Here is a 110,245-nt window from a genome sequence, read left to right as displayed (position 1 = left end):
CAACCATTGCCGGATGTGCTTGATGAGCGTGGAAATGTGGCAAGGCTCGAAACCCTCGACGTCGCGGTAGGTGAGGGTGAGCATGGCGCTGCGTGTTCTGAAACCGTGCCACGGTTGCTGAAACAGCTGGGCAGCGGTAAGCACTGAGCGCCGAAGGCGGGTGAGCCGTGCCCGGTCCTGATCGATCACTACTTCATCAGGTAGAAGCGTGTCACTTGTTTTAAGTTGGACAAGCCCAGCGTGCGGCAGCGCCGCCCGCCGTTCCCCGCACGGCGGGGCCCCTTCGTGCGGCGCTGCCGCACGCGTTGGTGCTTCCAGATAAGAAGGATGAGGGGATTTCATGCCCCCTATTTAAAGGGGACTTAAAATTCCTGTCAAGGGACTTTATGTTCCCTCAATCGACCAGGCTGCGCTTGTCGATTGTGAACGGCGGCTTTTCCTCGCCCGATACTGCCTTCCAGAAGTTGGAAACCGCAGTGGCGATCTTGTAGGCATTGGTGCGATCCGCGTCAGGACCGTACTCGGGAAAAACTTCGCGGATCTTGATTCCTAAGAGGGCTTCGTACTTCGCAATGGTCTTTTTGCTATGCACGATATGCAGCACTTTCCAGCCGAAGTGGAAGCCGACCATGTACATACCGAGAGCCGACTCCAGCTCGTCGATTTGCAAGCCAGGCTGACGAATGGCCCGTTCCATGAGCGCATACCTTTCCACGGCCTGTTCCGGGGTAACGGGAGGCGTTTTCAGGGTCGGCAGGGGGGCATGCTTCTTTGCGGGCATGTGCGCAGCATATCAGGCGAAGGGGACTTCAAGAACCCTGTCAGTTCCGCAACGATTTCTTCGAAATCGATGCGGCTTGAGCAAATACCGGCAAGCGTTGAGCGCTCCTGCAACATCAGCGCATAGTCGGTATTGCTTCAAACTCTTGACGAGCACGCCCAATTGACGAGGTGCGCTACACAGCCTCACTGCTTGTTGATCAAGGCGGACCGAACATGAGGTGGCCACCAGCGACCCTGGGCAACGCGTCTCAACACATGCTCCTTGAATTCGTCAGGGGACAACGGTGATGGGCGAGCGTGTCGGCGACTGTTGCACCATTGATGGGCCGCTGCAATGTTTTGAGGGACATCTGCCCCGCCAGCGGACTTCGGATGGAGATGCTCGGCTGTGCATTGCAGGAGTTTTGCGATTTTGCCGCCGATAGATAGTTTCGCAGCGAATTCAAGCTCATGCCCAGGAGGCGGGAGCAGAAGGTCGCAATAGAAGCAGCGGCAGGACTGGCGCAGATACGCGCTATTGCGAGATCTTCGGAGGGTGGATTTGGCCATGCGTTGAGCGTTGAAGTGGCGTGCTTGCCACGAGCACGTACTCGATCAGCTCAGACTTGATCCAATACTGACGGCCTGTCGCTTGACGAACTGGCGATGCAAGAGGTTGCCTTTTGCATCATGGGGCGTGGCAACCCCAACTCGGCTTTAATAATACGCCACGCTTAAGCCTTCTACAACGCCTCGCTGCACCATAGGAACTACGCACGTAAACCATGCGTTTGTTTGTAGAAGCCAAGAAAGGACAGAGCATTGATTCGCGCTTAATTGTGCGTAGATTGAAAATCCTTGTGTCGGCGGTTCGATTCCGTCCCAGGCCACCACATACAACGCCCAACCACTCGGTTGGGCGTTTTTGTTTCTGCACTGCCACGCTGCATGGAACGACGCAGTGGTTGCGTGTCCTCATCCTCCAGCGCTGCACAGGACCTCTCCGTGATTCGGGGCCCCGTCTCTTTCACGGAGCGGTAGTCCTTGCTTTGGAAGCCAATACCTGCAGGCACGGGCACGGGCACGGGGCGTACAGCAGCCACGCACTGTCCATTCCCCCAAAGATCATGCGCTGCGGGCAGCTCTACGCAGGGCGACACTTCGGGCCGCATGTACGCCCATGTGTCATGAGCGTGTGACGGCTTTGAACTACAGTGACCGGATGCAAGACTTTTCACGCACGCTTTCGCTGACGGGGGCGTCCAACTTCCGTGATCTGGGAGGCTATGCGGGGCTGGATGGACGCACGGTACGCTGGCGCCGGTTGTTCCGCTCCGATCATCTGGCGGCCCTGACACCACAGGACGCGCAGGTGCTGGCCGGTCTGGGGCTGACCCGCTCGGTGGACTTCCGCGGGCTGGTGGAGAGCGCGGCCCAGTCGTATGCGCTGCCGCAGGTGCGCTATCACGCGCTGCCGATCGAGCCGACCGTCGTGCAGCGCGCCAAGGAACTGGCGGTAGCGGGCCAACAGATCACGGCACCCGTTGCGGTAGGGCTGATGCAGGACACCTACCGCGCCTTTGTTTCCGACAACGCGCAGCAGTTTGCGGGCTTGTTCGAGCAGTTGCTGGCAGAGGATTCTCCCCTGGTCTTTCACTGCACTGCGGGCAAGGACCGCACCGGTTTCGCCGCGGCCCTGATTCTGCTGGCGCTCGGCGTGTCGCGCGAGGTGGTGATGCAGGACTACCTGTTGACTAACGCGCTGTACCGTCGGCCTGCGGGGCTGGTCAGCTCTGCGCCGCAGGAGGTGCTGAATGTGATCTGGCGCGTGCAGGAGGACTTCCTGGAGGCCGCATTGCAAGCCGTTAACCAGGACCACGGCGGCGTGCAGCGTTACCTGGAGCGTCGCCTGGGCGTGGACGATGCCGCGCGCAACCGCCTGGCGCAGCTGTACCTGCAGCCGCTGCCGGAGTGAGGCGCCGCGGCCGTGCGCCCTGGGCCGCTCGGGTATAAAAAAAGCAGCCCGGAGGCTGCTTTTTTGCGAAACCCGCGCCACGGTGTCAGAGCGTGGCGTCCTTGAGTTTCTTCAGTGCGCGGGTCTTGATCTTGACCGATGCGGGCTTGGCGGGGAACCAGCGCTCTTCGCCGGTGAACGGGTCCTTGCCGAAGCGCTTCTTCTTGGCGGGCACTTGCTGCAGGCCGATCTTGAGCAGGCCGGGCAGCGTGAACTCGCCGGAGCCCTTCTTGTGCACGGAAGCCAGGATGGCCGTCTCCAGCGCGGCGAGCACGGCCTTGGCGGCCTTGGGCTCGACACCCGCCTGCGTGGCGAGATGGGCGATCAGCGCGGTCTTGGTGAAGGCTTCCTTCACGGGCTTGATGGCAGCAGGAGCTGCGGGGGCGGCTGCCTTCTTGGCAGGTGCCGCAGCCTTTTTGGCGGCGGTCTTTTTCACCGGAGCGGTGGTCTTCTTTGCAGTTGCCATGATGTCGGATCGTTGTAAGGTGTATAGAAGCAGGCCAGCCAGGCTGGTGATCGGATTCTAGGCGCTGTCTGTGCGCGTGGGGTGCCCTATTCATGCGGGTTTGCGCGAGAAAACCACGCTATCGCGGGCCTGTGGACGGTACAGGGCACGCACGTGCCGCACGGGTGGCGCGCATGCGGGTAAGCTGTGCAACCATTCCCTGATGTACCAGGAGCAGGCCATGAGCGATAGCACCCCTTTCGGCTTCGGGCGTTTCGTCCCGGGATTTGATTTCCTGCAGAACCTGGCCAAGGGCGCTGCGGCGGGTATGCCCACCATGCCGGGGCTGTCGGGCTGGGTGGCGCCCACGGTGAGTGTGGACGAGCTGGACAAGCGCATCCAGGAGCTCAAGGCCGTGCAGTTCTGGCTGGAGCAGAACGCGCGCGCCCTGGCCGCCACCGTGCAGGCGCTGGAGGTGCAGAAGATGACGCTGGCCACGCTGCAGGATATGAACGTGGCGATGGGCGACCTGGCCGCGAGCTTCGGCGCCGCCGCAGGCCAGGACAAGGAGCGGCCCGCCGCACGAGCCGCCGAGCCACCGTCCGCGTTCCCGTTCACCTCTCCACCCGTACCCACACCTGCACCTGCACCTGCACCGGAGGCGCCGCCCCCGGCCAACAACGCCTCGGCGGCGCGTAGCGCGCGAACACCACCGGACGATGAGGCCGCGCCCGAGCAGACCAAGGGCGCGGCCGACCCGATGCAATGGTGGGGTGCGCTGACCAGCCAGTTCCAGCAGATCGCGGCGCATGCCCTGCGGGATGCGGGCACGCACCAGGCGGCCTTCGATGCCACGCGCGAGATGGCCAGCGGCGCACTCAAGACCGCCTCCAGCATGGCGGCGCAGATGGCTGCGCAGGGCATGCACGGCATGCACGCGGCGGCGCAGGCCGCCGGTGCGGCGCCTGCGGCAACGCCCGCACCTGCCGCCGGGAAGCCTTCCGCAAAGGCGGCCGCCCGGCCGGCGACCCAACCGGGCGGCAAGGCCAACGACAAGTCACGTCCGGCCGCCAAGCGGGCTGCCGCGGCCAGCGCGGGCGCCAAGCGTGCCCCCGCACCATCGCCCACCCAAAAGGCTGCCGCGTCCCGCACGCGGCGGCCGGCAGGCTGAGCTGCGCGGCGGCGCCTGTACCCCACCGCAGGGCTGACACATGAGACTCTTTCCCAATGCACACGCCACCCATCCGCAGTGGCACATGGCCGCGGTGCTGGTTCTGGCGCAACTGCGGGCGCAGATGGCGCTGCCCCAGTACGCCAGTGCACCCACGCTGGGGCTGCTCTACATCACCGACCACTACGCGGACGATGCCGCGGCCCTGCTGGACCTGCTGCGGCGCGAACTGCCGACGGTCACCGACTGGGCAGGCGCGGTCGGCGTGGGCGTGGCGGGCAACAACGTCGAATATTTCGATGAACCCGCGCTCTCGCTGATGCTGTGCGACCTGCCGCGCGCGCACTACCGCGTGTTCTCGGGCGTGGCGCCGCTGGCGCACGGCGATGCGGCCGGGGTGGGCTTTGCGGCCCACACGGCGCTGGTGCATGCGGACGGCCAGACCCCCGAACTGGCGGACCTGGTGGCCGAGATGGCGGGCCGCACCAGCAGCGGCTACCTGTTTGGCGGCGTGGTGGCCAGCCGCGGGGCGCAGGTGCAACTGGCGCTGCCCGCCGGCGGCGAGGGCGACGGCGTGCTGCACGGCGGCCTGTCGGGCGTGGCCTTTGATGCGCAGGTGGAACTGGTCTCGCGCGTCACGCAGGGCTGCCAGCCCATCGGCGCGCAGGCGGCCATCACCGCCGCGCAGGACAACGTGGTGCTGGAGCTGGACGGCGAGCCTGCGCTGGACGTGCTGCTGGACACGCTGGGCGTGACGCTGCAGGGGGACGCTCAGGCCGCCCTGCGCGCCGTGCGCGCCACGCTGGCAGGGCTGGAGGACGCGGACGCGCCGCAGCGCCAGCGCACGGGCCATTTCGGCGCCGACACGCGCGTGCGCCACATCGTCGGGCTGGACGCGACGCGCAGCGGCGTGGCGCTGGGTGACCATGTCGAGGTGGGCATGCGCCTGGCCTTCTGCCAGCGCAACGTCGGCGCGGCCCGTGCCGACCTGATGCGCATCTGCGCCGAGATCCGTGAGGAGCTGTCGCCCCAACTCGAAGAGGCGCAGGCGCTGCCCGCCGCAGGCAGCGCGCCGCATGCCGAGCCGGCGGGCGGCCGGCGCATTTGCGGTGCGCTGTATGTGAGTTGCTCGGGCCGCGGCGGGCCGCACTTCGGTGGGCCCAGCGCCGAGCTGCAGATCGTGCGCCATGCGCTGGGCGATGTGCCCCTGGCGGGCTTCTTCGCCGGCGGCGAAATCGCCGCGCACCGGCTCTATGGCTACACGGGCGTGCTGACGGTGTTCGTCGCGCCGGACGGGGCTTTATAAGCCTTTTGGGCCTCTAGCGCCCGTCCACCAAGCGCAAGCAGCTATGCAATGCATAGCGCCGTGGCGCTTGCTCAAACGCCGATGACGGCGGGGCGGGGCGCCGCAGCAGGGCGCGGCAGGCCGCAGAACGCGAAGTCCAGCTCCGGCTCCAGCCCGCTCACGATGCGCGCGATGGACTTGCCCGAGCCGCAGGCGTGGGTCCAGCCCAGCGTGCCGTGGCCGGTGTTCAGGAACAGGTTGCCGTAACGCGTCTTGCCGATCAGCGGCACGTTGCTCGGCGTGGCGGGGCGCAGGCCGCTCCAGAACTGCGCCTGGCTCGCATCGCCCGCGCCGGGAAAGAGCTGCTCCACGCGCCGCACGATGGCTTCGCAGCGCACAGCGTTCAGTGCGCGCTCGTAGCCGTTGAGCTCGGCCGTCCCCGCGATGCGCAGCCGGTCGCCCTGCGCGCTGGTGTAGCGCGAGAAGACCAGCTTGTACTCATCGTCCGTCAGGCTCACCTGGTAGGCGGCGGCCGCGTCGCGCACCGGCAGCGTCACCGAATAGCCCTTGGCCGGGTAGATCGGCAGGCGCAGGGCCAGGGGCTGGGCCAGCAGCGGGCTGAATGCGCCCAACGCCAGCACGTAGGCGTCGCCGCGCACGCGCTCGTAGCCGCCGGCCTCGTTGGTGATCTCCACATGGTCGATGGCGCCGCCCGCCTGGTGCAGCGCGGTGATGTGGCAACCCAGGCGGAATTGCACGCCCGCGGCCTGGGCCACGCCGGCCAGCGCGCGCGTGAACAGGTGGGCGTCGCCGGACTCGTCCTCCGCCGTATAGGTGGCGCCCGCCAGCTGCGGGCGGACGTGGGCCAGGGCCGGCTCGATGCGCACGGCCTCGTCGGCATCCACCACGCGGCGGTGGCAGCCCAGCGCACGCATCTGCTCGGCGGGCGCCAGCGCGGCGTCGAACTCCTGGGTGCTGGTGTAGAAGTGCAGGATGCCCTGCGTGCGCTGGTCGTACTGCAGGCCCGTGTCGGTGCGCAGTTGCTGCAGCGTGCTGCGGCTGTAGCTGCCCAGGCTCACGATCTGCTCGATGTTGTGGCGCGTGCGCGCAGGCGTGCATTCGCGCAGGAATTGCAGGCCCCAGAGCCACTGGCGCATGTCCGCGCGCAGGCGAAACAAGAGCGGCGCATCCTCTTTGCCCAGCCACTGCAGCACCTTGAGCGGCGCGCCGGGGTTGGCCCAGGGCTCGGCGTGGCTGACCGAGATCTGGCCGCCGTTGGCGAAGCTGGTTTCCGCACCGGGCACAGCCTGCCGGTCGATGACGGTGACCTCGTGGCCGAGTTGCTGGAGGAAGTACGCAGAGGTGGTGCCGACGACGCCGGCGCCCAGAACGATCACGCGCATGGTTTACAAGCCTTTTTCAAGGTTTGCGCAGGCAGGGCGCGCGCGAGCAGCTATTGAATGAATAGCGAACAGCGGGCGCGACATGGCCTGGCTGCCGCTCCCCCTGTCCTTGGTACCTGAGAGATTCATGCCGCGCGGGACCGTGCGCGGCACTTGCTCCTTCGGTGCGCCACGGCGGGCGTGGCGGCTCTCCAGACGGCTGTGTGGATGTGCAGTTCGGAACCTGAGCGTGTATGGGAGTTTGCGCCTTCGGTGAAACGGCATGCAGCCGTTTGCTCTCCTGCGCCGGCCATCGTAGCGATGCGGGCGCGGCGCCCCCAGCGGGCTAACCCTCAGACCATGAACACGCTCTCAGGGCGGGGCGCCGGGCGCATGCTCAGGGGTAGACCGCTTCGCCCAGGTTGAGCATGAGGCGGTTGGCCCAGGCGAACAGCGAGGCGGCGTGCACCGTGTCCAGGATTTCCAGGTCGCTCAGGCCCGCGGCGCGCAGCGGCGCGAGGTGCTGCGGCCCGAATGCACCGGGCGCGCGCGTGAGCGCGGCGCTGGCCTGCGCCAGCGCGCGTTCGCGGGCGTTGGTGCCGGCGCTGTCGGGGTCGGTGAAGATCTGCGCGATCACGTCGTTGCGCTTGGCCAGCTGCTCGAAGCGCTGCGCATGCACCGACGCGCAGTACACGCAGCCGTTGATGCGCGAGACCACGGTGGTGGCCACCTCGCGCTCGGCGCGCGGCAGGCCGCCAGGCGCATACATGATGGCGTTGAACGCCTCCGAGCGCTCGGCGAGCACGCGGGGCTGGTGCGCCAGCACGAGGTAGAAGTCCGACGTGCGTGCCTTGGGGTGGCTTGCGTCCAGCACGGCGTTCTGCTCGGCGCTGGCGGTGGCGGGGTCCACCACGGGCAGCCAGGCCTTCCAGTCCAGCGTCTCGCTGGTGTAGCCGGCCAGGCGCAGCGGCTCGCCGGGCGGGGGCAGGTTGGCAGGGTGCACGAAGGGCGCGTCCGGCGTGGTGGGAGCGACCGCCGTGGCTGCGGTGCCCGCGGGGCCGAGGGCGGCCAGCGCCGCCACGCCGGCCACCAACCGCGCCTGGTAGGCCACGAAGCCGATGAGTTGCGCGAGCAGCACCACGTCCGGCGTGGCGAGGCCCGCCTGGGGCAGGGCGAGCAGGGCCGCGCGGTCGGCCGCAGCGGGCTGCGTGGCCAGCAGCTGCGTGAAATGCGTGATGGCTTGCCAGCGGGCATCCGCCGCGGGGGCGGGCAGGCCGGCCAGGCGCGCGCCGTAATAGTCGGCCAGCGTTGCCACGCCGCTGGCGGCCGCCACGGCCTGGGCCACGGACAGGCGCTCGGCCAGCGCCAGGCCCCCGGGCAGTGCTGGCGCGAGCAGCAGGTCTTCGCAGGCCTGGGTGGCGGTGATGGCCTTGGCGCGCTGTTGGCGCGCGGCCTGGGCATGGGGGGCATGGCCCAGGCGGGCGAGTTGGTCGATGGTGTCGGTCATGGCGAAGGCAGGATGCGTTGGGAGGTGTCGGCGGGCGTCCATTCGTCGCCCAGCAGTTCCGGCTCGGCATAGGCCTGCAGCGCGGCGAAGTGGTGCTCCACGTCCTCGCGGTACAGCAGGCCGGCGATGCCGCTGGCCAGGCGCCGTGCACCGTCGCTGATGGCGGGGATGTCGCCCGACACCGTGCCGTGTGACAGCGCCGCCGGGTAGCAGAAGCAGTGGATGCGGTCCAGGCCGGGGCAGGCGCCGGCGGCTTTCTCGCGGAATTCGAACGCCGGGCCGAGGTCGGGCGAGTCGGACAGTTCGCGGTCTTCATCGCCGGCGGGCGGCTGGTAGCGCTCGCCCCAGGTGCGCACATGGCGCGCAAACGGCGCGAACTCGGGCTTTTGTGCCCAGTCGATCACGAAGCCCGTGGCGAGAACCAGGAAGTCGAATGCGAACGTGCCCTGGGCCGTCGCCACGTGCAGCGCGTCGCCCACCTGCGTGACGCCCTGCACCGCGCAACCGAAGTGGAAGAACGCATGGGCGTGCCGCGACACGCGCAGCGTGCTGCCGTGCGGCGGCGGCACCTGCTGCACGTTGATGTAGTGGCGTATGCGCCACTTCCATGCGTCGGGCAGGTCGTGGTGCCCTTGCGTGAGGCCGGGCACGCCCGAGCCCTTGGACTTGTTCACCGTGGGCATGACCGCGCGACGCGCGATCAGGTCCACGCTGGCGGCGCCGCATTCCAGCGCCGTGCCGGCGCTGTCCATGGCGGACGAGCCCATGCCGATCACGCCCACGCGCTTGCCCTTGAGCGTGGCGTAGTCCAGCACGTCGGACGAATGCGCCCACAGGCCACCCTGTGCGGCGTGGGCCACGCCCCGCATGAAGGCAGGGACCTGCGGGCCGCCCAGGCCGTCGCGGCCCGTGGCCAGCACCACGCGGCGCGCCAGCCAGGTGGCGTGGCCGGTGGGGGTCTGCACGTCCACCGCCACCAGGCCGTCGGCGCGTGGGTGCACGGCGGTGACGGTGTGTTCATTGCGCACGTCGGCCTGCGTCACGCGGCGGTACCAGCGCAGGTAGTCCATCCACTGCAGGCGCGGGATCTTGTCGAGCGCGGCCCAGGCCTCGCGGCCCCACTGGGCCTCGAACCAGGCGCGGAAGGTGAGCGAGGGCACGCCGAGCGCGGGGCCGGTGAGCTCCTTGGGCGAGCGCAGCGTGTCCATGCGCGCCGTGGTGGCCCAGGGGCCCTCGTAGTCGGCGGGCGCGCGGTCCAGCAGCACGGCGGCAATGCCCTGCTGCGCCAGCGCCATGCTGGCCGCCAGGCCTGCCTGGCCGGCGCCGATGATGAGCACGTCGGTGACGGGCTGCCCTTCATGGGTGCGTGGAGGCAGCCATGCGCGGGCACGCCAGTTGAGGGTGAGCAGGTCGTGCCGCAGGCGGTCTTCGAGGGCGGCCAGGCCGGCCACCCCCAGGGGAAGCGAAAAAGACATGGAGGATGTCGAAGAAAGCGTGGAGGGCGAAATCAGTCGATGCTGATTTTGGCGTCCTTCACCACCTGCGCCCACTTCGCGCGGTCCTTGTGGACCGTCTGGCGGAACTGCTCGGGCGTTTCGATGCGCACCGTGTTGCCCTGCGACTCGAAGCGCTGGCGCACGTCGGGCTGCTCCAGCACCTCGCGCAAGGCGGTGTTCAGCTTCTGGACCACGGCCGGGTCGGTGCCCTTGGGGGCGAAGATGCCGAACCAGATCGAGCTGTCAAAGCCCTTGGTGCCGGGCAGGCCGCTGGCGCCGATGGGCGGCACCTCCTTCACGGCCGCCACGGGCTTGGCCGTGGTCACCCCCAGCAGGCGCACCTTCCCGGTCTTGTAGTGCGGCAGCACGGTCTGCACCTGGTTCATGATGCAGCAGGTCTCTCCGCGCAGCACCGAGGTGATGGCCTCGGGCCCGCCCTTGTAGGGCACGTGCACCATGTTCAGGCCCAGGCGCGCATTCAGCTCGGCAAAGGCCATGTGCGTGCCCGTGCCGTTGCCGGTGGATGCGAAGTTGTACTTGCCCGGGTTGGCGCGCACGGTCTCGACGAACTCCTTGAGGTTCTTGGCGTCGATCACCGCGGGGTTGATGGTGAGCACGTTGGACACGTCGATCAGCGGGGCGACGGGCACGAAGTCGGCCTCCACGTCGAACGGCAGGTTCTTGTAGAGCGCTGCATTGCTGCCGTGCGTGGCGGCCGTACCGAAGGCCAGGGTGTAACCGTCGGCCTTGGCGCGGGCCACGTACTCACTGGCGATGTTGCCGGCCGCGCCGGACTTGTAGTCGATCACAACGGGCTGGCCGAGTTTCTGGCCCAGCGGCTCCTGCACCGCGCGCGCCACCACGTCCACGCCCGATCCGGCCGGAAAGCCCATGATCAGGGTGACGGGCTGCTTGGGCCAGTCCGTGGCCTGGGCGAGAGCGGATGTGACGGTCAGCAGCGTGGCCAGGGCGGCGGTGGCGTGGCGCAGGAGGGGCATGGCGAATTTCCTTGTGATGGGTCAGTGCAAGGCGGCGCCCTATCGTGTAGGCGCAGCCGAAACACACCCATTGTGGAGAAATTCACATGCGCACGCGCTATATGCATATGGACGGCCCGTCGCCGTCCCGGGCCATGCTGCGCGCGGACGACCGGCGCTCGGCCGTTCATCTCCGGTAGGGGTTGTCGGGCCGGCGGTCGTGGCGGTTGGGCACGCCGTCGCCATCGCGGTCCCAGCCGCCGCGCACGAAGCGCCATTGGTCACCGCGCTGCACCCAACGCGGCTGGCGGTAATGGTGGCCGTGGCGCACCTGCATCCACTGGCCGGGCACCCACACATGGCGGTGGCCGCGCCATTCCCAGTGGCCCTGCGACCAGACCATGCCGCGGCGCGGCGGGGGCACGCGCTCGTAGCGTGGAGGCGGTGGCGCGTGGTATTGCACCGCATAGGCGGGCGGTGCCGAGTAGTGGGGCGTGCCGGCCTGGATCACGACGGTGGCGTTGGTGGCCGCATGCGCGGCGCCTGCCAATGACAGCAGGGCGACGAGGCTGCCGGCTGCGGCAAGGGTGGTGGTGCGGACCATGGCGTTCTCCTTTGTTGTGGGATGCGGCGCGGGGCGCTGCGGGAGACTCCATGCTGCGGGCCGCATGTCAACGTTTCGGGCGCGTTGTTGCATCCCCGGCAAAGGTTTGTGAGCAGGTGTGACGACGGCCTTTCGGCGGGCAGGACTCAGGTGCTGGTAGGGCTGCAGCCCTTGTCAGAGAAGCGCCACAAGCTCCTTTTTCAATAGTGAGAGAGGCGCGACCAGTGCGTGGCGAGGCGCCGCGGTGCTTGGCGCACCGCCCGCCACGCCACGATTGCTTGCATGTACCGTGGGATTGACCCCTCTGGGGCCGCCCCCCAAGATCAAACACCGCACACGGCTTGGAGAACTGGGGGGCTTGCATGGACACACCCAACTGGGCCCTGGTGGCCAATGGCTCGATGGCGCGCCTGCTGGAGCTTGACCCTGCGGCAGCCACGCACTGGACGGAAAGGCAATGCCTGACGCATCCGGCCGCCCGCCTGCATGGCAGTGCGGCGGGGCATGAGCCGCCCGGACATTCGATCGCAGGACGCAGCGGTCTGGCGCCGCGCAGCGAGGCCGCCGCGCAGGAGCGGCGCACCTTCGCGCGCGAGGTGGCCCACGCGCTGCGCGAGGCCGTGTTCGCGTCCAACCCTTTCCTCGGCGAGCTGATGGAACAGCTGGATGGTGTCACCCACCAGCGGCTGGTGGCCAGCCATGCACAGGATCTGACGCAGCTGAGCTTGCAGGAGTTGGCGCGGTATTTGCAGGCGGAACGCGGCGGCTGACACGGCCCCGGTGTGAGGACCGACCATGCGCGCCATGGTGCTGGACGGGCCCGGCCAGCCGCTGCGGCTGGCGGAGTTGCCGTGCCCCGTTCCGCAGGCAGGCCAGTTGCTGCTGGCGGTGCAAGCCTGCGGCGTGTGCCGCACGGACCTCCACCTGCGTGACGGCGAGCTGCCGGATGCGGTGTGGCCCCTTGTGCCGGGGCATGAGATCGTGGCCCGTGTCGCCGGCCTGGGGCCGGGCGTGCGGGGCTGGCGGCGGGGACAGCGGGTAGGCGTTCCTTGGCTGGGGTGGACCTGCGGGCACTGCCGGTTCTGCACCAGTGGGCGCGAGAACCTGTGCGTGCAGGCGTGTGGGGGCGACGGATGGTCCAGTGTGGGCACCGCGAAGGGGGAAGTCAATGGCAGGCCGACGGCGTCGGGTTTTGGGTGTTTTAAGGCGCTGGCATCCGTCCATCAAGCGCCATAAGCTATTAATATAGGAGCATCACGGCCTTGCGGTGCGGCGCATCTGGGCAAAGGCCTCGAACTCCCAGCTGCGCATGGCCAGCAGCAGGGTGTAGCCCTCGCGCTCACGCTCGGGCAGGCGCTGGTCGGCCAGGTGCTGCTGCGCGAAATCCTGCGCCACGCGTTGCAGCCGCTCGGTGAACGCGGGCGCCAGGCTGCGTGCGATGGAGCCGTGCACCAGCAGCACGCCCTCGCCCGGCGCGTCGAAGCCGCCGTTGAAGTAGTCCAGCAGTGCATGGTCGCGGAAGTAGTGCATCACCGGCCCGTGCGGGCGCCAGCGGAAGGTCTTGGCAAGCTTCAGGCGGTAGCGGTTGAGCGGGCGCAACTCGATGATGCCGATGCGGTCGAGCTGCGCCAGGTACTGGATGCCCTCGGCCTCGCTCAGCCGGTAGGTGGTGGTGATCTGCTCCAGCGTCCACTGGCTCAGCACGCAGATCGCCATCAGCAGCAGCTTCTTGTCGGCCACCACGGCCTTTTCCTGCTCCTGCGTCAGCTCGCTCAGCAGCGGCTGGCTGTCCGCCACGCGCCGCGCCAGGTCGGCAAAGTCCAGCCGCAGCACGCGGCAGATGGCGTCGATGCGCGACAGCGGCATGTCGCCCTTGGCCAGCATGCGCTTGACGCTGGACTCGGCCATGCCCAGCGCCTGCGCCAGGCCGGCATAGGTCATCTGGGCGGACTTGAGTTCCTTCTTCAGGGCGATCACGAGGTCGGCGGTGGTGCTCATGGGGCGTGGAACGTAAAAAGTATCGAATGGCGATACCCTAAGTGTGATCCAAGCCACAAAGGCCCACAAGCGGCTGGCCTGTGCGGGCTTTGTGCGCACAATGCGCGGCACCTTCACACCCCAGCACACCGCATATGAGCGCGCAGCACCCCGTGACCTTGTCGCCCACCGCCCAGCCTGCCGAGGCGGCGCACCCCAACCAGTTCGCGCTGCTGCGTCAGCGCCGCTTCGCGCCGTTCTTCTGGACGCAGTTCGCTGGCGCGGCCAATGACAACCTGTTCAAGTTCGCCTTCACGGTGATGGTGACCTACCAGCTCAGCGTGTCGTGGATGCCGCCGGCGCTGGCGGGACTGGTGATCGGCGCGCTGTTCATCCTGCCGTTCCTGCTGTTCTCGGCCACGGCGGGGCAGCTCACGGACAAGTACGAGAAGACGCGCATCATCCGCTTCGTGAAGAACCTGGAGATCGCCATCATGCTGGTGGCGGGCGCGGGTTTCGTGGCCGGCAGCGCGGCCATCCTGCTGGGCTGCGTGTTCCTGATGGGGCTGCATTCCACGCTGTTCGGCCCCGTGAAGTTCGCCTATCTGCCGCAGGCCTTGAACGAGCGCGAGCTGACGGGCGGCAACGGCATGGTGGAGATGGGCACCTTCGTCGCCATCCTGCTGGGCAACGTCGCGGGCGGCCTGCTGGTGGCGCTGCCGGCCATCGGCCACACCACGGTGGCGGTGGCCTGTCTGGCGCTGGCTTTGCTGGGCCGCCTGGTGGCGCAGTTCATTCCGCCGGCCCCGGCCACCGACCCGGGCCTGACGGTGAACTGGAACCCGGTCAGCGAGACATGGCGCAACCTGAAGCTGGCGCACGGCAACACCGTGGTGTTCCGCTCGCTGCTGGGCATCTCGTGGATGTGGTTCTTCGGCGCGGTGTTCCTGTCGCAGTTCCCCAGCTTCGCCAAGGACGTGCTGCATGGCAACGAACAGGTGGCGTCGCTGCTGCTGGTGGTGTTCTCGGTGGGCATCGGCATCGGCTCGCTGCTGTGCGAGGTGCTCTCGCGCCGGCATGTGGAGATCGGCCTGGTGCCGCTGGGCGCCATCGGCATGAGCGTGTTCGCCATCGACCTGTACTTCGCCTCGCGGGCCCTGCCGCCGTCGGAGGTGCTCACCCTGGCGGCCTTCGCGGCGCAGCCCGCGCACTGGCGCGTGATGGCCGACCTGCTGCTGCTGTCGCTGTTCGCGGGCCTGTACAGCGTGCCCATGTACGCGTTGATCCAGATGCGCAGCCAGCCCACGCACCGCGCGCGCATCATCGCCGCCAACAACATCCTCAACGCGCTGTTCATGATCGCCAGTGCCGTGCTCGCGGGGGCGCTGCTGTCGGCGGGCTTCACGGTGCCGCAGATCTTCCTGTTCACCGGCATCGCCAATGCGGTGGTGGCGTTCTACATCTTCCTGCTGGTGCCCGAGTACCTGCTGCGCTTCGTGGCCTGGGTGCTGTCGCGCTGCATCTACCGTTTCAAGGTGCGCGGCGACGAGCACATTCCCACGGAGGGCGCGGCCATCCTGGCCTGCAACCATGTGAGCTTTGTCGATGCCGTGCTGCTGATGGCGGCCAGCCCGCGCCCCATCTACTTCATCATGGACCACCGCATCTTCCGCATCCCGGTGCTGGGTGCGCTGTTCCGCCTGGCCAAGGCCATTCCCGTCGCGCCGCAAAAGGACGATGCCGCCACCTACGAAGCCGCGTTCGAGCGCGCGGCCCAGGTGCTGAAGGACGGCGACCTGCTCGCCATCTTCCCCGAGGGCGGCATCACGCGCGACGGGCAACTGCAGGCGTTCAAGGGCGGCATCATGAAGATCATCGAACGCGCGCAGGCCGACGGCGTGCAGGCGCCGGTGGTGCCCATGGCGCTGACCAACCTGTGGGGCTCGTTCTTCAGCCGCATTGAGCAGGGCGGCGCCATGGTGCGGCCGTTCCGCCGAGGCATGTTCAACCGCGTGGGGCTGAACGTGGGCGCACCGCTGCCGGCTGCCGAGGTGCAGCCAGCCCTGCTGCGTGAGCGGGTGGCGGGGCTGCTTCAGATCAGCGCCTGAGCCAGCAGGCGCCCCAGGGCCTGCGCATTCGCTGCGGCTTCAGCCGTTGCGAAAAAGAAAGCTGTACGCGTTCAGGGCCGGCACGCCGCCCAGATGCGCGTACAGCACCTTCGATCCGGCCGGGAATTCGCCATTGCGCACCCGCTCGATCATGCCGTGCATGGACTTGCCCTCGTACACCGGGTCCGTGAGCATGCCCTCCTGGCGCGCACACAGGCGGATGGCCTCCAGCGTGCCTTCATTGGGCAGGCCGTATTCCGGGCCGCCGTAGCGCGTGTCAAGCACCACATCCTCGGCGGTGATGTCTTGGCCCAGCTCCACCAGATCGGCGGTGCTCTGCGCGATGCGCAGGATCTGCGCGTGGGTCTTCTCGGGCGTGGCCGATGCGTCAATGCCGATCACCCGGCGCGCGCGCCCGTCGGCGGCAAAGCCCACCACCATGCCCGCCTGCGTGCTGCCCGTGACCGAGCACACGACGATGTAGTCAAACCGAAAGCCCAGCTCTTTTTCCTGCTGGCGCACTTCCTCGGCAAAGCCGACGAAGCCCAGGCCGCCATAAGGGTGCTCGGAGCAGCCAGCAGGAATGGGAAAGGGCTTGCCGCCGGCCTGCTTCACGTCCGCCATGGCCTGCTCCCAGCTCGGGCGGATGCCAATGTCGAAGCCCGCCGCGTCCAGGCGCACGTCGGCGCCCAGGATGCGGCTCATCTCGATGTTGCCCACGCGGTCGTACACCGCATCGGAGTAGTTGACCCAGTTCTCCTGCACCAGCACGCACCTGAGCCCCAAATGCGCGGCCACGGCGGCCACCTGGCGCGTTTGGTTGGACTGGATGCCGCCGATGGACACCAGCGTGTCGTAGCCGCCGGCAATCGCCTCGGGGATCAGGTACTCCAACTTGCGCGTCTTGTTGCCGCCGAAGGCCAGGCCCGAGTTGCAGTCCTCGCGCTTGGCGTAGAGCTCCACCTTGCCGCCCAGGTGCTGCGACAGGCGCTTGAGCGGCTGGATGGGCGTGGGGCCGAAGGTCAGGGGATGGCGGGGGAATTTCTGCAGGTTCATGGCGGTGTTCCGGTCGATGGGGAAGGTGCCTTGCATCGTAGGAAAACCGCGCATTAACAGGGTTGTGAAATAAGATGATCTCAAGAATCAAAAAAAGTACTCATCGCCAAGGAGCAGTATTTCATTTCTCCAATCAAGCCATGGCCGCAATAAAAAAACGAAACATGAATGCCGCGGTAGAGGGCGCTGAGGTGGACCGCACCGACCGCGCCATCCTGCGCCTGCTGCAGCGCGACGCGTCGCTGTCCAACGTGGCCCTGGCGGCCAAGGTGCACCTGAGCCCGCCGGCCTGCCTGCGCCGCGTGGAGCGGCTCAAGCGGCTGGGCTTCATCGATGGCGTGGTGGCGCGGCTGAACCCGCAGGCGGTGGGTGCGGGCATGCTGGTGATGATCGGCGTGGTGCTGGACCGCTCCACGCCCGAGTCGTTCTCGGCCTTCGAGAAGGCGGCGGCCAAGATCTCGGGCTGCATGGAATGCCACGTGGTCACGGGCGAGTTCGACTACTTCATGCTGATCCGCACGCGCGACAGCGAGAGCTTCAACCGCCTGCATGCCGAGCAGCTGCTGTACCTGCCGGGCGTGCGGCAGGTGCGCTCGTTCATGGTGCTGCGCAACGTGCTGTCCACCACCGAGCTGCCGCTGGCGATCTGAATGCGGTATCGCATGGCGATACTTTTCGCCGCTGGATAGGTTACTGCGTCGGAATATCGGCTGCTTTGGCGCCGCGCGGCCGCAGCATCCGCCCCGTGTTCAACCAACGCCTGCGGGCACCGACCACCATGCATTCCTCTACCCCCACCCTCCAGCGCGACACGCGGGCCTGGCAGTTCCAGGTGTGGGCCTCGTTCGGCATCGCCGTGTTCCTGTGCGCCACCGGCCTGGCCTGGCTGCCGGGCGAGCGGCTGGAGGTGGCCTTCATGCTCATGGGCTACGTGTTCTGCCTGTCGGCGGCCTTCATGCTGGCCAAGTTCGTGCGCGACAACCAGGGCGTGCGCCGCGGCGCCGGCCAGGGCGGTGGCGACACCCCGCTGTGGAAGCTCGTCGTCTGGGGCGGCTTTGCCGTGGCCATGGGGCTCACCGGCTGGGGGCTGTGGGGCATGGCGATCAGCGCCACCTACAAGGCCTTTTTGGGCGTGAGCTGGCTGTACCTCATCACCTGCGCGTTCACGCTGGCCAAGATGCTGCGCGACCGCCACGAGGCGGATCTGGCCGACGCCCGCCTGCGCAGCCGCCTGCAGGCCCGCACCGAGGCTGCTGAATGATGCCCGCCGCGCAGGAGACCCACATGCCAACCCTTTTTCGCAAGACCTTCGCCCCCGCGCTGCTGGTGCTGGGCCTGCTGTGCGGCGCGGCGCTGCCAGCGCGGGCGCACAGCGAGGCCTCTGCAGCGCTGTCGCTGATGCCGGTGGCCTCCGTGGTCGTGGCCGCGGGCGGGGCGTCCGCGGCGGCGGGCGCCGTGGTGGCCCTGCCGGCGGCCCTGTCGGTGGGCGGCGCGGTGCTCACGGTGAAGGCCGTGCAGGCCTCGGCCACGGGCACGGTGTACCTGCTGGAGCGTGCATCGGACGGCGCCCAGGCCAGCGTGGAGGTCTCGGGCCGCGCCGCCGGTGCCGCCAGTGGTGCCGTGGGCACGGTGCTCACCTGCACCGTGATCGGCACGGGCGTGATCCTGTCGGCCGCGGGCGAGGTGCTGGCCTTCGTGCCCAACGCGCTGGGCCGCGCCCTGCTGCACAACGAAAGGCTCTGACCATGCGCACCCTGCACTGGATCGCGGCCGCCGCCCTGGCACTGGCGGGCGTGGCGGCGCATGCGGGCCGCTCCTGCGAGCCGCGCCAGCCCACGGCGCAGACCATCGCACAGGGCATGCAGCTGGCGCAGCAGACGGCCCAGGCGCTGGACGCCAGCGGCGCCCGCGTGGTGGTGCTGGCGCGCGCGGGGCAGGACTTGTCTCGCTACGGCCTGCGCTACTCGCACCTGGGCTGGGCCTACAAGACGCCCGAGGGCCCGTGGCGCGTGGTGCACAAGCTCAACGACTGCGGCACCGCCGTGGCTGCCGTGTACCGCCAGGGGCTGGGCGAGTTCTTCCTGGACGACCTGTGGCGCCACGAGGCCGTGTGGGCCGTGCCCACGCCCGCCGTGCAGCAGGCGCTGCTGCCCGTGCTAGCCGACGGCGCGCGCGCCACGCGGCTGCACCAGCGTGCCTACAGCATGGTGAGCTATGCGTGGGGCACGACCTACCAGCAGTCCAACCAGTGGGCGCTGGAGACCCTGGCCCTGGCCATGGAGCCCGAGCGCGCCCACACCCGCGCGCAGGCCCAGGCCTGGCTGCGGCTGCAGGGCTACCAGCCCACGGTGCTGCGCATCGGGCCGCTCACGCGGCTGGGCGGGCGCATGACGGCGGCCAACGTCGCCTTCGACGACCATCCGCCCGCGCAGCGCTACGCCGACCGCATCGAGACCGTGACGGTGGACTCCGCCCTCGCATGGCTGCAGCATGCGCGGCTGGCGGGCGCCCCGCAGGTGCAGGTGCTGGGTCCGGAGAAGTTTTAAGCAAAAACGGGCTCCTGCGCTTATCCATCAAGCGCGAGCAGCTACTATTTCAATAGTAAACATCGTGAGGGATCACACATGAGCAAGGCATTGCGACTGTCGGAGAAATGGTTTCGCCGCGGCCTGTGGCTGGTGGCGCTGGTGTTCGCCAGCTTTCTGATCGGGCTGGGCGGCACCATCGTGGGCGACCTGCCCAAGGTGGAGGCGCCCCTGCAGCTGGACGACTTCCTGGACCGCAACGCCGCCCAGGCGCTGCGCGCCCAGGTGAAGGAAGCGCGCCAGGCCGAGCAGGAGGCCCAGACCGCGCTGGAGCAGGCCCGGCTGCAGCACGCCAAGGCGCGCAGCGAGACGCAGGCCGAGCGCGAGACCTTCAGCAACTGGCTGGCCGCACGCCGCGCCACCCAGCGCGCCGAGCACGACCCCGAGGTGATCGCGCGCACCCAGGCGCTGGACGCCCTCAAGGCCCAGGAGCGCCGGGCCCAGCAGGCCGTGCAGGCGCAGGACCAAGCCCTGCTGGACGCGCGCCAGGCAGCGCAGGCCGCGCAGCAGCGCCTGGGGCGCCTGGAGCAGGGCGGCTACGAGAAGATGGCCGCCGAGCGGCGCAAGGTGGAGCTGCGCGTGTTCCTCTACCGCCTGGCGCTCACGCTGCCGCTGCTGGTGGCGGCAGGCTGGCTGTTCGCCAAAAAGCGCAAGAGCACCTGGTGGCCGTTCGTGTGGGGCTTCATCTTCTTCGCGGTGTTCGCGTTCTTCGTGGAGCTGGTGCCCTACCTGCCCAGCTATGGCGGCTATGTGCGCTACGTGGTGGGCATCGTGGTCACGGCGCTGGTGGGGCGCTACGCCATCCTTGCGCTCAACCGCTACCTGGAACGCCAGAAACAGGCCGAGGCCCTGCCCGAGCAGGAGCGCCGCAAGGAGCTGGGCTACGACGTGGCCCTGGCGCGCCTGGCCAAGGGCGTGTGCCCGGGCTGCGAGCGGCTGGTGGACCTGAAGGACGGGGTGACCGACTACTGCCCGCACTGTGGCATTGGCCTGTTTGACCGCTGCGGTGCCTGCGGCACGCGCAAGAGCGCCTTCGCCCGTTTCTGCCATGCCTGCGGGGCCGGTGCAGCGCCGTCCGGGACGGCCTCGCCCGGTGTGGCCCCTGCGGGTGCGGTCCCCTCGGGCATGCCGCCCGCCGGCGTGGCCCCCACCGGTACGCCACCCCAGGGTGCGATGCCCGGCGCGGCAGGGAATCGCTAGGCGCAGGCCTGGTGCAGGTCCAGCGCGTTGGCAACTGCCGCGCCGCTGGCCGTGTTGTCGAAGATGCACCACACGCTGCGCGCCGCCAGGGTGGCGACCCGCAGCCGTGCTGCTAGCGCGTCGACCAGCGCCGCGTCATAGGCCGAGTAGTACACGCGCGGTGCGCCATGCAGCCGGCAGTAGACCAGGCCGGGCCAGCCGCCGGGCACCTCGCCGCCCGCGTGCAGCACCGGGTCGGCCAGCACGCGGCCGGCCTGCCAGGCGCGCAGCAGCGCGTCGCCCTCCGGCGTGAACCAGCTGGCGTGGCGCGGCTCCACGGCAACGCTGCCGTGGGGATGCCGTTCGCGCAGGCCGCGCAGGAACGCCTCGGCGACGGGCCGGTCGAGCCGCAGGCTGGGCGGCAATTGCACCAGCAGGCAGCCCAGGCGCTCCCCCAGCCCCTGCACCTGTTCCAGGAAAGCCTCCAGCAGCGCGTCCGTGCCCTTCAGGCGCGCCGTGTGCGTGATGCTGCGTGGCTGCTTGACGCTGAAGCGGAACGCTGGCGGCGTGGAAGCGGCCCAGCGCTCGTAGGTGCTGCGCTGGTGGGGGCGGTAGAACGATGAATTGATCTCCACGGCGGGCAGCCGGGCGGCGTAGCGCTCCAGATGCGAGCCTTCGGCCGGGAATCGGTGCCGACTGCCCTGCGGTACGTTCCACCCCGCGGTGCCGATGTGCAGTGGCGCGGCCGTCGACGGTCGGGTGTCCATCGCCCCAGCATAGGAAGGATGGCGCGGCGCCGCGCGCGGAATGCGCCGGCCCTCTCCGTCAGCCGCCGCCTACGCGGCGCTATACGCCGCGTGCGCGCTCGGCCTTGAAGCGCGCGCGGAATGCGCCGAACTGGCCGGCGTCCAGCGCCTCGCGCACCTCGCGCATCAGGTTCAGGTAGTAGTGCAGGTTGTGGATGGTGGTGAGCATGGGCCCCAGCATCTCGCCGCAGCGGTCCAGGTGGTGCAGGTAGGCGCGCGAGAAGCCGCCGCGGCCCCCGTCGTTCCAGCTCACGCCCTCGGTGCCTGCGCAGGCGTGGCAGGTGCAGCTTGGGTCCAGCGGCTGGTGGTCGGTCTTGTGGCGGGCGTTGCGGATCTTCAGGTCGCCATAGCGCGTGAACAGCGTGCCGTTGCGCGCATTGCGCGTGGGCATCACGCAGTCGAACATGTCCACGCCCTGGGCCACGCCCTCCACCAGGTCCTCCGGCGTGCCCACACCCATCAGGTAGCGCGGCTTGTGCGCGGGCAGGCGGTGGGGGGTGTGCGCCATGATGTCCAGCATCTCGTCCTTGGGCTCGCCCACGCTCACGCCGCCCACGGCGTAACCGGGGAAGTCCATCTCCACCAGGGCTTCGAGCGACTCCTGGCGCAGGTTCTTGTACATGCCGCCCTGCACGATGCCGAACAGCGCGTTGGGGTTGCCCAGGCGCTCGAATTCATTCTTGGAGCGCACCGCCCAGCGGCGGCTCATCTCCATGCTCTTGCGCGCCTCGGCCTCGGTGGTCTTGTGGCCGTTGGTCTCGTAGGGCGTGCACTCGTCCAGCTGCATCACGATGTCGCTGTTGAGCGTGGTCTGGATCTGCATGCTCACCTCGGGCGACATGAAGAGCTTGTCGCCGTTCACGGGTGACGCGAAATGCACGCCTTCTTCGGTGATCTTGCGCATGCTGCCCAGGCTCCAGACCTGGAACCCGCCCGAGTCCGTGAGGATGGGCTTGTCCCACTGCTCGAAGGCGTGCAGGCCGCCAAAGCTCTGCATCACGTCCAGGCCGGGCCGCATCCACAGGTGGAAGGTGTTGCCCAGGATGATCTGCGCGCCCATCTCGCGCAGGCTGCGCGGCATCACGCCCTTGACGGTGCCGTAGGTGCCCACGGGCATGAAGATGGGGGTCTGCACCACGCCGTGGTTGAGCGTGAGCGTGCCGCGGCGCGCGTGGCTGGAGGTGTCGGTGGCCAGGATTTCAAACTTGAGCATGGGCGCGATTGTCCCAGACTGCACCGGCGGGGATTGGTGCCCGTAGCGCCCCGCGCGGCCTACACTGACCCTATCGACACAGCATTGCAAGGAGGTGCCCCATGTTCCGAATCCTGATCGCCGTTGATGGCTCCGAACTCGCGCTCGACGCCGTGCGCCATGGCGTGGCCCTGGTGCGCCGCGGTGGCCTGCAGGCCACGCTGGTGCTGGGCCATGTGCAGGAAGAGGCCTCGCTGATCGAGCTGGCCACGCAGGGCGCGGACGCCGTGGCCGCCGCGAGCGTGGAGGCGGGCCAGCACCTGATGGCGTCGGCCGTGGCGATGGTGGAGGCCGCGGGCGTGCCGTATGAGACCGAGATCGGTCTGGGCCCCGTGGCGGCCACGCTGGTGGACATGGTGGAGCGCTGCGGCTGCGACGCGCTCATCATCGGCGCGCGCGGCCTGGGCGGGCTGCGCGGCACGCTGCTGGGCTCGGTGTCGCAGGCGCTGGTGCAGCAAAGTCCCGTGCCCGTCACCGTGGTCAAGCATGCGGAGCCGGAGGAGCTGCCCGAGGATGACGACCAGGACGACGACGTAGGTGCGCAGGACTGACACCAGAAACAACGGGTCCCGCGGGACCCGTTGTGCTATTGAATCAAGAGCTGCTGGCGCAGATGGGCAGGGCGTTCAGGCTGCTTTTTTCCATTGCTGCGCCGCGCGCTGCAGCTTGCCGTGCGGCAGGCTGGCCAGGCGCGTGAACATGCGCCGGCAGTAGCCGCTGATCCACAGGCATTTGTTGAGCTCGTCCACGGGCAGCGGACCGGAGACGACCACGATGTCGTTGGCCACGTCCGCCGCGCCTGCGGCGCGCAGGCGCCGGCGCGTGTGCGTGGCCCAGGACTGGATGCGTGCCGGGCTGCCGTGCTGGTGCACCTCGCCGGTGTGCAGGTCGAAGGCAATGGCCACGGTGTCGGTCTTGAGCTTGAAGCGACGCTCGCCCGTGACTGCGCTGGGCGTTTCGCGCATGTCGTACAGGTAGTAGCTGCCGGCCTTCAGCTGGTATTGCAGGTCCATGGTCGTCGTCCTCCGGGCTGCATTGTGCGGACGGCGCTGGCCGGTGATGGGGCGAATACCGCGCGAAAGCAGGCGCTTATTGCGCAGGGCGCGGGCCCGCCCCCGGCGGCGCCGGGGTGCGCCCGATTGTGTCGGCGCACCGCGGCGCCTTCAACCCGCCGGCCCGGTCAAAGGGTAACCGGTTGTGATCGGGCCGGCAGGCGCGCGTGGCGCGCCCGCCCATCCATTCGCGCTGTGGGGTTCAGAAATCCACCAGGCTCAGGCCCACGCTGAACACGGTGCGCTTGCGGTTGTAGTCGATCAGGCTGTCGCCGTAGCCCGTGAACAGCTGGGTGTGCAGGCGCAGGTTGGTGCGGTTGCCCACCAGGCTGGTTCCGAGGGTTTGCAGCCATTCCAGCCGTGCCGAGCCGCGCCCGGTCGCCCCCAGCGAATGCCGTGCGGTCAGCGCCAGGGTGTTGTCCTTGTCCACGTTCCAGGTCAGGCCCAGCTCGGCCCGGCCCACGTAGTTGCTGATGCCGGGGTTGTCGTCGCTGTCCGCGCTCTCGTGCAGGCGCTTCCACAGGCGGCCGGTGACGGTCCAGCGGTTGTCCAGCTCCATGCCGGTCATCAGGTACACGCGGTTCCAGCTGCGCGACAGCGGCAGGCTCTGGCCGTTGGACTGGTGCACCAGGCCGATGCCGCTGTAGCGCCAGCGCCAGCCGAAGGGCAGCTTGGCGTCGGTGGGGTACACGTACATGATCTCGGGCTCGTGGTCCGTGTTGCGGAACGGCCGCGAGATGCCCGGCGAGAACAGCTGCCAGTACGACTGCTGCGTGTAGCCCGCCCACAGCGAGTCGCGCAGCGTGGGGTGGCCGCGCGTGAGCAGGCCCTGCGCGAGCTTGGTACGCACCGACAGCTGCACGCGCATCTCGGTCTTGCGGTAGTCCACCTCGCTGGCGGCATTGTTGTCCGGGCTGCCCGAGGTGGGCAGGCGGTTGACGCTGGTGGCGCCCACGACGGACACGCTCATGGGCCGGTAGCCGCGAAAGCGGAACGCCCCGCAGTCGCTGCCCGTCTCCAGCTCCCAAAAGCGCGACAGGGTGCTGTACTGGCCGTCGCGGCAGCCGTCCACCTGCGCCACGTCGATGATGCGCGTGGCCGGCAGCGTGGCGTCCACCGGCGGGGGCGGCGCGTGCGTGGCGGCGGCGGGCTGGGCGCTGGCCGAAGCGGGCGGCGCCTGCCAACTCTGCTCGCCGGCCCACTGGTCAAAGCAGGCCAGGCGTGCCTGGCTGTCACCGGTGAGTGCGGCGCACTGGCGCCAGCCGGCCGCCCGGTTGACGGCGGGGACTGCGGCGGTTTGGGCCCAGCTGACCAGCGGCAGGGCCGTGCCCAGCAGCGCGGTGGCCAGGCCCAGGCGGGACAGGGGGTGTGAAGGCTGTGTCATGGTCGGATGATGCGCGTGGTCGGTGACGGCTGCCATGCAGGTCAGGGCCGGGAAGGGGCCTGCTTGCGCAGGGTGAAGGTGTAGGGCCGGTCGGCCTCGTCGGTCCATTCGCCGCGGATCTCGCGCGCGCAGCTGCCTTCGACGACGTCGCCGCTCCAGTTGCCGCTGACCCGCGTGCCGTCGCGCGACTCTTCCATGGTGAGCCGGCCCTGGTGCACGTCGCCCACCACCACCGAGGTGAAGCCCGGCCACTGGATGCGTCCCTTCACCGTGCCGTCCCATTCGGGGTGGGGGCCCAGTTCCAGCAGCACGGGCTCGGCCATGCCGTCCAGCCGCGCCTGCCAGCGGCCCACGAGTTCGGGCTGCTCCATCTGCGCGGCCGTGGGGCAGGCCGGGCGCGGAGGTTGAGAGGTTTTTTGGGCACAAGCGCTTGCCAGTAAAGCGCTAGTAGCTATCAAAAATATAGTTTTCAACATGTGTTCAGGGTGTGGCGGGGCTGGGGGCGGCCTGGGCCTTGCGCGCAAATTCCTCGCGCAACTGGCGCAACTTGTCGCGTGGGTTCTCGCGCGCCGTGGCGGCGTCCAGTTTCATCTCGGCAATGAAGCGGCTGGGCTGGCAGGCCACCATCTCGCGCCCCTTCTTGCGCTTCTTGGTCCAGCTCACGGCCAGCGTGCGCTGGGCGCGGGTGATGCCCACGTACATCAGGCGGCGCTCCTCCTGCAGGCGCTGCAGGGTGTCGTCACTCACCTTCTGCTGGCGGCCATCGTCATCGTCCAGCTTGAAGGGCAGCATGCCCTCGGTCACGCCGGCCAGGATCACGTGCGGCCACTCCAGTCCCTTGCTGGCATGCAGCGTGGACAGCACCACCATGTCCTGCTCCTGTTCGCGCTCGGAGATGGTGGACAGCAGGGCGATGGTCTGCGCCACCTCCAGCAGGCTCTTGGTCGTGGCCTGCACCGTCGTGCCCGCGGTGTCGTCGATCTGGCCGCCCGCGCGCTGCGCCATCCAGTCGCAGAACTCCAGCACGTTGCTCCAGCGCGCTGCGGCCACCTTTTCGCTGTCCTCGCTGTCGTACAGGTGTTGTTCGTAGCCCATGTCCTTGAGCCAGTCGGCCAGGAAGGCACGCGCGGCTTCGTGGCCGTGCGTGTGGCGTGCGCGGTGCTCCAGGTCGTTGACGGTGCGGCCGAACTCCAGCAGGCCTTCCAGGCCCCGCTTGGGGATCACGGCGGGCAGCATGGCGTTGAACAGCGCGCCGAACATGCTTTGCTTGTGCTGCGTGGCGAACTCGCCCAGCGCCGCCAGCGTGGTGTGGCCCACGCCGCGCCGCGGGCTGGTGACGGCGCGCAGAAAGGCCGGGTCGTCGTCGTTGTTGATCCACAGGCGGAACCACGCGCACAGGTCCTTGATCTCGGCGCGGTCGAAGAAGCTGGTGCCGCCCGAGACCTTGTAGGGGATGTTGGCCTTGCGCAGGGCCTTCTCGAACGGCTTGGCCTGGTGGTTGGCGCGGTAGAGGATGGCGAAGTTCTTCCACGCCGGCGGTGGATTGCTGGCTGCCCGCAGGCCCTGGATGCGCGCCACGGCGCGCTCGGCCTCGTGCTCCTCGTTGTCGCAATCGACCACGCGCACGGGCTCGCCCTCGCCCAGCTCGCTGAACAGCGTCTTGGGAAACAGCTTGGGATTGGGCTGGATGACGTGGTTGGCCGCGCGCAGGATGGCGCTGGTCGAGCGGTAGTTCTGCTCCAGCTTGATGACGTTGAGCTGCGGGAAGTCCTGCGGCAGCTTCTTCAGGTTGTCCAGCGTGGCGCCGCGCCAGCCGTAGATGCTCTGGTCGTCGTCGCCCACGGCGGTGAAGCGCGCGCGCTCGCCCACCAGGTATTTCAGTAGCTCGTACTGCGTGGCGTTGGTGTCCTGGTATTCGTCCACCAGCACGTGGCCCAAGAGGCGCTGCCACTTCTCGCGCACCTCGGGGTGGTGGCGCAAGAGGCGCATGGGCATGCCGATCAGGTCGTCGAAATCCACGCTCTGGTAGGCCGTCAGGCGCTCCTCGTAGCGCTGCATGATCAGGGCGATGCTGCGCTCATGGTCATCCTGGGCCATGGCGAGCGCCTTGCGCGCGTCCCAGCCCTGGTTCTTCCAGTTGCTGATGGTCCATTGCCACTGGCGCGCGGTGGCCAGGTCGGTGGTGCCGCCCGCGCAGTCCTTGAGGATGCCCGTCACGTCGTCCTGGTCCAGGATGCTGAACGAGGGCTTGAGGCCCAGCACATGGCCGTCCTCGCGCACCATGCGCACACCCAGGGCGTGGAAGGTGCACACCAGCACGTCCTTGGCCTGGCGGCCGATCAGGCCGGCGGCGCGCTCGCGCATCTCGGCCGCGGCCTTGTTGGTGAAGGTGATGGCAGCGATGCGCCGGGGCGCCAGGCCCGTCTCGATCAGCCGCGCGATCTTGTGCGTGATCACCCGCGTCTTGCCCGAGCCCGCGCCTGCCAGCACCAGGCACGGGCCCTCGGTGTAGTGCACTGCCTGCAACTGAGCAAGATTGAGACCGGACATGGATGCAGCGGGAGGAACGGGGCGCGCCTGCGCCACGGGTTGCGGCGGGCGGCGGGTGAGAGGGAGAACAGCGGGTGTGCATGATAGCGGCGTGCGCGCACCAGGGTGATTGCCCGGGGTGGCACGCCCGGTGACAAGGCGTTTCAGCGCGCGGCGGCGCTGCGACAATCGCGCCCGTGCTGTCCGTCCTGCTGATCACCTTCCCCTTCTTCGCCCTCGTACTGTGCGGCTACCTGGCCACGCGGGCCGGGGCGCTGCCGGTGTCCGCCATCGGGGGGCTGAACAGCTTCGTGCTGTATTTCGCGCTGCCATGCATGCTGTACCGCTTCGGCGCCAGCACGCCCATCGCACAGCTGCTGGACCCGGCCGTCGCCGGGCTGTACCTGCTGTGTGCGCTGCTCATGGTGGGCGGCACGGTGGCCCTCACGCTGCGGCGCCGGGGGTGGAACGATGCGGCCTTCGGCGCGCTGGTGGCTGCCTTTCCCAACACCGGCTTCATGGGTGTTCCGCTGCTGGTGGCGTTGCTGGGCGAGGCCAGTGCCGGCACCGTGATCGTGGTGCTGGCGGTGGACCTGGTGATCACCAGCTCGGCGTGCATCGCGCTGTCGCGCCTGGATGGCGCGGGTGCGCACGGCGTGGCCGTGGCGCTGCGCAACGCGCTGCGCGGCATGGCCACCAACCCCATGCCCTGGTCCATCGTGCTGGGCGGCGTGGCGTCGGTCCTGCAGTGGCAGCCGCCGGGCCCCGTGGATCAGACCCTGGCCATGCTGGCGGGCGCGGCATCGCCGGTGGCGCTGTTCACCATTGGCGCGGTGCTGGCGCGCTCGCAGATGAACCAGCAGGAATACGTGCCACCGGGCCAGTACGTGCCGATCGCGCTGGCCAAGCTCGTCGTGCACCCGCTGCTGGTGTGGTGCGTGGGACGTGCGGCGATGGCGCTGGGGGTGGATCTGTCGCCGTTCACGCTCACGGTGATGGTGCTGCTGGCCGCGCTGCCCAGCGCGAGCAACGTGGCGCTGCTGGTGGAGCGCTTCGGGGCCCACGGCGGGCGCGTGGCGCGCATCATCCTGGTGAGTACGGCGCTGGCGTTCGTCAGCTTTTCGGCTGCCGTTGCGCTTTTGACTTGACCTGTTTACTTCTGTTTTGATAGCTATAAGCGCTTACGGCATAAGCGTTGAGTGGCAAAAAATCGAGAAATCTTCTCAGCAGGCCTGGCGCACCGATTGGACGAGGGCGTCCCGCACGTAGTGCATCCCGACCATCGCCCCTGCCCAGAGCAGGCCTTCGACACAAAGCTGGAGCCGGAACGCCTGCCGGTACATCCGCGTGGTCACGGTATGCAGCGCTTTGGCCACGATGGGCAGGGGCGCGACGAGCGATATGGCGTAAACGGCGGCCTTCCAGCCCTGCAGGTACGTGCCGAAGGGCTTCGACCCGTGGCACAGGAGGATGGCTCCTTGGCCTTGCCAGTCGCCGTACGCCTGCCAAAGCCCCATCACGTTGAGAAAGGTGAAAAACGCCATCGCCACCAACCAGATAGAGGCCAGGTTGCCGTCCACCACGTTCCAACTCGGGGCATCGGCGCGTTCCGCTTTCTGCTGCGGGTTCTCCTTACGGCGCGCGCCTTCAGTGCGGATCACCTCTTCGGCAGCGTCCACGGCCAGGTCCAGCCACTGGCGCCACGTGCGCACGCGGGGCTGTTCGCCCAGCGCTGCGGCATAGACGCAGGCGTCGTCCACGCACACCTGCTTGTCAGGGGTGATGCGGTCGGCTGGCAAATACCAGTCCTTGGACTTGCGCGGCAGCCGTACCACGAAGACGGTGGTGGTCATGATCGTTTGCCGAAAGCCCGTGGGGCGATGTAGCAGCTCGATGGCCATCCAGTCGAATCCTCGATGCCGGCCCTTCACGATCCACTGCGGGCCCACCACAACTAGGCCCAGCCGTTGCCAGAGCGGGTCTGAAAAGCTCTCGAGTAGACCGCGCGGCGGCTTCTCCTTGAAAGCCATTCACAAGTCCTCCAGGTCGGCGTCGTCCTGCGCCGCGCGCCTGATCTGAATCCCCACCGTGACGGCCGTGACCGCGCAGATCAGCAGGTTCCAGGGGCCGGGCACGCCGAAGATGGCCGTACCCACTACGGCAACGCCCACAACGACCGCCATGCGCAGGAAACCGTAGTCTTCGCAAAATCGGAGGGTGTGCGCCAGCGCAAGGTAGATCAGGATCAGCATCACCGGCCAGAAAAACAGGCTGGCGATCATCAGTGCCATCAGGCCCGTGCCGTCGGTTTCTGCGAACCAGGCTGCCCAGACCCAGTTGGTGACCAGCGTGGCCACGGTCAGTGCGACGGTGCTCCAAAGCGGAGGCAGAATGTCTTGGTAGCGGTTCATTCGGTGAGTTGTCCCGAGTATGCCGGTGGGCGGTGCTGCGCAGTGTGGGCAGCGCGGGCGAGTATGGCGAGCGGTTTCCCAGCCCAGCCTGCCAGCGGCTACTCCCGGTAGCGCGGGGCGATACCGCGAGCCATGCGCGCCTGCATGGCGCAAAAAATGCTATTAGGAGGATAGCTGTAAGCGCTGGTTGAAAAGTGCTGGCAGCACCTTTGCCGTAGTTGCACCACGCGGGATTTCCTTCAGATCGCCTGCGGGTCCACGTCCACCAGCCAGCGCACCAGGCCGCGGTGGCGCGGGCGCTCGGCATGCAGCAGCGGCTGCCATGCAGCCAGAAAGCGCTGCAGCGCGCCGCGCTGGGGACTTTCCAGCAGCATCTGCGCGCGCTCCACATTGGCCACGCGCTGGATGGCGAGCGGCACCGGCGGGAACAGGAAGACCTGGTCCAGCCCCGGCAGCCCGGCGGCGCGCGCGGCGTCGCTGGCGGCCTGCAGGAAGGCCTGGGCCGCCTCCTGCGTGCGGGCGTCCGCGCGCACCAGCGCCTGATAGGCGAAGGGCGGCATGCCGGCTTCCTGGCGCTCGGCCAGCTGGCGCGCGGCGAAGGCCGGGTAGTCGTGGCGGCGCAGCGCGGCATAGACGGCGTGGTCGGGGTGCCAGGTCTGGATCCACATCTCGGGCGGGCTGCCTTGCGCGGCCACATAGCGCGCATCGCGCCCCGCGCGGCCCGCGGCCTGCATCAGCAGGGCGAACATGCGCTCGGGCGCGCGGAAGTCGCTGCTGAAGAGCGCTCCGTCGGGCTGCACGGCCGCCACCAGGGTGATGCGCCGAAAGTCATGCCCCTTGGCCACCATCTGCGTGCCGACCAGCACGTCCACCTCGCCGCTGTGCACCTGGGCCAGTTGCTCCTCCAGCGCCCCCTTGGCGCGGGTGGTGTCGGCGTCGATGCGTGCCACGCGCGCGGCGCGGCGGTCCGGGGTGATCACGTTGCGCAGCAGGGCGGCCAGTTGCTCTTCCAGCTGCTCGGTGCCCCGGCCCAGGGGCAGGATGTCCGGGTTGCCGCAGCTGGGGCAGGCCCGCGGCACGCGTTGCGTAAAGCCACAGTGGTGGCAGCGCAGCGTGCGGTCGCTCTTGTGGAACACCTGGTGGGCGCTGCAGTGCGGGCAGTCGCTCTTCCAGCTGCAGTCATGGCAGTGCAGCACGGGTGCAAAGCCGCGGCGGTTGAGCAGCACCAGGCATTGCTCCCCGCGTTGCACCCGTTCGGTGATGGCGGCCAGCAGCGGGGGCGAGAACACGCCACCCGCCCCCGAACTGCGCGGCTGTTGTCCCATGTCCACCAGGCGCACGCGCGGCAGCTCGCCTGTGCCGGCGCCGTCCCCTGAGCCGATACGGCTGGGCATGTGCAGGCGCAGATAACGGCCCGGGCCCCCCTCGCTGGCCGGGGTGCTGGCATGCCAGCTCTCCAGCGACGGGGTGGCGCTGCCCAGGATCACCTTGGCGCCCTGCTCGCGTCCGCGCCACAGCGCCAGGTCGCGCGCGGAGTAGCGCGCGCCCTCCTGCTGCTTGTAGCTGGCGTCATGCTCCTCGTCCACCACGACCAGTGCCAGCCCCGGCAGGCTGGCGAACACCGCCATGCGCGTGCCGAGCACGATGCGCGCAGCGCCCGTATGCGCGGCGAGCCAGCTCTTCAGGCGCTGTGCCGGCGTCATCCCGCTGTGCATGCTGACCACGGCCGCCTCGCCGTACAGGGGAGCGAAGCGCTCGCGAAAGCGCGCCTCCAGCTGCGGGGTGAGGTTGATCTCGGGCACCATCACCAGTGCCTGTGCGGCGGGATGGCCGGCCAGGGCGCGCTGCACGCAGTGCAGGTACACCTCGGTCTTGCCGCTGCCCGTGCTGCCGAACAACAGGAAGGGCCCGCGCTCTGCATCGATTTGGGCTGTAGCGCTTGCCTGTTCTGCGGTAAGTGCTATTGTTTTTGCAACTGCTTCGGACGGGTGCGCCGGCGGTGCGGGGCGGCGCAGGCGCCGCGCCAACTGCTCGGGCGTGAGGTCGCGCAGCTGTGGGGGCAGGGCGGCCAGCGCCACCTCGCCCACCGCGCGTTGGTAGTAGCGCGCGGCGAAGCTCACCAGACGGCGCCAGGCGGCGTCCAGCGGCGCCACGCCTTCGAGCACACCCGCCACCGTGCGCGGCACCATGCCCGGCGGTAGCGCCGCTAGCTCGGCGGGCGCGTCCCAGACCACGCCCAGCACCTCGCGCGCGCCCAGCGGGACGCGCACCAGTGTCCCGGCAGGCAGCGGGCGCGGGCTGGCATAGCTCAGCGGTTCGCCCACGCCACTGTGCGCCGGCGTGCTCACGGCCACGCAGAGCAGGCAGGCTGCGCTGTCATGCGGCGTGGTCGGGGACAGGGAGCGGTCAGGCATGGGCGGTGGGTGAAAAGGCGGGCGGCACCGGGGCGCGGCCCCGCATGATTCCACAAGCTTGCCCACTGCTATGAGAGATGCTGTGGATAACTTTGTTGAAAAGCAGCGTGCAACACGCCGCGGGGCGCGCTCCTGCTGGACTGCGCGCTAGCGGATTTGTAGACGGCGCGGTGCAAAAAAAGCTTATGAATCAACGTTCTTTGCTGCGCCGCAAAAAGTGCCGCAGCGGTTGTCGGGCGACGCTCTGCGCAGGGGGCCGCAGTTGCCAGCATGTGAACAACTGGCGCTGTCAATAGGGAAGAGCATCCCCCGGATGTGGTAGGCGCCGCAGCCACTGTGGGACTTTTCCTTCACTTCGTGCGGCAAGTGCTTGATTTTGCGAGGGAAACACAGGAAGTTCAGATTTTCTGTGGATAACTTTGTTGATATCCCGGCTGGGCCGCCCGAAAGCCCTTGTCTGGCCGTGGTTTGCTTAGGGTGCCCACAAAATCGGCAGGCGCAGGACCTTCATATGAATCAACCACTTACGAGGTTCGCCGTGATTTGTTGCCGGTTGTTGCGCTGCTCACTGCGGGCCGCGCGGCACGCCGGATGCGGCTGCCGCAGTGTGAATAAGTCATGCCGGCGCCGCAGCCTTGGTAAGTAGGCATTCACCGCTGCCGCAGGCTGCGTGAATAGCCATGCACAGCTTCCACCAGCGCGGCCACGTGTTCGGGCGGGGTGAACTGGCTGATGCCGTGGCCCAGGTTGAAGATGTGCGTGGGACCGGTGGTGGTCTTGTCAGTGTGCGGCGTGCCGAAGCTGTCGAGCACGGCGCGCACCTGGGCTGCCACAGCCTCGGGCGGGGCGAACAGGACGTTCGGGTCGATGTTGCCCTGCAGCGCCTTGCCGGGGCCGCCCACCTGCCCGCCGACGATGGCGCGGGCCTTGCCCAGGTGGGCCGTCCAGTCCAGGCCCAGCACCTCGCAGTCGATGTCCTTCATGTCGTCGAGCCAGATGCCGCCGCCCTTGGTGAAGACGATGCGCGGCACATCCTGCCCGTCCACGCCCGTGCGCTTGAGCTGCGCCAGCACGCGCCGGGTGTATTCCAGGCTGAAGTCCTGGAAGCACCCGTCGGCCAGCACGCCGCCCCAGCTGTCGAAGACCATCACGGCCTGGGCGCCGGCGTCGATCTGGGCATTCAGGTAGGCGGCCACGGCGTCCGCGTTCACCGCCAGGATGCGGTGCATCAGGTCCGGGCGGCTGTACATCAGCGTCTTGACGAGGCGGTAGTCGTCGCTGCCCTTGCCCTCGACCATGTAGCAGGCCAGCGTCCAGGGGCTGCCCGAGAAGCCGATCAGCGGCACGCGGCCGTTCAGGGCCTTGCGGATGCTGGTGACGGCGTCGAACACGTAGCGCAGCTTGTCCAGGTCGGGCACGGCCAGCTCGGCCACGTCGGCTTCGCTCCGCACCGACTTGGCGAAGCGCGGGCCCTCGCCCTCGGCGAACGACAGGCCCAGGCCCATGGCGTCGGGCACGGTGAGGATGTCGCTGAACAGGATGGCGGCGTCGAGCGGGAAGCGCTCCAGCGGCTGCAGCGTCACCTCGGTGGCGTACTCCACGTTCGTGGCCAGGCCCATGAAGCTGCCGGCCTTGGCGCGCGTGGCCTTGTATTCGGGCAGGTAGCGGCCCGCCTGGCGCATTAGCCACAGGGGCGTGTAGTCGGTGGCCTGACGACGGCAGGCCCGCAGGAAGGTGTCGTTCTGGAGGGGGGCGAAGCTCATGCGCGCGATTGTCGCAGGCCGGCTCCCGCAGGCCTTGGGCAAGCCCCGCGGGCTTGCCTCAGATCAAGGAAAGGGGCGCTGCAGGACGATGCGCCGTCTCCTCAGACGGGGGAACGGGTGGGGGCCGGGTTCCACAGCGTCCCATCGGCTCCGGCCTCCAGCAGCCGGGTCAGCAGCGGGTGCATCACCTTGCGGGCGCTGTAGATCAGGTGGAACTGCTCATGCACCTCAGGGGTGGTGCCCACGGGCACGAGGCCATGGGTCTGCTCCAGGTGCGGGCCCAGGGTCTCGGGCGCGGGCATCACGCCCATGCCGGTGGCAGCGAAGGTGCTGAGCAGGGCGCTGTCCTCGAATTCCCCTGCAATGCGTGGGCGGATGCGCTCGCGTTCCAGCCAGTGGTCGATGCGCGCGCGCAGCGCGGCGTGCTCGGTGGGCAGCAGCACCGGCACGACCGCCAGGCTGCGCGGGAATGCGTGGCGCGCGGCCTGCGCCCACAGCGGCGGGGCATACCAGCCAATGGCGCTGGTGCCCAGCAACTGGCTGGTGGTGCGCAGCGCCGGGTTCGGCGGGGCGGGGCGGTCGGCCAGCACCGCGTGCAGCTTGTGCAGCGCCAGTTCGCCCAGCAGGGGCTGGAATTCCCCCTCGTGGCACAGCAGGCGCAGGTGGGGCTCGTCCAGCACGGGGGTGAGCAGCCGGTGCACCGCCAGTTTGGCAATGCCGTCGGAGATGCCCAGGTTCAGGCGCAATGTGGGGCCCGAGGCGGCCTCGCGCACGCGCTGGGGCAGCTGCTCGCCCAGCGCGAAGATGTGGTCGGCCTCGTGCAGCGCGGCCACGCCGGCCTCGGTCAGCATGAGGTTGCGGCCCTCGGCGCGCAGCAGGCTCACCCCCAGGGACTTCTCCAGCTCGCGCACCTGTGCGCTGATGGTCTGCACCGCCATGTCCAGCCGCTCGGCGGCCCGTGCCATGCCGCCCTCCTTGGCGACGACCCAGAAGTAGTACAGGTGGCGGTAGTTGAAGCTCTGGCTCATGGAGTTACTTCGTAAAAACCGAAGTAATAGTACCGATAAGGCAGGTTTTTTGGAATCCACGCGCCTCCTACATTGCACCCCTCGGGCGGTGGGCCCGTCAGTACAACCCCATTGGAGAAGGACGCATGGAAACGATAGGCACCTGGTGGATGTGGGCGGGCTTCGCCGCCTTTGTGGTCGTGGCGATCGCCGTGGACCTGCTGGTGATGGAGCGCCAGGGCGCGCACCGGGTGACGATGGGCGAGGCCGCGCGCTGGAGCCTGCTGTGGTTTGCGCTGGCGTTCGTGTTCGTGGGACTGCTGTGGTGGTACCTGGACGGCAGCCAGGGTCGCGACGTGGCCAACACGGTGTCGATGCAGTTCATCACCGGCTACCTCGTCGAAAAGAGCCTGTCGGTGGACAACATCTTCGTGTTCCTGATGCTGTTCAGCTACTTTGCCGTGCCGCCGCAGTACCAAAAGCGCGCCCTCATCATCGGCATCATCGGCGCCATCGTGCTGCGCACGCTGCTGATCCTGGCGGGCGCGTGGCTGCTGGCCACGTTCCACTGGCTGCTGTACGTTTTTGGGGCGTTCCTCGTGGTCACCGGCATCAAGATGTGGTTTGCGGCGGGGCAGGAGCCCGACATCGCGACCAACCCGGTGCTCAAGCTGCTGCGCCAGCGCATGCGCATCACCGACCGGTTCGACGGAGAGAAACTCTCCACCATGATCGACGGCGTCAAGCACTACACCCCGCTGTTCGTGGTGCTGGTGCTGATCGGCACCACCGACATCATCTTCGCGGTGGACAGCATCCCCGCCATCTTCGCCATCACCAGCGACCCGTTCATCGTGCTCACGGCCAACGTGTTCGCCATCCTGGGCCTGCGCGCGCTGTACTTCCTGCTGGCCGACCTGGCCAACCGGTTCCACCTGCTGGCCTATGGCCTGGCGCTGGTGCTGGTGTTCATCGGCACCAAGATGCTGCTGATCGACCTGGTGAAGATTCCCATCGGCTACGCGCTGCTGGTCACGGCGACGCTGATTGCCGGCTCCATCGTGCTGTCGCTGCGCGGCTCGGGGGGGAGCGCGGCGCGCCCCGCGCCCCCACTGCCGGGCAAGCGCTGACCTGCCCTGCGCGCCCCCGGTCGGGCGTGACCCTGGCCGTGGGTGGCCCGGTTCAGCGCGTGCGTGCCAGGGCCTGGTCGATGTCCCAGAGGATGTCGTCCAACTCCTCGATGCCCACGCTCAGGCGCACCATGTCCGCGCGCACGCCGGCGCGGGCCAGCTCCTCCTCGTTGAGCTGGCGGTGCGTGGTGGAGGCGGGATGGATCACCAGCGTCTTCGCGTCGCCGATGTTGGCCAGGTGGCTCAAGAACTCGCAGGCGTCGATGAACTGCTCGCCCGCCGCGGCGCCGCCCTTCACGCCGAAGGTGAGGATGCCCGAGGCGCCGGGGCTGCCATCCACCGCGCGGAACTGTTTTTGCGCCAGCGCGTAGTACGGCGAGTCCGGCAGGCCCGGGTAGTGGACCCAGGCCACCTGCGGGTGCTGCTGCAGGAACTGCGCCACGGCCAGCGCGTTGCGGCAGTGCTCGCGCATGCGCAGGTGCAGCGTCTCGGCGCCCTGCAGCAGCAGCCAGGCGTTCAGGGGCGAGAGCACGCCGCCGAAGGTGCGGTTGACCTCCATGCGCGCCTTCATGGTGTAGCCAAAATCGCCGAAGGTCTCGTAGAACTTCACGCCGTGGTAGGCGCGGCTGGGCTCCACCATCTCGGGGAATCGGCCGTTGTCCCAGGGGAATTGGCCACCCTCCACCACCACGCCACCCATGGTGGTGCCGTGGCCGCCGATGTACTTGGTGGCGCTGTGCACCACGATGTCGGCACCCAGGGCCAGCGGGTTGCACAGGTAGGGGCTGGCCACGGTGTTGTCGATGACCAGCGGCACGCCGTGGGCGTGGGCCACCTCCGCAATCGCCGCGATGTCCAGCACGTTGACCAGCGGGTTGCCGATGGTCTCGCCGTACACGGCGCGCGTGTTCGGACGCATGGCGCGGGTGAAGTTTTCGGGGTCGGACGGGTCGACGAAGGTCGTCTCGATGCCCAGGCGGCTGAAGCCCACACCCAGCTGCCCCACCGTGCCGCCATAGAGCGTGCTGGCGGCCACGATGTGGTCGCTGGCCTTCAGGATGGCCAGCAGCGCCGCCATCTGCGCAGCCATGCCGCTGGCGCAGGCGAGGGCCGCGCGGCCACCCTCCAGGCTGGCCATGCGCTCCTCGAACACAGCGACCGTGGGGTTGCTGATGCGGCTGTAGACGTTGCCGAAGGTCTGCAGGTTGAACAGGCTGCTGGCGTGCTCGGCGTCGTCGAAGACGAAGCTCGTGGTCTGGTGGATGGGCGTGGCGCGCGCGCCGGTCACGGGGTCGGGCTGGGCGCCGGCGTGGATGGCGCGCGTGCCGAAGCCGAAGGCACGGTCGGCTCCAGAGCCGGGTGGGGTGGATGCGGTCATGGTGTTATGGGTTAAATAGGCCTCTAGCGCTTATCCATCAAGCGCTAGTAGCTATCAATATGGGAGCTTGCGCAGGCGCTTGGACGAGATCACCTGGGTGTTCACGCCCATCCAGCCCAGGCCGCCGAACAGGCGTGCGTGCTCGATCTTCACGCAGCGGTTCTGGATCACGCGCAGGCCCGCGGCCTCGGCCTGTGCGCCGGCGGCCTCGTTGAACACGCCCAGCTGCAGCCACAGGCATTGCGCGCCCACCGCGATGGCTTCAGCCGCCAGCGGCGGGATGTCCTCGCTCTTGCGAAAGCAATCCACCATATCGATGCGCGCGCCCTGCGCGGCCAGCGCGGCGGCGGCATCAAGCACGCTGGCGTAGGCGGTCTCGCCCAGGATCTGCCCGCCTTCGCGCGCGACCAGCGGGTTCACGGGAATCACGCGGTAGCCGTGCGCCTGCATGTACTTGGCGGCAAAGTGGCTGGGCCGGTGCCATTGCGGTGACAGGCCCACCACGGCGATGGTGTGGCACTGCGTGAGCACGTCACGCAAAGTGCTGATGGTGTCGGGTGTGCGGAGCATGGCGGCAGTGTATGCACAGCCGTGGGCCCACGGGTATCCGCGCCACCCCTCAGGCGGTCGTGGCGCGGCGCTGGAGCCACCAGCCCCACGCCAGCCCCAGCAGCGCGGCCAGGCCCGAGGCCAGCAGCACCCCGCGTTTGGCGGCGTCCAGCAGCGCGGCGCTGTCGAACGCCAGGGTGGCGATGAAGATCGCCATGGTGAAGCCGATGCCCGCCAGCAGCCCGGTCAGCAGCAGCCCGCCCCAGCCCATGCCCGCGGGCAGGGCGCACAGGCGCAGGCGCACCGCCAGCCAGCAGGCCAGCAGCACGCCCAGCGGCTTGCCGGCCACCAGCGCCACGGCCACCGCGGCCATGAGCAGGCCGGTGCCCGGCGCCGCCGGTTGCGCGCCGCCTGCACTGCCCAGCGCCACGCCGGCATTGGCCAGGGCAAACAGCGGCATCACGCCAAAGGTCACCCACGGGTGCAGGCTGGCCTGCACGCGCTGCACCGGGGGCGCGGGCTCGCGCCCGGCCAGGGCGTGCACCGGCGTCACCAGGCCCAGCACCACGCCGGCCAGCGTGGGGTGGGCGCCCGTCTGCCAGATGCCCCACCACAGCACCGCGCCGGCCGGCACATAGGCCCAGGCGCGGCGCACACCCAGCTGCTGCAGCAGCAGCACGCCCGCCAGGCCCAGCGCGGCGATGCCGAACATCGGCCACTGCAGCCCGCCCGAGTAGAACAGCGCGATGATGAGCACGGCCACCAGGTCGTCGATGATGGCCAGCGTGAGCAGGAACACCCGCACCACCGGCGGCAGGCCGCGCCCCAGCAGGGCCAGCACGCCCACCGCAAAGGCGATGTCGGTGGCGGTGGGCACGGCCCAGCCGCTGCGCAACGCGGGCGGCACCAGCGCCAGGTACAGCAGCGCCGGCACGGCCACGCCGCCCAGCGCGGCCAGCACGGGCAGCAGCGCATCGCGGGGCTGGGCCAGGGCGCCTTCGTGCAGTTCGCGCCGGATCTCCAGCCCCACCACGAGGAAGAACACCGTCATCAGCGCGTCGTTCACCCAGAAATGCAGCGACTGCGTGAGCTGCCAGCCGCCCACGGCGACCGACAGCGGCACGTGCCACAGTGCGTGGTAGCTGGCGGCCCAGGGTGAATTGGCCCAGGCCAGCGCGGCGGCGGCCGCGATCAGCAGCACGATGCCGCCCGCGGCATCGGCATGCGACAGGCGCGAGAGCAGGGCCGTGCAGCGGTCGGACAGGGGAAGCAGGGCGGGCTGGCGCGGCGCAGCGCGCCCCGGGGTAAGGCGGTCGGTCATGGGCAGGCGGGGCCGCATGCTGCGGCCCGTGGTGCACAGGCGGCCCGACCTGCGCTGCAACAATCCTGCCCTGCCGCCCCATGCGGTGGACACCCGCGGGCAGTATAGGAAGCCGCGCCCAGCGTGCCCGCGCAATGCCCTGGCCCTACACTGGCTTTTTTCGCATGCCCAGGAGTTTGCGATGGTCCGTGCCACCTCTGCCGCTTTGCAAGGCGTCTGTTTGGCGCTTGTCCTGGCCGCCAGCGCGGCGCAGGCGCAGCCGGCCGCGCCGGCCCTCTGGGTGAATGCGCTGGGCATGCCCTTCGTACGCATCGCGCCGGGCAGCTTCCGCATGGGCAGCAGCGAGCCCGTCGACGCGTTGGCCCGTGCCTACCCGACGCTGGAGCGCTGGCGGTTTGAGCAGTTGGCCGACGAGGCGCCCGCCCATACCGTGCGCATCACGCGCGCCTTCTACCTGGGGCAGACGGAGGTGACGGTGGGGCAGTTCCGCCGCTTCGTGCAGGCCTCCGGCTACGTGCCCGAGTCCGAGGCCGACGGCACGGGCGGCTACGGCTACAACCCGGCCTACGACCCCGCCGCCAGCGCGCGCGGCGACGCATTCGAGGGGCGCGACCCGCGCTATTCCTGGCGCAACCCCGGCTTCGCCCAGGGCGACGACCACCCGGTGGTCAACATCACCTGGCACGACGCGCATGCGCTGGCCGCCTGGCTCAGCGCCACCGAGGGCCACCGCTACCGCCTGCCCACCGAGGCGGAGTGGGAATACGCCTGCCGCGCTGGCACGCGCACGCGCTACCCGCATGGCGACGACCCGGCCGCGCTGGCGCGCCACGCGAACGTGTTCGACGAGGATGCCGCGCCCTACTGGCCGCGCTGGCGGCCCCAGGCCGCGCCGGGGCACGACGGGCATGCGTTCACCGCGCCCGTGGGCCGCTACGCGCCCAACGCCTTCGGCGTGCACGACATGCTGGGCAACGTGTGGGAATGGGTGTCGGACTGGTATGCCGAGGAGGGCTATGCGCACTCCCCGCGGGACGATCCGCAGGGCTCGGCCACCGGCCAGGTGCGCGTGCGCCGCGGCGGTTCCTGGCACACCTGGCCGCTGTACGCGCGCTGCGCGTTCCGTAACTGGAACACGGCCCAGACGCGCTACACCCTGGTGGGCCTGCGCCTGGTGCGCGAGATCGACCCGCCGCACTCGCCACGGCCACGCGGCGCGCGGCGGTGATCAGAGCGCGGACACGGCGGCACGCAGTTCCGACTCGCCCAGGATCTCGGAGAACACCACCGGCGCCTTGCCCGGCGCATGCAGCACATAGACCGGCACGCCGCTGCGGCCGAGCTGCGCCAGCGCGGCGGTGATGGCGGGGTCGCGCCGCGTCCAGTCGGCGCGCAGCAGGGCCACGTTCTTCGTTGCAAAGTCCTGCAGCACCGCAGCGCTGGCCAGCGTGGTGTTCTTGTTGTACTGGCAGGTCACGCACCAGGCGGCCGTGTAGTCCACGAACACTGGGCGGCCCTGGGCCACCAGCTCGTCGGCCAGGCCAGGGCGCCAGGACTGCCAGGAGGTCACGCCGGCCACGCCGCTGGGGGCCGAGGCCGCGGCCATGGGTGCGCTTTCCAGTTCAATGATCTTTGGGCCCCAAAGCCATACCAGCCAAGCGCAAGCAGCTATTGAAAGAGGAGCGAGAACAGCCCGCGTGGCCCCGCGCAGCGTGAGCGCCCACACGGCCATGCTGAGCGCCACCAGCAGCGCCAGCAGCGCCGCCGCGCCGTTGATGCCGCTTTGCTGGCCCAGCACCCACACCAGCCACACCACGGTGGCGAACATCGGGAACGCCAGCAGGCGGCGCAGCGTGTCCATCCACGCGCCCGGCCGCGGCAGCAGGCGGGCAAACGCGGGCAGCCAGCTTGCCAGCAGGTAGGGCAGGGCCAGGCCCAGGCCCAGCGCCGCGAAGATGGACAGTGCCTGCCATGCGGGCAGCGTGGCCGTGAGGCCCAGCGATGCGCCCATGAACGGCGCCGTGCACGGCGAGGCCACGGCCACGGCGAGTACCCCGGTGAGGAAGGCATCCAGCACCGGGTGGCGCGCCTGCAGGCCTGCCAGCGACGAGGGCAGCATGCGCCCGAACTCGAAGACGCCCGCCAGGTTCAATCCGATCAGCGTGAACAGCGCGGCGAGCGACGCCACCACCGCCGGCGACTGCAGCTGAAAGCCCCAGCCCACGGCCTCACCCGCGGAGCGCAGGCCCAGCATCAGCGCGCCCAGCAGCAGGAACGACAGCACCACGCCCGCGGTGTAGGCCAGCCCGCCGATGCGGTGGGCGCGCTGGTTCTGCGCATGGCGCGCAAAGCCCACCACCTTGATTGCCAGCACCGGGAACACGCAGGGCATGAGGTTCAGGATCAGCCCGCCCAGCAGCGCGCCGGCCAGCGCGGCCAGCCAGGTGCCCAGCGGCGCGGGTATCGCAGCGGCGGGGGCCGCGGGCGCGGCGGCATTGGCGGCGTTGGCTTTCAGCGCGGCCTCCAGCGCGGGCGACATGCCCTTCAGTGCCGCCACGGCGGGCCAGCCGCCCGGCACGGGCAGCTCGGCACGCCAGCCCTGGCCGCCATGGGCCAGCACCACCGGCATCGGCACGGGCCCGTCGCTGCGCTGGGGCGACAGCGGCAGGCGCGCGGTCCACACCGCGCCGTCCCACTGCTGCGTGGGCGTGGCGGCGGTCTCCACCACGCCTGTGGTCTCGGGGAACACCTCCAGCGTCTGGCCCTGCAGCGCCGGGGGCAGGCCGGCCACGCGCAGCAGCACGGCGTCGCCCTCGACCTGCGCGCTGCTGCCGCCTAGAGCCGGCAGATCGCGCGGGTGCGCCGCGGCGGCGGCATCGAACGCGGCGGCATGCAGCGCCGTCGTGCCTTGCAGTGGCAATTGCAGCGTGAAGCTGCCCTCCTCGGGGATGCATTCCTGGCGGCATACCAACCACGAGGCCTTCAGCTGGAAGGTCGCTTCCTTGGCCAGCGGGCCGGGGTTGAAGGCCGGGGAGACGGTCATGGGCACGGGCAACAGCACCGTGCCCTCGTAGCCGTAGTTGGCCAGGTTGCCCAGAGGAATCTTCTTGGGCACCGGCCAGGCGACCTCGCCCGCGTCGATGCCCGCCGGCAGCTGCCACTCCAGTTGCGTGGGCAGGCCGGAGTCGCCCGGGTTCTTCCAGTAGGTGTGCCACTCGGGCTGGTGCGTGATCGACAGGCCCAGCCACAGCGGCTTGCCCGGGCCCACACCGTCGGGTGCCTGGGCCACCAGCTCGGCGCGCACATGCGGCGTGACGACGCTGCTGCTGCCCGCAGTGGCGGATGTCTTGAGCTGAATTTGGCCGATGGCGCCCGTGGATAAAGCGCAAGCAGCTATGAAAAAAAGAGTGTGCAGGGAGCGCTGCAAGGGGCGAAGGCGGGACATGGCGCAGGGTGGGAGCAACTGGGGCGGGGTTTGGTTCCTTGGGGCTGGCGTTCAGGCGCCCAAGCCCAGCACCACGCGGCGCGACATCGCGCCCTTTTTCTCGATCTTGGTGACCACCACGGCGCCGATTTCGCCGGTGCGCGCCACATGCGTGCCGCCGCAGGGCTGCAGGTCGATCTGCGCGGCGTCGCCGTCGCAGGCGCCGCCCACGCGCACCGTGCGCACCGTGCCGGTGCCGCGCGGGGGCTGCACGCTCATGCTCTTGACGAGCTGCGGGTTGGCGTCCAGTGCCGCGTCGCTGATCGCGCCGATGGTCACCGCATGGTCTTGCGCCACCAGGCGCGCGATGGCGACGGTGAGCGCGTCCTTGTCCAGCGCACCGTCCATGTGGAAGTCCAGGCGCGCGTAGTCGGGCGTGATCGAGCAGCCGTTCACCGGCTGCGCGACGATGTGGCACAGCAGGTGCGTGGTGGTGTGAAAGCGCATCAGCCGGTGGCGGCGCTCCCAGTCGATGCGCGCCGTGACCGCATCGCCCACCGCCAGGCCGAGCGCCTGGCCCGGCGAGGGCACATGCACGATGTCCGCGGTGGGCCGCCCCTCGGCGTCCTTGCCCTTGCGCGTGTCGGCGATGGCCAGTGCCGTGCCATCGGGGCGCAGCAGCACGCCGGCATCGCCCGCCTGGCCGCCGCCCAGCGGGTAGAACACGGTGCGGTCCAGCACCACGCCACCTTCGGGCGTGAGGGCGGTGACGGTGGCGCTGCATTCGCGCAGGTAGCTGTCGGCGCGGAAAAGGTCGTGGGTCATGGTGGGCAATGGTAGAGCGTCCGCCCAGGAGTGCGCGGACAGGCTCTAAGATGGCCCGCATGCGATATCCCTCCCGCTTTTGGGCCGATCTGTCCGCCCGCGACTTTGCCCAGGCGCAGGCCTCGGGCCTGGCAGCGCAGACCGTGGCGGTGCTGCCCGTGGCCGCCGTCGAGCAGCATGGGCCGCACCTGCCGCTGTCGGTCGATGCCACGCTGCTGGCCGGTGTGATCGACGCCGCCTTGCCGCTGCTGAGCGCTGACCTGCCCGTGCTGCTGCTGCCGGCGCAGAACGTGGGCCTGTCCACCGAGCACCTGTCCTACCCCGGCACGCTCACGCTGTCGCCCGCCACGCTGATCGCGCTGTGGACCGAGCTGGGCGCCTGCATCGCGCGCTCGGGGGTGAAGAAGCTCCTGCTGCTCAACGGCCACGGGGGCAACGTGGCGGCCATGGACATCGTGGCGCGCGAGCTGCGCCAGCGCCACGGGATGCTGGTGTACGGCAGTAGCTGGTTCAACCTGGTGGACGAGGCCACCAACGCACGTTTTGCTGCGCAGGAGCACCGCTTCGGCATCCACGGCGGCGAGATCGAGACGTCCATGATGCTGCACCTGGCGCCGGCCACCGTGCGCATGGAGCATGCGCAGCATTTCCCCTCGACCTCGCAGGACCGCGCGGCGCGCTACGGGCTGCTGGGCAACGGCAAGAGCGCCAAGATGGGCTGGGCCATCGAGGACTACAACCCCGCGGGCGCCGTTGGCAATGCCGCGGCCGCCACTGCCGCCCAGGGACAGGCCATGGTGCAGGCTGCCGCAAGGGGGCTGGCCCAGTTGCTGGGCGAGCTGCATGCGCTGCCGCCCGAGACCGTGGCAAAAATTTAAGCAAAAATCGGCTCTAGCGCTTTTCCATCAAGCGCTAACAGCTCACTTTTCAATAGCAACCGTTCTCAGGCGTGCGTTGCCCAGCCGCGGTGTTCGGGCGTGTCCAGGTGCGGCAGCGTGTTGAAGGTCTGCAGCATCAGGCGTTTGGGGCTGATGCTGAACTCCGTGACCGCGCTGTTGCGGATGCGCATATTCAGCGCGATCGTGACCTCGGGCGGGGTGCAGAGCACCTCGCCCACGGCGGCGGCGATGGGCCCGCCGCTGGAGACCAGCAGCACGTTGTGCCCCGTGTGCTGGCGCCGCACATGGTCCAGCGCGGCGCGCACCCCGCCAGAGAAATCGTCCCAGCAGGGCATGCCCGCCGGGCTGATGGTGCCCGCCATCCACTGCGCCATGGCATCGCACAGCAGGCGAAAGTGCTGCTTGTACAACTCGGGCGTGTCGGGGCGCGGCAACGGCATGGGATGCACGCAGTGGATCAGCGCATGGCTGTCGTATTCGTTGAGTCCCGGCATCAGCAGGGGCTCGGGCGTGCCCTCCAGCCCTTGCTGAATGCCTTGCAGCGTCTGCGCATGGCGCCGCAGCGTGCCGCACAGCACCGCATCGAACTGCAGCCCGCGCTCGCGCCAGTACGCGCCCAGGCGCACCGCCTGCTCATGGCCGCGCGGGCTGAGCTGGTCATAGTCGTCCGCGCCAAACGAGGCCTGGCCGTGGCGCACGAGGTAGAGGGTTCCCATGGTCTGGAATTGTGGCGAGGCCGCACCCGCGCGCTTGTCGCGGCTGCGACCGGCGGCGCGCTAGGCTGCAAGCGCCGCCCGCGCCTGCGCCGCCGTGGGCAGCAGGCGGCGCTGCTGCAACTGGCCGAACCATTTGCGGAACATGTCCTCGGTGTCCATGCACGCATGAAAGCCCGCCTGGCGGATCTTCACCGAACTCATGATCACCGGTGGCAGCGGGGCGGCCCTGCCGTGGTTCATCTGGAAGTCGGCGTACGCTGCGCCCTGGCCGATGAAGGCGGTCAGATCGCGCGGCGCCGCCAGTTGGTACTTGTCCACCAGGCGTCCCCACGCGGGCTGCTGGTCGGCCAGCGCGGTGGCCAGCGACTGGGGCTCGGGCTCGCCTACGGGCATGCCCAGCGCGTCGGCGATGGTGGGCCAGACGTTCTGCCAGACGAACACGTCGCCGTTTTCCAGGTTGAAGGTTTCGTTGCGTGCGTTGGGCGACTCGGCAGCCCAGGCGCAGGCCTGGGCGATCAGGTCGGCGTCGATGGCTTGGTTCACGCGCGCCGGGCCGCCGGGGTAGGCCAGCGGCAGGCCCTGTTCATGGCGCAGCCAGGCATAGAGGCCGATGGCCGGGATGGGGTTCATGTTGCTGCCCGCCGCGTCGCCGAACACGATGCGCGGGCGCATGATGGTGAAGTGCCACGGGCCCTTGGCCTGGCGCTCGCGCAGGAAGTCCTCCTGCAGCCAGTAGAAGTTCTCGTGGGGGTCGCGCGGCCAGCGTTCGCGTGCGGGCACGGCGATCTGCGGGTGGATGTGCACGCCGTAGGCCTTGCCGCCCTGCATGATGGTCACATGGCGCAGCGCACCGCCCGGGCGGTCCAGCGGCTCGACCACGTTGCGCAGCATTTGCAGGTTGATGCGCATCTGCTCCTGGTCGCGCCAACCGCCCACGAGGCCCCCGGGCTGCTCGTACACGGCGGCATAGACCACATGGGTGATGTCGTCCCGTGCGCCCAGCGCAGCCTGGCAGGCCGCCGCGTCCTGCAGGTCCAGCTGCAGCGCGGTGGCGCCCGCGGGCAGGGCGATGGCGCGGCGCGCCACGCCCACGGCGCGCCAGCCGGGCAGGGCGGCGAAGTGGCGCAGGCAGGCCTGGCCCACGACGCCGGTGGCGCCCACGACGAGTACGGTGTTCGTCATTTCTTCACCATGGGGCACTTGGACTGCGACAGTGGCAGGAAGGCCTTGTCGCCGGGCACGGTGGCCACGAGCTTGTAGTAGTCCCACGGGTACTTGGACTCGGCCTGCGACTTGACCTCGAACAGGTACATGTCATGCACCATGCGGCCGTCCTCGCGGATGCGGCCGTTCTTGGCGAAGAAGTCGTTGATAGGCGTGGCCTTCATCTTGGCCATGACCTGGGCCGTGTCGTCGGTCTTGGCGGCCTGCACGGCCTTCAGGTAATGCATGGTCGAGGAATAGGCGCCCGCCTGGCTCATGTTGGGCATCTTCTTCATCTTCTCGAAGTAGCGCTTGGACCAGGCGCGCGTCTCGTCGTTCATGTCCCAGTAGAAGCCCTCGGTCAGCATCAGGCCGCCGGCGGTGCGCAGGCCGATGGCGTGGATGTCGTTGATGTACATGAGCAGGCCGGCCAGGGTCTGTTTGTTCTTGCCCGTGGTCAGGCCGAACTCGCGCGCGGCCTTGATGGTGTTCACCGTATCGCCCCCCGCGTTGGCCAGGCCCACGACCTGGGCCTTGCTGTTCTGCGCGCTGATCAGGAACGAGGCGAAGTCGGTCGCCGCGATCGGGTGGCGGGCCGCGCCCAGCACCTTGCCGCCCTGGGCCGTGACCACGGCGCTGGCCTGCTCCTGCAGGCTGTGGCCGAAGGCGTAGTCGGCGGTGATGAAGAACCAGTCCTTTCCGCCGCGTGCGGTGATCGCGCTGGCCGTTACGTTGGCCAGGGCGTAGGTGTCGTACACGTAGTGCACGGTACTGGGCATGCACAGGTCGCCCGTGAGGCGGTCCAGGCCGGGGCCGTTGAAGATGACGACCTTCTGCTTTTGCTTGGCCACCTCCAGCACCGCCAGCGCCGGCGCGGAGACGGCGACGTCCATGATGGCGTCCACCTTGCCGGTATCGAACCACTCGCGCGCCTTGCTGGAGGCGATGTCGGCCTTGTTCTGGTGATCGGCCACCACCAGTTCGATCTTCTTGCCCGCTACCTTGCCGCCGAAGTCGTCGATGGCCATCTGGATGGCGGCGGCGCTGCCTGGGCCGGTGATGTCGGCGAACGGGCCGTTCAGGTCGGTGAGGATGCCCAGGCGCACCACGTCGTCAGAAATTGCCGTGCCCTGGGCGGTGACGGTGGCCGTGGCGGCCAGCAGGGCAAGGCCCGTGCACAGCGCGCGGCAGGCGCGGGTCAGGGGACGCGGAGTGAGGTGGACGGGGCGGTTCATGGTTGTCTCCTTCGTTGGTGTGTGTAGGGGGAATCACAGGGTGGCAATGGGGGTCACGGGCGAGCCCACGGCGCCCGGCAGGCGCAGCGGTGGCGCAGTGAGCAGGAAGCGGGTGCGCCCGAGGGCGTGCAGGTGGTCGGCCAGTTCTTTCAGGTACCACAGCTCGCCCAGCGGCAGGCCCAGCTTGAACAGGCAGTGCTCGTGCAGCGGCAGCACGGGGTAGGGCGCACCGTCCTCGGGCACGCGGCGTGGCGGGTGGCGCTCCACGGCGTAGTTGTCGGCGATCAGCGCGGCGATGCCGCTGTCGGTGATCCACTGCAGCAGCTTTTCGTCGCCGCCGTCCAGCGCGGCGCAGCTGTGGTGCAGGCGGTGCGCGTCGGGCTGGAGCTGCATGGACAGCACCAGCTCGGCAAAGCCGGTGCGCAGCAGCAGCATGTCGCCGGGCTCCACGCTGGCGCCGCTGCGCTCCATGGCACGCATGAGTTCGTCGTAGCCGATGTCGCGGAAGTCGGTGCCGTAGGCGCGCTCCAGGTCCACCAGCACGCCGCGCCCCTGCATGCCCTTCACGGCCAGGTGCTCCACGCCCAGCGCGCGGGCCACGCTCTCGTCCGGCGCGCGGCCGGCGCAGCACACGGGCTGGTAACGCGCCGCCGTGCCGTCGCCGTCGCGCGCGGGGATGCCATGGTCCTGCGGACCCAGGATGTGCTCGTGGCCGCGGTAGCCGTTGTAGTACACCGTGCGCGGCTGGCCATCGCCGTCGGGGTCGAACAGCGCGCCCACATGCGCCAGCGAGTCCCATTGCGTGGAGTACTGCAACGACAGCAGCACCTGGTCGTCGCTGACCACGTCGGTGGCGCCGGGGTACACATGGCCCAGCGGAAAGTTGACGTACGGAATGCCTTCGCGCCGCGTGGGGCGCAGTTGGGGCGGCAGGCGGCGCGCGTTCAGCACGTTGCCGCCGGGGTAGTCCAGCGGCAGCGACAGGCACAGGCTGATGCCCTCGCGCACTTCCTGCACGCCCTTGCGCACCTGCTCCGGGCCGATCAGGTTGGTGCGGCCCAACTGGTCGTCGGGCCCGAAGTCACCCCAGTTGGAGCCGGCGGGGCGTTGTCTCCATCGCATATTGGTGTCTCCAGCGCCGCGGATGGGTGCGGCTTGGAAGCAATGGTGTTGGCGCAGGCAGGGCTGCGTCAAACACCGCGATGAAAGTTTTGTTGGTTGAAATCACCCGCCGGGAAAACCCTGGCGTTCTCTGGCCGGCCTCGTGCGGCGTGTTTTGCAGGTCGAAACCCGCAGTCACTGCCCCATCAGTACCCGGGCGAACAACGCCGCATCCACATTCCCGCCTGTGAGCGGCAGGCCCACGCACTGGCCGCGCAGAGCTTCCCGCTGCTGCAGCGCGGCAGCCAGTGCCGCCGCGCCCGCGCCCTCGGCCACGTTGTGGGTGTCCGTGAACAGCGCGCGCATGGCGGCGGCCACTGCGTCATCGTTGACCTGCACCACCCGGTCCAGTTCAGGCAGCAGCACGGCCAATGCGTCCGGGTCGGCCATGCGCACCGCCAGGCCGTCGGCGATCTGCGTGCTGACGGGCGACGCCACCACATGGCCCGCGGCGAACGAGTCGGCATAGGTGGTGGCGTGGCAGCTCACCACGCCCACCAGGCGCACCCCATGTCCCAATGCCCGCTTGGCCGCCACGGCAGCGCAGGCGCCGGAACCCAGGCCGATGGGCACATAGGCCACATCCATGTGCGGCACGGCGCGCAGGAACTCCCACCAGTAGGTGGCCACGCCGCGCACCAGGTCGGGGTGGTAGCTGGGCACCATGTGGGCGCCGCGTTCGGCGGCCAGTTGCAGGGCGTGCTCGCGGGCGGCCTGGAAATCGTCGCCGTGTTCCACCAGGTTCACGCCCAGTGCGCGCATGGCCGCGTTCTTCTCCACCGAATTGCCGTGCGGCACGACGATGGTGCAGGCCACGCCATGGCGTCGCGCGGCCCAGCCGATGCTCTGGCCGTGGTTGCCGCGCGTGGCGCTGATGACCTCGCGCGGCAGCTCACCCCGCTGCGCCAGCCGGTCGAAGTACGTCAGGCCGCCGCGGATCTTGAACGCGCCCACCGGGTTGTGGTTCTCGTGCTTGAGCCAGCACTCCGTGCCGAGGCGCTCGCCCAGCAGGCCCCAGCGGTACTGCGGCGTGGGCTGGAACTCCTGGTAGACGGTGCGTGCCGCGGCTTCGATGTCGGCCAGCGTGGGCAGCGGTGCTGCGGCGCGCGTCACAGCCGCACCTCGCCGCGCACGCAGGTGACGGAGTGGCCGCCCACCCAGATTTGCGGGCCGTCCTGCTGCACATGCACGCGCCCGGCGCGGCCCAGCGCCGTACCCTGGCTGGCCACATAGCGGCTGGGCGCCAGGCCCGCGCCGATGAGCCATTGCGCCAGCGCCGCGTTCAGGCTGCCGGTGACGGGGTCTTCCGCCAGACCGTTGTTGCCCGGGAAGAAGGCGCGCACCTCGAACGCGATGCCCTCGGCATCGCTGGCACCCACCACGCCGACCTTACCGCGCGGCCCCACCACGCCCACGTCCAGCCCGGCCAGTACTGCGCCGTCGGGCCTGAGCCCGAGTACCTGCTCGGCCGAGCGCAGCATCACGCCACGCCAGTTGGGGCCGTTGTCGCACCAGGCATGCGCCACGATGTCGTCCCGCGCCACGCCCAGGCCGCGTGCGATGAGCTGCACGTCCTCCTCGGCCAGCGGGCCGCTCTTGACGAGCGGCGGCGCGGCAAAGGCAAGCTGCTCGCCGTCGCGCCGCAGTGTGACCAGCCCCACGCCGCATTCCTGCACGATGCGCCCCGTGGCGCGCGGCTGGCCGCCGGCCTGCAGCCAGGCGTGGCAGGTGCCCAGCGTGGGGTGGCCGGCAAAGGGCAGCTCGCGCCCAGGGCAGAAGATGCGCACGCGGTAGTCCGCGCCGGCCGCATGACCCTCGGGCGTCGGCGGCAGCACGAAGGTGGCCTCGGACAGGTTGGTCCAGTTGGTGAACCGCTGCATCTCCTCGGTGGACAGGCCCTCGCCGTCCAGCACCACGGCCAGCGGGTTGCCGAGGTAGGGCGTGGCGGTGAAGACATCGACTTGCTGGAACGGGCGCAGGCGCATGGAACGGCTCCGGTGGTGGTGATAGAGGATGGGGCGGGCATGCGGCGGCGGCACCTGCGCGTGCGCAGGGCTGCAGCCACCTTCCCGCGCGGGAAGGTCAGGGTTTGAAAGGCGTCAGGCCGCTTCGCGGATGGCGGCGGCCAGCGCGGCAATCGCGGTGCGGATCTGGCCCTGCGACGCCGTGACGAAGGACAGCCGAAGCGTGCGGTCGTCCGGCTGGTCGGCGTAGAAGGCCGCGCCGGGCACGAAGGCCACGTTGCGCTCCACCGCGCGCGGCAGTAGTTGCAGCGCGCTCATGCCTTCGGGCAGGCGCAGCCACAGGAACATGCCGCCGTCGGGGCGGTTCCAGGTCACGCCCAGGCCCTGCATCTCCTGCTCCAGCGCGGCCACCATGGCCTGACACTGCTCCTTGTAGAGCTGGCGGATGGTGGGCACGTGGCGGTCCAGGAAGCCGTTCTTGATGACCTCGGACACCAGGCGCTGGTTGAAGCTGGGCGTGTGCAGGTCGGCCGCCTGCTTGGCCTGCAGCAGCTTGGGGTACATCTGGCGCGGTGCGACGACGTAGCCCAGGCGCAGGCCGGGGGCCAGCACCTTGGAGAACGAGCCCATGTAGATGCAGCCCTCGGGGTTGCGCGCCGTCAGGGGTTGGGGGGGCGCCTGGTCGAACCACAGGTCGCCATAGGGGTTGTCTTCCACCAGCGGCAGGTTCAGCGCGGCGGCCTGGGCCACCAGGGCCTCGCGGCGGGCTTCGCTCATGGTGCGGCCCGTGGGGTTCTGGAAGTTGGGCAGCACGTACAGGAAGCGCGCCTTGTCCGCGCCGCTGCCGGCCTTGGCCGCCAGGTCGTCGATCAGCACGCCCTCGCTGTCGCTGGCCACCGACACCACCTGGGGTTCCATGGGCGCGAAGGCCTGCAGCGCGCCCAGGTAGGTGGGTGTTTCCACCAGCACGCGGCTGCCCGCGTCGATGAGCACCTTGCCGATCAGGTCCAGCGCCTGCTGCGATCCGGTGGTGATCAGCACCTGGTCGGGGTGCACGTCCCAGGGCAGGAATGCGGCAATGGCCTCGCGCAGCGGGGTATAGCCCTCACTGGCCGCGTACTGCAGCGCCGATGCGCCGTCGGTGGCCAGCACGGACGCGGCCGCGGCGGCGAAGGACTCGATCGGGAAGGTCTTGGGCGAGGGCAGCCCGCCGGCCAGGCTGATGATGCCGGGCTTCTCGGTCACCTTCAGGATTTCCCGGATCACCGAGGGGTTCATCTTTTCGGCACGTGCGGCCAGGGTCCAGTTCGTCATTCGTTTATCTCCAATGGCGCGCTGCTGCGCGCCGTCTATCCACTCAGAAATGCCGTTGTGCGGCGGTGTGCGGCCCTGCGGGTGGGGCAGCGCGCGCAGCATACGGCAACGGCGCACCGCCCGAGGGGCGCGGCGCCGGGTCCAGGGTTTTCACGGGGCGGCGGTTCACCGGCGCACCGGCATGCGCCGCCCCAGGGCCACGGTGGCCAGCACCGCCAGGCCAAACGCCACGCTCACCGCGTCCAGCGACTCGCCCAGCAGCGGCACGGCAAACAGCATGCTCATGAACGGCTGGGCCAGTTGCACCTGGCTCACCCGCACCGTGCCGCCCAGGGCCAGGCCGCGGTACCAGGCGAAGAAGCCCAGCCACATCGAAAACACCGCCACGTAGGCAAAGCCAGCCCAGGCCGCGGCAGGCACCGCCGCCTGCGGCCATGCCAGCCAGGCCAGCGGCAGCGATACGGGCAGCGACAGCACCAGGGCCCAGCAGATCACCGCATCGGCGCGCATGTGCTGCGCCAGCCGCCCGCCCCAGGCGTAGCCCACGGCGGCGCAGGCCACGGCGGCCATCAGCAGCAGATCGGCTGGATGCAGCGACAGGCCCTGCCGGCCCGAGCGCAGCACCGCGAACACCACCACCAGCGCCGAGCCCAGCAGCGCGCAGGCCCAGAACGCGGCAGACGGCCGCTGGCGGTGCAGCAGCGCGCCCACGGTGGCGGTCGCCAGCGGCAGCAGGCCGATGATCACGGCCGCGTGCACGGCGCCCACGTAGCGCATGGCGATGGAGGTGAGCAGCGGAAAGCCGAACACCACGCCCAGCGCCGTCACGGCCAGCGGCCACCAGTCGCCGCGCTGCGGCAATGGGGCGCGCTGCCACAGCAGCAGCGCGGCCGACAGCAGCCCGGCCACCGCCGCCCGGCCCATGGCCAGGAACAGGCCGGACATCAGCGGTGCCTCGGGCGTGCCGACGGCCAGGCGCGTCATGGGCAGGGTGAGCGCGAAGATCGCCACGCCCAGCAAGCCCAGCATCAGGCCGCGTGTCTCGGCGGACAACGGCTCGCCCGGTGGAGCCACGGCTGGGGCCGACGGAGGGCGCGTGCTCATGCGGCCACCATCCACAGCGCCGTGGCCAGCAGCACCACCGCCATGGCGCGGTTGAACCACAGCAGGCGCTGTCCGTGGGCCAGCCAGTGGCGCAGCAGCGCACCCGTGGCGGCGTAGGTGAAGTTGCTGGTCAGTGCGAAGAAGGCCATTGCCGGCAGCACCACTGCCATGCGCTGCAGGCTGTCGTCGCGCCCGATGACCCAGCCGGCCACGATGGTCAGCGCCAGCAGCCAGGCCTTGATGTTCACGAACTGCAGCGCCACGCCCTGCCAGAAGCCCACCGACAGGCGTGCCGCATCGGCCTCGGACAGACGGCCCGTGTTCGACAGCTTGAACGCGAGCCACAGCAGGTAGCCGATGCCCAGGGCCTTGATGGCCCAGCGCAGCGCCGGCACCGCCACCACCACCGCACCCAGCCCGGCGGCGCACAGCACCAGCAGCAGGCTCCAGCCCACGGGCACCGCCACCACGAAGCGCATGGCGGCGGGCAGGCCGCGGTTGGCGGCCAGCGCGGTGGACAGGGTGGTGTTGGGCCCGGGGGTAAAGCTCATGGCAGTGGCCAGCACCAGCAGGGCGGTGAATTCAACCAGGGGCATGGGTGGGGTCCATCGTTGGGAATGAAGTTATGCGATGCACTGTAGGGGCAAAGTCCATTACAGTACCAATACAGTCAAACCCCACAATTTCAAGCACTGTATCGGCAATTGCATTGGCACAGTGCCGGCTCAGGAAACGCCTCCATGCTGACCCGCACCCCCGACCGCACCCTGACCGAACAGCTCGCCGAGCGCTTTGCCGAGCGCATCCACGCGCGGCTGCTGCCCGCGGGTGCCCGCCTGCCGTCGGTGCGCGAATGCGCGCGCCAGCAGGGCGTGAGCCCCTACACCGTGGTGGCAGCCTACGACAAGCTACTGGCCCAGGGGCTGGTGGAGGCCCGGCGCCAGCGTGGCTTTTTCGTGCGCGATTTTGTGCAAAAACAGGCTCCGACGCCCGATGGGCAAGCGCTGACAGCTCCTACAAAAGGGGCAAAAAATGTGTCGCCGCTGGCCGGTGTCGGCATGCGCCTGTCGGGCTCGCACATCAACGCCACGGCGCTGATCCGCGGCATGTTCCACCAGGCGTCGAGCAAGCCCCAGCCCGGTGCGGGCGTGCTGCCCATCGGCTGGCTGGACGAGGCGCGCTTCATGGGCGCCGCGGTGCGCAAGATCACCGGCAGCAGCGCGCTGCGCGACGGCTCGCTGAGCTACGGCGAGCCCATGGGCGAGCCCGCGCTGCGCGAGGCGCTGGCGCGGCGCATGGCCGACATCAACATCCACGCCCAGCCCGATCAGATCATGACCACCGTGGGCGCCACGCAGGCGCTGGACATCGTGAGCCGCACGCTGCTCAAGGCGGGCGACCCGGTGATGGTGGAGGAGCCCGGCTGGTCGGTGGAGTTCGCGCGCCTGGACGCGCTGGGCATGCGCGTGCTGCCCGTGCCGCGCGGCCCCGAGGGGCCGGACCTCGCCGTCATGGCGCGCTACTGCGAGCTGCACGCGCCCAAGCTGTTCGTGAGCGTGAGCGTGCTGCACAACCCCACGGGCTACAGCCTGTCGCCGGGCAGCGCGCACCAGGTGCTGCAGCTGGCGCAGCAGCACAACTTCCACGTGGTCGAGGACGACACCTACGGCCACATCGCCGCCGACCACGCCACGCGCCTGACGGCGTTGGACGGGCTGCGCCGCACCATCTACGTGAGCGGCTTCGCCAAGATCTTGGCGCCCAACTGGCGCGTGGGCTACCTGGCCGCGCCGCCCGACCTGGTGGAGCGACTGCTGGACACCAAGCTGCTGTCCACGCTGACCACGCCCTCGCTGCTGGAGAAGGCCCTGGCGCTGTGCATCGAGCAGGGCCAGCTGCGCCGCCATGCCGACCGCATGCGGCTGCGCCTGGCGCAGGCCCGCGCGCGCAGCGTGCAACTGGCGCTGGAGGCGGGCTGCAGCTTTGCCGCCGAGCCCGCGGGCATGTTCGGCTGGGTGGAAACCGGCGTGGACACCGACATGCTGGCCCAGCGCATGCTGGACGAGGGCTACCTCATCGCGCCCGGCGCGCTGTTCCACGCCACGCGCCGCCCCTGCACGCTGATGCGCATCAACTTCTGCACCACGCAGGACCCGGCGTTCTGGCGTACGTGGAAGAGAGTGGTCCAATCGGGCTGAAGCGCTTGATGGGCAAGCGCAAGCAGCTCTCTTTTACGTAGCGTTGGCGTCAACGCCGCGGCGGCGTGAGCCCCAAGGCGGTGTTCACCTTGTCCAGGTTGTCCACGTGTGCCTGCAGCATCTCCTGCAGCCCGGCGCGGATGCCCGCATCGTCCACCAGCGGCAGCAGCTCGCGCAGCTTCTTGGCCACCCAGCCCTGGCCGCGGTTGAGGAAGGCCAGGCGCTCGCGCAGGTCGGGTACGGCCATGGCCTTGTCGTAGAAGTCGCCCGTGCGGCTGCCCGGCGTGCCCTCCAGCGTGCGGATGGCGCGCATCAGCATGCCGCACCACTTCACTTCGTCGCGGTGGATGGCGTCGATCAGCGCGCGCAGCGCTTCGTCCTCGGTTTCGGTGCGGCTGCGCAGCGCCACGCGCGCGCCGGCGCGCTCGGCCTCCAGCAGCTCGTCCAGCCGCGCGATGAGTGGGGCGTGGCGCTCGCGCTCCGCATCCCCCGCGTAGCACACGGGGGACGCCACGGCCACGGGCGTGTCGTTCAGCAGCCGCAGGTGCGCGGCGGCCTCGGCGGCGATGCGGCGCAGCCGCTCGCCCGCGGGTTCGATGGCCGTGATGCGCCCCACACCCTGGCCGGCGTACAGCGCCATGGCCTCGAAGTCGCCGGTCATGGAGCGCAGCGGCGAGTCGGTGCTGAACAGGTAGATGGGGCGGCCTTCCTCGTCGCCGATCACCGTGCGTGGGATGTCGCCTGTGGTGGCGAACGGGTCGCCGCGCTCGCGCCGCGTGACGCTGTTGGCCAGCACACGCACCGCGGCGTGGGGCGGCCAGTTGATGTGGAAGTCCTCGGTCAGCACGGTGTCGCCGGCCTGCGCGGCCACCAGCCGCTGCTTGTGCGCGTCGTGGGCGAAGGACTCATGCGTGGCCATCAAGGCGGTCCCCAGCACCGCGGCCTGCGCGCCCTGGGCCAGTACGCGCGCCACGCCCTGCCCATCGGCCAGGCCGCCCGCGGCGGCCACGGGGACGCTGACCATCGCCAGTACCTCGGACAACAGCTCGGCCAGCGGCTGGCGCCCGCGCACATGGCCGCCGGCCTCCACGCCCTGCGCGATGAGCGCCTGCGCGCCGGCCTCCTGCGCCTGCAGCGCCTCGGCGGCGGAGCCGATCTGGTGCACCACGGTGATGCCCGCTGCGCGCAGCCGCGCGATCACGCCGGCATCCACGTCCCAGAACAGGCTGACCACGGGCACCTGCAGCGCGATCAGCAGGTCCACCTGCGCGCGCAGCAGGGGCGCGGGCGTGGCCGCGGGGATCAGGTTCACGCCGAAGGGCAAGGCCGTGCGCTGGCGCACCTGCGCCACCTCGCGCTCGATCAGCGCCAGCGGCTCGCGCACCATGCCCAGGAAGCCGAACCCGCCGGCCTCGGTCACCGCGGCCACCAGTTCGCTGCGCGACACGCCGCCCATGCCCGCGAGCACCAGCGGCAGGCGGCAGCCCAGCAGGCGGCACAGGGGGGTGGCGGGCGGGGCGTCGTGCATGGAGTTCTCCTGTGGGCTGGCGGCTATGGAAGAGCCGGCCATCATGCGTCCTGCGCCACGCACGGCGCAAAGGCCATGCCGGCGCCATGGATGGCGTGCGCTATGAAAAAACTAGCTGCTTGCGCTCGCCAGGAAGGGGTTGCGCGGTGTTTTTGCTCAAAACGCCGAGGTGCCGCGCCGTCACGCGCCGGAGAACACCCCCAGCCCCGCGAGCATGACCAGCAGGATCAGCACCGGCGTGACCCAGCGCAGCAGCAGGCTCACGACGCGGGCCAGCCCCTGGTTGCCCAACTGCCCGTGGTTGGAGAGTTGCGCCGCGAATGCGCGCTCGCCCCAGGCCCAGCCGACGAAGAGCGCGATGGCGATGCCCCCCGCGGGAAGCAGCAGGTTGGACGAGAGGTAGTCCGCCCAGTCGAACAGGGTGCGCCCGCCCGGCTGGAAGGTGGCCAGCGTGCTCTGGCTCAGGGCGCAGCCCGCGCCCAGCAGCCCCAGGATCAGCAGCGTGAGCAGCGTGGCCCGGGGCCGGCTCAGGCCCCAGCGCTCGTGCAGGATGACGACCGGCACCTCCATCAGGGAGAGCATGGCGCCGGTCGCGGCGATAGCGGTGAGGAGGAAGAACGCCGCCAGCAGCACCGAGCCACCCGGCATCTGTGCGAACACCGCGGGGATCGTGATGAACACCAGGGATGGCCCCGCCGACGGCTGGAAGCCGAAGCTGAACACCGCGGGGAAGATCGCCATGCCCGCCAGCAGCGACACCGACAGGTCGGCCAGCATCACGCGCGTGGCGGTGGCCGGGATGTTCTGCTCGGCGGTGAAGTAGCTGCCGTAGGTCATCATCGTGCCCATGCCGATGGACAGCTTGAAGAACGCCAGGCCCATGGCGGTCAGCACCACCGCGGGCGTGATCTTGTGCCACTCGGGCGCGAACAGGAACGACAGCGCCTGGCCGGCGCCGGGCAGCGTCAGGCTGTAGCCGCCCAGCAGCACCAGCAGCAGGAACAGCAGCGGCATCAGCCGTTTGGTGGCCGCCTCGATGCCGCGGGTGACGCCCAGCAGCAGGATGCCGCCGATGAAGGCCAGCACCACCCACTGCCACAGCAGCGCCTGCACCGGGTCCCGCACCAGGGCGTCGAAGCTGGCCTGCGTCTGCACCGGGTCGCTGGACAGCAGGTTGCCCGACAGGGCCTTGGCCACGTAGGCAAACACCCAGGCGACGACCTCGGAATAGAACGCCATGATCAGGAACGCCGCCGCCATGCCTGCCACGCCGATCAGCCACCACGGCGCGCCGCGGGGCTGCAACTGGCGCAGCGCAGAGATGGGATTGGCGCGCGCCTGGCGGCCGATGGCGATCTCGGCCACCATGAGCGGCAGGCCGATGAACAGCGTCGAGAGCAGGTAGATCAGCAGAAAGCCCGCGCCGCCGTTGGCCCCGGTGAGCGAGGGGAACTTCCAAATGTTGCCCAGCCCGACGGCGGAACCCAGCGTGGCGGCGAGCACGCCCAGGCTGGAGGAGAAGCCGCCGCGGCTGGTGGTTGCGTGGGTGCGGGAGGCGTCGGTGCTTGAAGGGCCGGATTTGCTCATGATTTGATAGTGGTCTGCGCGCCTGGATTGTGCGCTACGGCCCAAAAACACCACGGGCCGTGAGTCGCCATCAGTGCGCGTGCGGGCGCTCCACCACCAGCTCGGACAGCACGCGCAGCAGCGCGCGGTTGACGTATTCCAGCTCCAGCTCATGCGTCTCGCACAGCTGGCGGATGGCGCCCGCGTCGTCGCTCTCCAGCGCGCAGGCCATCTCCAGGCTGGGGGCGTAGGGGCCGGTGCGCAGCACGGCCGCGTCGTACACCCGCTCGGACAGCGGCACGCGGCGCAGGATGGTGCCCAGAGGCTCGCGCAGCACCTCGTCCAGCTGCGAGAACAGGCCGCTCAGGTACACCTCGCGGCGCAGGTCTTTGCCCACGCCAGCGTCCAGCAGGTGCTCGGTCAGGCGCGCGCGCAGCACCATGCTGGCGCGGATGGGGCGCAGATCGGGTTCGGTGGCAGCGTGCGGCAACTGGTCGGCCAGCCAGCGCCCCAGCGAGCCGTAGCCCATCATCACCAGACCGCGGCGCAGCGAATCCACGCCGGTGGACAGGCCGAGCGCCGCGGAGTTGGTGTAGACCATGAAGCGGTAGGCCAGCAGCGGGTCCTCGCCCAGGATCTGCTCGAAGCGGTCGATGGACTGCTCGTCGTCGATGGCCTTCATGAGCTTGAGCACCACCTCGTGCGCGGGCTGGGGCTGGCGATGGCGCAGGCTGTAGAGCACGTCCTCCACGGGCCAGCCGGCCACGGCCAGCGCGCCGCCCTCGTCCAGGCAGTGCGTGAGCAGCGCGCGGCTGGCCACGTTGTCATACACCTGCCCGGCGATCAGCGGACTGCGCTGGCCGGCGGCACGGGGGCTGGCATCGCTGCGCCCCGCAGCCGCGGCCTGCAGGGCCTGCACGGCGTCGCTGCTGGACAGGTGCAGCAGGCTGTTGTCGAACAGCCGTGCGATGTCGGCGTCGGGCAGGTGGTCCAGCTCGCCGCGCCACACCAGGCGCAGGCCGCGGGCGTGGGCCTGGCGCGCGCGCTCGCGGATCGCGGGCACGTCCAGCCAGGCCTGGGGCACTTCGATCCAGGGCGCGCCGCGAGGGGCGTGCTCCAGCAGGTCCACCAGCAGCTGCTGCGAGCGAGCGGACAGCAGCAGCGGCGGCGAGCTGGAGGTCCACAGCTCCTGGATGGTGCGCAGCAGGTGCGGCGCATCCACCAGGGTGGCGCCCTCGCTGTGAACGTACAGCTGGATGCCGGCCAGCCGGCGCGCGGCATTCCAGAGGGGCCGGTAGCCCAGCACCAGGCTGCCAAGAACGGATTGGACCATGGGGTAGAAGTGTGGTCAGAGCGGGATGCCGGCCATTGTCACGCCAGTCGCGCGGGCGCGCACGTGGCGAAACCCTGCGTGCGCGGCGTCAGCTGATGAAATTGAAGAGCGACAGGCGCTGCACCTGCGCGTAGGACTTGAGCGCGGCCTCGTAGCCCACGCTGGCGTTCTGGAAGTCCGAGATACCCTGCACCATGTCGAGGTCCTCCGCGCGCGAGCGGTCGGCTTCGAGCTGGATCGAGCGCTTGTCCTGGTCGCCGGTGATGCGGTCGGCGCGGTTGAGCAGCTCGCCCGCATAGCCGCGCATGTTGTGCAGGCGTTCCATGCCGGCGTCGATGTTGGCCAGGGCCTGGCCGACGGCCTGGGACGCGGCCACGCTGTCGGTGGCGTCGGTGATCCCGCGGATCGCGCTGTCGATGGTGCCCATCAGGCTGGAGCTGGGCTGCAGGGCAACGCTGTCGCCCGCCGCGGGCGTGCCCGTCAGGCTGAACGACATGACCGTGTCCGGGCCTTCGTTGATGGTGATGGGAATGGGCTGGCCGGTCTTGACGGGCGCGGTGGTCACGTTCGAGGTGGTCACCGTGCCGTCCTTGGCGGTCTTGGTCAGCGTGTAGTCGACGACGGTGGTGCCCGCTACCGGGTCCACCGTGACGGTGTTCACGGCCAGCGCATACTGCGCCCCGTCCAGTGCCTCGCGGTTGGAGGTCGTGATGGCGCTCGTTACCAGGGAACTGCCCGCGCCGCGCGTGACGGTGGCGGTGTACACGCCGTCGCGCACCGGGTCGAACATCAGCGCGGCATGCCCGTCCACGGTGGTGGGGATCGCCGCGCCACTGCTGGCTGCCTGCCCCGGCAGTCCGGCGAACAGGTAGTCGGGGTTGCTCAGCAGCGGGCCGGTGAAGGGCTCCAGCGCACTGCCCAGCGCGCCCAGCAGGGGAACGCCGTTGGTGTCCTTGCGGTTGATCACCTGCGTGAGCTGCTCGCGCAGGCTCTGGATCTGGTTGGCGTAGGTCTTGCGGTCCTCGGGCTTAAGCGCGCCGCCGCCAGCGGCCACGACCAGCTGGCGAATTTCCTGCACCAGGCCCACGGCGTCGCCCAGGGTGGATTCGGCCTGCGCGATGGCGTTGCGCTGCACGTCCAGCGCGCGCTGCTCGGTCTGGATGCGGCTGATGCGCGTGAGCGCTCGCTCGGCCTGTGCGGCGGCCACGGGGTCGTCGCTGGGACGCACCACGCGCTTGCCCGCGGTGAGGTTCTCCTGCAGGTCCACCAGGGTTTTCTGCCGTGCGCTGAGGTTGCGCAGCGTGGCGTCGTACATGTTGGCGGTGCTGACGCGGTAGAAAGAGCTGCTCATGGCGATTCCTTTCAGCGGCCCATGGTCTGGATCAGGTTGTCGAAAATGTTCTGCGCGATCTGCAGCATCTTGGCGGATGCCTGGTAGGCCTGCTGGTACTGGATCAGCCGCGCGGCCTCCTCGTCCAGGTTCACGCCGGAGACGGCCGTGCGGCTGGCTTCCAGGTTGCTGGCGATGGAGCCCGAAAGCTTGGCCGCGTACTGCGCGCTTTGCGTGCGCGTGCCCACCTGGGCCATGAGGCCCGCATAGCCGTCGGCCAGCGAGGACTCGTCGAACATTTTCACGTCGCGCAGCGCCATGAGGGCGCTGGCGTTGCCCGCGTTGCGGGTGTAGATGTCGCCGTACTGCGGGTCCAGGGCATTGCCCACGTTGACCGTGTCGCCATCCTTGGGCGTGCCCTGCAGGGTGATGGACCAGCCATTGATCTGGATGGGGACGCCCGGTGTGAACGTCTGGCCCGTGGCAACCGCCGTGGGGGGCGTGGTTCCCCGGTTGTACACGTCGTATGTCGCGGGCGGGCCGGCGGTGAAGGCCAGCTGGATGCCTCCGGGATAGGTGGGCGGCGTGGCGGTGTCGCCGTTGGGCGGCAGCACCAGGCCCGGGGGATTGGGCTGGCCCGTGGCCTTGAGTTCCGCCAGTTGCAGCGTCCCCGCGTTGGAGGTTCCCATGGCCGCATTGATGGGGTTGGCGGCGGCCAGGTCGCGCGGGGAATACACCAGCGACTGGATGTTGGCCGCCGCGCTGGCGAAGGGCTTGAACAGCACGCGTTCGTTCACGGCGCCCGCGGTGGTGAACTTGAAGGTCAGTCCGTCCACCATCGTGCCCGCCGGGTCGGTCAGGTCGGCGACGGCCGTGGTCTTGCCGTCGGACAGGCGAATGATCTGGCCTGCGGGGGCCGGGCCCGTGAAGCGCACTTCGTAGTCCGACGCGGCGAACTCGGTGGGAGAGAACTGCGTGCTGTCGCTCAGGTCGATGCTGCCCACCGCGGTGCCGCTGGTGTGGCCCACGACCGATGCGGGCGTGGAGAACAGCGGCTTGCCGGGCTGGCCCTCCAGCGTCAGGCCCAGCGTCTGCTGGTGGTTCAAGGTGGTGCCGATGGCCAGCGCCATGCGCCCCAGCAGGTTGCGGCCCTCGGCCAGGTCCTGGTTGGCAAAGCGCAGCAGGCCGGCCACTTCGCCGCCGCCCAGCATGCCCTCGTTCAACTCCACGGGCGCGCCGCCCGCGGGCTTGAAGAACAGCTGCGTGAGCTGGCTCCCCGGGAACTGCTGGGATTCCGCCACCAGCACCTCGCTGGCCTTGTCGCCCAGCACCAGCGCCTGGCTGCCGCCGATGAACACGCCCACCGTGCCATCGTCGGCCGGGATCTGCGTGGTCTGGATGAACTGGTTGAGTTCGCGGATCAGCTGGTCGCGCTTGTCCAGCAGGTCGTTGGGGCTCTGGCCGTTGCCCTTGACGCGGGCGATCTGCTCGTTCACGTCGGCGATGCTCTTGGCCAGCGAATTGATGCGCGTGGCGTCGTTCTGCAACTGTTCATTGACCGAATAGGCGATCTCGTGCAGCTGCTCCGCACTGCTGCGCATGCGCGCGGCCATCTCGTTCATGCGCGTGAGCGTGACGGTGCGCGCCGTGATGTCGGTCGGCGAGGACACCACGTCGGCCAGCGAGTTCAGCATGTCGGTGATGGCGGCGCCCAGGCCGCTGGTGCCCCCCTGGAATACGTCCTGCAACTGCCCCAGGCGCTCGGCGCGCACCGTGTCGCCCGCCTGTACCGCCTGGGCGGCCGCGGCCTGGCGCGTCAGCAGCTCGCTGTGGTTGCGCAGGATGGTGGCCACCTGCACGCCGTTGCCGATGTAGCCTGAGCCGGTGAACTGGCCCTGCACGGTCTCCATCGCCACGTTCTGGCGCGAATATCCGGCCGTGCTGACGTTGGCGATGTTGTGCCCGGTGGTCTGCAAGGCGACCTGGTTGGCGAGGAGGGCGCGGGCGCCGACGTTCAGAAGACTCATGGTTCAGTGCGTTGGTTCTTATGGATTCAGGCCTGCGTCCCGGATGCCTGGGCCAGCACGGGCGCGCTGGGGGTGCGCGCCACGCCCAGCGTGCTCTGGATGGCGCGGCTGAGCTTGGCGGCGTATTGCGGATCGGTGGCGTAGCCGGCCTTCTGCAGCTCCGTGGCGTAGGCGACGGCGGAATGGGTCTTCTCGCGCGCCTTCTCGTAGCGCGGGTTGTCGTTGATCAGGCGTGCGTAGTCGCGGAACGATTCCTCGAACGAATCGTAGGCGCGGAACTTGGCGACCACCTTGCGCGGCGCGCCGTTGATGTATTCGGTGGTGGTCACCTCGGCCACCTTGCCGGTCCAGCCCTTGCCGGCCTTGATGCCGAACAGGTTGAAGGAGTTGCTGCCGTCCTTGTGGCGGATCTCGCCCTTGCCCCAGCCCGTCTCATGCCCGGCCTGGCCCAGCATGAAGCTGGCGGGGATGCCGCTGCTGCGCGCCACGCGCTCGGCCGCCGCGCGGTGGTGCTGCACGAAGTCTTCACGGCCCTTGGGCGACGCGGCACGCGGATTGTCGGCAGGCGCAGCCTTGCGCAGCGCGACGTCCATGCTCAGCGTGGAGCCCGGCACCAGCGTGGTCTGGCCGTCGCCGCCCAACTGGCGCGAGAGCTGGCGCTGGATGGCCTCGGCCAGCCCACCGGGCTGGCCTGCCATCTGCACCGACAGCTGCTGGTCGAACAGGTCGCTGGCCAGGTTGCCCTCGGCGCCCTCCAGCAGGCCGGACTTCATGGTGGCCTCGCGCATGCTCTTGATGAGCTCGCGCATGAACAGGGATTCGAGCTGTTTGGCCGCCTCCAGCGTGGCGTCCTGGGTGGCCTGGGCGTCGCCCTGGCTGGCTTGCGCCTTGAGGCTGTTGAGTGCGCGGCCATCCACGGCCAGCGCCTGGCGTACGGACGTTGCGCCTGCATTGGGGAGCGAAAGGCTCATGTCCACCTCCCGTCGCGCCGCACGCGGCATGGGCCTTGAATGGAAGCGGCGCCGCCGCGGGGAAGGGTACGCAGGAGCGGCATCAGATCACCTCCAGCTCGGCGTTGAGAGCGCCTGCGGCCTTGATGGCCTGCAGGATGGCCAGCAGGTCCTGCGGTGTGGCGCCCAGCGTGTTGAGCGCGCGCACCACGTCGGCCAGCTGCGGCGAGGCGGGCACCTGCATCACCTTGCCGCCGTCCTGCTGGATGGCGATGTCGCTCTTTTGCGCCACCACGGTCACGCCGCGCGACAGCGGGCTGGGCTGGCTGATGACTGGCGTGGTGCTGATGGTGATGGACAGGTTGCCGTGCGCGATGGCGCAGGGGCCCAGCGTCACCGCCTGGTTGAGCACGATGGAGCCGGTGCGCGCGTTGATGACCACCTTGGCCGCGGGCGTGGAGTCGGGCAGTTGCAGCTCCTCCAGCTCGGCGATGAAATTCACCCGCGCGCCGGGGTCCTGCGGCGCGCGCACCTGCACGGTGCGCCCGTCCAGCGCCACGGCGGTGTCCGGGCCCGAGCGTGCGTTGATGGCCAGCGCCACCTTGCGCGCGGCCTGGAAGTCCGAGGCATTCAGGCCCAGGGTGATGGTGTCGCTGTCGTGCAGCGGCGTGGGCACGGCGCGCTCGACCTGGGCGCCATCGGGGATGCGTCCGGCGCTCAGGTGGTTGATCTGCACCTTGCTGCCGCCGGCCGATGCGCCCGCCCCGCCCACCACCACGTTGCCCTGCGCCAGGGCGTAGATCTCGCCGTCCGCGCCGCGCAGCGGCGTGGCGATCAGCGTGCCGCCCTTGAGCGACTTGGCGTTGCCGATGGAGGACACCGCCACGTCGATCATCTGCCCCGGCTGGGCGAAGGCGGGCAGTTGCGCCGTGATCACCACCGTGGCCACGTTCTTGAGCTGCGGCGCCGTGGTGCCCGGCGGCAGGCTGATGCCCGCCTGCTGCAGGTAGTTGGACATGGCTTGCGCGGTGAACGGCATCTGCGTGGACTGGTCGCCCGTGCCGTCCAGGCCCACCACCAGGCCGTAGCCGGACAACTGGTTGCTGCGCACGCCCTGCACGGCCGCGATTTCCTTCAGGCGCACGGCCTGCGCGGGCGCGGCCAGGCCCAGGGCGGTGGCCAGGGCCACCAGGCAATGGACGATGCGGGAGTTGGGCAAGGCTTTCATGCCCCCGATTGTGGGCAGGCGGGCCTTCGGGCAATGCGCGGAAAAGCGGGGGCTTTTGGGGCGTTTATCGGCGCTGGGGCAGCGGGTGCGGCGTGGCTTGCCGGTGGCGCAGCGCCGATAGCAAAATTGGCCTCCAGCGCTTTACCATCAAGCGCTAGTAGCTATAAAAGTAATAGTTTACTTGCGCGTGCGCGCGGCCCTGGTGGGCGCTGCGGCATGGCGGATGCAGTAGTAGTAGCCGTTGGGCACGCTGGCCAGGTGGTTGGGCCGCGCGCGGCCCGCGCCGTCGTGCGCAAGCGCCGTGTCGTACAGGCCCGCCTGCACGTGGTACACGCCAGCCGGCTGCAGGGCCACGCCGCCGCCGTAGAAGCCCGCGGCCTCGGCGGTTTCCAGTTCTGCCGCCGTGGGCAGGGCGGCGTTCTGCGACTGGCAGTAGCGCAAGGCCGCGTCGCGCGACACCAGCCGGTCTGCATGGCCCGGCGCGGCCGTGAGCCACTGCGCGCTGGCCAGCGGGTTCTGGTGGGCCGTGAAGCGCGTGCCCTGGAAGTAGTCGAACAGGTCGCGCGCCAGCGCCTCGGCCAATAGCGGCGCGGGCGCCGTGGCGGTGAAGCTCTGCGACGCACCGCTGCGCAGCTTGACCAGCGTGGCCGTGGCCTGCACCAGCGCGCCGTCCAGCCGCGTGTAGGTGATGTAGGCGGCCAGCGTGATGCGGCCCACGCGGCTGGGAAGGTCGTCCCGTGCGGAGGGGCGCTGCAGCTGCTCGGGGGTGATGTCGGCGAAGTCGAAGCGCAGTTTGGGGTTGCGCGTGTTGATGCGCCGCGCCTGCCGGTCCAGCTCGGCGATCAGCTGTACGTTGAGGCTGCGCCCCAGCTCGGCCAGGGCCGCGCGCTCGTGGTGGGCCTGCAGGCCGTCCACCGCCTGCAGCGCGGCGGCCACCTTGGCGGGGTCGGCCTTGTCGGCATGCAGGTCGGCAATGATCTGGCGGTCCTGGCCGTAGTCGCCGAGGTCGGAGGCGCGGATCACCGGGATGTTGGGCCACACGGTGAAGGGCTGGTCCACCGGGTCGCGGAAGTCCTGCGCGCCCGCCGGAGCGCAGGCCAGTGCCGCCACCAGTGCGGCCGCGCGCAGGGCACCTGCCCACAAGCGTTGCAGCGTCATTTAGAACGGGCTGATGGTGTTGAACGCGCGCGCCAGCCAGCCCATGGCCTGGGCCTCGGCCTGCTCGCCCAGGCCGCGCGAGATCACGCGCACATTGGCCACGTAGCGCGAGTCGATCACGCTGCCCGGATGGCCGGGCTGGCCGCGGCGCAGGTGGCGGGGATCGACGATGCCCGAGAAGCGCAGCACATCCACGCTGCGGTTCACGCCCACCTGCTTCTCGCCGGTGATGACCAGGTGGCCGTTGGGCAGCACTTCGGTGACGAGGGTGGTGATGTTGCTCTTGAACTCGTTCTTGCTGGCGGTGTTGCCGCTGCCGTTGAAGGTGTTCTCGTAGCCTGCGCCCAGGCCCGATCGCGCGGCCAGCTTGCCCACCGTGGAGGGGGCCAGCAGCGGCAGCGCCGTGATGCTGCCCTTGGTGTCGCCGTTGCGGTTGACGTTGGACTTGGTGTCCTGCTTGGCGTCGATGCTCTCCAGGATCTCGATGGTGACCATGTCGCCCACCAGGCGCGCGCGTTGATCCTCGAAAGCAGGCCGGTAGCTGGCGGCATGGAACAGGCTTCCCGAGGCCGGGCCGGCGGGGCGGGGCAGGGCGGCGATCGGGGGCGGCGTGGTGGGCAGCACGTCCACCGGCGGGGGCGGGTTGATGCTGGCGCAGCCGGCGGCCAGCGCGGCAGCGGTGGCCGCTGCCAGAAGGCGCAGGAGGGAGGTGGTCATGGCAGGGTTCCTTGTCGTGCGGCTCACAGCTGCGACAGCTTGGCCAGCATCTGGTCGGACGTCTGGATAGCCTTGGAATTCATCTCGTAGGCGCGCTGGGTCTGGATCATGGTGACCAGTTCCTCCACCACGTTGACGTTGGAGTTCTCCAGGAAGCCCTGCTTGATGATGCCCAGGCCGTTGGTGCCCGGCTCGGCCTGCTGCGGCGCGCCGGAGGCGGCGGACTCGCGGTACAGGTTCTGGCCCACAGGCTCCAGGCCTGCGGAGTTGATGAAGCTGGACATGCCCAGCTGGCCGATCTGCTGGGGGTTGGGGTTGCCCGCCACGGTCACGCTTACCATGCCGCGCTCGCTGATGCTGATGCTCTTGGCGTCCGCCGGCACGGTGATGCCGGGCGCCACGGGCAGACCGCTGGAGGTGACCACGCGGCCCTGCGAGTCGAGCTTGAACGCGCCGTCGCGCGTGTAGCCGGTGGTGCCGTCGGGCAACTGGACCTCGAAAAAGCCGTTGCCGTCGATGGCCACGTCCAGGCTGTTGCCCGACTGCTGCAGGCTGCCCTGCGTGAAGTTGCGGCTGGTGGCGACCACGTTCACGCCCAGGCCCAGGTGCAGGCCCGTGGGCAACTGGTTCTCCTCGGTGGTCTGGCTGCCGACCTGGCGCAGGTTTTGGTAGATCAGGTCCTCGAACACCGCGTTGTTGCGCTTGAAGCCCGTGGTGGACACGTTGGCGAGGTTGTGCGAGATCACGTCCAGCTGGGTCTGCTGGGCGGTCATGCCGGTCTTGGCGATCCACAGCGAATTCATCATGGCGGTAGTCCTTCAGGGTTAGCCGTTGAGGCTCAGCAGCTGGCCTGCGCTCTTGTCGTCGCTCTCGGCGGTCTGCAGCAGGCGCATTTGTTGTTCGAACTGGCGGGCGGCGGCGATCATGCCGACCATGCATTCCACCGGGTTCACGTTGGATCCCTCCAGCACGCCCGAGCGCAGGCGCGCGTTGGGGTCGGCGGGCAGCGGGTCGCCGCCGGCCGTGCGGAACAGCCCGTCGTCGCCGCGCTTGAGCGGGTTGTCCGCCGCGGGCGTGGCCAGTTTCAGGCGGGCCACGGGCTGGGGTACTTCGCCCGCCAGGCGGGCGGTGATGGTGCCGTCGGCGCCCAGCGTCACTTCGGCATTAGGGGGCACGTCGATGGGTGCGCCGCCGTCCGAGAGCACGGCCATGCCGGTGCTGGTGACCAGCTGTCCGGTGGCAGTGACCTGAAAGGACCCGGCGCGCGTGTAGGTTTCCACGCCGTCCAGACCCTGCACGGCGAACCAGGCATTACCCACGGCCATGGCGTCCAGCGGACGGCCCGTGGTCTGCGCGGGGCCGGGTGTGTCCACATGGCCCGAGGTGGCCTCCAGCGCGAACACGCGCGTCGTGGAGCCGCCGCCTTGCAGCGGCACCGAGCGGAAGTTGGACATCTCGGCGCGAAAGCCGGTGGTGGAGGCGTTGGCCAGGTTGTTGGCCAGCACCGCCTGCCGGTGCGCGGCGGCATTCGCGCCGGTCATGGAGGTGTAGATGATGCGGTCCATGGCGTGGCCTCGGCGTCAGTGGGTTATCAGCGCAGGTTGACGAGGGTGGACATCACCTGGTCCTGCGTCTTGATGGTCTGGGCGTTGGCCTGGTAGGCGCGCTGGGCGGTCATCATGTTGACCAGCTCGGCCGTCAGGTCCACGTTGGAGTCTTCCAGGGCGCCGGCGCGCAGCGCGCCGAAGTTGCCATCCGTGGGCGCACCCAGCACGGGCTGACCCGATTCGTAGGTCTCCACCCAGTTGTTGCCGCCCACGGCCGCCAGGCCCTGCGTGTTGCGAAAGCTCGCCAGCGCGATCTGGCCCTCGGCACGCGTCACGCCGTTGGAGTAGCGGGTCATGATCATGCCGTTGTTCTCGACATTGATGCCCGTGAGCTCGCCCGAGGTGTAGCCGTCCTGCGAGAGTTCGGAGACGGCGAACTTGGTGCCGAACTGGGTGACGTTGTTCAGGTCCAGCGTGACGGGGTAGGAGCCTGGCGCGGGGTTGCTGCCCGGCGCCGTGGGGCTGTTGGGGTTGGCCGGGCTGGGGTTGACCATGAGCGCCAGCTCGAACGACTGCTTGGCGGCCGCGGGCGCATCGGTCAGGTCGGCCACCCCGAAGGTGCCGCCGGCGGGCGACGTGCCGCCCGCGTAGTCCACCAGGTTGTCCTTCAGGCGGGCGGAGGCCACGAGGCTGTTGGTGGGCGCGTCCGAATAGGTGAAGTCCCAGGCGTCTTCGGGGTTGGTGAAGCTCAGCGTGGTCTCGCGGATGGCATACACGCCCTGGTCGTCCGGGCCGTAGAAACGGTAGGTGAAGGACGTGGGGAAATCGTCCTTTTGCGTCAACGCCGGGTCCGCGTTGGCGACCGAGGTGGCCACGGGCTCCAGCGTGGCGGCCACGGCACCGTTCTTGTCGGCGATCAGGCGGCCGGTGATGGCGGGGACCGTCGGCGGCGTGGTGGTCAGGTCGTCCAGTTGGTTGTAGATGTCCCAGGTGTTCGCGCCGTTCTTCTCGAAGTAGAAGGACAGCGGCGTGGCCACGCCCTGGCTGTCGTACACGTTGAGCGAGGTGCCGTAGGTCGTGCGCGGCGTAGCCGCCACGGGTGGGGTGGCGCCCGGGTCGCCCTTGGCGTTGGGCGTGCGGGCATCCAGGTTGAAGGCCGTCTTGATGGCCGTGGTCTGCCGGGCCGGGATGGGCGCCGTGGTGGGGAAGGTCAGCGGCACGGCCGTGCTGGAGGTGCGCAGGCCGGTCACGGGGTCGATGGGGTAGCCCATGACCTGGGCGCCGTCATTGGTGACCACGTTGCCCACGTTGTCCAGCTTGAAGTTGCCGGCGCGCGTGTAGGCACGCGAGCCATCCGGCATCTGCAGCGTGAAAAAGCCGTTGCCGTTGATGGCCACGTCCAGGCTGTTGCCCGTGACGGTGAGGTTGCCCTGGTTGAACTGCTGCGCAATGGCCGACACCTCCACGCCGATGCCGGAGTTGGTGCCGCTGGACGCGCCGATGGCCGAGGCGATCATGGCCGCGAATTCGGTGCGCGAGGCCTTGAAGCCTGTGGTGTTGGCGTTGGCGATGTTGTGGCCGATCACATCGAGGTTCTTGGCCGACGCGTTCAGGCCCGAGAGGCCTTGCTGGAAACCCATGGTGTTCTCCTGGAGGAAAGCGCGGCTCTCAGAGCACGCTGTGAATGCGGAAGTAGTTGACGATGTCGCCGTTGTCCAGCGTGAGCGTCAGCGCACCGGCGTTGGAGCCCGTGGCGACCACCTGCGCCTCGGACAGTCCCGTCGCGGTGACCGCGGTCTCGCCCGACGTGGCCCGCACGCGGAACCGCAGGTCGGCGGCGTTGCCGCTGTAGCCGGCGGCGTCCCACTCGAAAGAGCGGCGGCCCTTGTCCTGTGCGCCGAGGTCCACGGTGTCCACCACCACGCCGCCGGGCGTGACGATGTCCACCTGCACGTCGGTGGCGCTGTTGTCCAGGTTGAAGTAGCCCTTGCCCTTGCCGTCGCTGATGCTCAGGCGGTCGCCCTCGGTCAGCACCGAGCGGCCGATGAGCGAGATGCCCTGGATCTGCTGCATGGTCGAGAACTCCTCGGCCATGGTTTGCATGGTGAGGTTGAGCGTCTGGATGCCGGTGACGGTGTTGATCTGCGCCATCTGCGTGGTCATCTGCGCGTTGTCCAGGGGGTTCATCGGGTCCTGGTTGTTCAACTGCGCGACCAGCAGCTTGAGGAAGCGGTCTTGCATGGCCGCGGGGTCGTTGGTCGCGTTGGCCGAAGCGCCGGTGTTGGTCGTGGCGGTGGTGCCGATGGGGTTGAGGATCATGGCGTGCTTTCGGAGGGCGGTTTACTGGCCCATCTGCAGGGTCTTGAGCAGCAGCGTCTTGGCCGTGTTCATGACCTCCACGTTGTTCTGGTACGAGCGCGAGGCCGAGATCATGTTGACCATCTCCTCCACGGCGTTCACGTTGGAGTGGGTCACGTAGCCTTCGGCGTCGGCCATGGGGTTGGCCGGGTCGTGCACGCGGCGGCCGGGCTGGTCGCTCTCCTGGATGGACGACACGCGCACGCCCGCGGCGCTCTCGGGCCCCATGGGCGCGGTCTGGAAGACCACCTGGCGCGCCTTGTACGCCTGGCCGTCGGGGCCGGCCACGGCGTCCACGTTGGCCAGGTTGCTGGCCACGACGTTCAGCCGCTGCGACTGTGCGCTGATGGCGCTGCCCGAGACGTTGAAGATGGAGAACATGGACATGGCGGGTGCTCTCTTTCGGGATTACTGGCCCTGGATGGCGCTGAGCATGGTTTTGGACTGGCCGTTGATGAAACGCAGCGTGGCCTCGTAGCGCACGGCGTTGTCCACGAACGCGGCGCGCTCGCGGTCCATGTCCACGGTGTTGTTGTCCAGGCTCGGCTGGGTCTGCAGGGCATAGCCCAGCGTGCTGTCCGAGCTGCCACTGGCGGCTGCCGGCAGCGGGATGTGGCGCGGGTCGCTCACGCTCTGGCTGCGCAGGGGGCTGGGGTTCTGGGCTTCGTTCACGGCGCGCATGGCATCGGCAAACTTGAAGTCGCGCGCCACGTAGCCGGGCGTGTCCGCGTTGGCGATGTTGCTCGCGATGGCACGCTGGCGCTCCGAGCGCAGCAGCAAGGCGCTTCCGTGAAAGTCCAGGCGGTTGGTCATCTTGTCGAGCATGTGGGCCTCGGCGTGTAAAAAAGGGGTTCGGCCGCCATGGCCCAGGGGGCTTGTGGCGTGCGTCGATTATGGAAATCGCCCCGTTTTTCTAAAGCGCGAAGAGCGCTGGGATTGGCCCGTTGTTCCGCGCTTGGCGCATGCGGTGGCCAGCCTACAGTGGCAGGTGTGAAAAGGCGTCCGGGGCCCGTTGTGCCGGACCGCCGTCAGACCCGTTGGAGTCCCGTCATGCCGCTTCCTATCCTGCGCTCATCCCGCCTTGCCTGCCTTCGCTTCCTGATGGGCGGCGCGCTGGCGCTGGGCTCTGCCCTGGCGCTGCCCGCCCATGCCCAGCAGGGAGGCGATCAGACCGCCGAGCTGGGCTCGATCACCCAGCACTGGCTGGACGATGCGCTGGCCCAGGCGCAGGCCGGGGGGCTGCCGCTGCGCATGGAAGTCAGTGTGGGCACGCTGGATTCGCGCCTGCGCCTGGCGCCCTGCGCGCGCGTGGAACCCTATCTGCCCGCTGGTGCCCGCCTGTGGGGGCGCACCCGCCTGGGCCTGCGCTGCGTGGACGGCCCCACCCGCTGGAACGTGTTCCTGCCCATCACCGTCAAGGCTTTCGGCCCCGCTTGGGTGCTGGCCGGCAATGTGGGCACCGGCGCAGTGCTGAGCGAGCAAGATGCCATCGAGGCCGAGGTGGACTGGGCCGCAGAACCCGCGGCCATCGTGGCCAACCCCAAGGACTGGGTGGGGCAGACCGCCACCCGTCCGCTGTCCGCCGGCCAGGCGCTGCGCCAGAACATGGTGCGCGCCCCCGACCTGTTCAAGGCCGGCTCTGCGGTGCGCGTGGTGGTGCAGGGGCCGGGTTATGCGGTCACCTCCTCGGGCCAGGCCATGAGCGCGGGCGCTCAAGGACAGAATGTGCGCGTTCGCATGGCCAATGGACGCATCATTGGGGGTACTGTGCTTGAGGATGGGACAATAGAAGCCACTTTGTGAGCCGCGAGGCACCACAAAGCGCTAAAGTCTGCTCCCTGCCGGCCGAAAACATGGCTACTGGCCCCACATCTCACAGGGGTGGTGGAGAGTGCGATGAAGATTGGACACAACCCGGATACTGCGACTGCGCTGTCAAAGGCCGCTGCCAACAAGCAGCAGGCCAAGGCCGCCGCACCTGCGCCGGCCGCTGAAGAAGCGGCCCAGGGCGCGACGCGCGCCGCCGCAGGCGTGCCCGTCACGCTGTCGGCCGCCGCCCGCGGGGTGGACGCCACCAAGTCCACGGCCGACTTCGACACCGCCAAGGTCAAGGCGATCAAGGCCGCCATCGAAAAAGGCACCTTCCGCGTGGACGCCGAAGCCGTGGCCGACAAGCTGCTGGCCAACGCCTACGAAACCCTGTCCCACTCGCGGGGCTGACCCGCCCTCCTGGGCCGGCTGGCCCGCCGGGGTGACAGGCTCTAGACTTGCACCCCATGTCACTCGACGACACCCTCACCTTCATCGAAGCGCAGCTGCAGGACATGCAGGCTGCGCTTCTTGCTTCCAACCCCCAGACTTTTGAAGACACTGCGGTGCAGCTGCGCGGCGCTGCCATGGCGCTGGCCCAGGCCCTGGCGCCTGTGGCGGGCGCGCTGGAGCCCGCCGCCACGCAAAGGGTGCAGGCCATCGGCCGGCAATTGACCCTGGTGCGCGACCAACTGGCGCGGGTGATGGCGCTGACCGAGCGACAGGCGGCGTCGCTGCTGCCGCCGGTGGAGGGGGTGACTTATGGGCCCTCGTCCGGCGCCGCGGGGGCGCGGATTTACCGGGCACCGGGGTGACTTTTAGCCCGAATTGCTGGCTGAGGCTTATGGAATAAGCGCTGGCAGCTATCTTTTTTGATGGGTTCTTCGGGCTTGATGCTGTTGACCGGGACCCGCTCCGGCGAGCGCATATCCCGGCCCGCGCCATGAAAAGCCGCACCACAAGCTCAAAAAAATAGCTGCCCGCGCTTGTCCAGCAAGCGCAAAACAGCTATTTCATCCAAAGAATCAGTGCCCCCGCATCTTGGTCCGCAACCGCGCAATCGCCTGGCTGTGCAGCTGGCACACGCGCGATTCGGTCACGCCCAGGACGGCGGCGATTTCCTTCAGGTTCATGTCGTGCTCGTAGTACATGCCCATGATGTACTGCTCGCGCTCGGGCAGGGCCTTGATGGCCTCGACCAGCGAGGCGCGCAGGCGTTGGTCGCGCAGCACGGCCATGGGATCGGCGCCCTCGTCGGCCACGTGGCGGTCCAGGAAGCCCTCGTCCTCGTCATCGTGGTGAAAGTCTTCCAGGTACACCAGCTGCGTGCCGCGCACCTTGCTCAGCAGGGCTTGGTAGTCCTCCAGGCTCATGCCCAGTTCGGCGGCGATCTCGGACTCGATGGGGCTGCGGCCCAGGCGCTGCTCCACGCGGTGCAGGGCATGCTCGATGTCCTTCTGGCTCTTGCGCGAGCTGCGGCTCATCCAGTCGCCCTCGCGCAGCTCGTCGAGCATGGCGCCGCGGATGCGCTGGCTGGCAAAGGTCTCGAACTGCACGCCCTGCGCGACTTCGTAGCGCGAGAGCGCGTCGTTCAGACCGATCATGCCGACCTGGATCAGGTCGTCCAGCTCCACGTTGGGCGGGAGCTTGGCGATCATGTGGTGGGCGATGCGCCGCACCAGGGGCACGTGCTGGTGGAACAGCGCGTCCCGGTCGAGCTGGCCTTTCGCGGTGTACATCGGGTCAGTGGCTCCGGTCCAGGGGCGAGAGGGAGGCGCACAGGCTGTGCGGGGGCAGCAGGGGCATGGCAGCGTCAATGGTGCATGCGTTTTCCAGCAGTTGCAAGGCCAGCCGCTGGATGTCCTGCGCGCGCGCCGCGGCCACGGTGGTGGTGTGGACCTGCAGGCCCAGGTGGGTGCGCGCGCTGCGCTGCAGCGTGTCCAGCGCCTCGGCGGTCTGGCGGTGCTGCACAGGCTCCTGCGGCGCGAGGATGGACGCCACCGTGCAGCGCACGCCGGCGTGCAGCGCCATGTGTTTGAGCTGGCGGTAGCTGCGCACCATGCCTTGCGCGCCGGGGCCGGTCATGATCAGCGGTACGCTGGCGCTGCCGCGCAGCAGCGGCGCCAGTTGCTCGGGCGGAGCATGCAGCACCACCAGCGCGTAGGCGCGAAACAAGGGCTGCAGGCGCTGCAGCACGGTGGCGCCATGGTGTTCGGACTGCTGCGCGAGGCGGGCCAGCCCGCGGGCCGCGGGCACCACGGCCAGCGACGCGCCGGTGGCGGAGGCCAGCGTCTGCGCGCCGTTCCAGGGAGCCGGGTGCAGCAGCTGGTCCAGGCCGGGCATGTGCGGGCTCTCCAGCGCCGTGCCGTCCAGCACCACGACGGGGTAGCCCAGGCGCTGCAGGCTGGAGCACAGCTGCCACAGCATCTCCAGCCACGGGCCGCTGCCCGGCTGGCTCAGCACGGCCAGCAGGCGCAGGTCCTGCTGCGGCGTGTAGCTGTGTAGCCCGGCGGCCTGGTGCAAAGCGGTATCAAGCAACATCGGCCATCCCCCGCTCATCGGCCGTTTCCGTGGCGTGCGAGAAGAAGAAGTTCAGCTCGGCGGCCTTGGGGTCGAAGGCCGACTTCACGCTCGTGCGCATGGAGGCGCTCACGAGCTTGCGGGCGTCGGCCGCTTCCCAGTCCTCGGGCACGCGCTGGCCATTGGTCACGCCGCGCAGCACCATCTGGTGGCGGATCAGCGCATCAATGGCGGGGCCCAGCTTCACGGCCTCGTCCACCTTGGACAGGATGGCCTGCTGCGAGCCGGTGGTCTTGAAGCCGGTGAGCACGTCGTCCAGCGTATCGCCGTGGCTGCTGGCGTTGAGCACCAGCAGACGCTTGACACCGGGCAGCGCCAGCACGTCCAGCAGGTCGCGCTTGCGCGGGTCGCGCGGGGCCACGCCCGTGGTGTCGATGAGCACCATCTTCTTGGACGACAGCAGGCCCAGCAGGTCCTGCAGCGCCGCGCGGTCGTGCGCCAGGTGCGCCACTACGCCCAGCATGCGGCCGTAGGAGCGCAACTGCTCGTGCGCGCCCACGCGGTAGGTGTCCAGCGTGATCAGGCCCACGCTGGCGGGGCCGTGGATGCGCGCGCACAAGGCGGCCAGCTTGGCGGTGGTGGTGGTCTTGCCCACGCCGGTGGCGCCCACCATGGCGAAGATGCCGCCTTCCTCGTACAGCGGCAGCGTCTGCGCGTCGGTGCGCAGGTTGCGCTCCAGCACTTCCATGAGCCAGCGCACGGCGTCCTGGGCGCCCAGATGCTCGGGCAGGTGTTCCAGCACCGCGCGCGAGAGGGCGGGCGAATAGCCCGCACGGATGAGCTTGAGCATCAGCGTGGACTGGATCGGGTTCTGGCGGGCCTGGCCCAGCCAGGCCAGGGTGTTGAAGCGGTCCTCGATCAGCTCCTTCATGGACTGCAGTTCCTTCATGAGGTTCTGCTGTCCCAGGCCGGCCGCCAGCGTGGGCGCGGCTGTGGCGGGCGCCTCGGCGCGGCGCGGCGTGAGCTGCTCTGCGCCCAGGGCGGCATGCATGGGCCGCAATGGGTTGTGGCGTGCCACCGGGGCATTCACGGGCTGTGGCGCGGGTGGCTCTGGCAGGCGCTCGGCGCGGGGTTCGAAGCGTGGCTCGGGCAGGCCGCGCTCCAGCGCTGCGCGCTCGTTCAGCGGCGCGGGGGCGCTCGTGCCGTGCAAGGCCTCGTGGCGACGGCGCAGCATGCGCTCGCGCACATAGTCCTGGAACGACAGCGTGCTCATGGCCAGTTGCTCGGTGTCGTGCGCCACGGTGCTGCGTGCTGCGGGCGCCGGCTGGCGTGCGGGCTGCGGGACAGGGGCTGCATGGGGCTGCGTCTGGGACATGCGCACCGGCTGGCTCGCGGCCAGGTCGTCGGCGCGCTCCTGCAGACGGTTGGGTGCCGGCTCGGCACCGCCGTGCAGGGACGACAGCGCGTCCTCGGCCGTGGCCACCACCTCGACGCCGCCCGCCGTGGGGCGGTTGGACAGGATCAGTGTGCCTTCACCGAAGGCCATGCGCGCCTTGGCCAGGGCCTCCCGTGCGGTGGGAGCGGTAAAGCGTTTGATGTTCATGCGGATGCACCTTTGAGGATCGGGCCGATGCGGATGGTGTGGGTCTCAGGAATCTCGCTGTGGGCGAGCACCTGCAAGCGGGGAGCCACGCGCCGCACCAGGCGGGCGATGGCGTTGCGGATCTGGTCGGGCACCAGCAGGCAGGCGGGCATGCCCAGCTCTTCCTGCTGCAGGGCGACTTCGGCGGCCTTGTGGGTGAGCAGGTCGGCCACGCCGGGGTCCAGCGCCGGGCCGCTGGCATTGCCCAGGGCCTGCATCAGCAGGCGCTCCAGCCCGGGCTCGATGGCGATGACGCTGAGCTCCCGCGTGGGGCCGTAGATCTGCTGCACGATGGCGGGGGACAGGGCGATGCGCACGCGGCGCGCCAGTTCCACGGGGTCTTGCGTGCTGCCGGCGTGTTCCGCCAGCGTCTCGATGATGGTGCGGATGTCGCGGATGTGCACGGACTCCTCCAGCAACAGCTGCAGCACTTTCTGGAATGTTGTGATGGACACCATCTTGGGCACGACTTCTTCGATGAGTTTGGGTGCCAGCCGGGTCACATGCTCCACGAGCTGCTGCGTCTCGGTGCGGCTCAGGAGCTTGGCGGCGTGCACTTGCATCAAGTGTGACAAATGGGTCGCCATCACGGTTTCCGAATCAACCACGGTAAAGCCCGCCATTTGTGCCGCTTCCTTCTGCGCGGCGTCGATCCAGTGCGCGGGCAGGCCGAAGGCGGGATCGGTAGTGGGAGTGCCGATCAGCGGCGTGGAGATGCCGCCGGGGTTGATGGCCAGGTACATGCCGGGGAAGGCCTCGCCTTCGCCCACCACCACACCGCGCAGCGTGATGCGGTAGGCGCTGGGCTTGAGCTCCAGGTTGTCGCGCACATGCACGGCCGGCGGCAGGAAGCCCACCTCCTGCGCAAACTTGCGGCGCACGCCCTTGATGCGCGTGAGCAGGTCGCCCTGGCGGCTCTTGTCCACCAAGGCGATCAGGCGGTAGCCCAGCTCCAGGCCCAGCAGGTCCACGGGTTGCAGGTCGTCCCAGCTGGCTTCGCCGTCGCTCACGGGCGCGGGGGCTTCTTCCACCGGGGCGGGGCGGCGCTGGCGCTGCAGCAGCATCCAGGCGCCGTAGCCGAGGAGGCTGCCCATGACCAGGAACACGGTGTGCGGCATGCCGGGGATGAGGCCCAGCAGGATCAGCACGCCCGCGGTCACGCCCAGCACGCGTGGCGACATGAGCAACTGCTGCACGATCTGCTGGCCCATGTCGGAGTCCTTGCCCACGCGCGAGATCACCATCGCGGCTGCGACGGAAATCAGCAGACCTGGAATCTGGGCCACCAGCGCATCGCCCACGGCCAGCAGGATGTAGCTGTTGGCGGCGTCGTTGGCCGACAGGCCATGCTGCAGCATGCCGATGGCGAAGCCGCCCACGATGTTGATGATCAGGATCAGGATGCCGGCGACGGCATCGCCGCGCACGAACTTGCTCGCGCCGTCCATGGAGCCGAAGAAGTTGGCCTCTTCCTGCACCTCGGCGCGGCGGCGCTTGGCTTCCTTCTCGTCGATCAGGCCGGCGTTCAGGTCGGCGTCCACGGCCATCTGCTTGCCGGGCATGGCGTCCAGCGTGAAGCGGGCCGACACCTCGGCGATGCGCTCCGCGCCCTTGGTCACCACCACGAAGTTGATCACCACCAGGATCGCAAACACGATCAGGCCCACGGCGAAGTTGCCGCCGATCAGGAAGTGGCCGAAGGCCTCGATCACCGCGCCGGCCGCGCCCGGGCCGGTGTGGCCTTCCAGCAGCACCACGCGGGTGGACGCCACGTTCAGCGACAGGCGCATCAGCGTGGTGAGCAGCAGCACCGACGGGAAGGCCGCGAAGTCCAGCGGCTTGATCATGTACGCGGCCACCATCATCACCATCAGCGCCACGGCGATGTTGAGGGTGAAGAAGGTGTCCAGCATCCAGGGCGGCACGGGCAGCACCATCAGCGCCAGGATGGCCACTACCAGCAGCGGGGCCGACAGCCCCTGCAGTGCCGGGCCGTGGTTGCCGGCCCATTGCCGGACGGAATGGATCGAGGGGGACGTCATCTTGCGTTACCTGTGGCGGGTGCGGGGCGCCGGGTGTGGTGGGCGCTGTGGGGGTCGAGCTCGGGCGGCACGTAGGGATCGGGCTGGGCCTCGGGCATGCGGCCATCACCGCGCAGCGCGGCCTTCAGGCGGTACACGTAGGCCAGCACCTGGGCCACGGCGGTGTACAGCTGTGCGGGAATCGGTTGCTCCAGCTCGGCGTGCGCATACAGCGCGCGCGCCAGCATGGGGGACTGCAGCACGGGCACGCCATGCGCCTGGGCCACTTCGCGGATCTTGAAGGCGAGCAGGTCGGTGCCCTTGGAGACGACCTGGGGTGCGCCCATGGTGGCGTCGTCGTACTTCAGGGCCACGGCGTAGTGCGTGGGGTTCATGACCACGAAGTCGGCCTTGGGCACGGCGGTGATGCTGGCGCCGTCGGCGATCTCGCGCGCGCGCTGGCGCTGGCGGCCCTTGAGCTGCGGGTTGCCGTCGGATTCCTTGTGCTCCTGCTTGACTTCCTCGTGCGACATCTTCAGGCGCGACTTGAAAAAGAACGCCTGCAGCGGCACGTCCACCACGGCGAACAGGAACACCACCAGCAGCAGCAGGCTGGCGCCCGAGACGATCCAGTCGCCCACGTGGCGCAGCGACATGGGCGAAGGCTGCAGCACCAGCGCAGCCATCTTCTCGATGCTCTGGCCCATGAAGTTCCAGGCCACGAACGACAGGATGCCGGTCATGAGCACCATCTTGCTCACGTTGGCGAGCTGCTGCTTGGAAAACAGGTTGGTGAAGCCGGTCAGCGGGTTGAGCCGGTTGAACTGCGGCGTGATGGGCTTGAAGCTGAACACCCAGCCGCCGGCGCCCACGGCGCTCAGCAGCGCTGCGCCGCCGGTGAGTGCGGCGAAGCTGGCGCTGGCCAGCAGGCCCACGCCCGCCATGGTCTGCAGGCGCTCCAGCATGTGGCCGGGCGCCTGCACGGTGGCCGCGTTGAATGCGAGCTGCTGGCGCATCGCGCGCTGCAGGTATTCCACGAACCAGGGCGCGAGCACCAGCAGCGCCAGCGCGCCCATGCCCAGGATGGCCAGGTGCGACAGGTCCCGCGAGCGCGCGGCCTGGCCGTCGCTGCGCGCTTTCTGGAGCTTGCGCTCGGTTGCTGGGAGGTTTTTGTCTTGGCTCGAGCTCATGGCGGCGTGACTGCTGGGTCACGCCATTGTCGGGAGCCGGGGCGAAAGCTAAAGCCCGAATAAAGGGGTTGCGCCGGCGTTATTCGCGGCGGTGGCGGCGGTTGCGCCGACGATTGGTAAGCTATTAAAATAATAGCTGTTTGCGCTTGCCCAGTGGGCGTTAGAGCCTGATTTTGCTGATGTTTATGTCATGCGCCGGGCTCCTGCCTGGGCCCGGCCGCGTCAGAACCCCAGACTGGCCAGCAGGTCGTCCACCTGCGACTGGCTGGTCACCACGTCGGGTGCGGACTCGGGATTGACCACGGGCCCCTGCAGTTGGTCGCGCCGCGGCTCGGGCGCGATGGGTGTTTGCGCCTGCGGCGGCGCGGTCTGGATCAGCAACTGCACCAGCTGCTGCTCGATCGTCGCCGCCAGGTTGACCACGCGCGCGATCACCTGGCCGGTGAGATCGTGGAAGTCCTGCGCCATCATGATCTCGGTCAGGTGGCTGTCGGCCTCCTGCGTGGCGCGCTCCACATCGGTCAGGAAGTTGTAGATCTCGCCCTTGGCCACCGCGGCCACGGGGTCGGCCACCAGCGAGGTGACCACGCGGCGCGTTTCCGAGGCCACGTGGTCGTGCAGCGACTTGGCCTGCTCCACCCGGCCCAGCACCTTCTCGGCCGCCTCGCCCGTCAAGCGGGCGATGTAGGACAGGCGGCTTTGCGCATCGGGCAGCTCACCCATGGTGCCGCGCAACTGGTCCGCGTAGCCGAGCTCGTTCAGGGCGGAATGCAGCTGCCGCGTGAGCTGGCCTATCTTGTGGTGGACGTCGTCTGCCCCGTCGGCTGGCGCGCCGTTTTCTGCCGCCGTCATGCTCACAGCCCCATTTTCTTGAGGATCAGGTTGACCTTTTCTTCCAGCGTGGCCTTGGTGAAGGGCTTGACGATGTAGCCGGCGGCGCCGCCCTGGGCGGCGGCGACGATGTCTTCCTTGCGCGCCTCGGCCGTCACCATCAGCACGGGCAAATGCTTGAGCTTGTCGTCCTTCTTGATCTCGCCCAGCAACTGGAAGCCGTTCATGTTCGGCATGTTGATGTCGGTGACCACGAAGTCGAACTTGCCGTTGCGCAGCTTGTTCAGTGCCGCCACGCCGTCTTCGGCCTCGTCGGCATCAGCGAAACCGCTTTCCTTGAGCAAGTTGCGGACGATGCGCCGCATGGTGGAAAAGTCGTCAACGATCAGAAAGCGAAGGGCGGAGGACACAAAGGACCCTTTCGGTGAATATGGGGCTATTGTCGTAAGTCATCAGCAACGTGACAAGTTGTTACTGATTCGGCGATGAGGAAGCTGGATTGTCCTGCTTTTCTGCCACGGGCGACGGTAACGGAAATACCATGTTCTTTTTACCCATGAGCCGCTCTTCGGCTTCATGGGTGAGTACGGTGATGGTGATGCGCCGGTTCACGGCGGCGCGGGGGTTCTCGGGCTCCAGCAGATCGCTGGCAGCCATGCCCACCACGCGGCCCAGCTTGGCGTCGGGCATGCCTGCGGCCACCAGTTCGCGTCGCGAGGCGTTGGCGCGGTCGGCCGACAGCTCCCAGTTGCTGTAGCCGCGGTCGCCGTTGCCATAAGGCACGGCATCCGTGTGGCCGGACAGGCTGATGCGGTTTTCTACCCCGCCCAAAGCTGCACCAATCTGGTGCAGGATGTCGCGCATGTAGGGTTTGACCAGCGCGCTGCCACTGTCGAACATGGGGCGGTTCTGATCGTCCACGATCTGGATCTGCAGGCCGTCGGGCGTCAGGTCCAGCCGGATCTGCGAGCGGTATTCGTTCAGGCGAGGGCTCTCGGTGATCATTGCCTCGATCTTGGTCTGCAGCGCCTTGATGCGCTGTGCGTCCTGCCGGGCACGCTCGGCGCGCGAGGCCTCCACACTGGAGCGCATGTTGGTGGAGCTGTCGGAATTGGAGCGGCGCACCTGCCCGTGCACCTTGGACAGGTCGTTGCCGCCGCCCGGGATCACGCTGGAGCTGTTGCCCGCCCCGTCGCCGCCCTGCATCGCCACCTTGAGCGGCGACGAGAAGTAGGCCGCAATGCCCTGCAGCTCGCCCTTGGCGGTGGAGCCCAGCAGCCACATCAGCAGGAAGAAGGCCATCATGGCCGTCACGAAGTCGGCGTAGGCGATCTTCCATGCGCCGCCGTGCGGCGCATGGGGGCGCTTCTTGGCGCGCTTGATGATGATGGGCTGGAGCTTCTTTTCGGCCATGGCAAAGGCGGTTCAGGCGTGGCGCGTCACTTCTTGCCCTTGACGTGGGCTTCCAGCTCGACGAAGCCCGGGCGGTCCCCGGAGAACAGCACCTTGCGGCCGAACTCGATGGAGGTGGCGGGGTTGTAGCCCTGCATGCTGGCCAGCAGGGTGGACTTGATGCACTCGTATTCCTTGGCGGCGTCAGCGGCCTTTTGCTCCAGCAGCCCGGCCAGCGGCTCCACCGCGCCGTAGGCCAGCAGAATGCCCAGGAAGGTGCCGACCAGCGCCGAGGCGATCATGCCCCCCAGCACGGCGGGCGGCTGGCCCACCGAGCCCATGGTGTTCACCACCCCGAGCACCGCGGCCACGATACCGAAGGCCGGCAGGGCGCCGGCCAGTCGCGTGAGCGCCGCCACGGGGGCGTGCGCCTCGGCGTGGTGGGTCTCGATCTCGCTGTCCATCAGCGCCTCGATCTCGTGGGCGTTCAGGTTGCCCGAGACCATCATGCGCAGGTAGTCGGTGGTGAATTCGATCACGTGCGGGTCGCTGCCCACGGTAGGGAATTTCTTGAACAGCTCTGATTCCTTGGGCGACTCCACGTCCTGCTCGATCGACATCAGCCCTTCCTTGCGGGCCTTCTGCAGGATCTCGTAGAGCATGGCCATCAGCTCCATGTAGCGCGCCTTGGTGTATTTGTTGCCTTTGAACACCTGGGGCAGCGTGGCCATGGTGGCTTTGAGCACCTTGGGCTGGTTGGTCACGATGAATGAGCCCAGCGCGGCCCCGCCGATGGTGATCATTTCAAAGGGCAGGGCCGTCAGCAGCACCTGAACGTTGCCGCCATGGGCGACGAACACGCCGAAGACGCAGCCGAAGGTGATGATGTAGCCGAGGATGACGAGCATGCTGGGGTTCTAAACGGGCAAAGCGGGCATGGGAGCCCCTTAGCCTTGCATAAGGGAATGACTTTTGTATCGGATTGTCGCGAGAAAAATGAAGCCGGCTTGACCGGGTTCCCTTGTCAACGGTCGGTGATTCCTATGAAAAAGAGCTGTAGTGCCCACAGTCAGGGCGCTGGCAGCTCTTATTTTGGAAGCAGTAACGGACCGCCTTATTTCAGCAAGGCCAGCACGCCCTGCGGGATCTGGTTGGCCTGGGCCACCATGGCGGTGCCGGCCTGCTGCAGGATCTGGGTGCGCGACAGGTTGGCCGTTTCGGCGGCGAAGTCGGCGTCCTGGATGCGGCCACGCGAGGCGGACATGTTCTCCGAGGAGGTGTTCAGGTTCGCGATCGTCGTCTCGAAGCGGGCCTGCAAGGCGCCGAAGCTGGCCCGCTGGCCGTTCACCGCCGCCAGGGCGGAATCGATGATCTTCAGCGCTTTGGTGGAGCCGTCCACGGTGGACACGTCAATGGTATTGACGGAGTTCAGCGTGGAAGGCGTTGCCGTGACGGGAGGCGTGCCGGTGAGATTTCCGATGGAAAAGCCCTTGTCGGAGTTCATTTCTAGGTAACCGCGGGCCGTCGCGTACCCTCCTGCCGGCGCGGCGGCCACGCCGGCCACGAAAGTCGGGGTTCCCGAGCTGGCAGACGTCACGGCATCGTAGGCGCCGACGGCGAGAGTGTTGCCGGCCGCGGAATTGTTCTGGATCTGGATGTCGGCCCCCGACTCGTTGATCAGGATGATGCCGTCCCCGTCCGCATTCAGCTTGGCGGTGATGCCCGTCTGGGAGGACACGTCATTGAAGGCCTTGATGCCCTCGGCCAGGCCTGCCGCGGTGGCGCCTGCGGTGCTGACGCTGAAGGTGACGTTTGCCGCGGTGGCGTTGTCGCCCACCACCGCGAGGGAATAGGAACCACCGGCCACAAAGGTCGTCAGCTCGACCTGGTTGCGTGCGGAGGCCGTCACCCCGGTCGCTTCCGACGCAGCATTGATCTTGGCTGCAGCCGTCGCCAGGGTGTCCGTAGCGGTGAGGTTGATCGTCTTGGTCTGAAGCCCCGCCACGTCGAACGTGCCGGTCAGCGGCGTGGGGGTGTTGGTGGCGGTGACCACCACTGGCGCGGACTGCTTCAACTGCGCTCCGTAGGTGGCAGTACGGAAGTTGCCCGTGGTGGCGGTGATGGTCTGGTTGGCATTCGCGCCCACCTGGAAGGTGGCGGAGCCGAACGAGCCGTCCAGCAGCTTCTGGCCGTTGAACTCGGTGGTCACAGCCAAGCGGTCCAGCTCGGACAGCAGCTGGCCCACTTCAGCCTGCAGGGCCTTGCGGTCGGAGGCGCTGTTGGTGGCGTTGGCCGACTGCACGGACAGTTCACGCACGCGCTGCAGGATGTTGCCCGCTCCCGCCAGGGCGCTTTCGGCCACCTGCGCCAGCGAGATGCCGTCGTTGGCGTTACGTGCCGCCTGGTTCAGGCCGCGGATCTGGCTGGTGAAGCGCTCGGAGATGGCCAGGCCGGCGGCGTCGTCCTTGGCGCTGTTGATGCGGAGACCCGACGACAGGCGCTGGATGGAGGTATTGAGCGAACCCTGGCTGACCCCCAGATTGCGCTGGGCGGTCAACGAGGCGACGTTGGTATTGATGGTAGCTGCCATGGCGGAACTCCTGCGTGGCTGGAAACGATGATTTCTGCCGGCTTAAGCGTGGCCCCTCCGGCGGACTGTGCGGGAACGATGGGCAGATTGTGGAGAGCCGGCGTGGGGGCGTTGCCGCGATAAGCGGCGCAAAAACCGTCCAGTCCGTGCGTTTGTCCCTAAAGTTTTCCAGCCACAGCCCGAAAACACATTCAACGGGCCGTTTGAAACAAGAAGTGACGACCCGCCGTTCAACAGGGAGCCTGTGTAGGCCCTGTGAACCCTGAGGCCAGACGGTTCTGGGCCCAGATGGCGGTAACGCCTTATTCAGTCAGTTCTTTCAGGAGATTTGCAATGGCATCGACCATCAATACCAACGTCGCCTCGTTGACCGCCCAGCGCAACCTGGGCATGAGCCAGGCCTCCCTCAACACCTCCATCCAGCGCCTGTCGTCGGGCCTGCGCATCAACAGCGCCAAGGATGACGCCGCCGGCCTGGCCATCTCCGAGCGCTTCACCAGCCAGATCCGCGGCCTGAACCAGGCCGTGCGCAACGCCAACGACGGCATCTCGCTGGCCCAGACGGCTGAAGGCGCACTGAAGGCGTCCGGCGACATCCTGCAGCGTGTGCGCGAACTGTCCGTGCAGTCGGCCAACGCCACCAACAGCGCCTCCGACCGCAAGGCCATCCAGGCTGAAGTGGGCCAGCTGCTGTCCGAACTGGACCGCATCTCCGTGACCACCGAGTTCAACGGCCAGAAGCTGCTGGACGGCTCGTTCGGCTCCGCCACCTTCCAGGTGGGCGCGAATGCCAACCAGACCATCACCGCCACGACGGGCAACTTCCGCACGACGACCTATGGCGCGCAACTCAAGGCTTCTGCGAGTGTGGCAGCCGGTACCGCTGTGCCTGCCAGCGCTGCGGCAACAGTGATTGTGAATGGTCTGCAGAGCAAGACCTTGAATGTGGACGCATCTGATACGGCTGCCAAGATCGCTGCTGCAGTCAATGGCGCGGCGGAAACCACTGGTGTTACAGCATCGGCGCGCAATGTGTCGGAATTCAAGGTGACGACTGCTGGCGCCGTGTCTCTGGCGATCAAAGGCGATAACACCACTACGGCTGCCAACATCACCTTCTCGGCCACTACGACGACAGACTTGGCTGAGGGTGTGAAGGCATTCAATGATGTGTCGTCCCAAACGGGTATCACCGCCAAGCTCAATAGCGCTGGAGATGGCATCATCCTTACGAACGATGCAGGCGCGGATATCGAGATCACCAACAACTCGACAGCCGCCGCTGTTTCCTTGGCTGCTCAGAACGCAACGGCCAGTACGTTGACTTTCAGCGGCGCACAGGCCACTGCAGCCGGCGCTACCGCGGTATCGCGGGGCACCGTGGAATTCAGCTCCGACAAGGGCTTCTCGCTGGGGGGAACTTCTGCCTATGTAGCCGCAGGCGCCTCCACGCTGAACTCGGTCAACCAGATCGACGTTTCCACGGTCGATGGGTCCACCAAGGCCCTGAAGATCATCGATTCCGCCCTGGCGGCCGTGAACGGCCAGCGCGCCAGCTTCGGTGCCCTGCAGTCCCGCTTCGAGACCGCCGTGAACAACCTGCAGACTTCTTCCGAAAATATGTCCGCCTCGCGCGGCCGCATCCAGGACGCTGACTTCGCGGCTGAAACGGCCAACCTGTCGCGCACGCAGATCCTGCAGCAGGCCGGCACCGCCATGGTGGCCCAGGCCAACCAGCTGCCCCAGGGCGTGCTGGCCCTGCTGCGCTGATACGGCAGCCTTCAGGTGAGACGCGGGATTCGTTCCCGCATCTCTCCCCGAGCGCGGCAGTGAGATTCTCACGGCCGCGCTTTCCCGCTTGTGGGGCGGCATGGCGAGCGTGACGTGCGGGATTGGCGGGATTCTTCCGTCCTATTCAACGAGACGCACAGGGCCCTTCGGCTTGATAATTTCTGGCGTTACCGGCACGCATGCCGGTTTGCATGCATACGGAGATGGTCATGGCAAGTTTTTCCTCTATCGGTATCGGCCTGGGCGGCAATGTGGACGTCAACGGGCTGATCAAGGCGTCGGTAGATGCCGTCAAGCTGCCCATCACGAAGACCAACGGCCTGCAACAGCAGGCGGCGCTCACCAGTGCCAAGGTGTCTACCTTCGGCCAATTCAAGTCGCTGGTGTCCACGCTGGCGGACGCGGCCAGCAAACTCACCAGCGTGACCGGGTGGAATGGCGTCAAGGCCACTTCCTCCAATGCCGACGCGGTATCCGTCAGCGCGGTGGGCGGCGCAGCGGTCACGTCCTTCACCGTGCAGGTGCAGAACCTGGCGATGGCCCAGTCGTCCATGTCGGCCGCGTTGCAGCCCACCAAGCAGCCGGTGGGTGCGGGCACGCTGACGCTGGCCACGGGAACCTGGGCGGGCGATCCCAAGGCATTCACCGCGGGTAGCGGCGAGGCGGTCAACCTCGAGATCAGCGCCACCGACACGCTGGCCGACGTGGCCAGCAAGATCAACGGGTCCAAGGCCGGGGTGACCGCCACGGTGCTGAACGACGCGTCGGGCGAACGGCTGCTGCTGCGCAGCAAAACCACCGGCGAGGCGGCCGGGTTCCAGCTGAGCGTGTCCGACGCGGACGGCAACCTGGCCGACGGCGCCGGCCTGTCGCGCTTGTCCACCGGAATGACCACGGAATACGCACGCAATGCCAACGCCACGGTGAACGGCATCGCCGTCAGTTCCGCGACCAATGCGTTCGCCGACACCGTGGCGGGCGTGACCTTCACGGCCAACAAGGTCACCACGGAGGCCGTGACGTTGACCGTGGAGAAGGACACTTCGGCGGTCAAGAAGAACATCGAGGCCTTCGTTGCCGCGTACAACGCCGTCAACAGCGCGCTCAATGAAAGCACCAAGTACGACAAGGAGACGCAGACCGCCGGCCTGCTGCAGGGGGACTCCACCGTGCTGGCCCTGCAGAACACGCTGCGCATGGCGTTGCAGTCCGTCAACAGCTCGGGTGCGTTGCGCAACCTGTCGGCCGTCGGCGTGGTGTCCGCGGGCGGGCTGGGGCTGGGCAACGTTTCGCCGGACGGCTCTCTGGAGCTCAACGCCACGAAATTCAACAAGGCGATGGAAGATCCCGACGCCGTGAAGGAATTCTTCCGCGGGCCCGAGGGCGGGCGCGTGGAAGACGGCTTTGCCGGCAAGTTCAAGGCCATGACGTCCCAGCTGCTCGACACGGACGGGTTCTTTGCCTCCAAGACCAAGCTGTACGAGAGTGCACTCAAACTCAACGCCAAGGAGATCGAGCGCATCACCGACCGCGCCGACCGCCTGGAAAAGAGCCTGACGCAACGCTACACGGCGCTGGACACGAAGATGGCGTCGCTCAATGCGCTGAACGCTTACATCGCCCAGCAGGTCACCACCTGGAACAAGTCCTCGGGCTGAAAGCGCTTCAGTTTGACGGCGCGATGCCGATAAATTGAATAGCAGCCAGCTCAAGGATTACCGCCATGTTCAGTGCCCTCAACCCCCGCGCAGCGTCCGCCTACCAGCGGATCAATGTCGAAACCAGCATGCACACGATCGACCAGCACCAGTTGGTCAGCCTGCTGCTGGATGGCGTGCTGAGTGCCGTGGCCACCGCCCGTGGCGCGCTGGCGCGCAGCGACGTGCTGACCAAGTGCAACAGCATCTCCAAGGCCGTGCGCATCCTGGAAGAGGGCCTGATGACCGCGCTGGACCGCGAGTCGGGCGGCGAGGTGGCGGCGAACCTGGAGGCGGTGTACGACTACGCGCTGCGCCGGCTCATTGAGGCGAACGCCGGCAATGACGACGCAAAGCTGCAGGAGGTGGCCCGCCTGATCGAGCCGATCGCGCTGGCCTGGAAAGAGATGAAGAAGAGTACCGAGGCGGCCAACGACGTGGCGCAGCCCGCGCTGGCGGAGGCCTGAAGAATGCCCGACATGCTGATTGACTACTACAAGGCCATCGAGGACAGCAGCGCCAAGATGCTGGAGGCGGCCAAGCTCAAGGACTGGGACGGCGTGGTGCGCTACGAGGGCACCTGCGCGGTGCTCATCGAGCAGTTGCGCTACCAGTCGCAGCAGCAGGAACTGGCGCCTGAGCACCGCAAGGAGAAGGCCCGCATCATGCAGCGCATCCTGCGCAACGATGCCCAGATCCGCTGCCTGGCCGAGCCCTGGCTGGCGCAGTTCGAGCACCTGTTCGACGGGCAGCCGCAGATGATGCACTGACGTTGTGCTTTCCTTCCCTGGCTGCGGCGTGGTGGCGCCGGGCGGGGGCTCCAGGGGCAACGCAAAAAGCCGGCACCGCAAGGTGGCCGGCTTTTTTTATAAACGAAATGTGCCTCTAGCGCTTATCCAGTAAGCGCTAACAGCTATCAAATAATGAGTGAAAGTCGCGTCGACGCGCGCCTTACACCTGCATGTTCATGATGTCGGTGTAGGCCTGCACCATGCGGTTGCGCACATGCAGCGTGGCCTGGAAGCCGATCTGCGCCTTCTGCATGGCGACCATGGTTTCCTCGATGCTGACGTTGGGGTTTTCCAGTTGCACTTCGCGCTGCAGACCGCTGGCCTGGTCCTGCGCGGCGCTCACGGACTGCAGCGCGTTCTTGAACGCCGAGGAAAAGCCGGCCTCCTGCACGCCTTCCTGCGGCGCGGTGACGCGGCGCGCCACCTGGGTGCCGGTGAGGGGAAACTGGGTGCTGTTGATGCGCAGGTCCATGGTGGGATCGGGAAATGTCAGGAATGGCGCAATCGTAGGGCGCTGTGGGGCGCGCAGAGGCGGGAAATGATGGCCAAAGCCGCGCTTTATCGGCTGAACGGCGGACGGGGCGGATTCCATAATCGCCGCACGCCAGAGCCTCGCCTGGCGCCCGTCTTTTTGTGGAAAACCCGATGTCTGCAGTTGCCGAAGTTCCCGTCGCTCCGCCTCCCGTTGCCAGCCCCGGCTGGCCGCAGCGGCTGGCCTCGCTCGACCGTCCCGCACGCCTGCGCCTGGGGGTGGTGGCAGCGCTGCTGGTCGCGGCGCTGCTGGCCGCGTTCTTCTACAGCCGCCAGCCCGACTATCGGGTGCTGTTCTCCGGCCTGAACGACAAGGACGGCGGCGCCATCGTGGCGCAGCTGTCGCAGATGAATGTGCCTTACAAGTACACCGAAGGGGGCGGTGCCATCCTCGTGCCGGCCGAGCGCGTGCACGACGTGCGCCTGCGCTTGGCCACCCAGGGCCTGCCCAAGGGATCGGTGACCGGGTTCGAGCTGATGGAGACCAACCGCTTCGGTGTCACCCAGTTCCAGGAGCGTCTGAACTTCCAGCGCGGGCTGGAGGGGGAGCTCACGCGCTCGATCCAGGCGCTGGCCTCGGTGCAGAGCGCACGCGTGCACCTGGCGCTGCCACAGCAAAACGGTTTCTTCCGCGAGCAGCAAAAGCCCTCGGCCTCAGTGTTGCTCAGCCTGTACCCCGGGCGCTTCCTGGACCGCGCGCAGCTCGCAGGCATCGTGCACCTGGTGGCCTCCAGCGTGCCGGAACTCGCTCCCTCAGCCGTGAGCGTGCTGGACGATACCGGCAAGCTGCTGTCGCAGACGCCCGACATGGCCGGCGCCGGCGTGGACGCACAGCAACTGGCCTATGTGCAGCAGATCGAGCAGCAGTACGCGCGCCGCATCCTGGACCTGCTGGAGCCCGTCGTGGGCAAGAACAACGTGAAGGCGCAGGTGACCGCCGAAGTGGACTTCAACCAGACCGAGTCCACCGTCGAGCAGCACAAGCCCAACCTGGCGCCCGATGCCAGCGCGGTACGCAGCCAGCAGGTGGTGGAAAGCGGCGGCACGCCCGGCGCGCAGCCACCCACGGGCGTGCCTGGCGCGGTGACCAACCAGCCACCGCAGGCCTCCGCGGCTCCCATCAACGGCGCCAACCCCGCGCCCACGGCGGCCGGTGGCGCGCCGGGCAGCGGCGCTGCGGGCCAGGCCAAGCGCGAGTCCATCACCAACTATGAGGTGGACAAGACCACCCAGGTGACGCGCGGCGGCGCCGGCGCCATCAAGCGTGTGAACGCGGCCGTGGTGGTGAATTACCAGCCCGTGAGCGAAGGGCCGGGCAAACCCGCGGTGAACAAGGCGCTGACGCCTGAACAGCTGGAGCAGATGACGGCGCTGGTGCGCGAGACGATCGGCTTCAACAAGGAGCGCGGCGATTCCGTCAACCTCATGAATGCCCCCTTCCTGGTGGAGGAGGTCCCCCCGGGCGAACTGCCGCTGTGGAAGCAGCCCGAGACGATCGAGTTGGCCAAGACGCTGGGCTGGCCGCTGGGCATCTCGCTGGCCGCGGCCATCCTGCTGCTGGGGCTGCTGCGCCCGGCGCTCAAGGCCCGCGCCCGCGCCGTGCAGATGGCGGCGCAGCAGCCGGCGGGGGCGCAGTTGAGTGCCATCGCCTCCGAAGAATTGCAGCGCCCCGGCCTGCCGGCGCCTGCGCAACCCGAAGAGCTGCAGCCCACGGCGGAACAACTGCGCCTGGAAGAGGCGCGCCAACTGGCCCGCGACAACCCCGTCGCCGTGGCCAGCATCCTCAAAACCTGGGTCAATGGCGACTGACGCCGCCGGCCCGCACCGAATCACGAGACTGTCATGGACGAGCAAGGCCTGAACGACGCCGCCATCATGCTGATGTCCCTGGGCGAGGAAGAGGCCGCCGAGGTCTTCAAGCACCTGTCGCCCAAGGAAGTGCAGAAGCTGGGCGAGACCATCGCGCGCATGCGCACCGTCTCCCGCGAGAAGGTGGACGAGGTGCTCAACCGTTTCACCAGCGATGCGGCCGCGCAAAGCCTGCTGGTGTCCGACACCAGCAACTACGTGCGTGCCGTGCTCAAGCGCGCCCTGGGCGACGACAAGGCCGCGTTGCTGATCGACCGCATCCTGCAGGGCGGCGACGTGTCGGGCATCGAAAGCCTGAAGTGGATGGACCCGCTGTCGGTGGCCGAGCTGCTGCGCAACGAGCATCCGCAGATCGTCGCGGCCATCCTGGTGCACCTGGACGCGGAGCAGTCCTCGGCCATCCTGATGCACCTGACCGAGCGACAGCGCAGCGAAGTGATGCTGCGCATCGCCACGCTGGAGGGCATACAGCCCACGGCCTTGAAGGACCTGAACGAGGTGCTGTTCAAGGTGCTGGCCGGCGGCGACAAGGTGCGCAAGAGTTCGCTGGGCGGCATCAAGGCGGCGGCCGAGATCATCAACCTGCTGGGCTCGGGCATGGATGCGGCGGTGCTGGAGTCCATTCGCGGCTATGACATGGACCTGGCCCAGAAGATCATGGACAAGATGTTCGTGTTCGACGACATCGTCAAGCTCGACAACCGCGCCATCCAGACCGTGCTGCGCGAAGTGGCTTCCGAGACCCTGGTGGTTGCGCTCAAGGGGGCGCAGCCCGAGGTGCGCGACAAGATTCTGTCCAACATGTCCTCGCGCGCCGCAGAGGCGCTGCGCGAAGACCTGGAGTCGCGCGGCCCGATGCGCCTGTCCGAGGTGGAGGCGCAGCAAAAGGAAATCCTCAAGACGGTGCGGCGCCTGGCCGACGAGGGCCAGATCGCGCTGGCCAGCGGCGGCGACGACGCCTTTGTGTAGGACTGATCAATGACCCGGTCCCTGCGTTATTACACCCGCTTCATCCCGCGCGAAGAGGTGGGCGACGTCACCCGTTGGGAGTTCGGTGACGTGGAGTTTCCCCCGGGCAGCCAGCCGCTGGCGCCCGAGCCGCCGGTGCTGGAGCCCGATGCGGCGCCCGTGGAGCCTGGCATCGACGAGGCGCAGCACCAGGCCCTGGTGCAGCAGGCGCGCGAAGAGGGCTATGCCCAGGGCCTGGCCGAAGGCCAGGAGCAGACGCGGCTGCAGTGGCAACAGCGCATGGACGACTACGTGGCCGGCCAGGGGCGCGAAGGCGCCGAGCGGCTGGCCCGGCTCGCCCAGGCGCTGGAAGAAAGCTTCACCGGCATGCAGCAGGGCATGGCGCAGGAGGTATTGCAACTGGCCTGCGACATCGCGCGCCAGGTGGTGCGCCAGGAGGTCGCGGGCAATTCCCAGGCGGTGCTGCCCGTGGTGCGCGAGGCGCTGGGCATGCTGGTCAGCGAGGCGCGGCCCGCCACCGTGCGCCTGAACCCGGGCGACTGGGCCGCGCTGGAGCAGCCACTGCGCGAGGAGTTTCCCGCCGGCCGCATCCAGTGGCTGGCCGACACCGCCGTGGAGCCTGGCGACTGCCAGGTGGAGTCGGGCGGCATGGTGGTGGACGGGTCGCTGGACAAGCGCTGGCGCCGCGCCATTGCCGCGCTGGGTCTGACCGCGGCCTGGAAGGACGTGGACCATGGCGATTGAGCCGGCCCGCGCCTGGGATGATTTCATGGCACAGGCGCGCGCGCGCCTGGCACCGGAGCAGCCGCTGGAGACGCGCGGCACGCTCACCCGCCTGACCGGCCTGGTACTCGAAGCCACCGGCATCCGCGTGCCCGTGGGGTCGCAGTGCCAGGTGCAGATGAACGGCCAGGAGCCAGTGCTGGCCGAGGTGGTGGGGTTCGCGGGCGACACGGCCTACCTGATGCCCGCGGGGGACATCCATGGCCTGTCCAGCGGCGCCAGCGTGATGCCGGCTCCCGCCTACGTGCCGGCGTTGCAGTTGGGCGCGGCGCCGGTGGAGGAAGCCGGCGCGGGCGTGGGCGCACTGCTTCTGCCGATGGGTGACGGCCTGCTGGGCCGTGTGGTGGATTCGCAGGGCAACCCCCTGGACCATGCGGGACCGCTGGCGCAGGTGACGGCCCAGCCCATGGACCGCAGCCCCATCAATGCCATGGAGCGCGACCCGGTGCGCGAGCCGCTGGACACCGGCGTGCGCGCCATCAATGCCCTGCTCACCGTGGGCCGTGGCCAGCGGCTGGGCCTGTTCGCCGGCTCGGGCGTGGGCAAGAGCGTCCTGCTGGGCATGATGGCCCGCTACACCCAGGCCGACGTGATCGTGGTCGGCCTGATCGGTGAGCGCGGGCGCGAGGTCAAGGAATTCGTCGAAGACATCCTGGGCGTGCAGGACCGCGGCCGCGCCGTGGTGGTGGCCGCACCGGCCGATGCACCGCCGCTCCTGCGCATGCAGGGCGCGGCCTATGCCACGGCGATTGCCGAGCACTTCCGCGACAAGGGCCAGCATGTGCTGCTGCTCATGGACTCGCTCACGCGCTACGCCATGGCGCAGCGCGAGATCGCCCTGGCGATCGGTGAGCCCCCGGCCACCAAGGGCTACCCGCCCAGCTGCTTCGCCAAGCTGCCGGCGTTGGTGGAGCGCAGCGGCAACGGACTGAACGGCGTGGGCTCCATTACCGCCTTCTACACCGTGCTGTCCGAGGGCGACGACCAGCAGGACCCGATCGCCGACGCAGCCCGCGCGATCCTGGACGGGCACATCGTGCTGTCGCGCGCGCTGGCCGAAAGCGGGCACTACCCGGCCATCGACATCGAGCAATCTGCCTCGCGCGTGATGCACAACGTCGTGCCGCGCGCGCACTTCGAGTTGGCGCGCGGCTTCCGCGCGGTGTACTCGCGCTATCAGAAGAGCCGTGATTTGATCCAGGTCGGCGCATACATGAGCGGATCCGACCCGCAGCTGGACGAGGCGATCCGCCTGCAGCCGGGCATGACAGCCTTTTTGCAGCAGAGCATGTTCGAGGCCGCCCCCATGGACGACAGCATCGCCGCCATGGGCCAGGCGCTGGAAGGCGCGTGAGGCTAGGGCGATGGGAGGGCACGCCGCATGTCGTCGCTGAAGGCCTTCGAGGTGGCGGTGGAGCTGGCCGAACGCCGGCGCGACGCTGCGCGCCAGGCGCTCAAGAACGTGCAGGACGCGCGCCACGCCGCACAGGCCCAGCTGGAGCAGCTCACGGGCTACGCCGCGGAAACGCAGGGCCGCTGGGGCATGAAGGCCGACAGCGCCATGCAACCCGAGGTGATGTACCACCACTACCAATTCATGGGCCGGCTGGACCATGCCATCGGCCTGCAGACGGGCGTGGTGAGCGGGCAGGACGTGCGTGTGGACAAGGCCCGGCAGGCGCTGCTGGAGGCCGAACTGCGCCTGGCCAGCCTGCGCAAGGTGCTGGAGCGGCGGCGCGCCGAGGTGGCCTTACAGCAGCAGCGCCGTGAGCAGAAACAAACCGATGAGCGCGCCGCGTTGCGCGCCGGGCGGGGGGCACGCTTCCCGCAGGATCAGGAGTATTGACCATGGAACAGACCCGTATTTCCTCCTCGCCTTCTACGGCTGCGCACGAGGCGCGCGGCGCCCGGGGCGCCTCCGCCAAGGCTGGCAGCGCCGCTGACGACCAGGCGGCAGCGCAGGGCGACGGCTTTGCCCTGCTGCTGGCGGCTCTGGGCGGCGGCGAGGGCGCGGCCACAGTGCTGGACACGCTGGCGGTGGCTGGCGATGCACTGCAGGCGCCCGAGGCGCTGCCGGACGCGGGCGCGCTGGCGGCCTGGGCGGCGGGTCTTCAGCCGGGAGCCGCGCTCGCGCAGCGGACGGGGGAAGCGCTCGCTGCCGAGGCGGATGCCCTGGCCGGCCGCCTGGGCCTGGGCCTGGTGCGCGCGGGGCAGGATACGCTGGTGGGGCAGACCGCCCTGCTGGACGGCGCGGCGGAGCGGGCGGCTCTGCAGGGCGGGGCCTCCATGGCGGGGCCCGGCAGCGCCGCGGGCCGCGGCACAGCCTGGCGCGCGCAAGGCATGGCACTGCAGGCTGCGGCACAGGACGCCGCCGGCGCCGCAGGGGATGCCTTGCGCGCCGGTGTCCATGCGGCGCGCTCTGGCCTGCAGCAGGCAGCGGACACGGTGTCGCACCTTGCGGCGCAGGTGTCCCAGGCCGTGGATGCGACCGCGCAGCGGCGCGACGGCGTGCCGGTCGCTGGCACGCCGTTGCAGGCCCAGCCCGGCGAATGGATGGCTGCGCAGGCAGCCCCCGCGGGCATCTCGGGCGCCGCACCTGGCTCCGCAGCGGCGGGCGCGGGCGGGGCCGCCACCCCCGCGGGACTGCGGGGTGCGGACGCTGCCGCGGGCACTTCGGGCGCGGAACCTTTCAGGTCACTTGCCGAGGGGGCAGGGCTGGAGTCGGCCGACGCCACGCTGGCGGGCATGGCCGGGGCGGAGGACGCCCTGGCGGATCAGTTGGCCGAGCAGGTGGCCTACTGGGTGCACCAGAAAACCCAGAATGCCGAACTGACGCTGGACCAGGATGGCCGGCCCGTGGAGGTGAGGGTGGCGCTCACGGGCGACGAGGCGCATGTGACCTTCCGCAGCGACCAAGCCGATGCGCGCCAGTGGCTGGACGGCAGCACGGCCCAGCTGCGGGAGATGCTGCAGCGCGAGGGGCTGCAGCTCGCCGGCGTGACGGTGGACACGGCGGGTGGCGGTGCCGCCGACCGGCAGGGCCGACGGGACGAGGGCCGCCCGGGCGCGCGCCAGGCCGCCGTGCAGGCCGCCGCGCCTGCGGGGCAGGCAGGCGGCGGACGGGGCGTGGCCGAGCGCTCGGTGGATATCTTCGTCTGACGCACCGCCGGGGTGGCCCCTGTGCCGCCCCGGCGGCAGCGGTGCGCATCGGGGCGCATGCGGCTGAAAACCCGGGTTTTGGGCGCTTATTCTGGCTTTCGCGGGGCGCCGGGGCGTTCAATAATCGCCCATCACTGCGGGGAAGGGCCTTTCGGCCCGCCGCCCGCGGCCCACTTCCCCTGCCCTTGTTGCGCAAGAAAGCCCCAACGTGTCCGACAACACTGCTGCCCCGGCCAAAAGCAAGAAACTGATCATCATCCTGGCCGTTCTCGCCCTGGTGCTGGTGGCGGGCGGCGCCGCAGCCTGGATGATGCTGTCCCAGCGCCACGCGGCCGAGGACGAGGAGGGCGGCGGCCGGGCGGTCGCCCAGGCGGGCACGCCCAAGACACCTCCCACCTTCCTGCCCATGGACAACATGGTGGTCAACCTGGCCGACCCCGGTGGCGACCGCTTTGCCCAGGTGGGCATCACGCTGGAGCTGGCCGACGGCAAGACGGCGGACCAGGTGAAGGCCTACATGCCCACCATCCGCAGCGGCGTATTGCTGCTGCTGTCGCAGCGTACGACCGACGAGTTGCTGACGCGCGAGGGCAAGGAGAAGCTGGCGGTGGACATCCGCCGCGAGGTGTCGCGCCCGCTGGGCTACAGCGTGCCCAAGCCGCGCAAGCGCTCGGCCAGCCGCGATCCCTTGGACGAGGATGTCGAAGAAGAAGAACCCCGTCCCCGCGCCGACACCAATCCGGTGCGGCAGGTGCTGTTCTCCAGCTTCATCATCCAGTGAGGAAAGGTTGCAGCCATGAGTGAGTCCTTTCTGTCCCAGGAAGAAGTCGATGCCCTGCTGGAGGGCGTGACGGGCGAAAGCCAGAAGACCGTCAAGGAGGAGATCGAGGCCGGCGCCGTCCGCAACTACGACATCTCCAGCCAGGAGCGCATCGTGCGCGGCCGCATGCCGACGATGGAAATCGTCAACGAGCGGTTTGCGCGCAACTTCCGCATCGGCCTGTTCAATTTCATCCGCCGCAGCCCTGAGATCTCCGTGGGCACCGTGTCGGTGCAGCGCTACAGCGCCTTCCTGCGCGAGCTGGTGGTGCCGACCAACTTCAACATCGTCGCCATTCGTCCGCTGCGCGGCAGCGGCCTGGTCGTGTGCGAACCGTCGCTCGTGTTCGGCATCATCGACACGCTGTACGGCGGCGTGGGCAAGTTCCAGACCCGCATCGAGGGGCGTGACTTCTCGGCCACCGAACAGCGCGTGATCAACCGCCTGGTGGACGTGATCTGCGCAGAGTACAAGAAGGCCTGGCAAGGCATCTACCCCCTGGAGCTGGCCTACCAGCGCTCGGAGATGCAGCCGCAGTTCGCCAACATCGCCACGCCCAGCGAGATCGTGGTGTCCACCGCCTTCCAGCTGGAGATCGGCGACCTGGCCGGCGCGATCCACATCTGCATGCCGTATGCCACGCTGGAGCCCATCCGCGACGTGCTGTACTCGTCGGTGCAGGGTGACGCGATCGAGGTGGACCGGCGCTGGGTGCGCGTGCTCACGCGCGAGATCCAGGCCGCCGAGGTCACCCTGGTGGCCGAGTTGGCGCGCGCCGACGCCACGGTGGAGCAACTGCTGGCCATGAAGCCGGGCGACTTCATCGAACTGGAGCGCGAGCCGCGCATCCGCGCCTCCATCGAGGGGGTGCCCGTTTTCGAGTGCCAGTACGGCACGCACAACTCCAAGTACGCGATCCGCATCGAGGAATGCCTGCGCGGTGCCGAAGCGCACTGGATGGGAGAAAAGAATGTCAACTGAATCCGACCACAACGACAACTCTGGCGGGTCCGCTGCGGACGACCCGTTTGCCGGCTGGGCCGAGGCGCTGGAAGAACAAAAGCGCGTCGACGGGCAGACCATCGATGCCGAGCAGGGAGGCCCGTTGTCGGGCGAGCCCGCGCGCCCCTATGCCGCCGGCGGCGAGCCGCAGGTGCACGACATCAACATGGTGCTGGACATTCCGGTGCAGCTGTCGGTGGAACTGGGCCGCACCAAGGTGCCGATCAAATACATCCTGCAGCTGGCCCAGGGGTCGGTGGTCGAACTGGACGCGCTGGCCGGCGAGCCCATGGACGTGCTGGTCAACGGCTACCTCATCGCCCAGGGCGAAGTGGTGGTGGTGAACGACAAGTTCGGTATCCGCCTGACCGACGTGGTCACGCCTTCGGAGCGGCTGCGCCGCGTCAGCCGTGGATAGCGTGGGTATGACGCAGACGCTGCTGCTGGTGGTGCTGTTCGTCGGCGCGCTGGCGGCCCTGCCGTGGCTGATTCGCCGGCTGCAGCAGCGCCATGCGGGCTTGCAGGCCCATGCGGGCGGTGCCTCGCGCGTGCTCTCGGCGGTGGCCGTGGGGCCGCAGCAGCGCGTGGTGACCGTGGAGGTCGGCCCGCCGCAGCAGCGCACGCTGCTGGTGCTGGGCGTGACCGCGCAGCAGATCAACTGCCTGCATGTACTGCCGGCGGCTGCAGCGCCGGGGTCGGCGCCAGCGCCTTCGTTTGCCGCCGAGATGGCGGCTGCGCGCGCGCAGACCGTACAACCGGCGCATGCGGGCGGAGACGGCCATGCATAAGGCCGTGCGCGGCATCGCGGCCGGTGCGGCTGGCCTGCTACTGGCGGGCGCCGCCTGGGCGCAGCAGCAGCCCGCGGGTGCGCTGCCGCTGGTGATCGGCTCGGGGCCGGGCGGCACGAGCTACTCGGTGCCCATCCAGACGCTGCTGTTCTTCACGGCGCTGTCGTTCCTGCCGGCCGTGCTGCTCATGATGACGGGCTTCACGCGCATCGTGATCGTGCTGTCGCTGCTGCGCCAGGCCATCGGCACGCAGTCGGCACCGCCCAACCAGGTCATCATCGGCCTGTCGCTGTTCCTCACGCTGTTCGTCATGGGGCCCACGCTGGACAAGGTGTACCAGGAGGCCTACGTGCCCTACACCACCAACGCCATCACCTTCGAGCAGGCCATCCAGAAGGCCGAGGCGCCCATGCGCGGCTTCATGCTCAAGCAGACACGCCAGTCTGACTTCGCGCTGTTCGCACGCCTGGCCAAGCTGGACGAGGGCGTGACGGCCGAGACTGCGCCGCTGCGCGTGCTGGTGCCGGCCTTCGTGACCAGCGAGCTGAAGTCGGCCTTCCAGATCGGCTTCATGATCTTCATTCCGTTCCTGATCATCGACATGGTGGTCTCCAGCGTGCTCATGTCGCTGGGCATGATGATGCTGTCGCCGGTGCTGGTGGCGCTGCCGTTCAAGCTCATGCTGTTCGTGCTGGCCGATGGCTGGAACCTGCTCATCGGCTCGCTGGCCGCGAGCTTCGCGACGTGAAGGATTCCGCATGACCTCCCAGTTCGTGCTCACCATGGGCCGTGACGCCCTCACCCTGCTGCTGATGATCTCCATGCCGGTGCTGGGCGTGGTGATGGCCGTGGGCCTACTGGTGAGCATCTTCCAGGCCGTGACGCAGATCCACGAGGCCACGCTGGCCTTCGTGCCCAAGCTGATCGCGGCCGTGGTGGTGTTCGCGATCGCCGGGCCGTGGATGCTGACCACGCTGGTGGACTTCCTGCGCCGCACGATCGAGGCCATTCCGTCCGTCGTCGGGTAGGCATCTTGATCACGTTCACCGAGGCGCAGATCATGGCCTGGCTGTCGCCGGTGCTGTGGCCGTTCCTGCGCGTGCTGGCGCTGTTCACGTCGGCGCCGGTGTTCTCGATGCGCGTGATCCCGGTGCGCACGCGCATCGGGCTGGCCTTTTTGGTGGCGGTGTGCGCGCAGGCTGTGCTGCCCGAGCAGCCGGTCATCAGCCTGAACAGCCGCGAGGCCGCGGGCGCGGTGGTGCAGCAGGTGGGGATTGGCCTGGCGATGGGCTTCGCTGTGCGTCTGGTGTTCGCGGCCGTGGAGCTGGCCGGCGAAATCATCGGCCTGCAGATGGGCCTGAACTTCGCTTCCTTCTTCGACCCCGCGAGCAATGCGCAGGTGAGCGCGGTGGCGCGCTTCTTCGGCAACATCTCCATGCTGCTGTTCGTGGTGATCAACGGCCACCTGATGGTGTTGATGGCCGTGGTCAAGAGTTTCGACAGCTTCCCCGTGGGCGGCAACTTTCTGCAGGCCATCGGGCAGATGCGGCTGCACGAGCTGGGTGCGTCGCTGTTCTCCAGCGCTTTGTGGATCGCGCTGCCCATGATTGCGCTGCTGCTGTTCGTGAACCTGACCCTGGGCATCATCTCGCGCGTGGCGCCGCAGATGAACATCTATGCCGTGGGCTTCCCGGTCACGCTCACCGTGGGCATGCTGGGCATCACGGCCACGCTGCCGATGCTGGAGCAGCCCATGCTGGCGCTGCTGCAGCAGTCCATCGACCTGTTCGCCGCGCCGCGTTAGCCGGTCAAAAAAGAGAGCTGCCAGGGCTTTCCACAAGCCATTTTCAATATCAAAACATATTGAAATGCTTGTGCATCAAGCGGTAGCAGCTATTGTTTTCATACCAACCGATTGCGGATCGCGTACACCGTCAGCTCCGCGTTGTTGGCCAGCTTGAGCTTTTCCAGCACCCGCGCGCGGTACACGCTCACGGTCTTGGGGCTGAGCATCAGCTCCTCGGCGATGTCCGACAGGCGCTTGCCCGAGGCGATCTTCACCAGCGTCTGCAGCTCGCGCTCCGACAGCGATTCATGCGGCAGCTCGGGCGTGGGCTGCGCCAGGCTGTCGGCCAGCAACTGCGCCACCTCGGGCGTGAGGTACTTGCGCCCCTGCACGATGGTCTGCACCGCGGCGATGAGCTGCACCGGGTCGCCCGCCTTGTTGGCGTAGCCGTGCGCCCCGGCCTTCAGGCAGCGCAGCGCGTACTGGTCCTCGGGATACATCGAGACGATCAGCACCTTGATGTCCGGGTGCGTCTCCTTCACGCTGGCCATCACCTCCAGGCCGCTGCGCCCGGGCAGGTTCAGGTCCAGCAGCAGCACGTCGCAGGCGGCCGTGCGCAGCACCTCGCGCAACTCGGGATAGCTGCCGGCCTCGCCGGTCACGTGGATATCGGGCGACTCGGTCAGCGTGTCGCGTATGCCGCGCCGCAGCACGGCATGGTCATCGCATAGCACCACCTGGATCACTGCACATCTCCTGCTTTGCCTGCGGGCGATGTTAGCGGCACGGTCATGATCACCGACGTGCCATGCCCCGGCCGGCTGCTGATGTCCATCCAGCCGCCCGCGCGCCGCGCGCGCTCCTGCAGGCCCTGCAGGCCGAAGGAGCGGGGCTTCTTGCGCATCTCGGGCGCCATGCCGCGGCCGTCGTCGGTCACCTCCAGCGTCAGCACGTCCTCGTGGTCCGACAGATCGATGCGCACGTGGCCGGCCTGCGCGTGCTTTTGCACGTTGGTCAGCGCCTCTTGCGCGGTGCGGTAGGCCACCAGTTGCAGCGCGGGCGGCACGTCCAGCGCCTCGCGGCTGGCGGTGACGCGCACGGGGATGCGCGTGCGGCGCTCGAAGGTCTCGGCCAGCCAGCGCACGGCGGCCACGAGGCCCTGGTCCAGCACGGGCGGTCGCAGGTTCATCATGAGGCGCTGGGCCGCGTCGATGGCGTGCTGCAGCATCTCGGTGGCGGTGCCAGCGTGTTCGCGCAGGCCGTCCTCACCGGCGTGGCGGCCGATCCAGGCCAGGTCGAATTTCACCGCGGCCAGTGCGCCACCGATGTCGTCATGGATCTCGCGCGCGATGGCGGCGCGTTCTTCCTCGATGGAGGTCTGCAGGTGCTCGGCCAGGTCGGCCAGCTGCTGCCGGGACTCGGCCAACTCGGCCGCAGCCTCCTCGCGCGCGCGGCGGGCCTGCGCGACCTCCATCGCACGCGCCAGCACATGCGGCAGGCGCGCCATGTCGTCCTTGAGCAGGTAGTCGGCAAAGCCCAGCCGCATGGCGTCCACTGCGGCGGCCTCGCCGATCGCGCCGGACAGCAGCACGAAGGGCGGGTGCCCCGGGCATTGGTCCACGATGCGCCAGGCATCCAGCGCCGTGAAGCCGGGCAGGCGGTAGTCCGCCAGGATCACGTCGAACGATTCCCGCTCCAGCCACCCGGTGAAGGCCTCCAGGGAATCCACCTGGTGGATCTCATGGGACAGCCCGGCGCGCCGCAGCGTCAGCCGCACCAGCGCGTGGTCGGCGGTTGAGTCCTCGAGATGCAGCACTCGCACGGGTCTTTTCGGGGCCTCAAGATCGGTGGGAGTGGGTATCATAGGATACATATTGGAACAAATTGGGCCCGAAACGGTCATTTCAGCCTGTGGCGCGGTACAACGGATGCCGTAATGCTGCAGTACAGGCGACAGGAATGGGCCCCGGACGATGGTGCCGCCGGCTGTGCGCCAGCAGCTATGGAGAAACGATGCAATCTACGCTAAATACGCCAGATGGGCCTGCCGTGCAGGTGCCCGTCATGGTGGCGGCCGAGTTGCAGGATTCCCTGCTGATGGCCATGCACGACCTGCACCGGCTGGAAGGGCTGCTCAACCACGCCACCGAGAACCTGCTCGCGCGTTTCGGCGAGGCCAACGCCTCGCTGACGGATGAGCTCATCGGCGCGTCGGCAGAGTTGGCCGATTTGCGCACCGCCTTGCGCAGTGCAGTGACGGAGTTGCAGTTTCACGACATGGCGACCCAACTCATCATCCACACTACCAAGGTGTTGCAGGGATGCGCCTTTCGCCTGGCGGCCGAGACCATGGGACAAGAAGAGGGGGAGGACGCCGCGCCGCTGGAGGGCGTGGTGCCCGATCGGCCCAACCCTGTCACGCAAAGCGAGATGGAGGCCGGCTCGATCGAGCTGTTCTGATCCAGGCGCGGTTCCCGTATCTCCCAACCCATTAACCTTATTCAAATCAAAAGTCGTTGGAGCTTTACATGCAGTCCATTCTTGCGGTCGATGATTCTCCGTCCATGCGGAAAATGGTTTCCTTCACGCTCACCGGAGCGGGGTACCACGTGGTGGAAGCGGTGGATGGCCAGGACGCGCTGGAAAAGGCCGAGACCCACGACATCCATCTGGTGCTGGCCGACCAGAACATGCCGCGCCTGGACGGCATCGGCCTCACGCGCAAGCTGCGCGAGCATCCGCGCTTCAAGAGCATTCCCATCCTCATCCTCACGACGGAATCCAGCGACCAGATGAAGCAGGCCGGCCGCAGCGCGGGCGCCACCGGCTGGCTGGTCAAGCCGTTCGACCCCACGCGCCTCATCGAAGTGATCCAAAAGGTCATCCGCTGATCGCGCCGGCCACACCAACACCTACGACGTAGCACACAGGAACTCGGGACCATGGCGGATACCTACCAAGAGGGCGCAGGCGCGGACTTTGACCTCAGCCAGTTCTATCAGATCTTCTTCGAAGAGGCCGGCGAGAACCTGGACCAGATGGAGCAGATGCTGCTGGACCTGGACGTGGATGCCGCCAACGACGAAGAGCTGAACGGCATCTTCCGCTGCGCGCATTCCATCAAGGGCGGCTCGGCCACCTTCGGTTTTTCGGATGTGGCGGAACTCACACACCAAATGGAATCGCTGCTGGACCGGCTGCGCCGCCACGAACTCCAGCTGATCCCGCAGATGGTGGACGTGCTGCTGGAGTCGGCGGACGCCTCGCGCAGCCTGCTGGCACGCCATCAGGCGGGCGGGCAGGGTGAGGCGGTTTCCACGCATGACCTCGTGCGCCGCATCAGCGAACTGGCGGCCGGCGCCGTGCCAGCGGCAGCGCCCGCCGCAGCGGTGCCCGCTCCAGCGCCTGTGGTTGCTGCGGCACCTGCGCCAACGCCCGCGGTTGCGCCGGTGGTGCCCGCTGCGGCGGTCCCCGGCGGCGCTCGCTCGCTGGAGATCCACATCGGTCCACTGGCCCAGGTGACATTGGCCGATGCGATCAAGGACCTGTTCCGCGACATCCCGGGCTTGGGCAGCATCAACGATCTGCCGGAAGACCGCCCCGGCATGCGCCGGTTCGCGGTGCAGACCACGTCCACGGACGAGGATCTGCTGGACCTGTTCGCATTCCATGTGGCGAAAGAGCAGGTGGCCATCCACGACGCGGCGACCTCCGCGGCGCCTGCCGCGCAAGAGGCCCACGAGCCGCTGGAGCCATCCGCTGCGGCCCTGGCCGAGCCGTACGGCTTCTTTGCCGGCGCGCCGGGCGTGCCTGTCGAGGCCGCTCCTGCCGCCGCACCGGCCAGTGCTGCTGAGCGGCCTGCCGCGCGTGCCGCCTCCGCCGAGGCCAAGGGCGGCGCGCAGGCCTCCATGGAATCGTCCACCATCCGCGTGGCGGTGAGCAAGGTGGATCAGCTCATCAACCTGGTGGGCGAACTGGTCATCACCCAGGCCATGCTGGCGCAGAACAGCCGTGGCCTGGACGCCGGCGTCTACCAGCAACTGCTGGCAGGCCTGGCCGACCTGGATCGCAACACGCGCGACCTGCAGGAATCCGTGATGTCGATCCGCATGATTCCCATGTCGATCGTGTTCAACCGATTCCCGCGCATGCTGCGTGACTTGGCGGGCAAGCTGGGCAAGAAGGTGGATTTCGTCACCCACGGCGAGGCGACCGAACTGGACAAGAGCCTGGTCGAGAAGATCACCGACCCGCTGACCCACCTGGTGCGCAACAGCTGCGACCACGGCATCGAGATGCCCGCCGACCGCCTGGCTGCGGGCAAGCCAGAACACGGAACCATCACGCTGTCGGCATCGCACCAGGGGGGCTCCATCGTGATCGAGGTGCGCGACGACGGCAAGGGCATGTCGCGCGAGAAGATCCTCAAGAAGGCGCGCGAGCGTGGGCTGGATGTTTCCGACGCCATGCCCGACAGCGAGGTCTGGAACCTGATCTTCGCGCCCGGTTTCTCCACGGCGGATGTGGTGACCGATGTCTCGGGCCGCGGCGTGGGCATGGACGTGGTCAAGCGCAACATCACCGCGCTGGGTGGTTCGGTGGAGATTGATTCCGCTGAAGGCTACGGCATGCGTGTGTCCGTGCGCTTGCCGCTGACGCTGGCCATCATGGACGGCATGTCGGTGGGCGTGAGCGACGAGGTGTACATCCTGCCGCTGTCGTCGGTGGTGGAGTCGTTCCAGGTCAACGGTGGCGAAGTGAACACCGTGGCCCAGGGCTCCCAACTGGTGAAGGTGCGCGACGAATACATGCCCGTGGTGGCGCTGGAGAAGATCTTCCAGGTGCCGCGCCCCGACGCGAATTCCACCAGCAGCATCATGGTGGTGGTGGAGGCCGATGGCAGCCGCGTGGCGGTGCTGGTCGACGAACTGCTGGGGCAGCACCAGGTGGTGGTGAAGAACCTGGAGACCAACTACCGCAAGGTGCCCAACGTGTCGGGCGCCACCATTCTGGGGGATGGCACCGTGGCCTTGATTCTGGACACGGCTGCCCTGGTGCGCCGTGCGCGCCACTGAATTGCGAAACGCTGAACGACGAGGAGTGAGGGCATGAGTCTGGTGGACAAGGGCGCAGAGACCACGGCTGCGGGCGCGAGGGAATACCTGACGTTCCGCCTGGGCCAGGAGGAATACGGCATCGACATCCTCAAGGTGCAGGAAATCCGCGGCTATGAAAACCCCACGCGCATCGCCCATGCGCCGGCTTTCATCAAAGGTGTGACCAACCTGCGAGGCACCATCGTGCCGATCGTGGACATGCGGCTGCGCTTCAACTGTGCGCAGGCCGAGTACAACAGCTTCACGGTCGTCATCATCCTGAACCTGCGCGAGCGGGTGGTGGGCATCGTGGTGGATTCCGTGAGCGACGTGATGGAGCTGACGCCCGAACAGGTTCGCACGGCCCCGGACATCGAGAGCTCCATCGACGCGCAGTGCATCCGCGGGCTTGGCTCGGTGGGCGACCGCATGCTCATCTTGCTGGACATCGAAAAACTCATGGCCGGCATGGACATGGGCCTTGCCATGGCCGGGGACTGATGCGGCGAGCCGCAGCCTTCCCGCTATACACACGTTGACGAGCGCGCCATGAGCCTGACCGCCAGCCCCACCGCCGCGCCACGGCGCCCGGCCCGCCCCGCTGCGGGGGCTGCTGCTCCCGTGGCCGAGAGTGGCGAAGGGCGCGAGTTCGCCTGGACCCATCAGGACTTCGCGCGGGTGCAGTCCCTGATCTACCAGCGCGCCGGCATCAGCCTGCATGATGGCAAGCACGCCATGGTGTACAGCCGCCTGTCGCGCCGCTTGCGCGATACCGGGTACGACAGCTTTCATGAGTACCTGAGCTGGCTGGAAGGCCACGACGGGCCGGAGTGGCAGGAGTTCGTGAACGCCCTGACCACCAACCTCACGGCGTTCTTTCGCGAGCAACACCATTTCGAGATCCTGGCGTCGCTGCTGCGCATGCGCTCTGCCGGGCCATGGAACATCTGGTGCAATGCGGCATCGACCGGCGAAGAACCTTACTCGATCGCGATGACGGTCCTGGAAACCCTGGGCAACAACGCGTCTTTCAAGCTGATGGCCAGCGACATCGATTCGCGGGTGCTGGCCACGGCCGCCCGCGGGGTCTATCGCCTCGACGGTCTGAAGGGCTTGAGCCAAGAGCGCCTGCAGCGCTTCTTTCTGCGCGGCAAGGGCGGCAACGCCGGGCTGGCGCGTGTGCGCCCCGAGTTGCGCAAACCCATCGAGTTCCTGAGCGTGAACCTGATCCGCGACGACTGGCCGTTCCGCGAGCCCTTCGACGTAGTCTTTTGCCGCAACGTGATGATTTATTTTGACGGCCCCACCCAGCGACGGGTGCTGGAGCGCATCCACCGTGTGCTCAAGCCCGGCGGCATGCTGTTCGTGGGGCATGCCGAGAACTTCAGCGATTCGCGCGACCTTTTTGCCTTGCGAGGCAAGACGGTGTACGAACGCATCTGATGCGGGCATTTTTGACCTACCGCGAGGCGCTGGCGAATCCATGAGCATCACACCCGGAGCTGATCCACGGCCCTCTGCCTTGCCGGGCGGGGGGCTGGAGCGCCGGCGCACGCCCCGCATCACGCCTCTGCCTATGAATGCCCCGGCAGGCACCGCGCCTGCCATGACGCTGCAGGAGCTCAAGGCCTGTCCGCGCAGGCCGGGTGAGGCATCGTTTTTCTTTTTCGATCACCATTTCCAGCACAACGCGGTGAAGGTCTTGCCAGGCGAGTTTTTTGTCTCGCACGACAGCCTGGCCATCATGACGGTGCTGGGATCGTGCATTGCCGCCTGTCTGTGGGACAGCCGCATGCGCGTGGGAGGCATGAACCACTTCATGCTGCCCGAGGGGGACAGCGCCGATGCGTCGGGCCGGTATGGTTCCTACGCCATGGAACTGCTCATTAATGAGATGATGAAGCTGGGCGCTCGCCGCGAGACGCTGCAGGCCAAGATCTTCGGCGGTGCCCAGGTGATGCACAACTTCACCACGCTCAACGTGGGCGAGCGCAACACCCGCTTTGTGCAAGACTATCTGGCCACGGAGCGCATTCCGGTGGTGTCGGAGGACGTGCTCGACATCTATCCGCGCAAAGTGGTGTTCTTTCCGGTGACGGGCAAGGTGATGGTCAAGCGCCTGGCGCATGCCCATCCCGAAACGCTGGAGCAGGAAGTGGTGCGGGGCAACGCGGCTACCGTGGCGCGCGCCACCAGCGGAGGCTCCGTGGATCTGTTCTGATCGGCGGCACTAACAATACAGCAAGGATTTGAAAGGCATGAGCGGCAAGATCAGGGTGATCGTGGTGGACGATTCGGCATTGGTGCGCAGCCTGCTGTCGGAGATCATCAACCGCCAGAGCGACATGGAGTGCATCGGCACGGCCAACGACCCGCTGATCGCGCGCGAGATGATCCGCGAGAAAAATCCCGACGTGATCACGCTCGATGTGGAGATGCCGCGCATGGACGGCATCGACTTCCTGGGGCGCTTGATGCGCCTGCGGCCGATGCCCGTGGTGATGATCTCGACCCTGACCGAGCGCGGCGCCGAAGTGACCATGCGGGCGCTCGAACTGGGGGCCGTGGATTTCGTCGCCAAGCCGCGCGTGGGGCTGTCCAGCGGACTGAACGAATTGGCGGCTCAGATCGTGGACAAGATCCGCGTTGCGGCCGTGGCCCATGTGCGGCGCGCCCCCGCGCGCAGCGCCGCCGCCATTGTCCACCCCGATGCAGGTGCCGCTACCGCGCCGGCTCCCGCTCCCGCGGCGTCGGCGCTGCTGGGGCGCGTCTCTACCGAAAAGGTGATCTGCATTGGCGCGTCGACCGGCGGCACCGAGGCCATCCGCGAGGTCCTGATCCATATGCCGGCGGACTCTCCGGCCATCGTGATCACCCAGCACATGCCGCCAGGGTTCACCACCAGTTTTGCAGCGAGGCTCAACAGCCTGTGCCAGATCACGGTCAAAGAGGCGGTGAACGGCGAGCGGATTCTGCCCGGCCATGCCTATATTGCGCCGGGGGGGCGGCAGTTCTACCTGGCACGCAGCGGCGCCAACTATGTAGCGGTGGTGGATGACAGCCCGCCGGTCAACCGGCACAAGCCTTCGGTGGAGGTGCTGTTCAAGTCGGCAGCCGCCGTGGTGGGGCGCAATGCCTACGGCATCATGCTCACCGGCATGGGCGGCGATGGCGCTGCTGCCATGCGTGAGATGCGCGACGCAGGCAGCTACAACTACGTGCAGGACGAAGCCAGTTGCATCGTCTTCGGTATGCCGCGCGAGGCCATCGCCCATGGGGCGGCCGACGAGGTGCTGCCGCTGTCGCAGATTGCACAGGCGCTGATTGCGCGCCTGCGCGGTTCCACCGACCGGTTGCACCACCGAATCTGACCGGCCCCGTCAGGACGAGAGCGCGGACCAGCGCTCCAGCGCCTGCATCAACAGATCTTCGATCTCTCCGTCACGCGTATGCAGCGCCGTCGCCCGCGCGCCGTCCCGGCTGTACAGGCTGCCGTCCGCCAATTCTTCGCGGATCGCCTTTTGCTCGGCCTCCAGTGCGTCGATCTGGGCAGGTAGCTGCTCCAGTTCACGCTGCTCCTTGTAGCTAAGCTTCTTTTTTTGTAGCTGCTCGCGCTTATCTGACGGGCGTTTTGGCTCATTCTTGCTCGTATTTTTCTCAGGAACCGCCGGTCCGCCCGCGAGTGAACGGCTGCGGTTCGACTGGGCCAGCCAGTCCTGCACGCCGCCCTCGTACTCACGCCACAGGCCATTACCCTCGAACGCAAGGGTGCTGGTGACCACGTTGTCCAAGAAGGTGCGGTCGTGGCTCACTACGAACACCGTGCCATCGTAATCCTG

The 110,245-nt window shown here is 68.6% G+C and carries 108 protein-coding genes, 1 pseudogene and 1 riboswitch (2 of these 110 cut by a window edge); of the genes and pseudogenes, 44 read left to right on the top strand and 65 right to left on the bottom strand.

Annotated elements, in window-relative coordinates; translation table 11 throughout:
• The 3 genes from QY917_RS12520 to QY917_RS17365 all read right to left on the bottom strand — a co-directional run.
• Positions 1 to 84, bottom strand: partial view of a hypothetical protein gene (locus QY917_RS12520; protein WP_162844573.1) — the 5' end (the start) only. It extends 531 nt beyond the left edge of the window; the window shows 84 of its 615 coding nt (coding positions 1-84); it begins with the start codon at positions 82 to 84; its stop codon lies off the left edge, out of view.
• Between the two features lie 310 nt (positions 85 to 394).
• A complete protein-coding gene (locus QY917_RS12515; protein ID WP_123676811.1) occupies positions 395 to 781 on the bottom strand; it encodes a hypothetical protein in 387 nt (128 codons plus the stop codon).
• A gap of 185 nt (positions 782 to 966) precedes the next feature.
• Positions 967 to 1,332: an HNH endonuclease gene (locus QY917_RS17365; RefSeq protein ID WP_123676810.1), complete on the bottom strand. Its 366-nt coding sequence runs from the start codon at positions 1,330 to 1,332 to the stop codon at positions 967 to 969.
• A 652-nt stretch (positions 1,333 to 1,984) separates the two neighbouring features.
• On the opposite strand from QY917_RS17365, the gene QY917_RS12510 reads away from it, so the two are divergent.
• On the top strand, positions 1,985 to 2,737 hold the full coding sequence (locus QY917_RS12510) for a tyrosine-protein phosphatase (protein ID WP_123676809.1): 753 nt from the start codon (positions 1,985 to 1,987) through the stop codon (positions 2,735 to 2,737).
• Positions 2,738 to 2,822: 85 nt separating this feature from the next.
• Here QY917_RS12510 and QY917_RS12505 read toward each other — a convergent pair whose 3' ends face one another.
• The gene (locus QY917_RS12505; RefSeq protein WP_011806976.1) at positions 2,823 to 3,242 is read right to left on the bottom strand and encodes an HU family DNA-binding protein; all 420 of its coding nucleotides are present in this window, start codon (positions 3,240 to 3,242) and stop codon (positions 2,823 to 2,825) included.
• A 220-nt stretch (positions 3,243 to 3,462) separates the two neighbouring features.
• On the opposite strand from QY917_RS12505, the gene QY917_RS12500 reads away from it, so the two are divergent.
• Both QY917_RS12500 and QY917_RS12495 read left to right on the top strand, forming a co-directional pair.
• Positions 3,463 to 4,392: a PhaM family polyhydroxyalkanoate granule multifunctional regulatory protein gene (locus QY917_RS12500; protein ID WP_123676827.1), complete on the top strand. Its 930-nt coding sequence runs from the start codon at positions 3,463 to 3,465 to the stop codon at positions 4,390 to 4,392.
• 40 nt (positions 4,393 to 4,432) lie between these two features.
• Complete coding sequence (locus tag QY917_RS12495) at positions 4,433 to 5,698, top strand: FIST N-terminal domain-containing protein (protein WP_123676808.1); 1,266 nt, start codon at positions 4,433 to 4,435, stop codon at positions 5,696 to 5,698.
• Positions 5,699 to 5,769: 71 nt separating this feature from the next.
• Here the strand turns inward: QY917_RS12495 and QY917_RS12490 are convergent, their stop codons facing one another.
• The 5 genes from QY917_RS12490 to QY917_RS12470 form a co-directional block, all read right to left on the bottom strand.
• Positions 5,770 to 7,080 (bottom strand): D-amino acid dehydrogenase, encoded by a 1,311-nt coding sequence (locus tag QY917_RS12490; protein WP_088888230.1) that lies wholly within the window; start codon positions 7,078 to 7,080, stop codon positions 5,770 to 5,772.
• Positions 7,081 to 7,173: 93 nt separating this feature from the next.
• Positions 7,174 to 7,285, bottom strand: a riboswitch (glycine riboswitch).
• A 171-nt stretch (positions 7,286 to 7,456) separates the two neighbouring features.
• Entirely contained in the window at positions 7,457 to 8,566 is a 1,110-nt protein-coding gene (locus QY917_RS12485) for a peroxidase-related enzyme (protein ID WP_123676807.1), read from the bottom strand.
• On the bottom strand, positions 8,563 to 10,041 hold the full coding sequence (locus QY917_RS12480; RefSeq protein WP_123676806.1) for an NAD(P)-binding domain-containing protein: 1,479 nt from the start codon (positions 10,039 to 10,041) through the stop codon (positions 8,563 to 8,565). Before QY917_RS12480 ends, QY917_RS12485 begins: the two co-directional genes overlap by 4 nt.
• Positions 10,042 to 10,073: 32 nt before the next feature.
• Positions 10,074 to 11,060, bottom strand: coding sequence for a tripartite tricarboxylate transporter substrate binding protein (locus QY917_RS12475; RefSeq protein ID WP_011806970.1), 987 nt, complete (start codon positions 11,058 to 11,060; stop codon positions 10,074 to 10,076).
• Positions 11,061 to 11,226: 166 nt separating this feature from the next.
• Complete coding sequence (locus QY917_RS12470; RefSeq protein WP_103738087.1) at positions 11,227 to 11,643, bottom strand: YXWGXW repeat-containing protein; 417 nt, start codon at positions 11,641 to 11,643, stop codon at positions 11,227 to 11,229.
• 362 nt (positions 11,644 to 12,005) lie between these two features.
• Here QY917_RS12470 and QY917_RS12465 point away from each other — a divergent pair, with 362 nt between their 5' ends.
• A complete protein-coding gene (locus tag QY917_RS12465; RefSeq protein ID WP_123676805.1) occupies positions 12,006 to 12,413 on the top strand; it encodes a host attachment protein in 408 nt (135 codons plus the stop codon).
• Between the two features lie 25 nt (positions 12,414 to 12,438).
• Positions 12,439 to 12,753, top strand: a pseudogene (locus tag QY917_RS12460) (alcohol dehydrogenase catalytic domain-containing protein); the annotation flags it as partial.
• Positions 12,754 to 12,897: 144 nt separating this feature from the next.
• Here the strand turns inward: QY917_RS12460 and QY917_RS12455 are convergent.
• Positions 12,898 to 13,641 carry a helix-turn-helix transcriptional regulator gene (locus QY917_RS12455; protein ID WP_011806966.1) on the bottom strand — a complete coding sequence of 248 codons (744 nt, stop codon included), beginning with the start codon at positions 13,639 to 13,641 and terminating at the stop codon, positions 12,898 to 12,900.
• Positions 13,642 to 13,775: 134 nt separating this feature from the next.
• Here QY917_RS12455 and QY917_RS12450 point away from each other — a divergent pair, with 134 nt between their 5' ends.
• Positions 13,776 to 15,728, top strand: coding sequence for an MFS transporter (locus tag QY917_RS12450; protein ID WP_123676804.1), 1,953 nt, complete (start codon positions 13,776 to 13,778; stop codon positions 15,726 to 15,728).
• A 39-nt stretch (positions 15,729 to 15,767) separates the two neighbouring features.
• Here QY917_RS12450 and QY917_RS12445 read toward each other — a convergent pair whose 3' ends face one another.
• Positions 15,768 to 16,784 carry a 1-aminocyclopropane-1-carboxylate deaminase gene (locus QY917_RS12445; protein ID WP_123676826.1) on the bottom strand — a complete coding sequence of 339 codons (1,017 nt, stop codon included), beginning with the start codon at positions 16,782 to 16,784 and terminating at the stop codon, positions 15,768 to 15,770.
• A gap of 140 nt (positions 16,785 to 16,924) precedes the next feature.
• Between QY917_RS12445 and QY917_RS12440 the strand changes: the two genes are divergently transcribed.
• From QY917_RS12440 to QY917_RS12420, 5 genes are all read left to right on the top strand, one after another.
• Positions 16,925 to 17,434 (top strand): Lrp/AsnC family transcriptional regulator, encoded by a 510-nt coding sequence (locus QY917_RS12440; RefSeq protein ID WP_103738084.1) that lies wholly within the window; start codon positions 16,925 to 16,927, stop codon positions 17,432 to 17,434.
• Between the two features lie 128 nt (positions 17,435 to 17,562).
• On the top strand, positions 17,563 to 18,045 hold the full coding sequence (locus QY917_RS12435; protein WP_123676825.1) for a YiaA/YiaB family inner membrane protein: 483 nt from the start codon (positions 17,563 to 17,565) through the stop codon (positions 18,043 to 18,045).
• A gap of 23 nt (positions 18,046 to 18,068) precedes the next feature.
• Positions 18,069 to 18,527, top strand: a complete 459-nt coding sequence (locus tag QY917_RS12430) for a hypothetical protein (protein ID WP_123676824.1) — start codon at positions 18,069 to 18,071, stop codon at positions 18,525 to 18,527.
• A gap of 2 nt (positions 18,528 to 18,529) precedes the next feature.
• Positions 18,530 to 19,330 (top strand): DUF2145 domain-containing protein, encoded by an 801-nt coding sequence (locus QY917_RS12425; protein WP_123676803.1) that lies wholly within the window; start codon positions 18,530 to 18,532, stop codon positions 19,328 to 19,330.
• A 78-nt stretch (positions 19,331 to 19,408) separates the two neighbouring features.
• The gene (locus tag QY917_RS12420; RefSeq protein WP_123676802.1) at positions 19,409 to 20,569 is read left to right on the top strand and encodes a serine endopeptidase; all 1,161 of its coding nucleotides are present in this window, start codon (positions 19,409 to 19,411) and stop codon (positions 20,567 to 20,569) included.
• Here QY917_RS12420 and QY917_RS12415 read toward each other — a convergent pair.
• Both QY917_RS12415 and tgt read right to left on the bottom strand, forming a co-directional pair.
• A complete protein-coding gene (locus QY917_RS12415) occupies positions 20,566 to 21,315 on the bottom strand; it encodes a DUF72 domain-containing protein (protein WP_123676801.1) in 750 nt (249 codons plus the stop codon). The genes QY917_RS12420 and QY917_RS12415 overlap by 4 nt on opposite strands.
• Positions 21,316 to 21,394: 79 nt before the next feature.
• Positions 21,395 to 22,567 (bottom strand): tRNA guanosine(34) transglycosylase Tgt, encoded by a 1,173-nt coding sequence (tgt, locus tag QY917_RS12410; RefSeq protein ID WP_123676800.1) that lies wholly within the window; start codon positions 22,565 to 22,567, stop codon positions 21,395 to 21,397.
• 101 nt (positions 22,568 to 22,668) lie between these two features.
• Between tgt and QY917_RS12405 the strand changes: the two genes are divergently transcribed.
• Positions 22,669 to 23,157, top strand: coding sequence for a universal stress protein (locus QY917_RS12405; RefSeq protein ID WP_011806956.1), 489 nt, complete (start codon positions 22,669 to 22,671; stop codon positions 23,155 to 23,157).
• 75 nt (positions 23,158 to 23,232) lie between these two features.
• Here the strand turns inward: QY917_RS12405 and QY917_RS12400 are convergent, their stop codons facing one another.
• The 4 genes from QY917_RS12400 to QY917_RS12385 all read right to left on the bottom strand — a co-directional run bounded on the left by QY917_RS12400 (position 23,233) and on the right by QY917_RS12385 (position 27,592).
• Positions 23,233 to 23,619: a hypothetical protein gene (locus QY917_RS12400; protein WP_011806955.1), complete on the bottom strand. Its 387-nt coding sequence runs from the start codon at positions 23,617 to 23,619 to the stop codon at positions 23,233 to 23,235.
• A gap of 241 nt (positions 23,620 to 23,860) precedes the next feature.
• Positions 23,861 to 25,042 (bottom strand): phospholipase A, encoded by a 1,182-nt coding sequence (locus QY917_RS12395; protein ID WP_123676823.1) that lies wholly within the window; start codon positions 25,040 to 25,042, stop codon positions 23,861 to 23,863.
• Positions 25,043 to 25,083: 41 nt separating this feature from the next.
• Positions 25,084 to 25,413 (bottom strand): hypothetical protein, encoded by a 330-nt coding sequence (locus tag QY917_RS12390; protein ID WP_238526544.1) that lies wholly within the window; start codon positions 25,411 to 25,413, stop codon positions 25,084 to 25,086.
• Positions 25,414 to 25,522: 109 nt separating this feature from the next.
• Positions 25,523 to 27,592: an ATP-dependent helicase gene (locus QY917_RS12385; RefSeq protein WP_123676798.1), complete on the bottom strand. Its 2,070-nt coding sequence runs from the start codon at positions 27,590 to 27,592 to the stop codon at positions 25,523 to 25,525.
• Positions 27,593 to 27,768: 176 nt separating this feature from the next.
• On the opposite strand from QY917_RS12385, the gene QY917_RS12380 reads away from it, so the two are divergent.
• Entirely contained in the window at positions 27,769 to 28,719 is a 951-nt protein-coding gene (locus QY917_RS12380; RefSeq protein WP_088888243.1) for an AEC family transporter, read from the top strand.
• Between the two features lie 75 nt (positions 28,720 to 28,794).
• Here the strand turns inward: QY917_RS12380 and QY917_RS12375 are convergent, their stop codons facing one another.
• The 5 genes from QY917_RS12375 to QY917_RS12355 all read right to left on the bottom strand — a co-directional run bounded on the left by QY917_RS12375 (position 28,795) and on the right by QY917_RS12355 (position 35,187).
• Positions 28,795 to 29,601 carry a hypothetical protein gene (locus tag QY917_RS12375; protein WP_123676797.1) on the bottom strand — a complete coding sequence of 269 codons (807 nt, stop codon included), beginning with the start codon at positions 29,599 to 29,601 and terminating at the stop codon, positions 28,795 to 28,797.
• Entirely contained in the window at positions 29,602 to 29,982 is a 381-nt protein-coding gene (locus tag QY917_RS12370; RefSeq protein ID WP_123676796.1) for a hypothetical protein, read from the bottom strand.
• A 239-nt stretch (positions 29,983 to 30,221) separates the two neighbouring features.
• Complete coding sequence (gene priA, locus QY917_RS12365) at positions 30,222 to 32,396, bottom strand: primosomal protein N' (protein WP_123676795.1); 2,175 nt, start codon at positions 32,394 to 32,396, stop codon at positions 30,222 to 30,224.
• Positions 32,397 to 33,046: 650 nt separating this feature from the next.
• Complete coding sequence (hemE, locus tag QY917_RS12360) at positions 33,047 to 34,159, bottom strand: uroporphyrinogen decarboxylase (RefSeq protein ID WP_123676794.1); 1,113 nt, start codon at positions 34,157 to 34,159, stop codon at positions 33,047 to 33,049.
• 101 nt (positions 34,160 to 34,260) lie between these two features.
• The gene (locus QY917_RS12355; protein ID WP_123676793.1) at positions 34,261 to 35,187 is read right to left on the bottom strand and encodes a LysR family transcriptional regulator; all 927 of its coding nucleotides are present in this window, start codon (positions 35,185 to 35,187) and stop codon (positions 34,261 to 34,263) included.
• A 125-nt stretch (positions 35,188 to 35,312) separates the two neighbouring features.
• Between QY917_RS12355 and QY917_RS12350 the strand changes: the two genes are divergently transcribed.
• A complete protein-coding gene (locus tag QY917_RS12350) occupies positions 35,313 to 36,296 on the top strand; it encodes a TerC family protein (RefSeq protein WP_123676792.1) in 984 nt (327 codons plus the stop codon).
• Positions 36,297 to 36,348: 52 nt separating this feature from the next.
• Here the strand turns inward: QY917_RS12350 and QY917_RS12345 are convergent, their stop codons facing one another.
• The 3 genes from QY917_RS12345 to nhaA are packed head-to-tail and all read right to left on the bottom strand — an operon-like array spanning position 36,349 to position 39,544.
• Positions 36,349 to 37,674: an O-acetylhomoserine aminocarboxypropyltransferase/cysteine synthase family protein gene (locus QY917_RS12345; protein WP_123676791.1), complete on the bottom strand. Its 1,326-nt coding sequence runs from the start codon at positions 37,672 to 37,674 to the stop codon at positions 36,349 to 36,351.
• Positions 37,675 to 37,728: 54 nt separating this feature from the next.
• On the bottom strand, positions 37,729 to 38,244 hold the full coding sequence (locus tag QY917_RS12340; protein ID WP_015914389.1) for a CoA-binding protein: 516 nt from the start codon (positions 38,242 to 38,244) through the stop codon (positions 37,729 to 37,731).
• Positions 38,245 to 38,293: 49 nt separating this feature from the next.
• On the bottom strand, positions 38,294 to 39,544 hold the full coding sequence (gene nhaA, locus QY917_RS12335; RefSeq protein WP_123676790.1) for a Na+/H+ antiporter NhaA: 1,251 nt from the start codon (positions 39,542 to 39,544) through the stop codon (positions 38,294 to 38,296).
• 181 nt (positions 39,545 to 39,725) lie between these two features.
• On the opposite strand from nhaA, the gene QY917_RS12330 reads away from it, so the two are divergent.
• Positions 39,726 to 40,772 carry a formylglycine-generating enzyme family protein gene (locus QY917_RS12330; protein WP_123676789.1) on the top strand — a complete coding sequence of 349 codons (1,047 nt, stop codon included), beginning with the start codon at positions 39,726 to 39,728 and terminating at the stop codon, positions 40,770 to 40,772.
• Here QY917_RS12330 and QY917_RS12325 read toward each other — a convergent pair whose 3' ends face one another.
• A complete protein-coding gene (locus tag QY917_RS12325) occupies positions 40,773 to 42,989 on the bottom strand; it encodes a protein-disulfide reductase DsbD (RefSeq protein ID WP_302077105.1) in 2,217 nt (738 codons plus the stop codon). It lies immediately after the preceding gene.
• A 51-nt stretch (positions 42,990 to 43,040) separates the two neighbouring features.
• A complete protein-coding gene (locus QY917_RS12320; RefSeq protein WP_123676788.1) occupies positions 43,041 to 43,793 on the bottom strand; it encodes an alanyl-tRNA editing protein in 753 nt (250 codons plus the stop codon).
• 50 nt (positions 43,794 to 43,843) lie between these two features.
• On the opposite strand from QY917_RS12320, the gene QY917_RS12315 reads away from it, so the two are divergent.
• Positions 43,844 to 44,671, top strand: a complete 828-nt coding sequence (locus tag QY917_RS12315) for a creatininase family protein (protein ID WP_123676787.1) — start codon at positions 43,844 to 43,846, stop codon at positions 44,669 to 44,671.
• 65 nt (positions 44,672 to 44,736) lie between these two features.
• Here QY917_RS12315 and QY917_RS12310 read toward each other — a convergent pair whose 3' ends face one another.
• From QY917_RS12310 to QY917_RS12270, 9 genes are all read right to left on the bottom strand, one after another.
• Positions 44,737 to 45,408 (bottom strand): histidine phosphatase family protein, encoded by a 672-nt coding sequence (locus tag QY917_RS12310; protein ID WP_011806938.1) that lies wholly within the window; start codon positions 45,406 to 45,408, stop codon positions 44,737 to 44,739.
• 60 nt (positions 45,409 to 45,468) lie between these two features.
• Positions 45,469 to 46,590, bottom strand: coding sequence for an SDR family oxidoreductase (locus QY917_RS12305; protein ID WP_123676786.1), 1,122 nt, complete (start codon positions 46,588 to 46,590; stop codon positions 45,469 to 45,471).
• Positions 46,587 to 47,846 carry an ABC transporter substrate-binding protein gene (locus tag QY917_RS12300; RefSeq protein WP_123676785.1) on the bottom strand — a complete coding sequence of 420 codons (1,260 nt, stop codon included), beginning with the start codon at positions 47,844 to 47,846 and terminating at the stop codon, positions 46,587 to 46,589. The genes QY917_RS12305 and QY917_RS12300 overlap by 4 nt, the downstream gene beginning before the upstream one ends.
• A 33-nt stretch (positions 47,847 to 47,879) precedes the next feature.
• A complete protein-coding gene (locus tag QY917_RS12295; RefSeq protein WP_123676784.1) occupies positions 47,880 to 48,968 on the bottom strand; it encodes a cyclase family protein in 1,089 nt (362 codons plus the stop codon).
• 174 nt (positions 48,969 to 49,142) lie between these two features.
• On the bottom strand, positions 49,143 to 50,120 hold the full coding sequence (locus QY917_RS12290; protein ID WP_123676783.1) for a threonine dehydratase: 978 nt from the start codon (positions 50,118 to 50,120) through the stop codon (positions 49,143 to 49,145).
• Positions 50,117 to 50,992: a PhzF family phenazine biosynthesis protein gene (locus tag QY917_RS12285; protein WP_123676782.1), complete on the bottom strand. Its 876-nt coding sequence runs from the start codon at positions 50,990 to 50,992 to the stop codon at positions 50,117 to 50,119. Before QY917_RS12285 ends, QY917_RS12290 begins: the two co-directional genes overlap by 4 nt.
• A 114-nt stretch (positions 50,993 to 51,106) precedes the next feature.
• Entirely contained in the window at positions 51,107 to 52,285 is a 1,179-nt protein-coding gene (locus tag QY917_RS12280) for a PLP-dependent aminotransferase family protein (RefSeq protein ID WP_172208743.1), read from the bottom strand.
• A gap of 165 nt (positions 52,286 to 52,450) precedes the next feature.
• Positions 52,451 to 53,389 carry a DMT family transporter gene (locus QY917_RS12275; protein ID WP_123676781.1) on the bottom strand — a complete coding sequence of 313 codons (939 nt, stop codon included), beginning with the start codon at positions 53,387 to 53,389 and terminating at the stop codon, positions 52,451 to 52,453.
• A complete protein-coding gene (locus tag QY917_RS12270) occupies positions 53,386 to 53,985 on the bottom strand; it encodes a LysE family translocator (protein WP_011806930.1) in 600 nt (199 codons plus the stop codon). The genes QY917_RS12275 and QY917_RS12270 overlap by 4 nt, the downstream gene beginning before the upstream one ends.
• A 144-nt stretch (positions 53,986 to 54,129) precedes the next feature.
• On the opposite strand from QY917_RS12270, the gene QY917_RS12265 reads away from it, so the two are divergent.
• Positions 54,130 to 55,587, top strand: coding sequence for a PLP-dependent aminotransferase family protein (locus QY917_RS12265; protein WP_123676780.1), 1,458 nt, complete (start codon positions 54,130 to 54,132; stop codon positions 55,585 to 55,587).
• A 49-nt stretch (positions 55,588 to 55,636) separates the two neighbouring features.
• Here the strand turns inward: QY917_RS12265 and QY917_RS12260 are convergent, their stop codons facing one another.
• The 15 genes from QY917_RS12260 to flgB all read right to left on the bottom strand — a co-directional run bounded on the left by QY917_RS12260 (position 55,637) and on the right by flgB (position 72,154).
• Complete coding sequence (locus QY917_RS12260) at positions 55,637 to 57,115, bottom strand: nitronate monooxygenase (RefSeq protein ID WP_123676821.1); 1,479 nt, start codon at positions 57,113 to 57,115, stop codon at positions 55,637 to 55,639.
• Between the two features lie 180 nt (positions 57,116 to 57,295).
• Positions 57,296 to 58,702 carry a sodium-dependent transporter gene (locus tag QY917_RS12255; RefSeq protein WP_123676779.1) on the bottom strand — a complete coding sequence of 469 codons (1,407 nt, stop codon included), beginning with the start codon at positions 58,700 to 58,702 and terminating at the stop codon, positions 57,296 to 57,298.
• 70 nt (positions 58,703 to 58,772) lie between these two features.
• On the bottom strand, positions 58,773 to 60,014 hold the full coding sequence (locus QY917_RS12250) for an HDOD domain-containing protein (protein WP_123676778.1): 1,242 nt from the start codon (positions 60,012 to 60,014) through the stop codon (positions 58,773 to 58,775).
• An 88-nt stretch (positions 60,015 to 60,102) separates the two neighbouring features.
• Complete coding sequence (gene flgL / locus QY917_RS12245) at positions 60,103 to 61,365, bottom strand: flagellar hook-associated protein FlgL (RefSeq protein WP_123676777.1); 1,263 nt, start codon at positions 61,363 to 61,365, stop codon at positions 60,103 to 60,105.
• A gap of 11 nt (positions 61,366 to 61,376) precedes the next feature.
• The gene (flgK, locus tag QY917_RS12240; protein ID WP_123676776.1) at positions 61,377 to 63,371 is read right to left on the bottom strand and encodes a flagellar hook-associated protein FlgK; all 1,995 of its coding nucleotides are present in this window, start codon (positions 63,369 to 63,371) and stop codon (positions 61,377 to 61,379) included.
• A 26-nt stretch (positions 63,372 to 63,397) separates the two neighbouring features.
• A complete protein-coding gene (flgJ, locus tag QY917_RS12235) occupies positions 63,398 to 64,342 on the bottom strand; it encodes a flagellar assembly peptidoglycan hydrolase FlgJ (RefSeq protein WP_123676820.1) in 945 nt (314 codons plus the stop codon).
• An 82-nt stretch (positions 64,343 to 64,424) separates the two neighbouring features.
• The gene (locus QY917_RS12230; RefSeq protein ID WP_123676775.1) at positions 64,425 to 65,549 is read right to left on the bottom strand and encodes a flagellar basal body P-ring protein FlgI; all 1,125 of its coding nucleotides are present in this window, start codon (positions 65,547 to 65,549) and stop codon (positions 64,425 to 64,427) included.
• A gap of 177 nt (positions 65,550 to 65,726) precedes the next feature.
• Positions 65,727 to 66,707 (bottom strand): hypothetical protein, encoded by a 981-nt coding sequence (locus QY917_RS12225; protein ID WP_123676774.1) that lies wholly within the window; start codon positions 66,705 to 66,707, stop codon positions 65,727 to 65,729.
• The gene (locus QY917_RS12220; RefSeq protein ID WP_015914367.1) at positions 66,708 to 67,424 is read right to left on the bottom strand and encodes a flagellar basal body L-ring protein FlgH; all 717 of its coding nucleotides are present in this window, start codon (positions 67,422 to 67,424) and stop codon (positions 66,708 to 66,710) included. It abuts the gene before it with no gap.
• Positions 67,425 to 67,447: 23 nt separating this feature from the next.
• Positions 67,448 to 68,230 carry a flagellar basal-body rod protein FlgG gene (gene flgG, locus QY917_RS12215; protein WP_011806919.1) on the bottom strand — a complete coding sequence of 261 codons (783 nt, stop codon included), beginning with the start codon at positions 68,228 to 68,230 and terminating at the stop codon, positions 67,448 to 67,450.
• Between the two features lie 18 nt (positions 68,231 to 68,248).
• Positions 68,249 to 68,989, bottom strand: coding sequence for a flagellar basal-body rod protein FlgF (gene flgF / locus QY917_RS12210; protein ID WP_088888267.1), 741 nt, complete (start codon positions 68,987 to 68,989; stop codon positions 68,249 to 68,251).
• Between the two features lie 26 nt (positions 68,990 to 69,015).
• The gene (locus QY917_RS12205; protein WP_088888268.1) at positions 69,016 to 70,611 is read right to left on the bottom strand and encodes a flagellar hook protein FlgE; all 1,596 of its coding nucleotides are present in this window, start codon (positions 70,609 to 70,611) and stop codon (positions 69,016 to 69,018) included.
• A 28-nt stretch (positions 70,612 to 70,639) separates the two neighbouring features.
• Positions 70,640 to 71,290 (bottom strand): flagellar hook assembly protein FlgD, encoded by a 651-nt coding sequence (locus QY917_RS12200; RefSeq protein ID WP_123676773.1) that lies wholly within the window; start codon positions 71,288 to 71,290, stop codon positions 70,640 to 70,642.
• A 21-nt stretch (positions 71,291 to 71,311) separates the two neighbouring features.
• A complete protein-coding gene (gene flgC, locus QY917_RS12195) occupies positions 71,312 to 71,716 on the bottom strand; it encodes a flagellar basal body rod protein FlgC (protein WP_011806915.1) in 405 nt (134 codons plus the stop codon).
• Between the two features lie 21 nt (positions 71,717 to 71,737).
• Positions 71,738 to 72,154, bottom strand: a complete 417-nt coding sequence (gene flgB, locus QY917_RS12190; protein ID WP_088888269.1) for a flagellar basal body rod protein FlgB — start codon at positions 72,152 to 72,154, stop codon at positions 71,738 to 71,740.
• Positions 72,155 to 72,379: 225 nt separating this feature from the next.
• Between flgB and flgA the strand changes: the two genes are divergently transcribed.
• The 3 genes from flgA (at position 72,380) to QY917_RS12175 (ending at position 73,953) form a co-directional block, all read left to right on the top strand.
• Positions 72,380 to 73,132 carry a flagellar basal body P-ring formation chaperone FlgA gene (gene flgA / locus QY917_RS12185; protein WP_123676772.1) on the top strand — a complete coding sequence of 251 codons (753 nt, stop codon included), beginning with the start codon at positions 72,380 to 72,382 and terminating at the stop codon, positions 73,130 to 73,132.
• A 93-nt stretch (positions 73,133 to 73,225) separates the two neighbouring features.
• Positions 73,226 to 73,549, top strand: a complete 324-nt coding sequence (gene flgM / locus QY917_RS12180) for a flagellar biosynthesis anti-sigma factor FlgM (protein ID WP_011806912.1) — start codon at positions 73,226 to 73,228, stop codon at positions 73,547 to 73,549.
• Between the two features lie 56 nt (positions 73,550 to 73,605).
• Positions 73,606 to 73,953, top strand: a complete 348-nt coding sequence (locus QY917_RS12175; RefSeq protein ID WP_123676771.1) for a hypothetical protein — start codon at positions 73,606 to 73,608, stop codon at positions 73,951 to 73,953.
• A gap of 210 nt (positions 73,954 to 74,163) precedes the next feature.
• Here the strand turns inward: QY917_RS12175 and QY917_RS12170 are convergent, their stop codons facing one another.
• The 10 genes from QY917_RS12170 to QY917_RS12125 form a co-directional block, all read right to left on the bottom strand.
• Positions 74,164 to 74,877 (bottom strand): RNA polymerase sigma factor FliA, encoded by a 714-nt coding sequence (locus QY917_RS12170; protein ID WP_011806910.1) that lies wholly within the window; start codon positions 74,875 to 74,877, stop codon positions 74,164 to 74,166.
• A gap of 4 nt (positions 74,878 to 74,881) precedes the next feature.
• A complete protein-coding gene (locus tag QY917_RS12165) occupies positions 74,882 to 75,679 on the bottom strand; it encodes a hypothetical protein (protein WP_015914362.1) in 798 nt (265 codons plus the stop codon).
• Positions 75,669 to 77,261 carry a flagellar biosynthesis protein FlhF gene (flhF, locus tag QY917_RS12160; protein WP_123676770.1) on the bottom strand — a complete coding sequence of 531 codons (1,593 nt, stop codon included), beginning with the start codon at positions 77,259 to 77,261 and terminating at the stop codon, positions 75,669 to 75,671. Before flhF ends, QY917_RS12165 begins: the two co-directional genes overlap by 11 nt.
• Positions 77,258 to 79,342, bottom strand: coding sequence for a flagellar biosynthesis protein FlhA (gene flhA, locus QY917_RS12155; RefSeq protein ID WP_088888272.1), 2,085 nt, complete (start codon positions 79,340 to 79,342; stop codon positions 77,258 to 77,260). The genes flhF and flhA overlap by 4 nt, the downstream gene beginning before the upstream one ends.
• Complete coding sequence (locus QY917_RS12150; protein WP_123676769.1) at positions 79,339 to 80,511, bottom strand: flagellar biosynthesis protein FlhB; 1,173 nt, start codon at positions 80,509 to 80,511, stop codon at positions 79,339 to 79,341. Before QY917_RS12150 ends, flhA begins: the two co-directional genes overlap by 4 nt.
• Positions 80,512 to 80,733: 222 nt before the next feature.
• Positions 80,734 to 81,363: a protein phosphatase CheZ gene (locus QY917_RS12145; RefSeq protein WP_123676768.1), complete on the bottom strand. Its 630-nt coding sequence runs from the start codon at positions 81,361 to 81,363 to the stop codon at positions 80,734 to 80,736.
• A gap of 2 nt (positions 81,364 to 81,365) precedes the next feature.
• The gene (gene cheY, locus QY917_RS12140) at positions 81,366 to 81,752 is read right to left on the bottom strand and encodes a chemotaxis response regulator CheY (RefSeq protein WP_011806904.1); all 387 of its coding nucleotides are present in this window, start codon (positions 81,750 to 81,752) and stop codon (positions 81,366 to 81,368) included.
• A gap of 61 nt (positions 81,753 to 81,813) precedes the next feature.
• A complete protein-coding gene (motB, locus tag QY917_RS12135) occupies positions 81,814 to 82,755 on the bottom strand; it encodes a flagellar motor protein MotB (protein WP_088888275.1) in 942 nt (313 codons plus the stop codon).
• A 26-nt stretch (positions 82,756 to 82,781) separates the two neighbouring features.
• Positions 82,782 to 83,642: a flagellar motor stator protein MotA gene (gene motA, locus QY917_RS12130; RefSeq protein WP_015914356.1), complete on the bottom strand. Its 861-nt coding sequence runs from the start codon at positions 83,640 to 83,642 to the stop codon at positions 82,782 to 82,784.
• A 206-nt stretch (positions 83,643 to 83,848) separates the two neighbouring features.
• Positions 83,849 to 85,324, bottom strand: coding sequence for a flagellin (locus QY917_RS12125; RefSeq protein ID WP_088888276.1), 1,476 nt, complete (start codon positions 85,322 to 85,324; stop codon positions 83,849 to 83,851).
• Between the two features lie 333 nt (positions 85,325 to 85,657).
• On the opposite strand from QY917_RS12125, the gene QY917_RS12120 reads away from it, so the two are divergent.
• The 4 genes from QY917_RS12120 to QY917_RS12105 all read left to right on the top strand — a co-directional run bounded on the left by QY917_RS12120 (position 85,658) and on the right by QY917_RS12105 (position 89,582).
• Positions 85,658 to 87,094: a flagellin gene (locus tag QY917_RS12120; RefSeq protein WP_088888277.1), complete on the top strand. Its 1,437-nt coding sequence runs from the start codon at positions 85,658 to 85,660 to the stop codon at positions 87,092 to 87,094.
• Positions 87,095 to 87,324: 230 nt separating this feature from the next.
• Positions 87,325 to 88,773 (top strand): flagellar filament capping protein FliD, encoded by a 1,449-nt coding sequence (fliD, locus tag QY917_RS12115; protein WP_123676819.1) that lies wholly within the window; start codon positions 87,325 to 87,327, stop codon positions 88,771 to 88,773.
• A 65-nt stretch (positions 88,774 to 88,838) separates the two neighbouring features.
• Positions 88,839 to 89,279, top strand: a complete 441-nt coding sequence (fliS, locus tag QY917_RS12110) for a flagellar export chaperone FliS (protein ID WP_088888278.1) — start codon at positions 88,839 to 88,841, stop codon at positions 89,277 to 89,279.
• A 3-nt stretch (positions 89,280 to 89,282) separates the two neighbouring features.
• Positions 89,283 to 89,582, top strand: coding sequence for a flagellar protein FliT (locus tag QY917_RS12105; RefSeq protein WP_015914351.1), 300 nt, complete (start codon positions 89,283 to 89,285; stop codon positions 89,580 to 89,582).
• A gap of 181 nt (positions 89,583 to 89,763) precedes the next feature.
• On the opposite strand, the gene fliE is transcribed toward QY917_RS12105, so the two are convergent.
• A complete protein-coding gene (fliE, locus tag QY917_RS12100; protein WP_015914350.1) occupies positions 89,764 to 90,075 on the bottom strand; it encodes a flagellar hook-basal body complex protein FliE in 312 nt (103 codons plus the stop codon).
• A gap of 173 nt (positions 90,076 to 90,248) precedes the next feature.
• Here fliE and fliF point away from each other — a divergent pair, with 173 nt between their 5' ends.
• From fliF to fliR, 13 genes are all read left to right on the top strand, one after another.
• Positions 90,249 to 91,943 (top strand): flagellar basal-body MS-ring/collar protein FliF, encoded by a 1,695-nt coding sequence (fliF, locus tag QY917_RS12095; RefSeq protein ID WP_011806894.1) that lies wholly within the window; start codon positions 90,249 to 90,251, stop codon positions 91,941 to 91,943.
• A 33-nt stretch (positions 91,944 to 91,976) separates the two neighbouring features.
• Positions 91,977 to 92,972: a flagellar motor switch protein FliG gene (gene fliG, locus QY917_RS12090; protein WP_011806893.1), complete on the top strand. Its 996-nt coding sequence runs from the start codon at positions 91,977 to 91,979 to the stop codon at positions 92,970 to 92,972.
• Between the two features lie 9 nt (positions 92,973 to 92,981).
• Positions 92,982 to 93,716 (top strand): FliH/SctL family protein, encoded by a 735-nt coding sequence (locus QY917_RS12085; RefSeq protein WP_123676767.1) that lies wholly within the window; start codon positions 92,982 to 92,984, stop codon positions 93,714 to 93,716.
• Complete coding sequence (fliI, locus tag QY917_RS12080) at positions 93,706 to 95,109, top strand: flagellar protein export ATPase FliI (protein ID WP_088888280.1); 1,404 nt, start codon at positions 93,706 to 93,708, stop codon at positions 95,107 to 95,109. Before QY917_RS12085 ends, fliI begins: the two co-directional genes overlap by 11 nt.
• A 27-nt stretch (positions 95,110 to 95,136) precedes the next feature.
• The gene (gene fliJ / locus QY917_RS12075) at positions 95,137 to 95,601 is read left to right on the top strand and encodes a flagellar export protein FliJ (RefSeq protein ID WP_011806890.1); all 465 of its coding nucleotides are present in this window, start codon (positions 95,137 to 95,139) and stop codon (positions 95,599 to 95,601) included.
• A gap of 2 nt (positions 95,602 to 95,603) precedes the next feature.
• Positions 95,604 to 96,914, top strand: coding sequence for a flagellar hook-length control protein FliK (locus tag QY917_RS12070; RefSeq protein WP_123676766.1), 1,311 nt, complete (start codon positions 95,604 to 95,606; stop codon positions 96,912 to 96,914).
• A 208-nt stretch (positions 96,915 to 97,122) separates the two neighbouring features.
• On the top strand, positions 97,123 to 97,695 hold the full coding sequence (fliL, locus tag QY917_RS12065; RefSeq protein WP_088888282.1) for a flagellar basal body-associated protein FliL: 573 nt from the start codon (positions 97,123 to 97,125) through the stop codon (positions 97,693 to 97,695).
• Between the two features lie 15 nt (positions 97,696 to 97,710).
• A complete protein-coding gene (fliM, locus tag QY917_RS12060) occupies positions 97,711 to 98,715 on the top strand; it encodes a flagellar motor switch protein FliM (RefSeq protein WP_011806887.1) in 1,005 nt (334 codons plus the stop codon).
• Positions 98,705 to 99,154, top strand: a complete 450-nt coding sequence (gene fliN / locus QY917_RS12055; protein WP_011806886.1) for a flagellar motor switch protein FliN — start codon at positions 98,705 to 98,707, stop codon at positions 99,152 to 99,154. Before fliM ends, fliN begins: the two co-directional genes overlap by 11 nt.
• 7 nt (positions 99,155 to 99,161) lie before the next feature.
• The gene (locus QY917_RS12050) at positions 99,162 to 99,524 is read left to right on the top strand and encodes a flagellar biosynthetic protein FliO (protein WP_123676818.1); all 363 of its coding nucleotides are present in this window, start codon (positions 99,162 to 99,164) and stop codon (positions 99,522 to 99,524) included.
• On the top strand, positions 99,517 to 100,272 hold the full coding sequence (gene fliP / locus QY917_RS12045; RefSeq protein ID WP_011806884.1) for a flagellar type III secretion system pore protein FliP: 756 nt from the start codon (positions 99,517 to 99,519) through the stop codon (positions 100,270 to 100,272). The genes QY917_RS12050 and fliP overlap by 8 nt, the downstream gene beginning before the upstream one ends.
• Before the next feature lie 10 nt (positions 100,273 to 100,282).
• Positions 100,283 to 100,552 (top strand): flagellar biosynthesis protein FliQ, encoded by a 270-nt coding sequence (fliQ, locus tag QY917_RS12040; RefSeq protein ID WP_015914340.1) that lies wholly within the window; start codon positions 100,283 to 100,285, stop codon positions 100,550 to 100,552.
• Between the two features lie 5 nt (positions 100,553 to 100,557).
• A complete protein-coding gene (gene fliR / locus QY917_RS12035) occupies positions 100,558 to 101,328 on the top strand; it encodes a flagellar biosynthetic protein FliR (RefSeq protein ID WP_011806882.1) in 771 nt (256 codons plus the stop codon).
• A gap of 98 nt (positions 101,329 to 101,426) precedes the next feature.
• On the opposite strand, the gene QY917_RS12030 is transcribed toward fliR, so the two are convergent.
• Positions 101,427 to 102,056 (bottom strand): response regulator transcription factor, encoded by a 630-nt coding sequence (locus QY917_RS12030; RefSeq protein ID WP_011806881.1) that lies wholly within the window; start codon positions 102,054 to 102,056, stop codon positions 101,427 to 101,429.
• The gene (locus QY917_RS12025) at positions 102,053 to 103,174 is read right to left on the bottom strand and encodes an ATP-binding protein (protein WP_123676765.1); all 1,122 of its coding nucleotides are present in this window, start codon (positions 103,172 to 103,174) and stop codon (positions 102,053 to 102,055) included. The genes QY917_RS12030 and QY917_RS12025 overlap by 4 nt, the downstream gene beginning before the upstream one ends.
• A 149-nt stretch (positions 103,175 to 103,323) precedes the next feature.
• Here QY917_RS12025 and QY917_RS12020 point away from each other — a divergent pair, with 149 nt between their 5' ends.
• The 7 genes from QY917_RS12020 (at position 103,324) to QY917_RS11990 (ending at position 109,777) form a co-directional block, all read left to right on the top strand.
• Positions 103,324 to 103,770: a hypothetical protein gene (locus tag QY917_RS12020; RefSeq protein ID WP_015914337.1), complete on the top strand. Its 447-nt coding sequence runs from the start codon at positions 103,324 to 103,326 to the stop codon at positions 103,768 to 103,770.
• Between the two features lie 68 nt (positions 103,771 to 103,838).
• The gene (locus QY917_RS12015; RefSeq protein WP_011806878.1) at positions 103,839 to 104,201 is read left to right on the top strand and encodes a response regulator; all 363 of its coding nucleotides are present in this window, start codon (positions 103,839 to 103,841) and stop codon (positions 104,199 to 104,201) included.
• Between the two features lie 51 nt (positions 104,202 to 104,252).
• A complete protein-coding gene (locus QY917_RS12010; protein WP_047349183.1) occupies positions 104,253 to 106,385 on the top strand; it encodes a chemotaxis protein CheA in 2,133 nt (710 codons plus the stop codon).
• 33 nt (positions 106,386 to 106,418) lie between these two features.
• On the top strand, positions 106,419 to 106,907 hold the full coding sequence (locus tag QY917_RS12005) for a chemotaxis protein CheW (protein WP_011806876.1): 489 nt from the start codon (positions 106,419 to 106,421) through the stop codon (positions 106,905 to 106,907).
• A gap of 48 nt (positions 106,908 to 106,955) precedes the next feature.
• Positions 106,956 to 107,849 (top strand): CheR family methyltransferase, encoded by an 894-nt coding sequence (locus tag QY917_RS12000; protein WP_015914335.1) that lies wholly within the window; start codon positions 106,956 to 106,958, stop codon positions 107,847 to 107,849.
• 133 nt (positions 107,850 to 107,982) lie between these two features.
• Complete coding sequence (gene cheD / locus QY917_RS11995; protein ID WP_252102582.1) at positions 107,983 to 108,627, top strand: chemoreceptor glutamine deamidase CheD; 645 nt, start codon at positions 107,983 to 107,985, stop codon at positions 108,625 to 108,627.
• 37 nt (positions 108,628 to 108,664) lie between these two features.
• Positions 108,665 to 109,777, top strand: coding sequence for a chemotaxis response regulator protein-glutamate methylesterase (locus QY917_RS11990; RefSeq protein ID WP_088888286.1), 1,113 nt, complete (start codon positions 108,665 to 108,667; stop codon positions 109,775 to 109,777).
• A gap of 9 nt (positions 109,778 to 109,786) precedes the next feature.
• Here the strand turns inward: QY917_RS11990 and QY917_RS11985 are convergent, their stop codons facing one another.
• Positions 109,787 to 110,245, bottom strand: partial view of an ATP-binding cassette domain-containing protein gene (locus QY917_RS11985; protein WP_123676763.1) — the 3' portion only. It continues 1,428 nt past the right edge of the window; only the last 459 of its 1,887 coding nucleotides appear in the window; its start codon lies beyond the right edge, outside the window; it ends in the stop codon at positions 109,787 to 109,789.

Source organism: Diaphorobacter sp. C33, assembly GCF_030503915.1.
Taxonomy (GTDB): Bacteria; Pseudomonadota; Gammaproteobacteria; order Burkholderiales; family Burkholderiaceae_C; genus Diaphorobacter; species Diaphorobacter nitroreducens.
This window is presented reverse-complemented; position numbering and strand designations above follow the sequence as displayed.

Excerpts from the sequence above, each read along its gene's own strand:
- fliP (WP_011806884.1), top strand. The coding sequence starts at position 99,517 with ATGCATAAGGCCGTGCGCGGCATCGCGGCCGGTGCGGCTGGCCTGCTA.
- fliI (WP_088888280.1), top strand. The coding sequence starts at position 93,706 with ATGGCGATTGAGCCGGCCCGCGCCTGGGATGATTTCATGGCACAGGCG.
- flhA (WP_088888272.1), bottom strand. The coding sequence starts at position 79,342 with ATGACGTCCCCCTCGATCCATTCCGTCCGGCAATGGGCCGGCAACCAC.
- QY917_RS12485 (WP_123676807.1), bottom strand. The coding sequence starts at position 8,566 with ATGACCGACACCATCGACCAACTCGCCCGCCTGGGCCATGCCCCCCAT.
- QY917_RS12490 (WP_088888230.1), bottom strand. The coding sequence starts at position 7,080 with ATGCGCGTGATCGTTCTGGGCGCCGGCGTCGTCGGCACCACCTCTGCG.
- QY917_RS12435 (WP_123676825.1), top strand. The coding sequence starts at position 17,563 with ATGCATTCCTCTACCCCCACCCTCCAGCGCGACACGCGGGCCTGGCAG.
- QY917_RS12515 (WP_123676811.1), bottom strand. The coding sequence starts at position 781 with ATGCCCGCAAAGAAGCATGCCCCCCTGCCGACCCTGAAAACGCCTCCC.
- QY917_RS12445 (WP_123676826.1), bottom strand. The coding sequence starts at position 16,784 with ATGAACCTGCAGAAATTCCCCCGCCATCCCCTGACCTTCGGCCCCACG.
- QY917_RS12450 (WP_123676804.1), top strand. The coding sequence starts at position 13,776 with ATGAGCGCGCAGCACCCCGTGACCTTGTCGCCCACCGCCCAGCCTGCC.
- QY917_RS12050 (WP_123676818.1), top strand. The coding sequence starts at position 99,162 with ATGACGCAGACGCTGCTGCTGGTGGTGCTGTTCGTCGGCGCGCTGGCG.
- QY917_RS12015 (WP_011806878.1), top strand. The coding sequence starts at position 103,839 with ATGCAGTCCATTCTTGCGGTCGATGATTCTCCGTCCATGCGGAAAATG.
- QY917_RS12145 (WP_123676768.1), bottom strand. The coding sequence starts at position 81,363 with ATGACGGCGGCAGAAAACGGCGCGCCAGCCGACGGGGCAGACGACGTC.
- QY917_RS12480 (WP_123676806.1), bottom strand. The coding sequence starts at position 10,041 with ATGTCTTTTTCGCTTCCCCTGGGGGTGGCCGGCCTGGCCGCCCTCGAA.
- QY917_RS12165 (WP_015914362.1), bottom strand. The coding sequence starts at position 75,679 with ATGTTGCTTGATACCGCTTTGCACCAGGCCGCCGGGCTACACAGCTAC.
- QY917_RS12310 (WP_011806938.1), bottom strand. The coding sequence starts at position 45,408 with ATGGGAACCCTCTACCTCGTGCGCCACGGCCAGGCCTCGTTTGGCGCG.
- QY917_RS12505 (WP_011806976.1), bottom strand. The coding sequence starts at position 3,242 with ATGGCAACTGCAAAGAAGACCACCGCTCCGGTGAAAAAGACCGCCGCC.
- motA (WP_015914356.1), bottom strand. The coding sequence starts at position 83,642 with ATGCTCGTCATCCTCGGCTACATCATCACCTTCGGCTGCGTCTTCGGC.
- QY917_RS12395 (WP_123676823.1), bottom strand. The coding sequence starts at position 25,042 with ATGACACAGCCTTCACACCCCCTGTCCCGCCTGGGCCTGGCCACCGCG.
- cheD (WP_252102582.1), top strand. The coding sequence starts at position 107,983 with ATGAATGCCCCGGCAGGCACCGCGCCTGCCATGACGCTGCAGGAGCTC.
- QY917_RS12070 (WP_123676766.1), top strand. The coding sequence starts at position 95,604 with ATGGAACAGACCCGTATTTCCTCCTCGCCTTCTACGGCTGCGCACGAG.
- QY917_RS12120 (WP_088888277.1), top strand. The coding sequence starts at position 85,658 with ATGGCATCGACCATCAATACCAACGTCGCCTCGTTGACCGCCCAGCGC.
- QY917_RS12355 (WP_123676793.1), bottom strand. The coding sequence starts at position 35,187 with ATGAGCCAGAGCTTCAACTACCGCCACCTGTACTACTTCTGGGTCGTC.
- flgG (WP_011806919.1), bottom strand. The coding sequence starts at position 68,230 with ATGATGAATTCGCTGTGGATCGCCAAGACCGGCATGACCGCCCAGCAG.
- QY917_RS12280 (WP_172208743.1), bottom strand. The coding sequence starts at position 52,285 with ATGACGAACTGGACCCTGGCCGCACGTGCCGAAAAGATGAACCCCTCG.
- QY917_RS12325 (WP_302077105.1), bottom strand. The coding sequence starts at position 42,989 with ATGTCCCGCCTTCGCCCCTTGCAGCGCTCCCTGCACACTCTTTTTTTC.
- QY917_RS12000 (WP_015914335.1), top strand. The coding sequence starts at position 106,956 with ATGAGCCTGACCGCCAGCCCCACCGCCGCGCCACGGCGCCCGGCCCGC.
- QY917_RS12340 (WP_015914389.1), bottom strand. The coding sequence starts at position 38,244 with ATGCTCCGCACACCCGACACCATCAGCACTTTGCGTGACGTGCTCACG.
- QY917_RS12255 (WP_123676779.1), bottom strand. The coding sequence starts at position 58,702 with ATGAGCAAATCCGGCCCTTCAAGCACCGACGCCTCCCGCACCCACGCA.
- QY917_RS12300 (WP_123676785.1), bottom strand. The coding sequence starts at position 47,846 with ATGAACCGCCCCGTCCACCTCACTCCGCGTCCCCTGACCCGCGCCTGC.
- QY917_RS12125 (WP_088888276.1), bottom strand. The coding sequence starts at position 85,324 with ATGGCAGCTACCATCAATACCAACGTCGCCTCGTTGACCGCCCAGCGC.
- flgL (WP_123676777.1), bottom strand. The coding sequence starts at position 61,365 with ATGAGCAGCTCTTTCTACCGCGTCAGCACCGCCAACATGTACGACGCC.
- flhF (WP_123676770.1), bottom strand. The coding sequence starts at position 77,261 with ATGAACATCAAACGCTTTACCGCTCCCACCGCACGGGAGGCCCTGGCC.
- QY917_RS12475 (WP_011806970.1), bottom strand. The coding sequence starts at position 11,060 with ATGCCCCTCCTGCGCCACGCCACCGCCGCCCTGGCCACGCTGCTGACC.
- QY917_RS12510 (WP_123676809.1), top strand. The coding sequence starts at position 1,985 with ATGCAAGACTTTTCACGCACGCTTTCGCTGACGGGGGCGTCCAACTTC.
- hemE (WP_123676794.1), bottom strand. The coding sequence starts at position 34,159 with ATGAGCTTCGCCCCCCTCCAGAACGACACCTTCCTGCGGGCCTGCCGT.
- QY917_RS12415 (WP_123676801.1), bottom strand. The coding sequence starts at position 21,315 with ATGGACACCCGACCGTCGACGGCCGCGCCACTGCACATCGGCACCGCG.
- QY917_RS12105 (WP_015914351.1), top strand. The coding sequence starts at position 89,283 with ATGCCCGACATGCTGATTGACTACTACAAGGCCATCGAGGACAGCAGC.
- QY917_RS12320 (WP_123676788.1), bottom strand. The coding sequence starts at position 43,793 with ATGACCCACGACCTTTTCCGCGCCGACAGCTACCTGCGCGAATGCAGC.
- QY917_RS12005 (WP_011806876.1), top strand. The coding sequence starts at position 106,419 with ATGAGTCTGGTGGACAAGGGCGCAGAGACCACGGCTGCGGGCGCGAGG.
- QY917_RS12440 (WP_103738084.1), top strand. The coding sequence starts at position 16,925 with ATGGCCGCAATAAAAAAACGAAACATGAATGCCGCGGTAGAGGGCGCT.
- fliG (WP_011806893.1), top strand. The coding sequence starts at position 91,977 with ATGGACGAGCAAGGCCTGAACGACGCCGCCATCATGCTGATGTCCCTG.
- QY917_RS12250 (WP_123676778.1), bottom strand. The coding sequence starts at position 60,014 with ATGGTCCAATCCGTTCTTGGCAGCCTGGTGCTGGGCTACCGGCCCCTC.
- QY917_RS12305 (WP_123676786.1), bottom strand. The coding sequence starts at position 46,590 with ATGACGAACACCGTACTCGTCGTGGGCGCCACCGGCGTCGTGGGCCAG.
- flgJ (WP_123676820.1), bottom strand. The coding sequence starts at position 64,342 with ATGAGCCTTTCGCTCCCCAATGCAGGCGCAACGTCCGTACGCCAGGCG.
- QY917_RS12500 (WP_123676827.1), top strand. The coding sequence starts at position 3,463 with ATGAGCGATAGCACCCCTTTCGGCTTCGGGCGTTTCGTCCCGGGATTT.
- QY917_RS12400 (WP_011806955.1), bottom strand. The coding sequence starts at position 23,619 with ATGGACCTGCAATACCAGCTGAAGGCCGGCAGCTACTACCTGTACGAC.
- QY917_RS12420 (WP_123676802.1), top strand. The coding sequence starts at position 19,409 with ATGAGCAAGGCATTGCGACTGTCGGAGAAATGGTTTCGCCGCGGCCTG.
- QY917_RS12020 (WP_015914337.1), top strand. The coding sequence starts at position 103,324 with ATGCAATCTACGCTAAATACGCCAGATGGGCCTGCCGTGCAGGTGCCC.
- QY917_RS12330 (WP_123676789.1), top strand. The coding sequence starts at position 39,726 with ATGGTCCGTGCCACCTCTGCCGCTTTGCAAGGCGTCTGTTTGGCGCTT.
- QY917_RS12370 (WP_123676796.1), bottom strand. The coding sequence starts at position 29,982 with ATGAACCGCTACCAAGACATTCTGCCTCCGCTTTGGAGCACCGTCGCA.
- QY917_RS12175 (WP_123676771.1), top strand. The coding sequence starts at position 73,606 with ATGTCACTCGACGACACCCTCACCTTCATCGAAGCGCAGCTGCAGGAC.
- QY917_RS17365 (WP_123676810.1), bottom strand. The coding sequence starts at position 1,332 with ATGGCCAAATCCACCCTCCGAAGATCTCGCAATAGCGCGTATCTGCGC.
- flgM (WP_011806912.1), top strand. The coding sequence starts at position 73,226 with ATGAAGATTGGACACAACCCGGATACTGCGACTGCGCTGTCAAAGGCC.
- QY917_RS12470 (WP_103738087.1), bottom strand. The coding sequence starts at position 11,643 with ATGGTCCGCACCACCACCCTTGCCGCAGCCGGCAGCCTCGTCGCCCTG.
- nhaA (WP_123676790.1), bottom strand. The coding sequence starts at position 39,544 with ATGACCGACCGCCTTACCCCGGGGCGCGCTGCGCCGCGCCAGCCCGCC.
- fliE (WP_015914350.1), bottom strand. The coding sequence starts at position 90,075 with ATGGACCTGCGCATCAACAGCACCCAGTTTCCCCTCACCGGCACCCAG.
- QY917_RS12025 (WP_123676765.1), bottom strand. The coding sequence starts at position 103,174 with ATGATACCCACTCCCACCGATCTTGAGGCCCCGAAAAGACCCGTGCGA.
- QY917_RS12205 (WP_088888268.1), bottom strand. The coding sequence starts at position 70,611 with ATGGGTTTCCAGCAAGGCCTCTCGGGCCTGAACGCGTCGGCCAAGAAC.
- motB (WP_088888275.1), bottom strand. The coding sequence starts at position 82,755 with ATGGCCGAAAAGAAGCTCCAGCCCATCATCATCAAGCGCGCCAAGAAG.
- QY917_RS12455 (WP_011806966.1), bottom strand. The coding sequence starts at position 13,641 with ATGAGCACCACCGCCGACCTCGTGATCGCCCTGAAGAAGGAACTCAAG.
- flgA (WP_123676772.1), top strand. The coding sequence starts at position 72,380 with ATGCCGCTTCCTATCCTGCGCTCATCCCGCCTTGCCTGCCTTCGCTTC.
- fliJ (WP_011806890.1), top strand. The coding sequence starts at position 95,137 with ATGTCGTCGCTGAAGGCCTTCGAGGTGGCGGTGGAGCTGGCCGAACGC.
- QY917_RS12495 (WP_123676808.1), top strand. The coding sequence starts at position 4,433 with ATGAGACTCTTTCCCAATGCACACGCCACCCATCCGCAGTGGCACATG.
- QY917_RS12345 (WP_123676791.1), bottom strand. The coding sequence starts at position 37,674 with ATGACCGCATCCACCCCACCCGGCTCTGGAGCCGACCGTGCCTTCGGC.
- QY917_RS12385 (WP_123676798.1), bottom strand. The coding sequence starts at position 27,592 with ATGTCCGGTCTCAATCTTGCTCAGTTGCAGGCAGTGCACTACACCGAG.
- tgt (WP_123676800.1), bottom strand. The coding sequence starts at position 22,567 with ATGCTCAAGTTTGAAATCCTGGCCACCGACACCTCCAGCCACGCGCGC.
- QY917_RS12275 (WP_123676781.1), bottom strand. The coding sequence starts at position 53,389 with ATGAGCACGCGCCCTCCGTCGGCCCCAGCCGTGGCTCCACCGGGCGAG.
- QY917_RS11990 (WP_088888286.1), top strand. The coding sequence starts at position 108,665 with ATGAGCGGCAAGATCAGGGTGATCGTGGTGGACGATTCGGCATTGGTG.
- fliN (WP_011806886.1), top strand. The coding sequence starts at position 98,705 with ATGTCAACTGAATCCGACCACAACGACAACTCTGGCGGGTCCGCTGCG.
- flgB (WP_088888269.1), bottom strand. The coding sequence starts at position 72,154 with ATGCTCGACAAGATGACCAACCGCCTGGACTTTCACGGAAGCGCCTTG.
- QY917_RS12265 (WP_123676780.1), top strand. The coding sequence starts at position 54,130 with ATGCTGACCCGCACCCCCGACCGCACCCTGACCGAACAGCTCGCCGAG.
- QY917_RS12465 (WP_123676805.1), top strand. The coding sequence starts at position 12,006 with ATGGACACACCCAACTGGGCCCTGGTGGCCAATGGCTCGATGGCGCGC.
- QY917_RS12200 (WP_123676773.1), bottom strand. The coding sequence starts at position 71,290 with ATGATCCTCAACCCCATCGGCACCACCGCCACGACCAACACCGGCGCT.
- flgC (WP_011806915.1), bottom strand. The coding sequence starts at position 71,716 with ATGTCCATGTTCTCCATCTTCAACGTCTCGGGCAGCGCCATCAGCGCA.
- QY917_RS12285 (WP_123676782.1), bottom strand. The coding sequence starts at position 50,992 with ATGCGCCTGCGCCCGTTCCAGCAAGTCGATGTCTTCACCGCCACGCCC.
- QY917_RS12010 (WP_047349183.1), top strand. The coding sequence starts at position 104,253 with ATGGCGGATACCTACCAAGAGGGCGCAGGCGCGGACTTTGACCTCAGC.
- QY917_RS12430 (WP_123676824.1), top strand. The coding sequence starts at position 18,069 with ATGCCAACCCTTTTTCGCAAGACCTTCGCCCCCGCGCTGCTGGTGCTG.
- QY917_RS12150 (WP_123676769.1), bottom strand. The coding sequence starts at position 80,511 with ATGAGCTCGAGCCAAGACAAAAACCTCCCAGCAACCGAGCGCAAGCTC.
- flgF (WP_088888267.1), bottom strand. The coding sequence starts at position 68,989 with ATGGACCGCATCATCTACACCTCCATGACCGGCGCGAATGCCGCCGCG.
- QY917_RS12220 (WP_015914367.1), bottom strand. The coding sequence starts at position 67,424 with ATGACCACCTCCCTCCTGCGCCTTCTGGCAGCGGCCACCGCTGCCGCG.
- fliD (WP_123676819.1), top strand. The coding sequence starts at position 87,325 with ATGGCAAGTTTTTCCTCTATCGGTATCGGCCTGGGCGGCAATGTGGAC.
- QY917_RS12375 (WP_123676797.1), bottom strand. The coding sequence starts at position 29,601 with ATGGCTTTCAAGGAGAAGCCGCCGCGCGGTCTACTCGAGAGCTTTTCA.
- QY917_RS12170 (WP_011806910.1), bottom strand. The coding sequence starts at position 74,877 with ATGTACACCGCGAAAGGCCAGCTCGACCGGGACGCGCTGTTCCACCAG.
- QY917_RS12390 (WP_238526544.1), bottom strand. The coding sequence starts at position 25,413 with ATGGAGCAGCCCGAACTCGTGGGCCGCTGGCAGGCGCGGCTGGACGGC.
- fliM (WP_011806887.1), top strand. The coding sequence starts at position 97,711 with ATGAGTGAGTCCTTTCTGTCCCAGGAAGAAGTCGATGCCCTGCTGGAG.
- fliQ (WP_015914340.1), top strand. The coding sequence starts at position 100,283 with ATGACCTCCCAGTTCGTGCTCACCATGGGCCGTGACGCCCTCACCCTG.
- QY917_RS12350 (WP_123676792.1), top strand. The coding sequence starts at position 35,313 with ATGGAAACGATAGGCACCTGGTGGATGTGGGCGGGCTTCGCCGCCTTT.
- QY917_RS12270 (WP_011806930.1), bottom strand. The coding sequence starts at position 53,985 with ATGCCCCTGGTTGAATTCACCGCCCTGCTGGTGCTGGCCACTGCCATG.
- priA (WP_123676795.1), bottom strand. The coding sequence starts at position 32,396 with ATGCCTGACCGCTCCCTGTCCCCGACCACGCCGCATGACAGCGCAGCC.
- QY917_RS12405 (WP_011806956.1), top strand. The coding sequence starts at position 22,669 with ATGTTCCGAATCCTGATCGCCGTTGATGGCTCCGAACTCGCGCTCGAC.
- QY917_RS12315 (WP_123676787.1), top strand. The coding sequence starts at position 43,844 with ATGGCCCGCATGCGATATCCCTCCCGCTTTTGGGCCGATCTGTCCGCC.
- QY917_RS12425 (WP_123676803.1), top strand. The coding sequence starts at position 18,530 with ATGCGCACCCTGCACTGGATCGCGGCCGCCGCCCTGGCACTGGCGGGC.
- fliF (WP_011806894.1), top strand. The coding sequence starts at position 90,249 with ATGTCTGCAGTTGCCGAAGTTCCCGTCGCTCCGCCTCCCGTTGCCAGC.
- fliS (WP_088888278.1), top strand. The coding sequence starts at position 88,839 with ATGTTCAGTGCCCTCAACCCCCGCGCAGCGTCCGCCTACCAGCGGATC.
- QY917_RS12225 (WP_123676774.1), bottom strand. The coding sequence starts at position 66,707 with ATGACGCTGCAACGCTTGTGGGCAGGTGCCCTGCGCGCGGCCGCACTG.
- QY917_RS12260 (WP_123676821.1), bottom strand. The coding sequence starts at position 57,115 with ATGCACGACGCCCCGCCCGCCACCCCCCTGTGCCGCCTGCTGGGCTGC.
- QY917_RS12230 (WP_123676775.1), bottom strand. The coding sequence starts at position 65,549 with ATGAAAGCCTTGCCCAACTCCCGCATCGTCCATTGCCTGGTGGCCCTG.
- flgK (WP_123676776.1), bottom strand. The coding sequence starts at position 63,371 with ATGAGTCTTCTGAACGTCGGCGCCCGCGCCCTCCTCGCCAACCAGGTC.
- QY917_RS12295 (WP_123676784.1), bottom strand. The coding sequence starts at position 48,968 with ATGCGATGGAGACAACGCCCCGCCGGCTCCAACTGGGGTGACTTCGGG.
- QY917_RS12085 (WP_123676767.1), top strand. The coding sequence starts at position 92,982 with ATGACCCGGTCCCTGCGTTATTACACCCGCTTCATCCCGCGCGAAGAG.